Source organism: Streptomyces sp. MMG1533, from assembly GCF_001279775.1.
GTDB lineage: Bacteria > Actinomycetota > Actinomycetes > Streptomycetales > Streptomycetaceae > Streptomyces.
Window position 1 is genome coordinate 1 of sequence record NZ_LGDG01000218.1, and the last position, 88496, is coordinate 88496.

General features: G+C 70.5%; 68 protein-coding genes and 1 pseudogene. 43 read left to right on the forward strand and 26 right to left on the reverse strand.

Annotation, left to right across the window (positions count from 1 at the left end; all coding sequences use genetic code 11):
- The 4 genes and pseudogenes from ADK57_RS49195 to ADK57_RS23950 all read right to left on the reverse strand — a co-directional run.
- Nucleotides 1-153: pseudogene (locus ADK57_RS49195) on the reverse strand (sulfate adenylyltransferase small subunit); the annotation flags it as partial.
- Entirely contained in the window at nt 150-701 is a 552-nt protein-coding gene (cysC, locus tag ADK57_RS23940) for an adenylyl-sulfate kinase (protein ID WP_053751596.1), read from the reverse strand. The pseudogene ADK57_RS49195 and the gene cysC, both read right to left, overlap by 4 nt.
- Nucleotides 702-855: 154 nt before the next feature.
- Complete coding sequence (locus ADK57_RS23945; protein ID WP_053751597.1) at nt 856-1668, reverse strand: PaaX family transcriptional regulator C-terminal domain-containing protein; 813 nt, start codon at nt 1666-1668, stop codon at nt 856-858.
- Between the two features lie 15 nt (nt 1669-1683).
- A complete protein-coding gene (locus ADK57_RS23950) occupies nt 1684-3276 on the reverse strand; it encodes an AMP-binding protein (RefSeq protein WP_053751598.1) in 1593 nt (530 codons plus the stop codon).
- A gap of 173 nt (nt 3277-3449) precedes the next feature.
- Between ADK57_RS23950 and ADK57_RS23955 the strand changes: the two genes are divergently transcribed.
- The 3 genes from ADK57_RS23955 to ADK57_RS23965 are packed head-to-tail and all read left to right on the forward strand — an operon-like array spanning nt 3450 to nt 6022.
- Nucleotides 3450-4775 (forward strand): acyl-CoA dehydrogenase family protein, encoded by a 1326-nt coding sequence (locus ADK57_RS23955; protein ID WP_053751599.1) that lies wholly within the window; start codon nt 3450-3452, stop codon nt 4773-4775.
- Nucleotides 4772-5170, forward strand: coding sequence for a RidA family protein (locus ADK57_RS23960; protein WP_053751600.1), 399 nt, complete (start codon nt 4772-4774; stop codon nt 5168-5170). Before ADK57_RS23955 ends, ADK57_RS23960 begins: the two co-directional genes overlap by 4 nt.
- A gap of 27 nt (nt 5171-5197) precedes the next feature.
- Nucleotides 5198-6022 (forward strand): alpha/beta fold hydrolase, encoded by an 825-nt coding sequence (locus tag ADK57_RS23965; protein WP_053751601.1) that lies wholly within the window; start codon nt 5198-5200, stop codon nt 6020-6022.
- Here ADK57_RS23965 and ADK57_RS23970 read toward each other — a convergent pair whose 3' ends face one another.
- Nucleotides 6023-6217, reverse strand: coding sequence for a DUF5999 family protein (locus tag ADK57_RS23970; RefSeq protein ID WP_053751602.1), 195 nt, complete (start codon nt 6215-6217; stop codon nt 6023-6025).
- A gap of 225 nt (nt 6218-6442) precedes the next feature.
- Between ADK57_RS23970 and ADK57_RS23975 the strand changes: the two genes are divergently transcribed.
- Complete coding sequence (locus tag ADK57_RS23975) at nt 6443-6871, forward strand: DUF6299 family protein (RefSeq protein ID WP_053751603.1); 429 nt, start codon at nt 6443-6445, stop codon at nt 6869-6871.
- Nucleotides 6872-6879: 8 nt separating this feature from the next.
- Here ADK57_RS23975 and ADK57_RS23980 read toward each other — a convergent pair whose 3' ends face one another.
- On the reverse strand, nt 6880-7332 hold the full coding sequence (locus tag ADK57_RS23980; RefSeq protein ID WP_053751604.1) for a flavodoxin family protein: 453 nt from the start codon (nt 7330-7332) through the stop codon (nt 6880-6882).
- A 122-nt stretch (nt 7333-7454) separates the two neighbouring features.
- On the opposite strand from ADK57_RS23980, the gene gndA reads away from it, so the two are divergent.
- Entirely contained in the window at nt 7455-8894 is a 1440-nt protein-coding gene (gene gndA / locus ADK57_RS23985; protein WP_053751605.1) for an NADP-dependent phosphogluconate dehydrogenase, read from the forward strand.
- A 126-nt stretch (nt 8895-9020) separates the two neighbouring features.
- On the opposite strand, the gene ADK57_RS23990 is transcribed toward gndA, so the two are convergent.
- Nucleotides 9021-10550 (reverse strand): helix-turn-helix domain-containing protein, encoded by a 1530-nt coding sequence (locus ADK57_RS23990; protein WP_053751606.1) that lies wholly within the window; start codon nt 10548-10550, stop codon nt 9021-9023.
- Between the two features lie 84 nt (nt 10551-10634).
- Nucleotides 10635-10835 (reverse strand): DUF4236 domain-containing protein, encoded by a 201-nt coding sequence (locus ADK57_RS23995; protein ID WP_053751607.1) that lies wholly within the window; start codon nt 10833-10835, stop codon nt 10635-10637.
- A 292-nt stretch (nt 10836-11127) separates the two neighbouring features.
- Between ADK57_RS23995 and ADK57_RS24000 the strand changes: the two genes are divergently transcribed.
- From ADK57_RS24000 to ADK57_RS24035, 8 genes are all read left to right on the forward strand, one after another.
- On the forward strand, nt 11128-11940 hold the full coding sequence (locus tag ADK57_RS24000; RefSeq protein ID WP_053751608.1) for a phytanoyl-CoA dioxygenase family protein: 813 nt from the start codon (nt 11128-11130) through the stop codon (nt 11938-11940).
- Nucleotides 11941-11985: 45 nt separating this feature from the next.
- Nucleotides 11986-12852: an AraC family transcriptional regulator gene (locus ADK57_RS24005; RefSeq protein WP_053751609.1), complete on the forward strand. Its 867-nt coding sequence runs from the start codon at nt 11986-11988 to the stop codon at nt 12850-12852.
- A 513-nt stretch (nt 12853-13365) separates the two neighbouring features.
- Entirely contained in the window at nt 13366-16083 is a 2718-nt protein-coding gene (gene acnA, locus ADK57_RS24010) for an aconitate hydratase AcnA (RefSeq protein WP_053751610.1), read from the forward strand.
- 144 nt (nt 16084-16227) lie between these two features.
- Nucleotides 16228-16953 (forward strand): response regulator transcription factor, encoded by a 726-nt coding sequence (locus tag ADK57_RS24015; RefSeq protein WP_053751611.1) that lies wholly within the window; start codon nt 16228-16230, stop codon nt 16951-16953.
- Nucleotides 16950-18527 carry a sensor histidine kinase gene (locus ADK57_RS24020; RefSeq protein WP_053751612.1) on the forward strand — a complete coding sequence of 526 codons (1578 nt, stop codon included), beginning with the start codon at nt 16950-16952 and terminating at the stop codon, nt 18525-18527. Before ADK57_RS24015 ends, ADK57_RS24020 begins: the two co-directional genes overlap by 4 nt.
- An 83-nt stretch (nt 18528-18610) precedes the next feature.
- Nucleotides 18611-20827 carry a protein kinase domain-containing protein gene (locus ADK57_RS24025; protein ID WP_234390396.1) on the forward strand — a complete coding sequence of 739 codons (2217 nt, stop codon included), beginning with the start codon at nt 18611-18613 and terminating at the stop codon, nt 20825-20827.
- Between the two features lie 373 nt (nt 20828-21200).
- Nucleotides 21201-21797, forward strand: a complete 597-nt coding sequence (locus ADK57_RS24030) for an HD domain-containing protein (RefSeq protein ID WP_107091635.1) — start codon at nt 21201-21203, stop codon at nt 21795-21797.
- Nucleotides 21798-22042: 245 nt separating this feature from the next.
- A complete protein-coding gene (locus tag ADK57_RS24035; protein ID WP_053751613.1) occupies nt 22043-23137 on the forward strand; it encodes a lytic polysaccharide monooxygenase auxiliary activity family 9 protein in 1095 nt (364 codons plus the stop codon).
- 325 nt (nt 23138-23462) lie between these two features.
- Here ADK57_RS24035 and ADK57_RS24040 read toward each other — a convergent pair whose 3' ends face one another.
- Nucleotides 23463-24461 carry an acetylxylan esterase gene (locus ADK57_RS24040; protein WP_053751614.1) on the reverse strand — a complete coding sequence of 333 codons (999 nt, stop codon included), beginning with the start codon at nt 24459-24461 and terminating at the stop codon, nt 23463-23465.
- A 268-nt stretch (nt 24462-24729) separates the two neighbouring features.
- Between ADK57_RS24040 and ADK57_RS24045 the strand changes: the two genes are divergently transcribed.
- The 6 genes from ADK57_RS24045 to ADK57_RS24070 all read left to right on the forward strand — a co-directional run bounded on the left by ADK57_RS24045 (nt 24730) and on the right by ADK57_RS24070 (nt 31350).
- Nucleotides 24730-25725: an ABC transporter permease gene (locus ADK57_RS24045; protein WP_053751615.1), complete on the forward strand. Its 996-nt coding sequence runs from the start codon at nt 24730-24732 to the stop codon at nt 25723-25725.
- Nucleotides 25719-26600 carry a carbohydrate ABC transporter permease gene (locus tag ADK57_RS24050; RefSeq protein ID WP_053751616.1) on the forward strand — a complete coding sequence of 294 codons (882 nt, stop codon included), beginning with the start codon at nt 25719-25721 and terminating at the stop codon, nt 26598-26600. The genes ADK57_RS24045 and ADK57_RS24050 overlap by 7 nt, the downstream gene beginning before the upstream one ends.
- Nucleotides 26601-26700: 100 nt before the next feature.
- Nucleotides 26701-28338, forward strand: coding sequence for an extracellular solute-binding protein (locus tag ADK57_RS24055; protein WP_199830671.1), 1638 nt, complete (start codon nt 26701-26703; stop codon nt 28336-28338).
- Entirely contained in the window at nt 28335-28649 is a 315-nt protein-coding gene (locus ADK57_RS24060) for a hypothetical protein (protein ID WP_053751618.1), read from the forward strand. The genes ADK57_RS24055 and ADK57_RS24060 overlap by 4 nt, the downstream gene beginning before the upstream one ends.
- Nucleotides 28646-29329, forward strand: coding sequence for a hypothetical protein (locus ADK57_RS24065; RefSeq protein ID WP_053751619.1), 684 nt, complete (start codon nt 28646-28648; stop codon nt 29327-29329). Before ADK57_RS24060 ends, ADK57_RS24065 begins: the two co-directional genes overlap by 4 nt.
- A complete protein-coding gene (locus tag ADK57_RS24070) occupies nt 29326-31350 on the forward strand; it encodes a beta-galactosidase (protein WP_053751620.1) in 2025 nt (674 codons plus the stop codon). The genes ADK57_RS24065 and ADK57_RS24070 overlap by 4 nt, the downstream gene beginning before the upstream one ends.
- Here the strand turns inward: ADK57_RS24070 and ADK57_RS24075 are convergent.
- Both ADK57_RS24075 and ADK57_RS24080 read right to left on the reverse strand, forming a co-directional pair.
- The gene (locus tag ADK57_RS24075) at nt 31344-33362 is read right to left on the reverse strand and encodes an alpha-glucuronidase (RefSeq protein WP_053751621.1); all 2019 of its coding nucleotides are present in this window, start codon (nt 33360-33362) and stop codon (nt 31344-31346) included. The two genes, ADK57_RS24070 and ADK57_RS24075, sit on opposite strands and share 7 nt — an antisense overlap.
- A 33-nt stretch (nt 33363-33395) precedes the next feature.
- A complete protein-coding gene (locus ADK57_RS24080) occupies nt 33396-37229 on the reverse strand; it encodes a GH92 family glycosyl hydrolase (protein WP_078973303.1) in 3834 nt (1277 codons plus the stop codon).
- Nucleotides 37230-37588: 359 nt separating this feature from the next.
- Between ADK57_RS24080 and ngcE the strand changes: the two genes are divergently transcribed.
- The 9 genes from ngcE to ADK57_RS24125 all read left to right on the forward strand — a co-directional run bounded on the left by ngcE (nt 37589) and on the right by ADK57_RS24125 (nt 49825).
- The gene (gene ngcE / locus ADK57_RS24085) at nt 37589-39043 is read left to right on the forward strand and encodes an N-acetylglucosamine/diacetylchitobiose ABC transporter substrate-binding protein (protein ID WP_053751622.1); all 1455 of its coding nucleotides are present in this window, start codon (nt 37589-37591) and stop codon (nt 39041-39043) included.
- Between the two features lie 16 nt (nt 39044-39059).
- Nucleotides 39060-39986 (forward strand): carbohydrate ABC transporter permease, encoded by a 927-nt coding sequence (locus tag ADK57_RS24090; RefSeq protein ID WP_053751623.1) that lies wholly within the window; start codon nt 39060-39062, stop codon nt 39984-39986.
- A 3-nt stretch (nt 39987-39989) separates the two neighbouring features.
- Nucleotides 39990-40910 carry a carbohydrate ABC transporter permease gene (locus ADK57_RS24095; protein WP_053751624.1) on the forward strand — a complete coding sequence of 307 codons (921 nt, stop codon included), beginning with the start codon at nt 39990-39992 and terminating at the stop codon, nt 40908-40910.
- 184 nt (nt 40911-41094) lie between these two features.
- On the forward strand, nt 41095-42294 hold the full coding sequence (locus ADK57_RS24100) for an ROK family transcriptional regulator (protein WP_053751625.1): 1200 nt from the start codon (nt 41095-41097) through the stop codon (nt 42292-42294).
- 133 nt (nt 42295-42427) lie between these two features.
- Nucleotides 42428-43510, forward strand: a complete 1083-nt coding sequence (locus ADK57_RS24105; protein WP_053751626.1) for a sugar ABC transporter substrate-binding protein — start codon at nt 42428-42430, stop codon at nt 43508-43510.
- Between the two features lie 265 nt (nt 43511-43775).
- Nucleotides 43776-44567, forward strand: a complete 792-nt coding sequence (locus ADK57_RS24110) for an ATP-binding cassette domain-containing protein (protein ID WP_063785996.1) — start codon at nt 43776-43778, stop codon at nt 44565-44567.
- Entirely contained in the window at nt 44564-45883 is a 1320-nt protein-coding gene (locus tag ADK57_RS24115) for a sugar ABC transporter permease (RefSeq protein WP_053751628.1), read from the forward strand. The genes ADK57_RS24110 and ADK57_RS24115 overlap by 4 nt, the downstream gene beginning before the upstream one ends.
- 350 nt (nt 45884-46233) lie before the next feature.
- Nucleotides 46234-48162 (forward strand): 1-deoxy-D-xylulose-5-phosphate synthase, encoded by a 1929-nt coding sequence (gene dxs, locus ADK57_RS24120; RefSeq protein ID WP_053751629.1) that lies wholly within the window; start codon nt 46234-46236, stop codon nt 48160-48162.
- A 139-nt stretch (nt 48163-48301) separates the two neighbouring features.
- A complete protein-coding gene (locus tag ADK57_RS24125; RefSeq protein WP_053751630.1) occupies nt 48302-49825 on the forward strand; it encodes an amino acid permease in 1524 nt (507 codons plus the stop codon).
- Nucleotides 49826-49899: 74 nt separating this feature from the next.
- Here ADK57_RS24125 and ADK57_RS24130 read toward each other — a convergent pair whose 3' ends face one another.
- Together ADK57_RS24130 and ADK57_RS24135 are read right to left on the reverse strand one after the other, a co-directional pair.
- A complete protein-coding gene (locus ADK57_RS24130; RefSeq protein ID WP_053751631.1) occupies nt 49900-50274 on the reverse strand; it encodes an NTP pyrophosphohydrolase in 375 nt (124 codons plus the stop codon).
- A 48-nt stretch (nt 50275-50322) separates the two neighbouring features.
- A complete protein-coding gene (locus ADK57_RS24135) occupies nt 50323-51213 on the reverse strand; it encodes an NAD(P)-dependent oxidoreductase (protein ID WP_053751632.1) in 891 nt (296 codons plus the stop codon).
- Between the two features lie 215 nt (nt 51214-51428).
- Here ADK57_RS24135 and ADK57_RS24140 point away from each other — a divergent pair, with 215 nt between their 5' ends.
- From ADK57_RS24140 to ADK57_RS24150, 3 genes are all read left to right on the forward strand, one after another.
- The gene (locus ADK57_RS24140) at nt 51429-51773 is read left to right on the forward strand and encodes a LysR substrate-binding domain-containing protein (protein ID WP_053751633.1); all 345 of its coding nucleotides are present in this window, start codon (nt 51429-51431) and stop codon (nt 51771-51773) included.
- A 9-nt stretch (nt 51774-51782) separates the two neighbouring features.
- The gene (locus ADK57_RS24145) at nt 51783-52799 is read left to right on the forward strand and encodes a hypothetical protein (protein ID WP_053751634.1); all 1017 of its coding nucleotides are present in this window, start codon (nt 51783-51785) and stop codon (nt 52797-52799) included.
- Nucleotides 52800-53007: 208 nt separating this feature from the next.
- The gene (locus ADK57_RS24150; protein ID WP_053751635.1) at nt 53008-54129 is read left to right on the forward strand and encodes a hypothetical protein; all 1122 of its coding nucleotides are present in this window, start codon (nt 53008-53010) and stop codon (nt 54127-54129) included.
- Nucleotides 54130-54153: 24 nt separating this feature from the next.
- On the opposite strand, the gene ADK57_RS24155 is transcribed toward ADK57_RS24150, so the two are convergent.
- Nucleotides 54154-55239 (reverse strand): LCP family protein, encoded by a 1086-nt coding sequence (locus ADK57_RS24155; protein WP_053751636.1) that lies wholly within the window; start codon nt 55237-55239, stop codon nt 54154-54156.
- A 428-nt stretch (nt 55240-55667) separates the two neighbouring features.
- Here ADK57_RS24155 and ADK57_RS24160 point away from each other — a divergent pair, with 428 nt between their 5' ends.
- The 5 genes from ADK57_RS24160 (at nt 55668) to ADK57_RS24180 (ending at nt 64897) form a co-directional block, all read left to right on the forward strand.
- Nucleotides 55668-57323 carry a stealth family protein gene (locus ADK57_RS24160; RefSeq protein WP_053751637.1) on the forward strand — a complete coding sequence of 552 codons (1656 nt, stop codon included), beginning with the start codon at nt 55668-55670 and terminating at the stop codon, nt 57321-57323.
- Nucleotides 57324-57338: 15 nt separating this feature from the next.
- Entirely contained in the window at nt 57339-58961 is a 1623-nt protein-coding gene (locus ADK57_RS24165; RefSeq protein ID WP_053751638.1) for a sugar phosphotransferase, read from the forward strand.
- On the forward strand, nt 58958-60733 hold the full coding sequence (locus tag ADK57_RS24170; RefSeq protein ID WP_053751639.1) for a stealth family protein: 1776 nt from the start codon (nt 58958-58960) through the stop codon (nt 60731-60733). Before ADK57_RS24165 ends, ADK57_RS24170 begins: the two co-directional genes overlap by 4 nt.
- Nucleotides 60730-62826 carry a glycosyltransferase family 4 protein gene (locus ADK57_RS24175; protein ID WP_053751640.1) on the forward strand — a complete coding sequence of 699 codons (2097 nt, stop codon included), beginning with the start codon at nt 60730-60732 and terminating at the stop codon, nt 62824-62826. Before ADK57_RS24170 ends, ADK57_RS24175 begins: the two co-directional genes overlap by 4 nt.
- Before the next feature lie 103 nt (nt 62827-62929).
- Complete coding sequence (locus ADK57_RS24180; RefSeq protein WP_053751641.1) at nt 62930-64897, forward strand: PIG-L family deacetylase; 1968 nt, start codon at nt 62930-62932, stop codon at nt 64895-64897.
- A gap of 111 nt (nt 64898-65008) precedes the next feature.
- Here the strand turns inward: ADK57_RS24180 and ADK57_RS24185 are convergent, their stop codons facing one another.
- From ADK57_RS24185 to ADK57_RS24200, 4 genes are all read right to left on the reverse strand, one after another.
- Nucleotides 65009-67135 (reverse strand): 3-hydroxyacyl-CoA dehydrogenase NAD-binding domain-containing protein, encoded by a 2127-nt coding sequence (locus ADK57_RS24185; protein ID WP_053751642.1) that lies wholly within the window; start codon nt 67133-67135, stop codon nt 65009-65011.
- Nucleotides 67132-68358, reverse strand: coding sequence for a thiolase family protein (locus ADK57_RS24190; RefSeq protein WP_053751643.1), 1227 nt, complete (start codon nt 68356-68358; stop codon nt 67132-67134). Before ADK57_RS24190 ends, ADK57_RS24185 begins: the two co-directional genes overlap by 4 nt.
- Before the next feature lie 121 nt (nt 68359-68479).
- Nucleotides 68480-69517, reverse strand: a complete 1038-nt coding sequence (locus ADK57_RS24195) for a LacI family DNA-binding transcriptional regulator (protein WP_053751644.1) — start codon at nt 69515-69517, stop codon at nt 68480-68482.
- A complete protein-coding gene (locus ADK57_RS24200; RefSeq protein ID WP_053751645.1) occupies nt 69514-71883 on the reverse strand; it encodes a glycoside hydrolase family 2 protein in 2370 nt (789 codons plus the stop codon). The genes ADK57_RS24195 and ADK57_RS24200 overlap by 4 nt, the downstream gene beginning before the upstream one ends.
- A gap of 169 nt (nt 71884-72052) precedes the next feature.
- On the opposite strand from ADK57_RS24200, the gene ADK57_RS24205 reads away from it, so the two are divergent.
- From ADK57_RS24205 to ADK57_RS24215, 3 genes are read left to right on the forward strand one after another with little or no spacing between them, the layout of a single operon-like run.
- Entirely contained in the window at nt 72053-73366 is a 1314-nt protein-coding gene (locus ADK57_RS24205; RefSeq protein ID WP_053751662.1) for an ABC transporter substrate-binding protein, read from the forward strand.
- Nucleotides 73366-74319 carry a carbohydrate ABC transporter permease gene (locus ADK57_RS24210; protein ID WP_053751646.1) on the forward strand — a complete coding sequence of 318 codons (954 nt, stop codon included), beginning with the start codon at nt 73366-73368 and terminating at the stop codon, nt 74317-74319. The genes ADK57_RS24205 and ADK57_RS24210 overlap by 1 nt, the downstream gene beginning before the upstream one ends.
- Entirely contained in the window at nt 74316-75146 is an 831-nt protein-coding gene (locus tag ADK57_RS24215; RefSeq protein ID WP_053751647.1) for a carbohydrate ABC transporter permease, read from the forward strand. Before ADK57_RS24210 ends, ADK57_RS24215 begins: the two co-directional genes overlap by 4 nt.
- Nucleotides 75147-75252: 106 nt before the next feature.
- On the opposite strand, the gene ADK57_RS24220 is transcribed toward ADK57_RS24215, so the two are convergent.
- The 3 genes from ADK57_RS24220 to ADK57_RS24230 all read right to left on the reverse strand — a co-directional run bounded on the left by ADK57_RS24220 (nt 75253) and on the right by ADK57_RS24230 (nt 78397).
- Nucleotides 75253-76569, reverse strand: coding sequence for a ribonuclease D (locus tag ADK57_RS24220; RefSeq protein ID WP_199830669.1), 1317 nt, complete (start codon nt 76567-76569; stop codon nt 75253-75255).
- A 168-nt stretch (nt 76570-76737) separates the two neighbouring features.
- The gene (locus ADK57_RS24225; protein ID WP_053751649.1) at nt 76738-77400 is read right to left on the reverse strand and encodes a response regulator transcription factor; all 663 of its coding nucleotides are present in this window, start codon (nt 77398-77400) and stop codon (nt 76738-76740) included.
- A gap of 328 nt (nt 77401-77728) precedes the next feature.
- On the reverse strand, nt 77729-78397 hold the full coding sequence (locus tag ADK57_RS24230) for a DUF3000 domain-containing protein (protein ID WP_078973304.1): 669 nt from the start codon (nt 78395-78397) through the stop codon (nt 77729-77731).
- Nucleotides 78398-78504: 107 nt separating this feature from the next.
- Here ADK57_RS24230 and hemE point away from each other — a divergent pair, with 107 nt between their 5' ends.
- Nucleotides 78505-79575 (forward strand): uroporphyrinogen decarboxylase, encoded by a 1071-nt coding sequence (gene hemE, locus ADK57_RS24235; RefSeq protein WP_053751651.1) that lies wholly within the window; start codon nt 78505-78507, stop codon nt 79573-79575.
- Nucleotides 79576-79581: 6 nt separating this feature from the next.
- Here the strand turns inward: hemE and ADK57_RS24240 are convergent, their stop codons facing one another.
- Nucleotides 79582-80406: a rhomboid family intramembrane serine protease gene (locus ADK57_RS24240; protein WP_053751652.1), complete on the reverse strand. Its 825-nt coding sequence runs from the start codon at nt 80404-80406 to the stop codon at nt 79582-79584.
- Nucleotides 80407-80530: 124 nt separating this feature from the next.
- Here ADK57_RS24240 and ADK57_RS24245 point away from each other — a divergent pair, with 124 nt between their 5' ends.
- A complete protein-coding gene (locus ADK57_RS24245) occupies nt 80531-80851 on the forward strand; it encodes a hypothetical protein (RefSeq protein WP_199830670.1) in 321 nt (106 codons plus the stop codon).
- Between the two features lie 76 nt (nt 80852-80927).
- Here ADK57_RS24245 and ADK57_RS24250 read toward each other — a convergent pair whose 3' ends face one another.
- Both ADK57_RS24250 and ADK57_RS24255 read right to left on the reverse strand, forming a co-directional pair.
- The gene (locus ADK57_RS24250; protein WP_053751654.1) at nt 80928-82334 is read right to left on the reverse strand and encodes an FAD-dependent oxidoreductase; all 1407 of its coding nucleotides are present in this window, start codon (nt 82332-82334) and stop codon (nt 80928-80930) included.
- 37 nt (nt 82335-82371) lie between these two features.
- Nucleotides 82372-83376 (reverse strand): DUF4349 domain-containing protein, encoded by a 1005-nt coding sequence (locus ADK57_RS24255; RefSeq protein ID WP_053751655.1) that lies wholly within the window; start codon nt 83374-83376, stop codon nt 82372-82374.
- Nucleotides 83377-83535: 159 nt separating this feature from the next.
- Between ADK57_RS24255 and hemG the strand changes: the two genes are divergently transcribed.
- Nucleotides 83536-84981 carry a protoporphyrinogen oxidase gene (hemG, locus tag ADK57_RS24260; protein ID WP_053751656.1) on the forward strand — a complete coding sequence of 482 codons (1446 nt, stop codon included), beginning with the start codon at nt 83536-83538 and terminating at the stop codon, nt 84979-84981.
- A 4-nt stretch (nt 84982-84985) separates the two neighbouring features.
- Complete coding sequence (hemQ, locus tag ADK57_RS24265; RefSeq protein WP_053751657.1) at nt 84986-85717, forward strand: hydrogen peroxide-dependent heme synthase; 732 nt, start codon at nt 84986-84988, stop codon at nt 85715-85717.
- Here the strand turns inward: hemQ and ADK57_RS24270 are convergent.
- Nucleotides 85666-87357 carry an alpha/beta hydrolase gene (locus tag ADK57_RS24270; protein ID WP_078973305.1) on the reverse strand — a complete coding sequence of 564 codons (1692 nt, stop codon included), beginning with the start codon at nt 87355-87357 and terminating at the stop codon, nt 85666-85668. The genes hemQ and ADK57_RS24270 overlap by 52 nt on opposite strands.
- A gap of 113 nt (nt 87358-87470) precedes the next feature.
- Nucleotides 87471-88244 (reverse strand): TIGR04222 domain-containing membrane protein, encoded by a 774-nt coding sequence (locus ADK57_RS24275; protein ID WP_053751658.1) that lies wholly within the window; start codon nt 88242-88244, stop codon nt 87471-87473.
- Nucleotides 88245-88496 lie beyond the last annotated feature (252 nt).

Below are 88496 nucleotides of genomic sequence, written 5' to 3' on the forward strand. Positions count from 1 at the left end.
GGAGTCCTTGCCGCCGGAGAAGAGAATCACCGGCCGCTCGAACTCGCCCGCCACCTCACGGAAGATGTGCACCGCCTCGGACTCCAGCGCGTCCAGGTGAGAGAGGGTGAAGCCCTTCTCGGGAGTCGTCGCGTCGGGAGTCGTCGCGCTCACACCAGCCCCCGTTCCGCCAGCACCGCGTACACCGCGGTCGCCGACTCCTGCGGGGTCTGCTCCTGCGTCGGCAGCACGAGCGCCGGGTCCGTCGGCGGCTCGTACGGATCGTCGACGCCGGTCAGCCCGGACAGCATGCCCGCGGCCTGCCGGGCGTACAGCCCCTTCACGTCCCGCTCGCTGCACACCTGGACCGGGGTGGCCACATGCACCTCGATGTACGGCGTCCCGCTCGCGTCGTGCCGCTTGCGGACGGCCTCGCGGCTGTCGGCGTACGGGGCGATCACCGGGACGACGGACAGCACGCCGTTGCGCGCCAGCACCTCGGACACCAGCCCGATGCGCTGCACGTTCGTGTTGCGGTCCTCGCGGGAGAAGCCGAGGCCCGCGGAGAGGAAGCGGCGGATCTCGTCGCCGTCGAGGACCTCCACGCGATGTCCCTCGGCCTTCAGCCGGTCGCCGAGGTGGCGGGCGATGGTCGTCTTGCCCGCGCTCGGCAGCCCGGTGAGCCAGACGGTGGCTCCCTGAGCCCTTGCCGTGGTGGTCATGCGCAACAGTCCTCTTCCCTCTCACATACGACCCGAGGGACGGTAGGTAAGAAACTTGAGAAGAGGGACAGAGGAACCTGAGGGTTCCCTTAGGGGCCTGTGATGTGTGTGAGGTCACACAGCCGCGAGAGCGGTCGCACTCCCGCGGGGGCGGTCATACGCCGACGAAGGCGGCCCCCGCGTCCCGCAGCCGCTCGTGCAACCCCCGGAAGACCGCGGCCGAGCGGGCGCCCGGCCAGTCCGGGGGGAGCAGGCCGGCCGGCAGCCCGGGATCCGCGTAGGGGAGGTGGCGCCAGGTGTCCAGGGCGAGGAGGTAGTCGCGGTACGCCTCCTCGGCCGGGGTGTCCGCGCGCCGCTCCCAGTCGTGCAGCACGCGCGCGTGCCGGTCGAGGAACGCCTCGTGCTCCTTGGCGATGGCCGCCAGGTCCCACCAGCGGGCGACCGCATCCACGGTCGGCGCGAAGCCGAGGTGCTCGCCCCGGAAGAAGTCGACGTAGGGGTCGAGCCGCAGCCGCTGGAGGGTGTGCCGGCTCTCCTCGTACAGCCGCGCCGGAGCGATCCACACGCCGGGCGCGGCGGTGCCGAAGCCGAGCCCGGCCAGACGTGAGCGCAGCACGTGCCGCCTCTGCCGCTCGGACTCCGGCACGGAGAACACGGCGAGTACCCAGCCCTCGTCGTCCGGCGGTGTCGTGGCGTAGATGCGCCGGTCGCCGTCGTCGAGCAACTGGCGGGCGTCCGGCGACAGTTCGTACCCCGCCGCGCCCTGTGCCGTACGGGCCGGCACGAGCAGCCCGCGGCGTTTGAGCCGGGACACCGACGAGCGTACGGAGGGGGCGTCGACGCCGACGGCGGCCAGAAGCCGGATCAGCTCGGCGACGGGCACCGGGCCGGGCATGAAGCGGCCGTACGCGCCGTAGAGCGTGACGATGAGAGACCGTGGGGCATGCTGGTCGGACACGTTGATCATCTTAGGTCGTCGGCATCACTGCTGGTCACCATCGGTGCGCAGCTTGAATCTCTGAAGCTTTCCGGTCGCCGTGCGCGGCAGCGCGTCCAGGAGGACGATCTCGCGCGGGCACTTGTAGGGCGCCAGTTCGGATCGCACGAAGGCGCGCAGCGCCTCGGTGTCCCGTTCGGCGCCCTGCTTGAGGACGGCGTAGGCCACCACGACCTGCCCGCGCGCCTCGTCGGGCCGCCCCACGACCGCCGCCTCCAGGACGTCGGGGTGGCGCAGCAGCGCGTCCTCGACCTCCGGTCCGGCGATGTTGTACCCGGCCGAGATGATCATGTCGTCCGCGCGGGCGACGTACCGGAAGTACCCGTCGGGCTCGCGGACATACGTGTCCCCGGTGATGTTCCAGCCGTCGCGCACGTACTCCCGCTGCCGCGGATCGGCGAGATACCGGCAGCCGACCGGTCCGCGCACCGCCAGCAGCCCGGGCTCGCCGTCGGGCACCGGCGTGCCGCTCTCGTCCTGCACGCGCGCGTGCCACCCCGGTACCGGCACCCCCGTCGTTCCGGGCCGGATGTGCTCGTCGGCCGCCGAGATGAAGATGTGCAGCAGCTCGGTGGCGCCGATGCCGTTGATGACGCGCAGCCCGGTCCGCTCGTGCCAGGCCCGCCAGGTCGCGGCCGGCAGGTTCTCGCCGGCGGAGACACACCGGCGCAGGGAGGAGACGTCGTACGAGTCCAGCTCGTCGAGCATCGCGCGATACGCGGTGGGCGCGGTGAACAGGACCGACACCCGGTGCTCGGCGATCGCAGGCAACAGCTGCCTGGGGCCGGCCTGTTCGAGGAGCAGGGCGCTCGCACCGGCGCGCATCGGGAAGACCACCAGTCCGCCGAGACCGAAGGTGAACCCCAGTGGCGGGCTACCGGTGAAGACGTCCTCGGAGTGTGGCCCGAGCACATGGCGGGCGAAGGTGTCGGCGATCGCCAGCACGTCCCGGTGGAAGTGCATGCAGCCCTTCGGGCGGCCGGTGGTCCCGGAGGTGAACGCGATCAGCGCGACGTCGTCGGCCGCGGTGTCCACGGCGGTGTACGGCTCCTCGGGCGTCGCCCGGTTCAGCAGGTCGTCGGGGGCGTCCCCGCCGTACGTCGTGATCCTGAGCCCCGGTATCTCGGCCTTGGCGAGGTCGTCGACGGCCCGGATGTCGCACAGGGCGTGCCGTACCTCCGCGATCTCGCACATCGTGCCCAGCTCGTGCGGGCGCTGCTGGGCCAGCACGGTGACGGCGACCGCGCCCGCCTTCAGCACCGCCAGCCAGCAGGCGGCCAGCCAGGGGGTGGTGGGGCCGCGCAGCAGTACGCGGTTGCCGGGGACGACACCGAGGTCACGGGTGAGGACGTGTGCGACGCGGTCGACTCGGGTGCGGAGCTCGCCGTACGTCCATGTGGCGCCCGCCGGGGAGTGGAACACCGGTCGGTCCGCGGCCGGGCCGGCGAGCAGTTCGGCGGCGCAGTTCAGCCGATCGGGGTAGTCCAGCTCCGGAAGGTCGAAGCGGAGCTCCGGCCACTGGTCGGGAGGCGGGAGGTGGTCGCGGGCGAAGGTGTCGACGTGGGCCGAGGGGTTCATTGGCGGTTCGCCCCCTTGCCTTGTGGGCATCGGTGGTGGGCGTCGGGTGGGCATCCCTGGCGGGTGTTCCTGGTGGGTTCGCGCATCGAGCGTATCGTGTTGGTGACGGCAGTCAACGGTGCGCGATACCGTCGGGGGAGTGCCCGCAGGGCTGCGGGGAGAGAGGACCGGCAATGCCCGCATTCTCACTCGAACCATCACAGATCGCCTGGTGTGCGGAGCTGCGCACCCTGGCCGCGGACCGGCTTAGCCCCCTTGCTCAGAAGGGCGAACCGGGCCACGTCAACCGCCCGCTCGTCGCGGAACTCGGCCGACTCGGCCTGCTGTCCCGCCTGTTCACCTCCGGCGCCCTCGACCTCTGCCTGATGCGCGAGTCCCTCGCGTACGCCTGCACCGAGGCGGAGACCGCCCTCGCCCTGCAGGGCCTGGGCGCACACCCGGTCCACGCCCACGGCACCCCGGCCCAGCGGGAACGCTGGCTGCCCCGGGTGGCCGACGGCACGGCGGTGGCGGCGTTCGCGCTGAGCGAGCCGGGGGCGGGGTCGGACGCGGCGGCGCTGACGCTGCGGGCGGAGCGGGAGGCACAACGGGCGGAGCGGGAGGCGCAGCGGGCGGAACCGGCGGGCCGGCGACCGGCAGGCGCGCCCGGTGACGTGCGACGCGGAAGCCCTCTCGATGCCGAGCCCGGCGACCCGCGTCCCGGCACTCCGCTCACCGCCGAGCCCGGCGACCCGCGTCCCGGCACTCCGCTCACCGCCGAGCCCGACGGCCCCGCCCGCTGGCGGCTCACCGGTGAGAAGTGCTGGATCTCCAACGCCCCCGAGGCCGACTTCTACACGGTCTTCGCCCGCACCACGCCCGGCGCCGGCGCCCGTGGCGTCACCGCCTTCCTGGTGCCCGCCGACCGTCCCGGCCTGACCGGCACGGCCCTCGACATGCTCTCGCCGCACCCCATCGGCACCCTCGGGTTCGACGCCGTCCCGGTGACCGCCGACGACGTGCTCGGCGAGGTCGACCGCGGCTTCCGGGTCGCGATGGGCACCCTCAACCTCTTCCGCCCCAGCGTCGGCGCCTTCGCGGTCGGCATGGCCCAGGCGGCCCTCGACGCGACCGTCGTCCACACCGCCCGACGGGACGCGTTCGGCGGCAAGTTGAAGGATCTGCAGACGGTCGCCCACCAGGTCGCCGAGCTGGCCCTGCGCACCGAGGCGGCCCGCCTCATGGTGTACGCGGCGGCGACGGCGTACGACGAGGGCGCTCCGGACGTCCCCGGGCGCGCGGCGATGGCGAAGCTGCTCGCCACCGAGACCGCGCAGTACGTCGTCGACGCAGCCGTTCAACTGCACGGCGCCCGTGCCCTGTGCCGCGGCCACCTCCTCGAACACCTCTACCGCGAGGTACGCGCCCCGCGCATCTACGAGGGTGCGAGCGAGGTCCAACGAGGCATCATCGCCAAGGAGTTGTACGCGGGCGTGGAAACCAAGGAGGTCGGCGCGTGACCGCCGAGCGGGTGAACCCGCCCGGTCTCTCCCCGCCCACCGGCTTCTCCCACGCGGTCGTCGCCACCGGCACCCGGGTCGTCTTCCTCGCCGGCCAGACCGCCCTCGACGCCGACGGCAAGGTCGTCGGCGACACCCTCCCCGAGCAGTTCGAGAAGGCCCTCACCAACCTCCTCACCGCCCTGACCGCCACCGGCGCGACCCCGGCCGACCTCGCCCGCGTCACCGTCTACGCCACGGATGTCGCCGCGTACCGCACCCACGCCCCCGAACTGGGCCGTATCTGGCGCGAGGTGGCGGGCCGCGACTACCCGGCGATGGCAGTCGTGGAGGTCGTACGCCTCTGGGACGACCGGGCGATGGTGGAGCTCGACGGCTTCGCCGTACTGCCGTGACCGGGCGCGCTGCCGTAGCCTCCCGGCATGCCCGAGATCGAGCTCTCCGCCGGGAACATCGCCTACGAGGACACGGGCGGCGACGGCCCCGTCGTGGTCCTCCTCCACGGACTCGTCCACGACGCCACCGTCTGGCGCAAGGTCGTCGCCGAACTCCGCCCGGACCACCGGGTGATCGCTCCGACCCTGCCCTACGGCTCCCACCGCACGCCGATGACCCGGCCGCCCACGCCGGACGTCGTCATCGAGCTGATCGCGGAGTTCCTGGAGCGGCTCGACCTGCGGAACGTCACGCTGGTCGAGAGTGACTGCGGTCGGGCCCAGACCGTCGCGGTCCGGCACCCGGAGCGGCTGGCGCGGCTCGTGCTGATCTCCTGCGAGGCCTTCGACAACTATCCGCCGGGCCTGCCCGGCAAGCTGATCGGTGTGGCCTGCCGGGTGCCGGGCGGGGTGGCGTTCCTGGTGCGCACCCTGGGCCTGAAGCCGCTGCGCCGGCTGCCCGTCGGCATCGGCGCGCTGACCAGGCGTCCCGTGCCGGACGAGATCGTCGACGGCTGGCTGCGCCCGCTGCGCACGGATCCGGCGATCCGGCGGGACTTCCGCCACTACGGCACGCACGTCCGACGGAACGAACTGCTGGAAGCCGCCGAGGGACTGCGGAAGTTCGACAGGCCGGCGCTCGTCGTGTGGGCCACCGAGGACCTGATGATGCCCCGGGCCCACGGCCGTCGCCTGGCCGAACTGCTCCCGCAGGGGCGGCTGGTGGAGATCGAGGACTCACGGACCCTGGTCGCCGAGGACCAGCCGGAACAACTCGCCTGCGCACTGCGGGAGTTCATTTCAGGTACATGATCAGGCGGCGATGGGCAGCCGCTCGACGGGCACCCGGAGCGGGGCGACGATCCGGCCGTCCGGCAGCAGCTCGCCGCTGTCGTCGAACACGATCGCGCCGTCGCACAGCAGGGTCCAGCCCTGCTCGGGGTGGGCGGCGACGATGTGCGGGGCGTGGTAGTCGGTTGCGGGGCACGAGGGCTGGTGGGAACACATGGCGCACCTCCACGTCGGTAGGACCATCGGGTCCGGTCCCATGGACAGACCATCCTCCCGCCGCGGACTCATCGGAACAGCCTGCCGTGAAGCGTGACAACACCCGGACAACACCCGGACGGTTCCACGACCGTCGGTGCGGACTCGCCACCGAAGGGGTGACGATCACGGCTGAGGACGCTCGTGCCAGGTACCAGTGGGGGCCCCACTTCAGGAGGTCTTCCCATGTCCTTGCGTCCTGCCCTCGGCCTCGCCGCCGGTGCCGCCCTGCTCCTGCTTGCCGCCCCCGCCGCGCAGGCCACCGCCGACCCGTACGAGACCGTGACGGTCGACCCGACGGGCCGTATCGCGGCCGACGGCACGGTCACCCTCTCCGGCACCTACCGCTGCACCGGCGGCACCGGCACGGTGTTCGTCAGCTCGACCGTCGCCCAGGGTTCCTCGACCGTCCATCACGGCATCGGCGGCACCGGCGCGGTGTGTGACGGCATGGAGCACATCTGGCAGAACACCGGTATGCCGACGCCGACTTCCCTCGCAGCCGGCGTGGTGCACGTCGAGGCGACCGTGATGGAGCTGAACTCGCAGGGCGGCCTGCTGCTGCCCCGCCTCCACGCGGCCCAGCGACAGGACGTCACCCTGATCGAGGGCTGAGCGCGGCGTCAGTTCATCAGCCCCGCGGCGACCGTGGCGCCCAGCTCCCAGCACGCCTCGACGTCCGCCTTGCGGGGCTCGCCCGTCACGGTCACGGCGTCGGCGGCCCGCCGCCAGCCGAGGCCGGTCGTGATCGACTCGATGCCGCGGACCGCTCCGGTGACGTCGTTGCCGCCGTGCACCCAGTAGCCGAACGGGCGGCCCTGCGTGGCGTCGAGGCAGGGGTAGTAGACCTGGTCGAAGAAGTGCTTCAGCGCGCCGGACATGTAACCGAGGTTGGCCGGCGTGCCGAGCAGGAACCCGTCGGCCTCCAGCACGTCGGACGCCGTCGCGGCCAGCGCGGCCCGCCGTACGACGCGGACGCCCTCGATCTCCGGGTCCGTCGCCCCGGCGACGACGGCCTCGAACAGTGCCTGGCAGTTCGGCGAGGGCGTGTGATGCACGATCAGCAAAGTAGCCACCCCTGCACCCTGCCGTGCGGGCACTCGGCGCGGCAAACGGAGACGGGTCCGAGACGATCCCGGCCCGCGCACGTACAAACCCGCAGGAGCCCCGTCGCAGACTCAGAGGACAGGAACCACCCATGATCCCTAGCGCACACATCGGCGTCACCGGCCTGGGCGTGATGGGCCGCAACCTGGCTCGCAACTTCGCCCGCCACGGCTACACCGTCGCCGTGCACAACCGCAGCGCGAGCCGCACCCGGCTGCTCGTCGAGGAGTTCGGCGCCGAGGGCACGTTCGTCGCGGCCGAGACGGCCGAGGAGTTCGTCGCCGCCCTCGAACGGCCGCGCCGACTGGTGATCATGGTGCAGGCGGGCGCCGCCACCGACGCCGTCATCGCGGAGTTCGCCGGACTGCTGGAGCCCGGCGACATGATCATCGACGGCGGCAACGCCCACTTCGCCGACACCCGCCGCCGCGAGAGCGCGCTGCGCGGACACGGCGTCCACTTCGTCGGCGCCGGCATCTCCGGCGGCGAGGAGGGCGCCCTCAACGGACCGTCGATCATGGTCGGCGGACCGGACGAGTCGTACGCCGTCCTCGGCCCGATGTTCGAGACCGTCAGCGCGAAGGTCGACGGCGAGCCGTGCGCCGCGCACGTCGGCACCGACGGGGCCGGGCACTTCGTCAAGATGGTCCACAACGGCATCGAGTACGCCGACATGCAGCTCATCGCCGAGGCGTACGACCTGCTGCGCCAGGTCGCCGGCTACACCCCGGCCGAGATCGCCGACGTCTTCCGCGGCTGGAACGAGGGGCGCCTCGGCTCGTACCTGATCGAGATCACCGCGGAGGTGCTGGCCCACACCGACGCCGCCACGGGCGAGCCCTTCGTCGACGTCGTCGCGGACGCCGCCGGGCAGAAGGGCACCGGCCGCTGGACCGTCCAGACCGCCCTGGACCTGGCCGCCCCGGTCACGGCCATCGCCCAGGCCACCTTCGCCCGCGCCGCCTCAGGACAGAGCGCACTGCGCGCCGCCTACCGCGGCCTGCCCGGCGGCACCACCGTGCCGCTGAGCCGCACCGAGGCGGCCCGCTTCACCTCCCAGGTGGAACACGCCCTGTACGCCTCGAAGGTCATCGCCTACGACCAGGGCTGGAAGATGATCCAGGACGCGGGCGCCGAGTACGGCTGGAAGATCGACCTCGCCGCCGTCGCCGGGATCTGGCGCGGCGGCTGCATCATCCGCGCCGCGTTCCTGGACCGCATCCGCGCCGCGTACACCGCCGACCCCGGCCTGGCCGGCCTGCTCGGCGAGGAGGGCTTCGCCCGTGAGATCGGCGACGCCCAGGTGCCCTGGCGGGAGATCGTCGCCTCCGCGGCCCGCCGCGGCATCCCCGTCCCGGCCTTCTCCGCGGCCCTCGCCCACTACGACACCCTGCGCGCCGACCGTCTGCCCGCCGCCCTGCTCCAGGGTCAGCGCGACTATTTCGGCGCCCACACCTACCGGCGCATCGACCGCCCGGGATCGTTCCACACCCACTGGGCCGACCCGGCCCGCCCCGAAACAACGAACTGACGCCCGACCACCGTCCCCGGCCGCCCGCTCCACCACCCACGAGGGCCGTCCACTCCACCACCGACCACGAGGGCCGTCCGGACGCCGCCGCACCCACAGGGGGGAACGGCGGCACCTGGGGTGCGGTCAGATGTCCCGGAACGTCTCGATCTGCGCCCCGACCGAGTTGAGCCGCTCGGCCAGGTCCTCGTACCCCCGGTTGATGACGTACACGTTCCGCAGCACGGACGTGCCGTCCGCCGCCATCATCGCGAGCAGGACGACCACGGCGGGCCGCAGGGCCGGCGGGCACATCATCTCGGCGGCCCGCCAGCGGGTCGGGCCCTCGACCAGCACCCGGTGCGGGTCCAGCAACTGCAGCCGCCCACCGAGGCGGTTGAGGTCCGTCAGGTAGATCGCCCGGTTGTCGTAGACCCAGTCGTGGATCAGCGTCTTGCCCTGCGCGGCGGCCGCGATGGCCGCGAAGAAGGGGACGTTGTCGATGTTCAGGCCGGGGAACGGCATCGGGTGGATCTTGTCGATCGGCGCCTCCAGCTTGGAGGGCCGGACGGTGAGGTCCACCAGTCGGGTGCGGCCGTTGTCGGCGGGGTACTCCGGCGTGCGGTCGTGGTCGAGGCCCATCTCCTCCAGGACCGCGAGCTCGATCTCCAGGAACTCGATGGGCACCCGGTGCACCGTCAGCTCCGACTCCGTGACGACCGCGGCGGCCAGCAGGCTCATCGCCTCGACCGGGTCCTCGGAGGGGGAGTAGTCGACGTCCACGTCGATGTCGGGCACGCCGTGCACGGTCAGCGTGGTGGTGCCGATGCCCTCCACCCGGACGCCCAGGGCCTCCAGGAAGAAGCACAGGTCCTGGACCATGTAGTTGGAGGAGGCGTTGCGGATGACGGTGACGCCGTCGTGCCGGGCGGCGGCGAGCAGCGCGTTCTCGGTGACCGTGTCCCCGCGTTCGGTCAGCACGATGGGCCGGTCCGGCCGGACCGACCCGTCGACCGTGGCGTGGTACTGGCCCTCGGTCGCCGCGATGTCCAGCCCGAACCGGCGCAGCGCGATCATGTGCGGCTCGATGGTCCGCGTACCGAGGTCGCAGCCCCCGGCGTACGGGAGCTGGAAGCGGTTCATGCGGTGCAGCAGGGGACCGAGGAACATGATGATGGACCGCGTCCGTACGGCGGCTTCCGCGTCGATCGCCGCCATGTTCAGCTCGGCCGGCGGCACCAGCTCCAGGTCGACGCCGTCGTTGATCCAGCGGGTGCGTACGCCGATGGAGTTGAGCACCTCCAGCAGGCGGTACACCTCCTCGATGCGGGCGACCCGGCGCAGCACCGTGCGCCCCTGGTTGAGCAGCGAGGCGCACAGCAGTGCCACGCACGCGTTCTTGCTCGTCTTCACGTCGATGGCGCCGGACAGCTGACGACCGCCGACCACGCGCAGGTGCATCGGGCCCGCGTAGCCCAGAGAGACGATTTCGCTGTCCAGCGCTTCACTGATTCGAGCGATCATCTCAAGGCTGATGTTCTGGTTGCCGCGCTCGATGCGATTGACGGCGCTCTGGCTGGTGCCGAGCGCCTCGGCAAGCTGCGACTGCGTCCAGCCCCGGTGCTGCCGGGCGTCACGGATGAGCTTGCCGATACGTACGAGGTAGTCGTCTGCCATGAGGTTGAGGCTATCTCAGATATGAGATGGCGCCTCTTGAGGGGGTCCGTTCGGATGACCGGCGGGGGTGGGCCTGAGGGATGGTCAACGGCGCTTCGCGGTGCGGGTGCGACGCCACCCGAAAGGTCCGGGCAAATCCACCGATGTCGTACGCCGTCCGGTGCTGCTGCTCGTGTGCCGGGGCCCGTGGCTGCCGCCGCCGGTCGTGATGGACCAGGAGCGCCGGTTGATGTTCAGGCGCACGCCGGGCAGGATCCGGAAGCTCTTGCGGAACGTGAGGGGCATGGGGGCCTCCCTTCAGGGTCGGTCGGTTGCTCCCAACTCCTGTCGGATACCCCGACTTGGCGAACTGATGGCCGTACTCCACCGCCTCCTCGAAGGTGACCGACGGCGTACCGGTGTCGTGTGACGCGCCCGTCCTCGTCCCGCAACTCGACGACCCGCGGCTCCGGGCAGGTCCAGGCAAGGGTCAGTCGGCGCTGTCCGATGGCGGCAGGAAAGGGCTCGGTGATCACCCGACAAAGGCGGTGCGGGGAATGTCGGGTGATCGGGACCGGTGTCGCCGCACGATGGGGGCATGGATGACACCACCTTGGTATCTCGCTTCCTCCGCGACGGCTTCGTGAAGTTGGAGGGCGCCGTCGCGCCGCGCGTGGCCGCGGACTGCGCGCGGCTGCTGTGGCGAGAGACGGGCTGCGACCCGGACGATCCGGCGACGTGGACGCAGCCCGTGCGCTGGGTGGCCGGCATGGCGCAGGGGCCGTTCGCCGCCGCACCCAACTCCCCGTCCCTGCAGCGCGCGTACGACCTGCTCGTCGGCGCGGGATGCTGGGAGCCGCGCTACTCGCTGGGCACGTTCCCGCTGCGCTTCCCGCACGAGGAGGAGCCGGACGACGCGGGCTGGCACATCGAGGGGAGCTATCTGCCGGAGGGCGAGAGCTGGTACTTCACAAATCTGCGTTCCCGGGGCCGGGCGCTGCTGATGCTGTTCCTGTTCAGCGAGGTCGGTGAGGAGGACGCCCCGACCCGGATCCGGGTCGGCTCACACCTCGACGTGCCCAAGGTGCTGGAGAAGTACGGGGAGGACGGGGCGAGCGGGCTGACCCTTGCGCCCGATCTGGTGGCGGCCTCCGACCACCGGCCACTCGCCCTGGCCACCGGGGCCCCGGGCGACGTCTTCCTGTGTCATCCGTTCCTGGTGCACGCGGCGCAACCGCATCATGGGGTGCGGCCGCGCTTCATGGCGCAGCCGCCGCTGATGCCGGCCGCGCCGTACGAACTGGAGCGGGCCGACGGCGCGTACTCACCCGTGGAGATCGCGATCCGTCGGGGCCTGGGACAGGGCACCCCCGGTCCGGACGGGGACGGCACCGGCTGCAGCGCCGGGTAGACATGCTTCATCCGTTCCTGGAGAGGAAGAGGAAGGAGACCGGGCATGCTGGAGCGGCTGAACCGGGCCATGGAGCACATCGAGTGCCATCTCGACCAGGCCGTCGAGGTGGAGGAGCTGGCACGCCTCGCGGCCACCTCGGAGTACCACCTGCGTCGGATGTTCTCCGCGCTCGCGGGCATACCGCTGTCGGAGTACATCCGGCGCCGTCGGCTCACCCTCGCGGGCGCCGAAGTGCTCGCGGGACGCGAGACGCTGCTGGAGATCGCGGTGCGCTACGGCTACAGCTCCGGCGAGGCGTTCGCGCGGGCGTTCCGTGCCATGCACGGCATCGGACCGGGCGAGGCCCGGCGTACCGGCGCCGCGCTCAACTCCCAGTCTCGGATGGCCTTCCGCCTCACCGTCGAAGGGAGGAGCGGTATGCGATATCGCGTCGTGGACAAGGCGGAGTTCACCGTCGTCGGGCTCAAGACCCGGGTACCGCTGGTGCATGCGGGGCCGAACCAGGCGATCATGGACTTTGTCCGCGGGATCGACCCGCGGACCCTGGAGCGCCTGGAGAAACTGTCGGACCAGGAGCCGCACGGCATCGTCGCGGTCTGTGACGACCTGGACCCAAGCCGCGCCGAGGGCACCGAACTCGACTACCACCACGGCGTGATCACCTCCGAGGCCGCTCCGGAGGGCACGACCACGTTGGCCGTCCCGGCCGGCACCTGGGCGGTCTTCACCACCTCCGGGCCGGCGCCGCAGGCCATCCAGGAGCTGTGGCGCGACGTGTTCACCGAGTGGTTCCCGTCGAACCCGTACCGCACCCGCACCGGCCCTGAGATCCTGCGCACCCGCCTGTCGCCGGAGAAGACCGAGGCCGACGCCGAACTGTGGCTCCCGGTGGAGCCCGAGCACCGCTGAACAAAGCGGCAAGCCCCCGGGCATACCGAACCGCTCGGTCACATCGAGCGATGATGATTTCCCGGAGGGTGATGGGATCGCGGCCGGTCGCGGCGGCTCAGCGGGCCCGGCTGGGCACCCCTCGATGCAGTGGCGGTTCGCAGAGGTCCGCAGGCGACAGCCTTGAGCTGGTTGGCTGCGGCTGGTCGCCGCGCAGTACCAGCCGGGAAGACTGCGGTCGCCTTCACTGCGAGAGATCAGCGGCCCCCGGGTCGGCCGGGCCGGGTCGTCCCGGGAGAAATCGGCTCGGTCCATGGTGCGGGAGGACATCACGGGGAGGCCGGGCATGACCAACCCGGCCCCATGTACTAGAGTTATCTCGACATCGAGATATCTGCCGAGGCGCGCCGCGGTCGCACGCCATCGTCAGTCCGGTGGTAAGGCGTGCCTAACTTAGCCTTACCTTAGCGGATCGGCCAAGACGGTGTGGCGGCAGGATGCGGTGGTAAGCGCACAAAAATGAAGGAGACTGTCGTGTCGGCGAACAGCTTCGACGCCCGCAGCACGCTGCAGGTGGGCGACGAGTCGTACGAGATCTTCCGGCTGGACAAGGTGGAGGGCTCGGCCCGCCTGCCGTACAGCCTCAAGGTCCTGCTCGAGAACCTGCTCCGCACGGAGGACGGCGCGAACATCACCGCCGACCACATCCGCGCCCTCGGCGGCTGGGACTCGCAGGCCCAGCCCTCTCAGGAGATCCAGTTCACGCCGGCCCGCGTGATCATGCAGGACTTCACTGGTGTGCCCTGTGTCGTGGACCTCGCCACCATGCGTGAGGCCGTCAAGGAGCTCGGCGGCGACCCGGCGAAGGTCAACCCGCTCTCGCCGGCCGAGCTGGTCATCGACCACTCCGTCATCGCCGACAAGTTCGGCACCAACGAGGCCTTCGCGCAGAACGTCGAGCTGGAGTACGGCCGCAACCGCGAGCGCTACCAGTTCCTGCGCTGGGGCCAGACCGCGTTCGACGACTTCAAGGTCGTCCCCCCGGGCACCGGCATCGTCCACCAGGTCAACATCGAGCACCTGGCGCGCACGGTCATGGTCCGTAACGGCCAGGCCTACCCCGACACCCTCGTCGGCACCGACTCGCACACCACCATGGTCAACGGCCTCGGCGTCCTCGGCTGGGGCGTCGGCGGCATCGAGGCCGAGGCCGCGATGCTCGGCCAGCCGGTCTCCATGCTCATCCCGCGCGTCGTCGGCTTCAAGCTGACCGGTGAGCTCACGCCCGGCACCACCGCCACCGACCTCGTGCTCACGATCACCGAGATGCTGCGCAAGCACGGCGTGGTCGGCAAGTTCGTCGAGTTCTACGGCGAGGGCGTGTCCGCCACCTCCCTCGCCAACCGCGCCACCATCGGCAACATGTCGCCGGAGTTCGGCTCCACCGCCGCGATCTTCCCGATCGACGACGAGACCATCAAGTACCTGAAGCTGACCGGCCGCTCCGAGCAGCAGCTGGCGCTCGTCGAGGCGTACGCCAAGGCGCAGGGCCTCTGGCTGGACCCGAAGGCCGAGCCGGACTTCTCCGAGAAGCTGGAGCTCGACCTCTCCACGGTCGTCCCCTCCATCGCCGGCCCGAAGCGCCCGCAGGACCGCATCGTCCTCGCGAACGCCGCCGAGCAGTTCAAGACGGACGTCCGCAACTACGTCGACGACGTCGACGAGGCGGGCAAGGAGTCCTTCCCGGCCTCCGACTCCCCGGCCGTCCACCCGAACGGCGCTCCGTCCAACCCGGTCACCGTCACCGCCCCCGACGGCTCGACGTACGAGATCGACCACGGTGCGGTGACGGTCGCGGCCATCACCTCCTGCACCAACACCTCGAACCCGTACGTCATGGTCGCCGCCGCGCTCGTCGCGAAGAAGGCCGTGGAGAAGGGCCTGACCCGCAAGCCGTGGGTCAAGACCACCCTCGCCCCGGGTTCGAAGGTCGTCACCGACTACTTCGACAAGGCGGGCCTGACCCCGTACCTCGACAAGGTCGGCTTCAACCTCGTCGGCTACGGCTGCACCACCTGCATCGGCAACTCCGGCCCGCTGCCGGAGGAGGTCTCCAAGGCGGTCAACGACCACGACCTCGCGGTCACCTCGGTCCTCTCCGGCAACCGGAACTTCGAGGGCCGGATCAACCCCGACGTCAAGATGAACTACCTGGCGTCCCCGCCGCTGGTGGTCGCTTACGCCCTCGCGGGTTCCATGAAGGTGGACGTCACCAAGGACGCCCTGGGCGTCGACCAGGACGGCAACCCGGTCTTCCTCAAGGACATCTGGCCCTCCGAGGCCGAGGTCAACGACGTCGTGGCGAACGCCATCGGCGAGGACATGTTCAACAAGTCCTACCAGGACGTCTTCGCGGGCGACGCCCAGTGGCAGGCCCTGCCGATCCCGACCGGCAACACCTTCGAGTGGGACGCGGAGTCGACGTACGTCCGCAAGCCCCCGTACTTCGAGGGCATGACGATGGAGACCACCCCGGTCTCCGACATCACGGGCGCGCGCGTCCTCGCCAAGCTGGGCGACTCGGTCACCACCGACCACATCTCCCCGGCCGGTGCGATCAAGGCCGACACCCCGGCCGGCAAGTACCTCACCGAGCACGGTGTGGAGCGTCGTGACTTCAACTCCTACGGCTCCCGCCGAGGCAACCACGAGGTCATGATCCGCGGCACGTTCGCCAACATCCGCCTGCGCAACCAGATCGCGCCGGGGACCGAGGGCGGCTACACGCGTGACTTCACTGTCGAGGGCGCTCCGGTGTCGTTCATCTACGACGCCTCCCGCAACTACATCGAGCAGGGCGTCCCGCTGGCCATCCTGGCCGGCAAGGAGTACGGCTCCGGCTCGTCCCGCGACTGGGCCGCCAAGGGCACCGCGCTCCTCGGCGTCAAGGCCGTCATCGCCGAGTCGTACGAGCGCATCCACCGCTCGAACCTCATCGGCATGGGCGTCCTGCCGCTCCAGTTCCCGGAGGGCCAGTCCGCCGCCACCCTCGGCCTGACCGGCGAGGAGACCTTCTCCTTCACCGGCGTCGAGGAGCTCAACAACGGCACCACCCCGCGCACGGTGAAGGTCACCACCGACACCGGTGTCGAGTTCGACGCGGTCGTCCGCATCGACACCCCCGGCGAGGCGGACTACTACCGCAACGGCGGCATCATGCAGTACGTGCTGCGCAGCCTGATCCGCAAGTAAGCGGTACGGCAGGGCAGTTGAGGGCCGCATTCCCGGTGACGGGGATGCGGCCCTCCGCCGTGCCGGGACCAGGACGTCCCAGGTCATCACCCACCCTCAGGTGGACCACAGGGTTCCCTCAGCCGAGGGGGACAAAATCAAGACATGACTGGCACCTCCGGGTCCCGAACCGGCCGCGTCCGCGTGCTCATCGTCGATGACGAGCCCACGCTCACCGAATTGTTGTCCGTGGCCGTCACCGAGGCGGGCTGGCGGCCCTACCCGGCCGCGGACGGGCACAGCGCGCTGCGCGTCGCCCAGGGCTGCGCGCCGCACGCCGTCGTGCTCGACGGGATGCTGCCCGACCTCGACGGGCTTCAGGTGCTGCGCCGGCTGCGGCACGACGACCCGAAGCTGCCCGTGCTCATGCTCACCGCCCGCGATGCGCTGGAGCACCGTCTCGACGGCCTGGAGGCCGGCGCCGACGACTACGTGACCAAGCCGTTCTCCCTGGAGGAGGTCGTGCTGCGGCTGCGCGGGCTGCTGCGCAGGGCCGGAACCGAACACGGCCGGGCCGACGACTCGGTGCGCGTGCTCGGCGACCTCGTGCTGGCCGAGGACAGCCGCGAGGTGCGCCGCGCGGGCACGCCGATCCAGCTCACCGCCAAGGAGTTCGACCTGCTCGGCCTGCTGATGAACCACCCGCGCCAGGTGCTGAGCAAGGCCCAGATCCTCGACCACGTCTGGAACAGCTCCTTCGACGGGGGCGGCAACCTCGTCGAGGTCTACATCTCCGGCCTGCGCCGCAAGATCGACAAGGGCCGGGCGCCGATGATCCACACCATGCGCGGGCTGGGCTACGCGATCAGGCCTGCGGAGGAGGGGAGATGACCGCCACGCCGCGCCCGAGGCTGCGCACGCACTCCCTGCGCACCCGACTGCTCCTCTTCGTCAGTGCCACCCTCGTCGTCGTGTGCACCACGATGGCGTTCACCACCGCCTACGTCCAACGCGCCTACCTCATGGGCGCCTTGGACGGCCGGGTCACCAACGCCGCCGAGCGCAGCCTGGGCGGTGCCTCGCTCCACCCGGAGTTCGAGGCCGACCTGACCTTCCTCAACGAGAGCGGCCACCCCACCGGCATGCTCGCCGCGCGGCTCGACGCCGGGGGCACCATCCTCTCCGCGGAGGTCGTCGGCCCGGACGCCGCTCCCAAGGCCCTCACCACCGCCCAGCGTGCCGCGCTGAAAGGCATCGGCACCGACGGCTCGAAGCACACCCGGACCGTCCCCGACCTGGGCACCTACCGGGTCACCGTGCTCGACGACAACGGCGTCCGGGTCCTGACCGGGCTCCCGATGGACGACGTACAGCACATGATCAGCGGCCTCGTCGTGGTCGAGACGATGGTCGCAGGTCTCGGGCTGGCCGTCGCGGGCTGTGCCTGTGCGGTGGTCATACGGCGTCAGCTGCGGCCCCTGGGCCGGGTCGCCGCCACCGCCGCCGAGGTCTCCCGCGCGCCCCTCGGCAGGGGCGAGGTCGTCGGCCTGACCCGGGTGCCCGAACCCGACACTCACCCCGCCAGCGAGGCCGGCCAGGTCGGCGCGGCACTCAACCGCATGATCGACCACGTCGAGTCCTCCCTCGCCGAGCGGCAGCGCAGCGAGGAGCGGGTGCGCCACAGCGAGGAGAAGATGCGGCGCTTCCTCGCCGACGCCAGCCACGAACTCCGTACGCCACTCGCGTCCATCGCCGGATACGCGGAACTGATGAACCGCGGCACCGACCGCATCGAGCCGGTCATGGCCTGGCGCCGGGTCTCCGCCGAATCGGCCCGGATGACCGGCCTGGTGGAGGACCTCCTCCTGCTGGCCCGCCTCGACGAGGGGCGGCCCCTGCAGTCCGCCGAGGTGGACCTGGCCGCGCTGGTCGCGGAGGCCGTGTGGGACGCGCGCGCCGCGGGCGGCGACCACGACTGGCAGCTGGAACTGGGCCTCGACACGCCCGCGCTGGTCCTCGGCGACGAGACCCGGCTCCACCAGGTGGTGGCCAACCTGCTGGCCAACGCGCGGATGCACACGCCTGCGGGCACGACGGTGGTGGCGTCCGTCGAGGCCACCTCGGACCACTGCGTCATCCGCGTCCGCGACAACGGCCCCGGCATCCCGCCCGCCCTCCTGCCCAGGGTCTTCGAACGCTTCACCCGCGCCGACACCTCCCGCTCCCGCACGGACGCCCGAGCGGGCGGATCGGGGCTCGGCCTCGCCATCGCGGCGGCGATCACGTCGGCTCACGGAGGCCGGATCGACGTGCACAGCGTCCCTGGGCACACGGAGTTCACGATCGGCCTCCCGACGGCGGACGACCCGACGGCAGTACAGGCAGCAGGGGCAGCAGGGGCAGCAGAGGCATCCCAGGCAGCACCGGCAGTACAGGCGATCCGGAGCAGGTCGGCGTCGGTGTAGGCCATCCAGCCTCTGCGCCACGGCCCGTGGGAATGGCACTAGTCTGATGCCGCTGAACAGCCGTGCGACACAGGGGAATTGCGATGGGCGACCGGAACATGCCGGTGAGCACCGGGGAATCGGAGTCCATCGGGTCCATAGGCGGCTACGCCCTCGTCGACCGGCTCGGCAACGGTGGCATGGGCGTCGTCTACCTGGCACGCGCGGCCTCCGGACGCCAGGTCGCGGTCAAGGTCGTCCACACGCAGTACGCGCAGGACGAGGAGTTCCGGACGCGTTTTCGGCAGGAGGTCGCGGCGGCCCGCCGGGTGAGCGGCGCGTTCACCGCCCCCGTGGTGGACGCCGATCCGGACGCCGAGCTGCCGTGGATGGCCACCCTGTACGTGCCGGGCCGCACGCTGGAGGACGTCGTTGCCAAGGAAGGGGCGCTGGGCGGGCGCGAGCTGCGCACCCTGGCCCTCGGACTGGTCGAGGCGCTGCGGGACATCCACCAGGCGGGCGTGGTGCACCGGGACCTGAAGCCGAGCAACGTGCTGATGGCCGAGGACGGGCCGCGCGTCATCGACTTCGGGATCTCGCGCGCCGCCGACAACCAGGCACTCACCGTGACCGGACGGCTGATCGGCACCCCGCCCTTCATGTCCCCTGAGCAGTTCGCCTCACCTCGGGACGTCACCGCCGCCTCGGACGTGTTCTCGCTGGGCTCCCTGCTGGTGTACGCGGCCACCGGCAACCGTCCCTTCGACGGCGGCAGTCCGTACATGACGGGCTATCAGGTGGTGCACGAGCAGCCCGCCCTGGACGGCGTGTCCGAGCCCCTGCTGAGCGTCGTCGAGCGCTGCCTGGACAAGGATCCGGGCACCAGACCCCAACTGGCCGAGCTGCACCGGCTGTTCAGGACCATGCCGGACACACCGGACACGCCGGGCACCCCGGCCCTGCCGGGTCCGCCGACCGTCCCGGGACACCGGAGGGCCTCCCGGGGGGCCGGTGCCAAGACGGGCGTGGCCGGCACCGGCCGCCGTGGCCGCCGCCTCGTGGTCCTCGCCGCGGCCCTGGCCGTCGCCGCGGTGTCCGCGTCGGTGTACCACCTGGTGTCGAGCCCGGAGACCACCGAGGACCCGCCCGCTGCCGGCCGTCCCTCCTCTCCCACCCCGGCGCTCCCCGTCGGCTGGCAGCCCTGGCAGACGAACCTCACCCGAGCCGTGCGGGACGACCCCGTGAGCATCAACGTGGGCAGCGTGGACTCCGGCTGTGTGTCCGGCGGATCCTCCCTGTACTGCGCGGGCACCGGTTTCACGGTCGCCCGCCTCGACGTCGCCTCGGGCCGTGTCGCGTGGCGGTTCGGCAGCAACTCCCAGGCCGCCGAGCGGCCCCTCGGCGTGCGCAACGGGATCGTGTACACGTACGAGCAGCCGGACGAGGTGTACGCAGACCAGCGAGTGATCGCCCTCGACGCCGACACCGGGAAACGCGTCTGGACCCGCACGGTCGACGCGAGTCATCGCGTCGCCCTGTTCGACGGCGGCGTCCTGACGGTGTCGGACGACACGAAGGAGTTCGTCGCCTTCAACGCCACCACGGGCAAGGACCTGTGGCGCACCCCGGCCAAGTCGTCGGCCGGAACCTCCTGCGGCCCGATGGTTCTGGACGGCGCCCCCTACGGCGTGTGTGCCGACGCGAACGACCCCACCACGGGCCCGACCGGCTTCCTGCGCCTCGACCCGACCGACGGCACGGCGCACGAACTCGACCCGCTGCCCGAGGGGGCGGAGTCGCTCGGTGCCGTCGACGGGCAGCCGCTGTTCCTGCTGCAGAAGAGCGCGGAGTACCAGTCGGACGACGGCCGGGACGAGGCGTACACCACCCTGTTGCGGGTGAACCCGACCAACGGCACCGTCACCCGGGTCCCCCTGGCGGGAGCCCCGCGCGGCACGGCCACCGTCATCGACGGCACGGTGTACTTCGTGCGCCCCGACGGGACCGTCACCGCGGTCGCGGTGGCCGACGGCACCCGGCTGTGGCAGCAGGGCACCCAGATCGAGAACCTGTCGGCGCCGGTGCGGTCGACGAAATACGACGCGCTCTACTTCGCCAACCGTTACGGCCGCCTCCTCGCGCTCGACCGCGGGACCGGCGCTCAGCGGTGGACCACGGACAAGCTCGACGACCCCGGGGACTCGGCGGAGAACACGATCCCGAGCCTGTTGCTCGTGAAGGACGCCATCGTGGCGGTGGCGGGCGACACGGCCTTCTCCGTACGCCCGGGCCGTCCGTCGCCGACGGCCACCACGAACTGACCACACCGCCGACCGAGCCGTCCGGCTCCCGCCTTCGCCCTGACCTGTGCTGTCCGGCTCCCGCTCTTGCCGCGACCTGTGCCGCCTGGCTCCTGCTCTTGCCCCGACGTGTGCTGTCCGGCTCCCGGTCTTGCCGCGACCTGTGCTGTCTGGCTCCTGCTCTTGCCCCGACGTGTGCTGTCTGGCTCCTGCTCTTGCCGCGACCTGTGCCGTGTGGCTCCTGCTCTTGCCCCGACGTGTGCTGTCTGGCTCCTGCTCTTGCCCCGACGTGTGCTGTCTGGCTCCCGCTCTCGCCGCGACCCGCGCCGCCCGGCTCCCGCCCTCGCCGCGACCCGCGCCGCCCAACTCCCGCCCTCACCCCTACCCTTGCCGCGTGAGACCCCCCGACCTCCTGCACCGAGCCCTCCACGACACCGGCCCCGGAGATGCGCCCCTGCGCCCCCTCCCGGACGAGGTCGCCCTTCTCCTGCGCGAGCTCGACGCCCCACCGCGCCTGGCAGCACACCTGAGGGCCGTGCACGACGTCGCCCACCAGCTCGTCGGCCGGGTGGGAGAGCAGCACCCGGGTCTGCCCCTCGACCGCGCCGCCGTACTCTTCGGCGCGGCCACGCACGACATCGGCAAGACGGCCCACGTCGCCGAACTCTCCGGCCCGGGTTCCGCACACGAGGAGGCCGGCCGCGCGCTGCTCCTGGCCCGGGGCGTCAGCCCGGAGTTGGCCCGCTTCGCTGGCACGCACGCCGACTGGAATCTCCCGGATCTCGGCATCGAGGACCTGCTCGTGAGCGTGGCGGACAAGATCTGGAAGAACAAACGCGTCCCGGAACTGGAGGACCTGGTCGTCGGACGGCTGGCCACGGCGAGCGGCCGGACGGTCTGGGAGGAGTTCCTGGCCTTCGACGACCTCCTCACGGCGATCGGCGAGGGAGCCGAGGCGCGACTGGCCTTCCAGGCGTCGTACCCGGTGTGACGTCCGCACGCCACCACTGACGGCACCGATGTCCCGAGCGCCGCAAGCGCCGAGGTGCGGCCCTTGTGCGCCAGACGTTTACAAGTCGGCCGCTCGGCGCTAGCTTCCCCAGAAGGTGGGGTGGGAGCGCTCCCATGCGGTGGACCGGAACCCGCCCCGTGGTCGCCCCCACCCCCCGCATCCGCACATGTATCCGCAGACACGCATCCACCCGGCCCGTACCTCAAGGAACGGACTGATCTGTCATGATCATGACAACACCAACGGGGTCCCCGGATCCCGTGCGGCGATTAACGCCCCCCACCCGCGCCAGAGCCCTCTTCCTCGTCCTCGTGGCCCTGCTCGCGACGATCCCGGCGCTCAGCCTGGTCGTCACGGCCGGCGGCGAGGCGGAGGCCCACGGCACCCCGATGAAGCCCGGCAGCCGCACCTTCCTGTGCTGGCAGGACGGCCTGACCGACACGGGTGAGATCAAGCCGATCAACCCGGCCTGCAAGAATGCCCAGCAGGTCAGCGGCACCACGCCGTTCTACAACTGGTTCTCGGTGCTGCGCTCGGACGGCGCGGGCCGCACCCGCGGCTTCGTGCCGGACGGCGAGCTGTGCAGTGGCGGCAACACCAACTTCACCGGCTTCAACGCAGCCCGCGACGACTGGCCGCTTACCCACCTCACCTCGGGGGCGAGCGTCGACTTCTCGTACAACGCCTGGGCCGCGCACCCGGGTTGGTTCTACGTCTACGTCACCAAGGACGGCTTCGACCCGAAGCAGACCCTCACCTGGGACGACATGGAGGACCAGCCCTTCCTCAGCGTCGACCACCCGCCGCTCAACGGCAGCCCGGGCACGGTCGAGGCCAACTACTCCTGGAACGGCAAGCTCCCCGACGGCAAGTCGGGACGGCACATCATCTACATGGTCTGGCAGCGCTCGGACAGCGCCGAGACCTTCTACTCCTGCTCCGACGTCGTCTTCGACGGTGGAAACGGCGAGGTCACCGGTATTCACGAACCGGGCAACCCGACGGAACCGGTGCCGGGCACCTGCACGGCCACCCGCAAGACGACCGGGAGTTGGAGCGGCGGCTACCAGTCCGAGGTGACCGTCACCAACTCCGGCGACGTGCCGATGCTGGGCTGGATGGTCGACTGGACGCTGCCGAGCGGCCAGAAGGTCGAAAGTCTGTGGAGCGGCAACGCGACATACACCGGCCAGGCGGTGATGGTCCACAACGCCGACTGGAACGGGTCGCTGGATCCGGGGGAGAGCACGACGTTCGGATACGTCGTCTCCGGCTCCGGCGGTGACACCGCGACGACGCTTCCCTGCCGGGTCGGCTGAACCGGCCCCGGCTGAGCAGTCGTCACCTGAATCGCCGTTCTGAACCTCCGCTCGGGGCGGACCCGGTGGACTGTGTGCCACCGGGTCCGCGAGCCGGCCGGGCGTGGGGGGAGAACGTCCGGCCGGGTGGTGCGGGCTCGTGGTGAGACCTTGGTGCGACAACGTTGTCCGATGGTCTGTGCATGACTCTACCGCCCCAACGGACAACGATGTCAAGCTGGTTGGGTGCTGGGCCGTTCAGCGCCCCGCCGCGTGGCCCCGAGCACCGTATATGGGAAGACCATCGCGGGAGTGAAACTGCCGCAGGACGCGGACCTGCCCGTGTTCACGTCGGCCCTGGGCTGAACACGCCTGCGAGCCAGTCGAGTTGGCGGCGTACATGCACGGCGTCGCCGCCTTCGTGGCCGTTGTAGGGATAGGCGTGGATCTCCTTGCAGGGATCCGCGTCGGCCAGCTCCCCATAGCGGTTGAACGCGGCGTACGCCCCGCTCGGCGGGCACACCGTGTCGCGCAGGCCCACCCCGAAGTGCGCCGGGGCCTGTGCGCGCCGGGCGAAGGAGATGCCCTCCAGATAGGACAGGGTGCGGTATGCGGCCTGTTCGGCGCCCCGGTGCACGGACAGGTACGCGGTGATCTCGCCGTAGGGGGCCGCGTCGGTGAGGTCGAGGGCGCGCCGGATGCCGCACAGGAAGGGGGCGGTGACCAGGGCCGCCGCCAGGTCCGGCACCAACCCCGCGACAGCGAGGGCCACGCCGCCGCCCTGACTGTTGCCGACGACCGCGACGCGCGCGCCGTCCACCCCGGGCAGCTCCCGCACCGCGGCGACCGAGCGCACGGCGTCCGTGATCAGGCGGCGGTAGTGGTAGTCGTGCGGGGTGAGCAGGCCGCGTACCGCGGGGCCGGGGCCGCCGGGTGCGCCCGCGTGCGGGTCGGGGGTGTCGCCGCCGCAGCCGTACTGGTCGCCCTGGCCCCGGTTGTCCATGAGCAGATGCGCATACCCCGCGTTCACCCAGGTCAGCCGCTCGTGCGGGAGGCCCCGCCCGCGGCCGTAGCCGGCGAACTCGACGACGGCCGGCAGTGGTTCGCGCACCCCGGCGGGCCTGCTGTACCAGGCGCGGACCGGATCGCCGGCGAAGCCGCGGAAGGTGACGTCCCAGGTCTCCGTCAGCCGTAGACCGCTCTCCACGGGCCGGGCCGACACCACCGGGTCCGTCTGCCCGGCCTCCTTCAGGGTGCCGAGCCAGAACTCGTCGAAGTCGGCGGGCTCTTCGGGGGCCGGTCGGTAGTGCTCGAGCTCTCTCAGGGGCAGGTCGAACGCGGGCACGGCGGCACCTCACAGGCGTCAACGGGGCGGCTCGGTCCGATCGTTGCGGTCGTATGGCAGAAAGTTCCGATGTGACCACGCCGATCTCTTCATCTCTTCCACCCTCGTCCCGAGGTGAATCCAGGGCGGCACGGTCGCCTCACGACTCAACATCCCCGTGTGCAGCTCCCATTGACAGCGCTTTCTGCTGCCCCTAAGTTGCCGCGAAGTTACCGGTAAGAGCTCGAAAGTTTCGGTTTCAGCGTCCCATGCCCCGGGAGGCCCGAGCATGAGCACGTCCACCACGTCGGCCCCACCACCGGGCACCCAGGACCCGCCGCCGGCCCGGGCCGCACCCCGTCGCCGTCCGCGGAAGGCCGCGCGCACCGGCTGGCGGCGGGCCCTGCGCCGAGACTGGCAGCTGTACTCGCTGGCGATCCTGCCGTTGCTGTTCTTCCTGGTCTTCCGCTATCTGCCGATGATCGGCAACGTCATCGCCTTCCGCCGCTTCGAGCCGGGCGGCTCGATCTTCGGCGAGCAGTGGGTGGGGCTGCGCTATGTGCGCATGTTCCTCACCGACCCCACCTTCTGGCAGGTGTTCCGCAACACCCTGTGGCTCGGCGGGCTGACGCTTCTCTTCTGCTTCCCGATCCCGATCGTGCTCGCACTGCTGCTCAACGAGGTGCGCAGACGCTCGCTGAAGCGGTTCGTGCAGTCGGTGTCGTACCTTCCGCACTTCCTGTCCATCGTGATCGTCGCGGGTGTCACGATGCAGATGCTCGCCACGGACGGCCCGGTCAACCACGCCCTCGGCTGGTTCGGGCACGATCCGATCCGGTTCATCCAGGAACCGGAGTGGTTCCGCACGATCTACGTCGGCTCGGAGATCTGGCAGACCGCCGGCTGGGGCACGATCCTCTACCTCGCCGCGCTCACCACGATCGACGAGGACCTGTACGAGGCCGCGCGCATCGACGGTGCCAACCGCTGGCGGCAGATCTGGCACGTGACCCTGCCCGGCATCCGGCCCACCATGATCACGCTGCTGATCCTCAACATCGGCACGTTCATGGCGGTCGGCTTCGAGAAGGTCCTGCTGCTGTACAACCCGCTGACGTATCCGAAGGCCGACGTGATCTCCACCTACGTCTACCGGACCGGTGTCGAGTCCAACAGCTTCAGCTACGCCGCCGCCATCGGCCTGTTCGAGGCGATCATCGGCCTGGTGCTGATCACCTCCGCCAACCAGCTCTCCCGCCGCACGGTGGGGACGAGCCTGTGGTGAGCGTCCACCGGCCCACGCGTGGCCACCGCGTCTTCCAGGGCGTCAACGGGGTGATCCTCACCCTGGTCGTGGTCGTGACCCTGTATCCGTTCGTCAACATCGTCGCGCGGTCCTTCAGCGGAGAACGCCAGATCCGGGCGGGAGAGGTGTCGTTGTGGCCCAAGGGCTTCAACCTCACCACCTACAAGATCGTCTTCCAGGACTCGATGTTCTGGCGGAACTACGGCAACACGGTGCTCTACACGGTCGTGTCCACCACCGTGGCCATGGTCCTGACGACCTGTTATGCGTACGTCCTGTCGAAGAGACACCTCAAGGGGCGCACCGCGCTCGTCGGCATCGCCGTCTTCACCATGTTCTTCACCGGCGGTCTGATCCCGAACTACGTGCTGATCAGCAGCCTCGGCATGAAGAACACCATCTGGGCGCTGGCGATCCCGAACGCGATCAGCGTCTTCAACCTCCTGGTGATGAAGGCCTTCTTCGAGAGTCTGCCGACCGACCTGGAGGAGGCCGCGCAGATCGACGGGCTGAGCACGTACGGCATCCTGCTCCGCATCGTGCTGCCGCTGTCCAAGGCGGTAGTCGCGACGATGATCCTCTTCTACTCGGTGGCCTTCTGGAACTCCTGGTTCGCGGCATTCCTGTACATGGACAGCACCGAGCTGATGCCGGCCACCGTCTACCTGCGCAACCTCATCTCGGGTGCCACCCAAGGCGGCAACGCCGGTGCCGCCACGGATCAGCTCAGCCAGGTCGGGGCGAACATCCAGGCGGTCACGATCGTGCTCACCGCGCTGCCGATCCTCTGCGTGTACCCGTTCGTCCAGCGCTACTTCGTCTCGGGCGTGATGCTCGGCGCGGTCAAGGGCTGACGGTCACCGGACTGACGCCCCCTCAACTCACTTACGGAACAAGGGAGTATCCGTGAAGAACGCAGGACGGAAGAACGCGGGACGGAAGAACGCCGGACAGTTGTCGAGGCGTCAGATCCTCTCCGCCGCAGGTTTCATAGGCCTCGCCACCCTCACCGGCTGCGGCAGCGGCGACGACGGCGGGGACTCCAAGGACCTTTCCAAGAAGCAGAACGGCGCGATGAAGGAGTACCGCGCCGGCCAGCAGTTCAAGGCCGCCAAGCCGCTGTCCTTCTCGCTCCTGCACAACAACAACCCGGTCTATCCGACGAAGGACAGCTGGCTGTTCTGGAAGGAGGTCACCAAGCGCACCGGGGTCACCCTGAAGCCGGTCGACGTCCCTCTCGTGGACTACGAGAAGAAGCGCAGCGTCCTCATCGGCGCGGGCGACGCCCCGTTCCTGATCCCCAAGACGTACCACCCGGCGGAGGCCGCCTTCGTGTCCTCCGGCGCGATCCTCCCGGTCAGCGACTACGTGCACCTGATGCCCAACTTCCGGGCGAAGGTGAAGAAGTGGAGTCTGGAGCCGGAGCTCGACTCCTTCCGCCAGGCCGACGGCAAGTACTACCTGCTGCCCGGCCTGCACGAGAAGGTCAAGTCCGGCTACTCGCTGTCCTTCCGCACGGACGTCCTCGACAAGCTCGGCCTGAGCCTGCCCACCACCTGGGACGAGGTGTACGACGTCTTCAAGGCGCTCAAGGCGGAGTACCCCGACCGCTACCCCTTCTCCGACCGCTGGAGCATCAACACCCCGTACCCCGTGGCCTCCCTCCTCAGCTATCTCGGCCAGGCGTACGGCGTCCGGGCCGGCTGGACGTACGACAACATCAGCTTCGACTCAAAGGCGCAGAAGTTCGTCTTCACCGGAGCGCAGGACGGCTATCGCCAGATGGTCGAGTTCCTGAGAAAACTGGTCGCCGAGAAGCTGATGGACCCGGAGAGCTTCACCCAGACCGACGACGCCGCGGTGCAGAAGCTGCTGGGCGAGAAGTCCTTCGCGATCAGCGCCAACCCGCAGGAGCTGGTGCAGAACTACCGCTACAACCTGGAGAAGCAGGTCGAGGGCGCGAAGATCGAGATGGTGCCGGTGCCGCTCGGACCGGCGGGCCCGGTGGTGTTGGGCGGCAGCCGGCTGGAGAACGGCGTCATGATCTCCAGCAAGGCACTCAAGAGCGACACCTTCGTCGCGATGATGCAGTTCGTGGACTGGCTCTGGTACTCGGACGAGGGCCAGAAGTTCTGCAAGTGGGGTGTCCAGGGCGTCACTTACACCGAGTCGGGCGGCGAGCCCAGACTGGAGCCCGGCATCAGCCTCATGGGTTCCGATCCGGACGCCCCGAAGGACCTGCAGAAGGACTACGGCTTCTTCAACGGCGTCTTCACCTACGGCGGCAGCTGGGAGCTGGTCTCCTCCTCGTTCGGCCCGGACGAGAAGAAGTTCCAGGACGCCATGGCCCAGCGCACAGAACTGCCCGTCTCCCCGGCCCACCCGCTCCAGTCCGTCGAGCAGGAGCAGGCGACGCTCTGGGACACCCCGCTCCGCGACCACGTCACGCAGAACACGCTCAAGTTCGCCCTCGGCAAGCGCCCGCTGTCCGAATGGGACGACTACGTGACCGAGTTGAAGGCCAAGAACATGGACCAGCTGGTCGACGTGCACAACAAGGCGTACGACCGCTTCAAGAAGGAGAACGGGTGATCCGTTTGCCCGCCGAGCGGAGTGGCCGGTTCTCCGACGCCCGGACGGCCTGGCAGCGGATGGCCGGCCCGCCTTCGCCCCGCCCGCACCAGATCGACGTACTGCATGAAGCCGCCGAGCCCGCCCGGCGGCACCTGAGGCCGCCTGCCACGGACGGCCGGGTGGACCTGGACCTGGATCCGGACCTCGATCCGGACCTGGTCCAGACACTGAGCCGCCACGAGGTCACCCTCGTCGAGGTGCCCCCCGTCGAGGACGAGGCACCGCCGTGGACGGTCGAGCGGCGGCTGCTCGGAAGGGAGCCGCGATGAGTACGAGCACGTCCGTCACCTTCGGGGAGGGCGCCCTCTCCCGCGCCGCCGCCCTGATCCACACCCTCGTCACCGTCGAGGCGCTGCTGCTCCTCGCCGCCGCGCCGGGCCTGGCGGGACTGCTGCTGGTGGGCCCCGACGCCTCCAACCTCCCCCTGGCGGCCGTATGCCTGCTGCCGCTCGGCCCGGCCCTGTCCGCCGCCCTGTACGCCCTCCACCACCGCGACCGCGACCTCGCCGACCTCCACCCGGCCCGCACCTACTGGCGCGGCTGGCGGCTCAACGCCCTTCCGGCGCTGAAACTGTGGACGCCGCTGCTCGCCTGGCTGACCGTCGTCGCCTTCACCCTCACCCACTTCTCCGCCACCGGCCTCCCCGGCTGGTGGGCGGTACTGCTGGCGGCCATCGGAGCCGGCTCCCTCCTCTGGGGCGCACACGCCCTGGTGCTCACCTCGCTGTTCGCCTTCCGCGCCCGCGACACCGCCCGCCTCGCCGCGTACTTCCTGTTCCGGCACGGCCGCGCCACCCTCGGCGCCGCCTCGCTGCTCGTCCTGGTCGCCGGACTGACCGCCCTGCTGACCGAGGCGCTGCCCGCCCTGCTCGCCGCCCCGCTGCTGCTGTCCCTGCTGCACAGCGGCCGCCCGGTGATCGCCGAGACCCAGGAGGACTTCACCGTATGACCGTGCCAGGCACCCCCAAGATCCCGTACGGCGGTGACTACAGCCCCGAGCAGTGGCCGGAGCCGGTCTGGGACGAGGACCACCGCCTGTTCACCCGGGCCGGCATCGACACCCTCACCGTCGGTGTCTTCTCCTGGTCGCTCACCCAACCGGCCGAGGACACCTACGACTTCACGATCCTCGACCGCATCCTCGACCGCGCCGCCGCCGAGGGCCGCCGGGTCTGCCTGGCCACCGGCACCGCCGCCCTCCCGCCCTGGGTCGCGAAGAAGTACCCCGAGGTCAACCGCACCGACTTCGAGGGCCGGCGTCACCGCTACGGCCAGCGCCACAACTTCTGCCCCAGCTCGTCGACATACCGCCGACTGGCCACGGCCATGGCGGACCGCATCGCCGAACGGTACGCCGAGCACCCGGCGTTGCTCGCCTGGCACATCAACAACGAGTACGGCGGCGTCTGTTACTGCGAGCGGTGCGCCGATGCCTTCCGGGAGTGGCTCCGCGAGAAGTACGCCACCCCGGACGCCCTCAACGACGCCTGGTGCACCACCTTCTGGTCCCACCGCTACACCGACTGGGCCGAGATCGAGCCGCCGAACGCCCTCACCGAGCACTGGCGCGGCCCCGACCACACCGCCTTCCAGGGCACGACGCTCGACTACTTCCGCTTCACCACCGACGCCCTCCTCGGCTGTTTCCTCGCCGAGAAGGAGGTGATCCGCGCCCACGACCCGGACACCCCCGTCACCACCAACTTCATGGGCATGTTTCGCCCCCTCGACTACCACCGCTGGGCGCCCCACCTCGACTTCGCCTCCTGGGACAGTTATCCGCCCCTCGACGCACCGCCCACCTGGCCCGCCCTCGCCCACGACCTGATGCGCGGCCTCAAGGACGGCGCCCCCTTCTGGCTGATGGAACAGACCCCGTCCACCACGGCCTGCCGTGACGTCAACCCTCTCAGGCGTCCCGGCGAACTCCGCCTCGCCACCTTCCAGGCCGTCGCCCACGGCGCCGACGCGGCCCTGTACTTCCAGATGCGTGCCTCACGCGGCGCCTGCGAGAAGTACCACGGCGCGGTCATCGGCCACGCGGGCCGCGACGACACCCGGGTCTTCCGTGAAGTAGCTGGCGTCGGAAGGGAGTTGGAGCTTCTCGGGGATACGAGTCTGGGCGCCCGCACCCCGGCCCGCACCGCCCTGCTCTTCGACTGGGACAGCTGGTGGGCCCTGGAGATCTCCGACGGCCCCTCCCGCCTCGTCCGCTACCAGGACACCGTCCACGCCTACTACCGTGCCGCCCGCGAGGCCGGCGCCGACGTGGACGTGGTCCCCCAGACCGCCGACCTCACCCCGTACGACGTGGTCCTCGCCCCCGTCCTCCACATGGTCAAGGGCGACCTGGCCGCCCGCCTCGAAGCGGTGGCCGCGCGCGGCGGCACGGTCCTGGCCACCTTCCTCTCCGGCCGCGTCGACGAACACGACCGCGCCTTCCTCACCGACGTCCCCGGCCCGCTCGCCCCCCTCATGGGCATCCGCGTCGACGAGTGGGACTCCCGACCGCAAGAGGTCGTACAGCCCGTGGAGCTGGGGGAGTCGAGCTGCGAGGCACGCCTGGTCTTCGAGATCGTCCTGCCTCGCGGCGCCGAACCGATCGCCACCTACGGCGCCGACTTCTACGCGGGCACGCCGGCCGTGACCCGGAACCGGTTCGGCGAGAACGGCGGCGAGGCCTGGTACGTCGCCACCGCCCTCGACCAGCCGGGCGTCAACGAGGTCATACGCCGCATCCTCACCCGCCACGACCTGATCGGCCCGTACGCCGACCACGCGACCGTGGAGACGGCGACCCGCGTCGCCCCGGACGGGACCCGCCTGGTCTTCCTCCTCAACCACGCCCCCGAACCGGCCGACCTGACGGCCCACACCTCCGCCACCGACCTGCTGACCGGCAAGCGGGTCGAGCAGGGCGACCCGCTGACCCTCGACCCGCTCGGCACAGCGATCCTGCGGATTCAGTAGATGCGCCGCCCATGTGCGTCCGGCACTCCCGACTTCCGGAAGAAGTAGCTGTTGATCTGATCGCGCCACTCGCGGGCACTGCGGAGCTGCTCCTCGTACCGCTCCGCGACCCGCGCGTGGCGTGCCGGGTCGACGAGGCCGCTGAGTGAGGCCCACACCTCACGGGCCTCCTCCACCTCCGTCACGCCCTCGAAGTGGGTGTCGTAGATGTGCTGGATCACCGTCTTCCCGCTGTGCAGTACGTGGTCGTACGACACGTGGTGGAAGAACAGCAGCAGCTCGTCGGGGCAGGTGTCCGTCGACTCGTACGCCTCGGACCAGGGCTTGGCGTACTGCGCCGCGTAGCCCGTGCCGGTCGCGGCACTCCGGTCGACGCCGATGCCGTCCCGGTCGGCGAAGTGGTAGGTGCCCCAGGGGCTGTACTCGTAGCCGTCCACGCCGGGCCCGTAGTGGTGCCCGGGCTGCACCATGAAGCCCACGCCGAGCGGGGCGGTGTACTTCTCGTACGTCTGCCAGGAGCCGGCGAGCACCTCGCTCAGAGAGGCCGTGAGCCGGGCACCCTCCCCGGTCTCCCCGGTCTCCTCGAACTCCTCGGGCGTGAAGGTCAGCTCGATCCACTCGCTCAGGAACCGGTAGGGATTCGCGTCCGGCTGCCAGGCCAGCCGGCCGAAGGTGTACAGGTTGGCCTGCGCCAGCGGATGTCCGGTCCAGAACGGGTCGTCGCCCGCGTTGGACACCGCCACCAGGCCGCCGCGCGCCAGGGACCCGACCTCCGTGTCCCCGTCCGGCCGGAACCTCAGCACCTCGCTCCACATCGGCCCCAGCCAGCACACGTGCCGCTGCTGCCCGGTGTACTCCTGGGTGGCCTGCACCTCCACCGCGAGCCGGGTCCGTGGCATCGCGCCGATCAGCGGCGAGACCGGTTCGCGGACCTGGAAGTCCAGCGGCCCGTGCTTCACCTGGAGGACGGCGTTGTCGGCGAACTCCCCGTCCAGCGGCGTGAAATGGTCGTACGCGGCCCGCGCCCGGTCGGTGGTCCGGTCCCGCCAGTCCTGCCGGTGGTTGTAGACGAAGGCCCGCCAGTGCACGGTCCCGCCGTACGGTTCGAGCGCGGCGGCCAGCAGGTTCGCTCCCTCGGCATGGCTGCGGCCGTACGCGAACGGGCCGGGCTGTCCCTCGGAGTCGGCCTTCACCACGTACCCGCCGAAGTCGTCGATCTCCTCGTACACCCGCGCCGTCGCCTCGGCCCACCACGCCCGCACCGATGCGTCCAGCGGATCGGCCGTCGGCAGCCCGCCGAGCACCATCGGCGCGGCGAAGGTGACCGACAGATGCGTCCTGATGCCGTACGGCCGCAACGCACCCGCGATCTCGGCGACTTCACCGATCCGGTCCGTGAGCAGACGTGCCTCGGTCGCGTGCACGTTGACGTTGTTCACAGCGACGGCGTTGATCCCGCAGGCGGCCAGCAGCCTGCCGTACGCCCGCACCCTTTCCAGGTCGCCGCGGGCCCGCCCGTCCGCCCAGAACAGCGACCCGCCCGCGTACCCGCGCTCCACCTGGCCCATGACCGGGTGCACGGCCACGTTGTCCCAGTGGTCCAGCATCCGCAGCGCCATTGCGGGGCGGTGCGCCTGCTTCTGCCGGTCGTGCCGGAACGCCTTCTCCCCGAGCCGCACGACATGGAACAGGCCGTACAGCAGCCCGGACGGTCCGTACGCGGTGACGGTCGTACGGCCGTCCCTGCGCAGGCAGGTGAAGCCCTCGTTCCCCAGGTCCTCAGGCCCGTCCAGCTCCAGCACCAGGTCGTACGACGAGTCGCCCGGCCCGCAGTCGCGTACGACCCGCCCCCCGAACCGGGCGCAGGCCTCCGCCACTTCCCCGTGCACCGTCTCCACCGTCGGACCCGATCCGCTGATCAGCGTCCGCCGGCTGCCGAGCGGCCGGAAGGCGGCCGACGGCAGCCAGGCCGGATCGACACCCTCGGGCAGGACGGGCACGGGAAGCGACATGAAACCCCCAACTCGGATCCCCAACTCCACTGCTCAGGCGAGCAGTTCGACCTCAGACACCACCGCCTCGCCGTCGACGACCAGACGGTACTTCCCGTACGTACCCGGCGACCCCACCGTGAACGCACGTGTCTGCCTGTCCCACGCGAAGGACTGCGCGGAGCGTTCGTCCAGCGTCTTCCACGTGGTCCCGTCGGCCGAGCCCTGGAGCGTCCAGCCGGTCGGCGCCTTCGTGCGGTCCGCCGACGACGTCAGCGTGTACTGAACCGCCTTGACCCGCCCGGAGACCGGCAACCCCACGGCCGACGCCACGCCCGCCTCCGTCGCCGACGTGTCGTCGAACAGGGCGCCCTCGCCCTTCAGCACGTCCGCGCGCGGGGCCGGCACCTTGTCGTCCTTGGTGATCGACACGGGGGCCGCGTTCTTGCCCGTGCCCCAGGAGGAGGGCCTCGGGCCCATGTCGAAGTCCAGGACCCCGCCCTTCGCGAGCAGCGCATGGGGGAGCGAAGTGGACGTCCATGCACGGCCGTTGACCGTCAGCCCCTGCACGAACACGTTCCTCGCGCTGTTCCGCGGCGCCCGGACCACCAGATCCTCGCCGTTCTCCAGATGGACGGTCGCCTTGGTGAACAGCGGTGAGCCGACGGCGTATTCACCACTGCCCATCACCAACGGGTAGAAGCCCAGCGCGGAGAACAGGAACCAGGCCGACTGCTCGCCGTTGTCCTCGTCGCCGTGGTACCCCTGACCGATCTCGCTGCCGGTGTAGAGCCGCGACAGCACCTCGCGCACGTTCCGCTGCGCCTTCCAGGGCTGCCCGGCCGCGTCGTACATGTAGTTCACGTGGTGGGCGACCTGGTTGGAGTGCCCGTACATGCCCATCCGTACGTCCCGTGCCTCCGTCATCTCGTGGATGACCCCGCCGTAGGAGCCCACGAAGTCGGGCGAGGCGGTCTCCGGGGTGGCGAAGTACTCGTCGAGCTTCTCCGCGAGGCCGCCGCGGCCGCCGTAGAGGTTGGCGAGGCCCCGGCTGTCCTGCGGGGCGGTGAAGGCGTAGCCCCAGCCGTTGGTCTCCGTGTAGTCGTAGCCCCACACGCGGGGGTCGTACGCGGAGGACTCGACGCGCCAGTCGCCCTGTGCGTCCCGGCCCTGGAAGAAGCCGGCCTTGCCGTCGAACAGGTTCACGTAGTCCTGGGCGCGGTCGAGGAAGTACTCCGACTCCTCCTGGTAGCGCCGCTCGCCGGTCTGCCGGTACAGCGCCCGGCCCATCCGTGCGATGCCGTAGTCGTTGAGGTAGCCCTCCAGGGCCCACGACAGGCCCTCGTGGGTGTCGGTGCTCGTGTAGCCGAGGAAGGGGGAGCTCGCCATGCCCTTGCGGCCCACGCCCGAGGACGGGGGCACCACCGTCGCGTTCTTGAGGGCCGCCTCGTACGCCGCCTTCGCGTCGAAGTCGACGCCCTTGACGTAGGCGTCCGCGAAGGCCACGTCCGACGAGGTGCCGGTCATCAGGTCCGCGTACCCGGGGGAGGACCAGCGCGAGGTCCAGCCGCCGTCCTTGTACTGCTGCACGAACCCGTCGACCATCTCGCCCGCCTGACCGGGCGTCAGCAGCGAGTACGCGGGCCAGGTCGTCCGATAGGTGTCCCAGAAGCCGTTGTTGACGTACACCTTGCCGTCCACGATCTTCGCTCCGGTGTGCGTCGGAGTGTCCGGACCGGGCATCGGCGAGAACGGAGAGGCGTACCGGTACTTCGAACCGACCTTCTCGAAGCCGGAGTTGGGGTACAGATAGAGCCGGTACAGGCTGGAGTACAGCGTGGTCAGCCGGTCCGGCGTGGCGCCTTCCACCTCCACCTTGCCGAGGATCCGGTCCCACTGCCGCTGGGCGCGCGAGGTGACCGTGTCGAAGGATGTGCCGTCCGGGATCTCCTGGCGCAGATTGTCCTTCGCCTGGTCGAGGCCGATCAACGACGTGGCCAGCCGCAGGGTGACCGTCCGGTCGGCACCGGCGTCGAAGCGCACGTATCCCTTGACCCCGCCGGAGTCGCCCTCGGTCACGGGCTTGTCGAACACCCCGTACACGAAGAGCCGGGTGGCGCCGGTCGACAGCCCGGACTTCACGTCCGAGTAGCCGGTGATGACACCCGCGTCCTTGTCGAGCGTGAGCCCCGCCTGGTCGGTCACGTTGTCGAACAGCACGCTCGCGTCGTCGCCGGGGTAGGTGAAGCGGAGCGCCGCCGCGTGGTCCGTCGGGGCCATCTCCGCCTTCAGGCCGTTCTCGAAGCGCACCCCGTAGTAGTACGGCCGTGCGGTCTCGTTCTCGTGCCGGAAGGCCAGCTCGCGGGCCTCGCGGCCGGTGTCCGGGGTGCCGGAGGCGGCGGACGGCATCACCTGGAAGGTCTGCCGGTCACCCATCCAGGGACTGGGCTCGTGACTCGCGCTGAAGGCCTGGACCGTCGGCAGGTTGTCCGCGTTGTTGGCCCGTGCGTAGTCGTACAGCCAGCTGAGCGAGGACGCGTTGGTCACCGGCGTCCAGAAGTTGAAGCCATGCGGGACGGCCGTCGCAGGGAAGTTGTTGCCCCGCGAGAAACCGCCGCTGGAATTGGTTCCGCGGGTGGTGAGCGCGTAGTCGGAGAGGTGGGCCTTCGGCTTCTCGGGCGCGACCCGCTCGATCGTCACGTCGTCCAGCCAGCCCCGGAACTTCGCCGGCCCCTCGGGGGAGTCGTACGCCACCAGGATCCGGTCGACCGTCCTCCCGGCCGCGACCGACCCGATCCGCGCGACCACGTTGTTCCACTGGTTGACGTAGAGCGCCTCGGCGGCGCCCTGCGCCCGCGGCGACAGCCCGAACCCGTGCTGGTCGGTCGCGTTGAGCTCGCTCAGGTGGGTGCCGTCGGTGAAGGCCAGGTCGACGGAGACGTTCGTGGCGTCGTAGTCCCGGTCGCCGTCCGCCATCGAGGGGAAGATCCGGTACGACAGGCGCGTGTCCCGGCCGACCGCCACGTCCACGTCGAAGACCTTGTTGTACGAGTACGCCCGCCCCTCGGCCGTGTGCCGGCCCGCGTACCGCAGCGCCCGCTTGCCGCTGAAGCCCGCGCCCGCCTTCGCGGTGGGCGAGCCGCTCGGGCCGCGGTCGACCAGCGAGAGCATGTCCTCGGGGACCGGGCCGTCGGCGCCGCCCGTGGAGAACTGGACGTCGGCGAGCTGCAGCACGCCCGAGGCGCCGTTGTTCGCGGTGATGTCCAACCGGAAGTGCCGGTACTCGGCGACCGGCTGAGCGATGTCGTACGCCCTCGTCTGCAGCCGCTCGGCGAAGGACTCGCCGGAGCGGGTGTCGAGGGTCTTCCAGTCCTTGCCGTCGGTGGAACCCTGGAGCGTCCAGTCCTTCGGATCGCGCTCGGCGACGTCGTTCGCGGACGTGAGCGCGTACGTCACCACCTTCACCGGCTTGTCCAGGTCGAACTCGGCCCAGCCGGTCGTCTCGAAGGCCAGCCATTTGGTGCCCGGCTCGCCGTCGACGAGGTTCTCCTTGACCTCGCCGCCGCCCGTGTTCTCGGCGCTCGCCCGTACGTCCGTGACGTGGTCGGTGACATTGCCGGGAATGCCGGTGCTGTAGCCGCCGTCGACGCCCGAGGCCCGCTTGCCGCCGTCCGGCGCGGTGTCGACGGTGTTGAGCCAGTCGGGTGCCGGGTCGCCCGCCTCGAAGGAGGAGGCGAACGACCGGTCGGCCGCGGCGGGTGCGGCCGGCAGGGCGACCGCCGAGCCCCGCGAGCCCACCGCCATGACGAAGGCTGCCGCCACGACCACGACCGCCGAACCCCGCCCGCCCGCCGAACCTCGTCTGTGCCGAACCCTGTGCTGCCGCATACGCGAGCACTCTCCCTGCGCGTGGTGTGGACAACGTTGTCAACTTCTGTGCGCAAGGATCAGTTGTGGCTCAAGTGGACAGTGATGTCAAGGACGTTGGCTGTGGCATACGGGCTCTATGTCAGGGATTTTTCCGGCAAGAGGCACACAGGCCACTCATATTTCCGGGAGGTCTCAACTCGGAAACTCCCTCGGCCAACCTTGCATTCGATCTTGCTCCATTGACGTGAAGTGGACTATACCTGTCGGCGATTCACCGATCCGCACGTCATGATCCGCACGACCCTGCTTGACCTGACCGCGGTGCCGGGGAGGATCCGGTTCACCGCCTGAGTCCTGGAGAAGGCGAGGACTTGAGCATGGGATCCACTTCCGCCGAGAACAACGGCACCGGTGGCGTAGGCCGCCGCGATCTGATCAAGCGGGCCGCCGCGCTGGGCCTGATCTCCGTCCCCACGATGAGCTTCCTTTCCGCGTGCGCCAGCAGTGGCGGTGACGACAACGGGGACAAGGCCAAGGCCGGCAAGAAGACCGCCAAGAACCCGCTGGGCGTGAACGAGACCGCGGGGATGGAATTCGTCCTGTTCGACGGCGGCTTCGGCAAGGAGTACGCCGAGGACGCCGTGAAGATCTACGAGAAGAACTTCCCCAAGGCCAAGGTGAAGTTCTCCGCCACCCAGAAGATCCAGTCCACGCTCCAGCCCCGCTTCAACCAGGGCACCCCGCCGGACCTCATCGACAACTCCGGCGCCGAGCAGATGGACATGGGTGTCCTGGCCGGCAAGAACCAGCTCGCCGACCTCACCGCGCTCCTCGACGCCCCGTCCTACGACGACCCCGACAAGAAGGTCCGCGACACGCTGCGCCCCGGCATCGTGGAGATGGGCCAGCTCGACGGCGACCCGGTCTGGATCATGTACTACGCCTACACGGTGTACGGCGTCTGGTACTCGCAGAAGGCCCTGGACTCCCTCGACGCCACTTATCCCGAGACCTGGGACGAGATGCTCGCGGTCTGCGCGAAGGCCAAGAAGAAGGGCATCGCGGGCTGGACGTACGCGGGCAAGTACCCGTACTACCTCCCCTTCTCGCTCTACCCGATGATCGGCAAGGTGGGCGGCGTCGAGGTCCTCGACGCGATCGACAACCTGGAGCCGAACGCCTGGAAGCACCCGGCGGTCAAGGCGTGTTTCGACGCCTACTACGAGCTCTACCAGAAGGGCTACATCCTCAAGGGCACGCCCGGTCTGGACCACATCCAGTCGCAGACCGCGTGGGCCAAGGGCAAGGCGCTGTTCATCCCGAACGGCTCCTGGGTGGAGAACGAGTCGGCCAACGTCATCCCGGCCGACTTCAACCTCGCCGTCTCCGCGCCCACCGGCATCGACTCCTCCGACAAGATGCCCTTCGGCACCATCTGGGCCTCCGGCGGTGAGCCGTTCATCGTCCCGGCCAAGGCGAAGAACGGCGCGGGCGGCATGGAGCAGTTGCGCATCATGCTCAGCGAGGCGTCCTCGAAGAACTTCACCAGCAAGGTCAAGTCGCTGACCGCGTACAACGGCGGCACCGACGGCATCACCCTCACCCCCGGTCTCAAGTCCGGTGTCGCGGCGCTGGAAAAGGCCGGCGACAACGTGGTGAATCCGCGGCTGCAGGACTGGTACGTGCAGTTGCAGAAGGAGAAGATCGGGGTGTCCGGCCTCGGCGAGATGATGGCCGGCCGGCTTACTCCCGCCGAGGCCATCAAGAAGATCCAGGACTACGCGGACGAGACCGCCAAGGACAGCTCGATCAAGCACTACAAGCACCAGTAGACGGACCGGAGAAGCGATGCAGCACGGCAAGTACCGGTTCATCGTGGGGTTTTTGGCGCTGCCCCTCGGACTGTACGCGCTATTCGTGATCTGGCCGTTCATCCAGTCCATCTACTACTCGTTCACGGACTGGACCGGCCTGAGCCCTGAATTCAAGATGGTCGGCCTGGACAATTACCGGAGGATGCTGGACGACGAGATCTTCTGGAAGTCCTTGCAGCACAGCTTGATGTTCGCGGTCGTGCTGCCGCTGGTGACCATCAGTCTGGCGCTGTTCTTCGCCTTCATGATCAATGTCGGCGGACGGCGAAGGAAGGGCGGCCCGGTGATCTCCGGCGTCCGGGGCTCTTCCTTCTACAAGATCGTCTACTTCTTCCCGCAGGTGCTCTCGATCGCCATCGTGGCCCTGCTGTTCGCCTTCGCGTACAACCCGGACAGCGGCGCCATCAACTCGCTGTTGCGCGGGATCGGGCTCGACAGCGTCCAGCCCCTGTGGCTGGGCGACCCGAGTCTGGCCCTGTGGTGCGTGATGGCCGTGCTGGTGTGGTCCACGGTCGGCTTCTTCGTGGTCCTCTTCTCCGCCGGGATGGCCTCCATCCCGGCGGACCTGTACGAGGCGGCGCTGCTCGACGGGGCGGGCCGGGCCACCACCTTCTTCCGGATCACCCTGCCGCTGTTGTGGGACACCGTGCAGTCCGGCTGGGTCTACATGGGCATCCTCGCCCTGGGTGCCGAGGCGTTCGCGGTCGTACAGATCATGACGACCGGGCCGGGCGGTCCCGACTACTCGACCACCGTCATGGTCCTGTACGTGTACCAGAAGGCGTTCCGCGACGGGCAGGCCGCCTATGCCACCACCATCGGCGTCGCCCTCCTCGTCGTCACGCTGGCCTTCGCCGCCCTCGTGATGCGGCTGGGCCGGCGCGAGCGGCTGGAGTACTGATCAATGAAGACGACCGAGACCCCCGCCCCCGTACCGGCCGAGTCCGGTGTGCCCGTCGCCAAGGTCGACGTCCCGGCCGGCCCGCCCCGGAAGGAGAGGGAGGGCACCACCCTCAACGTCTTCTCGCACGGGATCCTGGTCATCTGGGCGATCCTGGTCGTAATGCCGCTGCTGTGGGCGGTGATGACGTCCTTCAAGAGCGACAGCGCCATTTTCGGCTCGCCCTGGTCGCTGCCGGACAAGCTGCACTTCGACAACTGGTCGCGGGCCTGGACCGAGGCCAACATGAGCGACTACTTCCTCAACACCATCCTGGTGGTGGGGGGTTCGCTCATCGGCACCCTGGTGCTCGGCTCCATGGCGGCCTATGTGCTGGCCCGCTTCGACTTCCCGGGCAACCGGTTCATCTACTTCTTGTTCATCGGAGGCATGAGCTTCCCGATCATGCTCGCGCTGGTCCCGCTGTTCTACGTCGTGAACAACATGGGCCTGCTGAACACGATCCACGGGCTGATCCTGGTCTACATCGCCTACTCGCTGCCCTTCACGGTGTTCTTCCTCACCGCGTTCTTCCGCACCCTGCCGAGCTCGGTGGCGGAGGCGGCCTTCGTGGACGGGGCCTCGCACTCCCGGACCTTCTTCCAGATCATGCTGCCGATGGCCAAGCCCGGCCTGATCAGTGTGGGGATCTTCAACTTCCTCGGGCAGTGGAACCAGTACATGCTGCCCACGGTGCTGAACACCGACCCGGACAAGCGCGTCCTGACCCAGGGCCTGGTGCAGCTGGCCGTCAGCCAGGGGTACAAGGGCGACTGGTCGGGACTGTTCGCGGGCCTGGTGATGGCCATGCTGCCGGTGCTCGCGGCGTACATCGTCTTCCAGCGTCAGGTGGTGCAGGGACTGACCGCAGGGGCGCTGAAGTAGCGGCCCCTTTGCCCGTACGGCCACCGCTTCCGGATCTTCCGGAAGCGGTGGCCGTGTTTGTGTACATGAACGCGGATGCGGGTCAACCTCTTGACGGGAGGCGACCCGAACGGCTCAGCTTAGAGTTCACTAGTTGGACATAGACGGGGCCTCATCGAAGCGGTCCCGCGCGCAGGAGGTCGTCGTGGAGACTCCGGGGTCGCAGTCATCGCTGCACCGAGCCAACCTGGAGCGGGTCGTACGGGCCGTACGGCTGGCCGGGTCGCTCACGCAGGCGGAGATCGCGCGGACGACGGGCCTGTCCGCCGCGACCGTCTCCAACATCGTGCGCGAACTCAAGGAAGGCGGAACGGTCGAGGTCACGCCCACCTCGGCGGGTGGCCGGCGAGCCCGCAGCGTCTCCCTCAGCGGGGACGCCGGCATCGTCATCGGCGTCGACTTCGGGCACACGCATCTGCGCGTCGCGGTCGGGAACCTCGCCCACCAGGTACTGGCCGAGGAAGCCGAGCCGCTCGACGTGGACGCCTCCTCGACACAGGGCTTCGACCGGGCGGAGCAACTGGTCAATCGCCTGATTGCAGCAACGGGCGTCGACCGTTCCAAGATCGCCGGTGTGGGTCTCGGTGTCCCGGGTCCCATCGACCTCGAGTCCGGCACGCTCGGCTCCTCCGCCATCCTGCCGGGCTGGATCGGCACCAAGCCCGCCGAGGAGCTGCGCGGCCGCCTGGGCGTGCCCGTGCACGTGGACAACGACGCCAACCTCGGCGCCCTCGGCGAGCTGGTGTGGGGCAGCGGCCGGGGGGTGCGCGACCTGGCGTACATCAAGGTCGCCAGCGGTGTCGGCGCCGGTCTGGTGATCAACGGGAGGATCTACCGCGGCCCTGGTGGTACTGCGGGAGAAATCGGACATATTACTCTTGATGAATCCGGCCCCGTCTGCCGTTGCGGAAACCGGGGCTGCCTGGAGACCTTCGCGGCCGCGCGCTATGTGCTGCCGCTCCTCCAGTCCAGCCACGGGACCGACCTGACGATGGAAGGCGTCGTACGGCTGGCGCGGGACGGAGACCCGGGCTGTCGTCGGGTGATCGCCGACGTCGGCCGACATATCGGCAGTGGAGTCGCCAATCTCTGCAATCTGCTGAACCCGAGCCGAGTGGTCCTGGGCGGTGATCTCGCCGAGGCCGGTGAGCTGGTGCTCGGGCCGATCAGGGAGTCCGTCGGCCGCTATGCGATCCCCAGTGCGGCGCGCCAACTGTCCGTGCTTCCAGGGGCACTTGGAGGTCGTGCGGAGGTGCTCGGAGCACTCGCTCTCGCGCTCAGCGAGATGGGTGATTCGACCCTTTTGGACAGCACGCTGCATGCAGCCACTCCTGCCTTCACTTAGAGAACGCAGGACGCCGTTGCCATCTCGTTAAGTATTTACTTCTTGACGTCGCACGCGTGGCCGAGTTGACTTCCAGCCACCTCGGCCGCAACGTCGCGGCCTCGTCAGGGAGGTTCCAAAAGTGAACACGCGTATGCGTCGTACCGCCGTAGCCGTTGCGATCGGGGCGCTCGCCGTTTCGGTCGCCGCCTGTGGCAAGGCCGGTGACGACGACTCGGACAGCGGCACCAGCTCGGGCGGCAAGTCGATCGGCCTGCTTCTTCCCGACAACGTCACCGCTCGTTACGAGAAGTTCGACAAGCCGTACTTCGAGGATAAGGTCGCCGAGCTCTGCTCCGACTGCAAGGTCGAGTACGCGAACGCCGCGGCCGACTCCGCCAAGCAGGCGCAGCAGGTCAGCAGCATGATCACCAAGGGCGTCAAGGTCATCGTGATCAGCGCCCAGGACTCCGCCGCGATCAAGTCCTCGATCCAGAAGGCCGTCGACAAGGGCGTCAAGGTCATCGCGTACGACCGTCTGGCCCAGGGCCCGGTCTCCGCGTACGTCTCCTTCGACAACGTCAAGGTCGGCGAGCTCCAGGGCCAGGCCCTGATCGACGCCCTCGGCTCCAAGGCGACCACCAAGTCCAAGGTCGTCATGATCAACGGTGACGACGCCGACCCGAACGCCGCGCAGTTCAAGGAAGGCGCCCACAAGGCCCTCGACGGCAAGGTGGACATTGCCTACGAGCAGTCGGGTCTGTGGAAGGACACGGTCGCCGCGCAGAAGATGTCGGCCGCCATCACCCAGCTCGGCGCCAAGAACATCGCGGGCGTCTACGCCGCCAACGACGGCATGGCCGGTGGTATCGCGACCGCCCTCAAGGGCGCCGGCATCAGCGGCATCCCGCTGACCGGTCAGGACGCGGAGCTCGCCGGTATCCAGCGCATCGTCGCCGGCACCCAGTCCAGCACCGTCTACAAGGCCTTCAAGCCGGAGGCCGAGGCGGCCGCTCAGCTCGCGGTCAACCTGCTCGACGGCAAGAGCATCGACGACCTGGCCACCGAGACGCTGACCAGCGGCTCCGGCGACAAGGTGCCCTCGCAGCTGCTGACCCCGGTCTCGGTCACCGTCGACAACATCAACGACACGGTGGTCAAGGACAAGCTCTACACCGTCGCCGACATCTGCACCGCGGACTACGCCGCCAAGTGCAAGGCAGCCGGTCTGGAGTAGTAGCCGCACAGCGGCATGCAGAGCCTGTCCGGCGCCCGCCCCACCTTCACACCCCGCTGCGGGGCGGGCGCCGGACGGAAGCATGACGCAGGCGAGCCGCTGCCGCGGCGGGCGCGAAAACCGACTCGCACCGCCCCGATACCGCTCAGCCGTTGCCAAGTGGCATCGGCCGCGCGCATGTTCATCTTGTTGACCAGTGCCTCGAGCACAACCCTCCGCGCCTTTCGACAAGCGCGGCATCCCCGCCGGTCAGGCGGCGAAGGAGATGGTTCACGTGTCCGCTACGCCCGTGTTGGCGTTGCGCGGAGTCTCCAAGCGATTCGGTGCGGTGCAGGCCCTCACCGACGTCGAACTGGAGGTCCACGCCGGAGAAGTAGTCGCCCTGGTCGGCGACAACGGCGCAGGAAAGTCCACCTTGGTCAAGACGATCGCCGGTGTGCACCCCATCGATGAGGGCGTCATCGAGTGGGACGGCAAGCCGGTCAGCATCAACAAGCCGCACGACGCCCAGGGACTCGGCGTCGCGACCGTCTACCAGGACCTCGCCCTGTGCGACAACCTCGACGTCGTAGGCAACCTCTACCTCGGCCGTGAGCTGCTGCACCGCGGTGTCATCGACGAGGTCACGATGGAGAAGAACGCTCGCGAGCTGCTGAGCACCCTCTCCATCCGCATCCCGAGCGTGCGCATCCCGATCGCCAGCCTCTCCGGCGGTCAGCGTCAGGTCGTCGCGATCGCCCGCGCGCTGATCGGCGACCCGAAGATCGTCATCCTCGACGAGCCCACCGCCGCCCTGGGCGTCGAGCAGACCGCGCAGGTCCTCGACCTGGTCGAGCGACTGCGCGAGCGCAACCTCGGCGTCATCCTCATCAGCCACAACATGGCCGACGTGAAGGCGGTCGCGGACACCGTCGCCGTGCTGCGCCTGGGCAAGAACAACGGTGCCTTCCCGGTGAAGGACACCACCCACGAAGAGATCATCGCCGCGATCACCGGTGCCACGGACAACGCCGTGACCCGTCGTGCCGGGCGTCGCACCACGGAGGCGGCAAAGTGAGTGACACGTCCAAGACCGTGAAGAAGGATCCGGAGCGGGCCTCCCAGGTCACCGTCGCCCCGGCCGACGACCCCACAGCCGCGCCGGTCACCGTCGTCGACCCGCGCCTGCTGATCCGCGAAGAAGGCCTCAAGGGCTACCTGACCGAGTTCAAGCGGAAGATGAAGGGCGGCGAGCTCGGCTCCCTGCCCGTCGTCATCGGCCTGATCGTCATCTGGACGATCTTCCAGCTGCAGAACGACCGGTTCCTCAGCGCCGACAACCTGTCCAACATCAGCTACTACCTCTCGGCCACCGGCATGCTCGCCATCGGCCTGGTGTTCGTGCTGCTGCTGGGTGAGATCGACCTGTCCGTCGGCTCCGTCAGCGGCCTGGCGTCCACGCTGTTCGCCGTGTTCGTGGTCGACCACGGGGTGGGCTCCTGGCTGGCCCTGGTGCTGACCGTGATCACCGGTGTCGGCATCGGCGCCCTGCACGGCTGGTTCTTCGCCAGGATCGGCGTACCGGCCTTCGTGGTGACCCTGGCGGGCTTCCTCGGCTGGAACGGCCTGATGCTGTGGCTGCTCGGTGAGAGCGGCACCATCAACATCCCGGACGAGGGCCCGGTGCACCTCTTCGGCCAGAGCTCGTTCTTCATGGACCAGGCCGTCATCGGTGCCTACCTGCTGGCCGGCCTCGGTGTCGCCTCCATGCTCTACGGCTCGCTCATGGACCAGCGCCGCCGTCGTTCCGCCGGTGTGCCCTTCCGGCCCACCAGCGAGATCGCGCTGCGGGTCGGTGCCCTCGCGGTGGCCGCGTTCGCCGCCGCGTACGTCCTGAACCAGGCCGCCGGTGTCTCCAACGCGCTGGTCATCTTCCTCGCGTCGCTGGTGATCGTGGACTTCGTGCTGCGGCGTACGCCGTACGGCCGCAAGGTGTTCGCGGTCGGTGGCGGTATCGAGGCCGCCCGCCGTGCCGGTATCAACGTGTCGATGGTCCGGATCACCGTCTTCGCCATCGCCGGTGGCTTCGCGGCGGTCGGCGGCATGTTCTTCGCCGGCCAGACGCAGAGCGCGACGCTGAACGCCGGTGGCGGCAACACGCTGATGCTGGCCATCGCGGCGGCGGTCATCGGCGGTACCAGCCTCTTCGGCGGGCGAGGCACTGTCTGGTCCGCGCTGCTGGGCATGCTGGTCATCCAGTCGATCCAGACGGGTCTGGACCTGCTGAACATGAACACGTCGATCCAGTACATGATCACGGGTGCGGTGCTGCTGGGTGCGGTCGTCATCGACTCCGTGTCCCGGCGGAGCCAGAAGGCCGCGGGTCGCGCATAGCAAGGCCGCGGGTCGCGCATGGCGCGGCGGCGCCGTAGGGGCGTGGTTCGGATCGCGGGTGCCGGTCCCGCGGGTCCGGTCGCGCCCGCGGCGGCGCCGCACATGTCACAGCCCCGCGCCCCTGAGGGTGCTGCGGTTCCGCCCCGTTGAAAGAAAGACCCTGAAAGAAAAACACTGTGCCCGGCACCAATGGCGGTGCCGGGCACAGTCATGTCGTAGGAACGCCACATCTTGGGTACAGCCGATCGCGTGACGTATGACGCACCGCCCGGGCGCGGGTCCCCAAGCCGGAACATTAGACTCGACAAGCCCGGCAACAGCTCGATCAGCTCTACTGCAAGGAGGCACGGGTGCCGCTGCTGACCCGCATCAGGGGACCGCGCGATCTGGACCGGCTCAGCCTGGAGCAGCTGGACCAGCTGGCCGAGGAGATCCGGAACTTCCTCGTCGACGCCGTCTCCAAGACCGGCGGCCACCTCGGCCCCAACCTCGGTGTGGTCGAGCTCACCATCGCCCTGCACCGGGTGTTCGACTCGCCGAAGGACAAGGTGCTCTGGGACACCGGCCACCAGTCCTACGTGCACAAGCTGCTCACCGGCCGTCAGGACTTCTCGAAGCTGAAGATGAAGGGCGGCCTCTCGGGCTACCCCTCACAGGCCGAGTCCGAGCACGACGTCATCGAGAACAGCCACGCCTCGACGGTCCTCGGCTGGGCCGACGGCATCGCCAAGTCCCACCAGATCCTCAAACGCGACGACCACGTGGTCGCCGTGATCGGTGACGGTGCCCTGACCGGCGGTATGGCCTGGGAGGCGCTCAACAACATCGCGGCCGCCAAGGACCGCCCGCTGGTCATCGTCGTCAACGACAACGAGCGGTCGTACGCGCCGACCATCGGCGGCCTCGCCGACCACCTCGCCACCCTGCGGACCACCGACGGCTACGAGCGGTTCCTCGCCCGCACCAAGGAGGTGCTGGAGCGGACGCCCGTCGTCGGCAGGCCGCTGTACGAGACCCTCCACGGGGCCAAGAAGGGCCTCAAGGACTTCATTGCGCCCCAGGGCATGTTCGAGGACCTCGGCCTGAAGTACGTCGGTCCCATCGACGGCCACGACATCGAGGCCCTGGAGTCCGCGCTGGCGCGTGCCAAGCGCTTCGGCGGGCCGGTCATCGTGCACTGCCTCACCGAGAAGGGCCGCGGCTACCAGCCCGCCCTCCAGGACGAGGCCGACCGCTTCCACGCCGTCGGCAAGATCCACCCCGACACGGGCCTGCCGATCTCCAGCTCCGGTGCCGACTGGACCTCCGTGTTCGGCGAGGAGATGGTGAAGCTCGGCAAGGAGCGCGAGGACATCGTCGCCATCACGGCCGCCATGCTGCAGCCGGTCGGCCTCGACAAGTTCGCCAAGGCCTTCCCGGAGCGGGTCTACGACGTCGGCATCGCCGAGCAGCACGCCGCCGTCTCCGCGGCGGGCCTCGCCACGGGCGGTGTGCATCCGGTGTTCGCGGTGTACGCCACCTTCCTCAACCGTGCCTTCGACCAGGTCCTCATGGACGTCGCCCTCCACAAGTGCGGTGTGACGTTCGTCCTGGACCGGGCCGGCGTCACCGGCACCGACGGCGCCTCCCACAACGGCATGTGGGACATGTCGATCCTCCAGGTCGTCCCCGGCCTCAGGCTCGCCGCGCCGCGGGACGCCGACCAGGTCCGCGCCCAGCTGCGCGAGGCGGTCGAGGTCGACGACGCGCCGACCGTCGTCCGCTTCTCGAAGGGCGCCGTCGGCCCCGCCGTACCCGCCGTGGGCCGTGTCGGCGGTATGGACGTGCTGCGCGAGCCCGGCACCGACACCCCGGACGTGCTCCTCGTCTCCGTGGGCGCCCTCGCGCCGATGTGCCTGGAGATCGCGAACCTCCTCGACAAGCAGGGCATCTCCACGACCGTCGTCGACCCCCGCTGGGTCAAGCCCGTCGACGAGGCCATGGCCCCGCTCGCCGAGCGGCACCGCGTGGTCGTCACCGTCGAGGACAACTCCCGCGTCGGCGGCGTCGGGTCGACGATCGCGCAGGCCCTGCGCGACGCCGGCGTCGACGTCCCGCTGCGCGACTTCGGCATCCCGCCGCGCTTCCTCGACCACGCCTCCCGCGCCGAGGTGATGGCGGAGATCGGCCTCACCGCCCCCGACATCGCCCGCCAGGTCACCGGCCTGGTCTCCAAGCTGGACGGCAAGTACGGCAGTACGGCGGCCGAGGTCGACTCGGTGGAGCCCGCCCGCGACTGAGCACCCCCGAATGGGCCGGTGGTACCACTCTTCACAGTGGTACCACCGGCCCATTCGCGTGAATCCGCCCGCGTCGGGGCATACGCACTACGCCCCCTCTCGATCATGTCGAGGACGACAAAGCGTGGGAGGTACGCCCGTGAGCAGCACCCTCTTCCGGACGAAGAAGGTCGAGCAGTCCATCCTCGATACCGAGGAGCCAGAGCACGCGCTCAAGAAATCCTTGTCCGCGCTGGATCTGACCGTCTTCGGCGTCGGCGTCATCATCGGCACCGGCATCTTCGTCCTGACCGGCACCGTCGCCAAGAACAACGCCGGTCCCGCCGTCGCCCTGGCCTTCGTGGTGGCCGGGGTCGTCTGCGCGCTCGCCGCGCTCTGCTATGCCGAGTTCGCCTCGACGGTCCCGGTGGCCGGCTCGGCGTACACCTTCTCGTACGCCTCACTCGGTGAACTGCCCGCCTGGATCATCGGCTGGGACCTCGTCCTGGAGTTCGCGCTCGGCACTGCGGTGGTCGCCGTCGGCTGGTCCGGCTACATCGCCTCGCTGCTGGACAACGCCGGCTGGCACCTGCCGGAGGCGCTCGGCGTCAGAGACGGCGCCGAAGGCTTCGGCTTCGACATCCTCGCCGCCGCGCTCGTCCTGGTCCTCACCGGCATCCTCGTGCTCGGCACGAAGCTCTCCGCGCGCGTCACCTCGCTCGTCGTCGCCATCAAGGTGACGGTCGTGCTGACCGTGATCATCGCGGGCGCCTTCTTCATCAAGGGCGACAACTACGACCCGTTCGTCCCGAAGGCGCAGGAGGTGCCTGCGGGCGACAGTCTCCAGTCCCCGCTCATCCAGCTGATGTTCGGCTGGGCGCCGTCCAACTTCGGCGTGATGGGCATCTTCACCGCCGCCTCGGTCGTCTTCTTCGCCTTCATCGGTTTCGACGTCGTGGCCACGGCCGCGGAGGAGACCAAGAACCCGCAGCGGGACATGCCCCGTGGCATCCTCGGCTCACTCGTCATCTGCACCACGCTGTACGTCCTGGTGTCGATCGTGGTGACTGGCATGCAGCACTACACCAGGTTGTCCGTGACCGCCCCGCTCGCCGACGCCTTCAAGGCCACCGGACATCCCTGGTACGCGGGCTTCATCAGCTTCGGCGCCGCCGTCGGCCTCACGACCGTCTGCATGATCCTGCTGCTGGGCCAGACCCGCGTCTTCTTCGCCATGAGCCGCGACGGGCTGCTGCCCCGCTTCTTCTCGCAGGTCCACCCGCGGTTCAAGACCCCGCACCGGCCGACCATCCTGCTGGGCGTGCTCATCGCGATCCTGGCCGGCTTCACCCCCCTCAGCGAACTCGCCGAGCTGGTGAACATCGGCACGCTGTTCGCCTTCGTGGTCGTCGCGATCGGCGTGATCATCCTCCGTAAGTCCCGCCCCGACCTGCACCGGTCCTTCCGCACCCCGTGGGTGCCGTTCATCCCGATCCTGTCGGTGCTCGCCTCGCTGTGGCTGATGCTCAACCTGCCCGCCGAGACCTGGCTGCGGTTCGCCATCTGGATGGTGATCGGCTTCGTCGTGTACTTCCTCTACGGCCGCTCCCACAGCCGTCTCGGACTGCGGGAGCAGACCGCGGCCGGCCGCGCCGCGAAGCCGCCGAACGGCAACGAGGGGTAACCCTCCGGCTCGACCCGTCGAACGCCCGGGCCTTCGGAGCCAGGCCCGGGCGTGGCCGTCGGGCACGTCGGTCGTCACGACGGCCTGACGGTCCGCGGACCTGCCACCTCGGCCCCCAACTCCCCGACCCGCCGCCGCAGTTCACGGTCCGCCGTCACGACCAGCACCGGACGGTCGCCCGCCCGGCCCGCCAGAGCCACGATGTGGTCGTCTCCGCTCCCGGGCGCGGCCTCGACCCGTACGTCCGGTACCGACTCCACGCCACGGGCCGAGCCCTCGACGACGAGGACGATCTCCACCGGTCCGGGACGCCCCGGCACCCCGTCCGCCGCCAGCCGGTCCCGCAGCCGCTCCGCGGCCCCCCGCCGGTCCCGCCACCATCCGTCGGGCACCGACCCGACGACGTTCGCGGCGTCCACGATCACGAGCAGCGGGGCGTTCTCGTCCATACCGGCCAGGGTCCCACGGCCGCGGGGCGCAAGGAGCGGACCGCCGGCTCAGTCCTCCCGCTTCTCGTCGAAGCTCGCGAAGTACGCCGCCACCATGTCCTCGTCGCCGTGGCCCTGCGCAGCCGCCCGCTCCAGCCGCTCCGCGCTCGCGACCGCCACGTCCAGCCGTACGCCGTTCCGCTCGCCAGCCTGGACGATGAGCCGGGCGTCCTTGGCGGCGGTCGCCACCCCGAACTGGGGCGGGGAGAGCTGGTCGTTGAGGACGAGTCCGGCCTTGGCGCGCAGGTAGCCCATGTCGAGCGGGCCGCCCGCGATGAGGTCGAAGAAGCTCTGCGGGTCGACGTCGAGGGCCTGGGAGAGGGCCAGCACCTCGCCGGTCGCGGCGGTGACGGCGATCACCCAGCTGTTGGCCACCAGCTTCAGCCGCGTGGCGGAACCGGCCGCGCCGTCCTCGCCGGTCCACACCGTCCGCGCGCCGACCGCGTCGAAGACCGGCGCCACCGCGGCCCGCCCCTCGCCCGGTCCGGCGGCCAGCACGGTCAGTTGTCCGGCCTCGGCGGGCTGCCGGGTGCCCAGCACCGGCGCGTCGAAGAACACGAGCTCGTGCTCGCGGGCGAAGCCGGCCAGCTCGCCGATCGCCTCGATGCCCGCGGTCGTCGACTGCACCCAGGCGACGCCGGGACGCAGGCCGGGCGCCGCCTCACGCATGACGTCCAGGGCGGCGGGACCGTCGTACAGCATGGTCAGGACGACGTCGGCGTCCGTGACCGCCTCGACGGGGGTGTCGGCGATCTCGATGCCGTCCGCGGCGAGGGGTTCGGCCTTTTCCCGGGTGCGGTTCCAGGCGCGCACGGGGTGTCCGGCGCGGGCGAGGTTGCGGGCCATCGCGGCCCCCATGATCCCGGTGCCGAGAACGCTCACGGTGCGGGTGTCGGTCATGACGTCAACTTCCTGTCCTCGTGCGGTGCGGGCTGCCGTGGACCAGCCTGCCGGATCAACACCGCGCGGCGCCGACAAGCCGTCCGGCCAGGCGTGGAGGGTCCTTTCGTCGCTGTCGCCGCCGGTCGGGGCGACGTTCACGACGGTAGGCCCGGAAGCCATCGGATATCCAACAGGGGCATCGATACCTGCGATCGGAGCATCGATACTGGCGCATGGTCTTCGGCAGGCAGTTCGCCGCGCGCGCCGCGCTCACCGTGCCCAACCCGTACGCCGTCGTCTCCGCGGTCGTCGCGGGCGCCGGCTACAGCGTGCTGCCCCGCTCGCTGTGCGAGGAGCACCTCGCCGCCGGTCGGCCGGTCCTGCTCCATGACCCGGCCGAGGCTCCGCTCAACACGCTCTTCCTCGTCCAGCGTCCGGGCGCCGACGCCAACCGGGACGTGGTCCGCGTCCGCGACCTGCTCCAGCAGGCCGCCCGCACCTGGGGGCAGGCCGCGCCGGGTGATCCCCTCCGCTTGGCAAGCTTCCCCTCCGCTTGGCGAGTGATCCCCTCCGCTTAGAGTGAACCGGTGAACGGCGACTGGTTCATACGCGGCCGAGACGGCCGCCTCAGCGTGTATCTGCCTGCGGGCGACGCCGTCGTGTGCCGGGCCGAGCGCGGCCCCGGCGGTCCGTGGGGAGCTCCCCGCCGGGTGGGCGGCGACCAGAGGCTGCACCCCGTGCTCGCGGTCGGCCAGGGCGCCGACGGCTACGCCCATCTGGTCTCCTGGCGTCCCACCGCCTCCGGCGAGTCCGGCCTGGTGCACTCGACGCACTTCCGGCCCCGGCTCGCCGCCCTCGACTGGCTTCCGGTCGGGCACCCCAACAAGAAGGGCGCCCGCACCGGCCCGCCCGCCGTCGCGGTCGACGCCCGGGGCCGCGCCCATGTCTTCGTACGGAACAAGGGCGGCGGCGTGAGCATGATCGCCCAGAAGGAGAAGGGCGGCTGGGACCCCTGGCGCGACCTCAAGGGGAGTGACGTACAAGAGGAGTTGGCGGCCGTGACGGGGGAGTCCGGACGCGTCGAGCTCTACGCGGCCGTCCCCGGGGGCATCCTGCACTGGCGGCAGGAGGAGCCGGGCGCCCAGCCGGTCCTGGAGGAGGCGATCGAGTCCCCGGTCCGCCCCGGCACCCTGCGGGCCCTCGCCACCTCCCCGGAGAGCACGACCCTCTTCTTCGCCGACACCTCCGGCGACCTGTGCGCCTGGCGCCCCGGCGCCAAGCCGGTCACGCTCCTCGCCTCCGCGGGCCCCGGCCCGGTCTCGGCCGTCCGCTGCGAACTCGACGGCCACGACTGCACTTTGCTCGCCCAGCGCTCCGCGAGCGGCCGGGTGGCGTTCGCCGCGTACCCCACCGAGCAGGAGTCGGCGGGCGCCTGGTGGACCGAGTCGGGACCACAACTCCCCGTGGACGCCGAGGTGTCCCTGGCCGTCGACGAGGACGACCGGGTCGTGGCCGCCACGCTGTCCCCGTCGAACGGGCAGCTGCTCCTCACCCGCCGCAAGGAAGAGCCGGGCCTGGCGCTGGAGGCCTGGCGGCAGGTTTGAGAGGCGGGGGCAGGGGGCGCCGGGTGCGAGGCGTGCTCGGGGACGGCCGCCGGGCTCCCTGGTCGCGCCCGTCGCGCCCGTCGCGCACAGGGTCACCATGCGTTGTTCACCGAACGCACATCCTATGATGGGCCAGCTCGGCCCCGCACACAGGTTCGGGACTGGCGGGTCAGCCACGCCGAGCGTCACGGAAGGGGCAGGTCACGTCATGCGGACCAGATCCGGGCGCGGCGCAGCCCGTGGGAGAACGGCGGACGTCGCCGAGCGCACGGCGGCCGAGGGCCGCGCGGCGCAGGGCACCGTGGACGGCCGCTGGCTGACCCTCGGCAAGGACGGCCGCCTGACCGCCTACGCCCGCACCCGGGAGGGCCTGCTGCGGTGGACCGAGGTCCGGCCGGGCGGCCCGGCATGGACGGCACCCGACTTCTTCCCGGTCGCGAACCTGACGCATCTGTACCTCGCCCAGGGCACCGACACCTACGTGCACTTCCTCGGCCGGCGCGAGGTCGCCAGGGGCGACGGCCCGCCCGCCGTCGACGTCGTGCACGCCATCCAGTACCAGACCTGTCGCCCCGTCACCGAGTGGCGCTCGCTCGGCAATCCCCACCAGGACCGCGACAAGGCGTCCCGCTTCGGCGTCCCGGTGGCCGCCGTCGGCGAGTCGGGTCGTGTGCACGTCTTCGTCCGGAACGCCGGTCGCGGGGTGATGCTGCGCCGGGAGGCCCCCACCGGGAAGTGGGAGCCGTGGAAGGACCTCACGGGCAGCGGCGTACGGGACGGACTCGCCGCGGTCGCCCACGACTCCGGGCGCATCGAGCTGCTGGCCGGCGGTGAGCAGGACGCCATGTGGTGGCGCCAGGCCGAGCCCGACGGCGACTTCCGGACGGAGCCGAACATCCCGGTCCGGGTGGCGCCGGGCACGGCGAGTGCCCTGTCGACCGGGCCCGACCGGGCGACGTACTACTGGGCCGACCCCGACACGGGCGGGCTCGTCGCCCATCGCCCCGGCGGCTGGGTGATCCCGCTCGGCGGCGCACCGGCGGGGGATCCGGTCGCGGTGCTGCGCGCGATGCTCGACGGATACGACTGCACGCTGCTGGCCCACCGCGATCTCGACGGGCAGGTCATGCTCGCGGCGTTCGGCACGGAGAACGAGCAGGGGGGCGTGTGGTGGTCGCCGACCGGCGAACGCTGCGTGGGTGCCCCGGCGTTGGCGCTCGACGGCCACGGCCGTGTCGTACTCGCCGTGCTCGGCCAGGACGGAGCGCTGCACATCTCCCGGCAGACCTCCGAGCCGGGGTTCTCGCTGGCCCCGTCCATCCGCCTCTGACGGTCGGACGGGGCCCCGCGGGGCTCAGCCCCCGGCCGGTGACTTCTTGGCCGACTCGGGTATGTCCTGGTCCTTGCGCAGCGCCTCCCACAGCTGTTCGGTCTGCGGCTGGGCGGCGACGACCCGGTTGGGGTCCTGGGTGTCGTACTTCACCGGCAGCATGATCGTGTCCATGGAGGCCGGGTCGACCCCGTTCATGCTGCGGCCGAACTCGGCGAGTTCGGTGAGCGAGGCGAGGTCGGAGTCGGTGGTGAGGGACTCGGTGAGCTCGTCGGCGATCTTGAAGGTCTTGGTGGGGCTGCCCAGCAGGTCCTGCTTCTTGATCTCGGACAGCAGGGCGATCATGAACTTCTGCTGGAGGCCGATGCGGCCGAGGTCGCTGCCGTCGCCGTAGCCGTACCGGGTGCGCACGAACTGCAGGGACTCGGTGCCGTTCAGCCGGTGTGTGCCGGCCCCGAGGTCCAGGCCGCTGTTGCCGTCCTTGATCGGCTCGTCGAGGGTCACGGTCACCCCGCCGATGGCGTCCACGAGGCCCTTGAAGCCGGCGAAGTCGATCTCCATGTAGTGGTCCATGCGGACCCCGGACATCTGCTCCACGGTCTTGACCACACAGGCCGGACCGACCTGCGCGTAGATGGAGTTGAACATCACGCGCTTCGCCGAGGCCACCTCGGTGCCGTCGGACTTCGCGCACGCGGGGCGGGTGACCAGGGTGTCGCGCGGGATGCTGACGGCGACGGCCTTCGTACGGCCCTCGGGTATGTGCATCACCAGCGCGGTGTCGGAGCGCGCTCCGGAGACCTTGCCCTTGTCCAGGGCGGCGTTGGCGCCGGCGCGCGAGTCGGAGCCCAGGATCAGGATGTTCTGGCCGGAGGTGGGCAGTTTCTCGGGCCGGCCGCCGCCGATGGCGTCATCGATGTCGACGCCCTTGATGTTGCCGTCGAGGTCCCGGTAGAGCCAGTAGCCGGTGCCGCCCGCGGCCAGTACGACGGTGACGAGGCCCAGCGCCACCCAGCGGCCCACGCGGCGTCGGCGCGGTGCGGCGGCCCTGCGGCCCGACGGCGCTCGCCTGGATCTGCGGGGGCTGGTGTCCGTCGGGGCATGCGTCATGCCTCGGTCCTCTCTCGCTCAAATGGCTCGTTGCCTGGGTCTGTACGTGGGGGGCACGAGTGGGGGGAGAGGGGCCGGGCCCGCGCGGCGGCGAACACCGTGATGTGGCCCGAACTATAAACCGATTTCCTGGTGTGTCGGTGCCGGAGGCCCGTTTACCCACCAGATTCCGGATGTTCAATGGTTGCACGCATGACCGTGTGTTTTGGGTTACTTCTGAATGGCGTTGACAGCTATGTGTACGCCTGGTGATGATGTGCCGGACCTGTGAAGGTTAAATCTTAGGTGTGAATGAAACGTCGGCGAAGCAGTCGGCGGAGTGTGTGGTCGCTGATTCGAGCCGGGGGGCACGAGGGCGGGCGGCCATCAGTACTCACCATCGGCCTCGGCCAGGTGAGAAACAACAGGGGGGGTGGCTGAGGTGCTGCGTGCGTCGGCCCGTGAAGGGCGGCGGTGTGACGGCCGTATCTGATCACGTCGTCCAACAGGCGCCGGGCGCAGCCGCCCGGACCCGACGGGGCGAGGGGGGACACGCACGTCCGGCAGCGGCCGGACCCACGACTTTCACCCCGGAGCACGGCGACGTCTACGTGGAACCGGGACTCACCCCGCTGGCGGGCCGCGAGGCCAACCGCTCCGCGCTCACCGCCCTGCTCGACAGCGTCGGCGTGGCGTACTTCGCGGTTCGCGGCACCTCCGACCACGGCACGGTGATCGCCGTCGCCGAGGAGGACCGGGACCGGGTGCTGGCGGTGGTGTTCCGCGGACTCAGCCAGTTCCCGGGGCACCTGAGCGTGGTCGACCCGGACGCACCGCGGCCGGCCAAGCCCGTCTCCTCGCGGGACGCCAAGGCCTGGCGCGCGGTCGCAAGTGCCCGGATCCTGCAGGTCAGTTGGTACCGCACCGACCCGGGCCGGCACCTGTTGCTCGGTCACGAGTACGGCTGCGCCATCGAGTTCTGGCAGCGGCACGGCACCCACCTGGTCGCGCCCCGCGCCAACCGCGCCACCTGGGCCGTCGCCGCCGACGGGGGGAACGTGCTGGGCGCGGCCCGGCTGTTCAGCCGCTTCGTGTCGGACTGGACGCCGGCCCCGCTCGCGCCCGCCCTGGCCACCCGCCCCGAGTTCCTGGTGCACTGCGCCGACGACATCGCCTTCCCCGTCGACGCCGTCTACACCTGGGTCGACGGTGACGACCCGGCCTGGAAGCAGCGCAAGGCACAGGCCAAGGGCGAGGTGTACCACGCCGAGTCGGCGAGCGACGCCCGCTTCATCAGCCGTGACGAACTGCGCTACTCGGTGCGCTCGATCCACCTGTTCGCGCCGTGGATCCGCAACATCTACATCGTCACCGACGACCAGGTGCCGCCCTGGCTGCGCGAGGACGTGCCCGGGCTGCGCATCGCCACGCACCGGGAGATCTTCCGCAACCCGGCGGACCTGCCGACCTTCAACTCGCACTCGATCGAGAGCCAGTTGCACCACATCGAGGGCCTGGCCGAGCACTTCCTGTACTTCAACGACGACATGTTCATGGGCCGCCCGGTGGCCCCGCACGCCTTCTTCACCCCCACCGGCACGGCGCGTTACTTCCCCTCGCGCAACCGCATCCCGCAGGGACCGGTCGTCGAGACCGACACCCCGGTCGACGCAGCGTGCAAGAACAACCGCGCCCTGCTGCTCGAACGTTTCGGCAGAGTGATCACCCAGCCCATGGAGCACATCCCGTACGCCCTGCGCCGCTCCGCGATGGAAGAGGCCGAACGCGACTTTCCCGAAGCCTGGGCGCGCACCTCGGCCAGCAGGTTCCGGGCGATGACCGACCTGTCGCCGACCTCGTCCTTCGCGCTCTACTACGCGGCCCTGACCGGACGGGCGCAGCCCGGCTCGATGCCCTTCACCTACCTCCAACTCGCCGTGCCCGACCTCGCCGACCGGCTGCAACGCCTGCTCGACGGACGCGACCAGGACACCTTCTGTCTCAACGACGCCTTCTCGACCCCCGAGGACATCGAGGCCCAGCAGGAGCTGCTGGACGGCTTCCTCGATTCCTACTTCCCCACCCCCAGCCCCCACGAGCGATGAAACGGAGTTCATGACGTGTCGGACCCGACGTCCATGAGCTCCGCAGCCCAGGTCTACAAACGATTCGTTCCCCAGCCGGTGCGCGCGGCCGCGACCACCACCGTGCCCGTGGGCGTACGACGCAAGGTCAAGCGGCAGCTGGCCCGGACCCTCGGCCGGCGCGAGGCACGGCTGCACCGCCGTGCCCTGCGCCGGGTGCGCAAAGTGGAGTTCGGCCATTCCGAACGCCGTACCAAGGCACCCGACGGCAGGATCGGCCACGTCCACACCGGCCTCACCGTCGACCTGGCCCGCCGGCTCGACCACGACCTGGTCACCCACGCCCTCGACACGGCCGACATCCCCTGGTTCGCCGTGCCCGCGCTCGACGACCGCCGCGTCTGCCTGGCCGTCGACCAGCAGGACAAGGGTGCCGTCCGCCGGGTGCTACGCGCGTTGCTGGAGGAACACACCGGCTACGTGGTCTCCGTCTCACCCGCCCAAAGCGACACCGGGGAGATCCCGGGCAGCCATGTGAAGGCGTGGAAGCACTACGCCAAGGCCAAGGTCATCCGCCTCAGCTGGCTGCGCACCGACCCCACCGAGCACCTCTGGACCGGCGAGGACCAGGGCATCGAGATCGAGTTCTGGACCACCGACACGAAACTGCCCCAGGAGCGCCTCGTCGGACCCCGCCCCAACCGGGTCCAGCGCTCCGTGCCCAGTGACGCGCCCGGCGTCGAGATCGGCCTCGACCGGCTCTGCGGCTACGCGGACATCGACGGCGACATGGAGCCGACGATCACGCTGGAGACCTTCGACGTCCTGCGCCTCGAAGAGATCACCTTCCCCGTCGACGCGGTCCTGTTGTGGCAGCACCCCACCCCCTGGGGCGAGGAGCTGCTGCGCGCCGCGCTGCGCTCCCTGCACCAGTACGCCCCCTGGGTGGACGTCGTCCACGTGGTCGCCGAGGCCGAACCGCCCGCCTGGCTGAAGGCCGGCGACCGGCTCACCGTGGTCCGCGCCCGGCCCGGCGCCGAGTGGTACCTGCACCAACTGCCCGACCTCGCCGACCACTTCCTGCTGCTGCGCCCCGGCGCCCTGCTCGGCCGGCCGGTCCGCCCCTTCGACTACTTCACGCCGAACGGCTCGACCCGCCCCCGGCGCGGCCCCTGGAACGCCCAGGAGTCCTTCGCGCCGTGGACCCGCGCCGCGTACTCAGCCACCGGCCGGGTCGCCTCCCACGGCTACGCGCACGGCCCCCAGCCGCACCGCGCCGAGAACATCGCCCGGCTCGCCGGGACCGGCGCCGCCCCGCTGCCCCTCGACGACGGGCAGCTGCTGTCCGTCGTCCCCGGCACCCACCCGATGGACGGCATGGTCCACCACGTCGGGCACACCGCCGGACTCGCCGAGCCCTCCGGCGAGGCGTTCGTGACAGTGCACGCCGCGATGCCCGGCATCACCTCCCACCTCAACCGGCTCCTCGTCCGCCGCGACACCCAGCAGATCCAGCTCTTCGGTCTCGGTACGGAAGAGGCGCGCACCCGGCGCGGCACCAAGGCCGTCGTGCGGTTCCTGCGCCGCTACTTCCCGGTCCCCAGCGTCTTCGAGCAGGACCCCTCCCACCCCTCCGAGAAGGCGGACAACCGGCCGTGAGCATGGGCAACCCCGAGGCAACCGCCGCGGTCGGGGCGTACCGCACCCTGGTCCCCGCCGGGCTGAGACGCCGTATCGCGCGCCGCGTCCCGATCCGCATCCGCATGGCGCTCAAGCACCTGCTGCGCCGACTGCACGCCTTAGGCCTGCTGGCCCGCATGGTCCGCGGCCTGCGGGCCCGCCGCCGCTGGCCGCACCTGTTCGGACCGGGCGAGCGGCTCGCCGTCCTCGCCGGACACAGCGCCCGGATCGCCCTGGTCCGGCCCACCGTCTCGCCGCTCGGGCTGCGCGAGGCCAACCTCGAACTCGTCGTCACCGCCCTGGAGGAGGCCGGCGTCGACTACTTCGCGATCCGCGGCACCTCCGACTTCCGCTCCTGCCTCGCCGTCGCCGAGGCCGACCGGGACCGGGTCGCCGCAGCGCTGCAGCGCTGCGCCGGGCACAGCCCCGTCTACCTGCGCGCCTGCCGGGGCGAGGCGGCCCAGGGGCGCGCGGCGCTGGCCGGCTCCCGGCCGGGCCGGCACCTCGCGGACACGGCCGCGGTGCTGCGCGTCGGCATGATGTGGAGCGACCCGGCGGGCTCCCTGCTGCTGGGCCTGGAACACGGCTGCGACATCGAGTTCTGGCGGCCCGAGGAGGGCCGCCTGCTGGCCCCGCGGCCCAACCGTGTCACCGAGGACGTCGCGCCCGACGAACCCCGGGTCACCGTCCCGGTCAGCCGCCTCACGGGTTTCGCCGCCCTGCACACCCGCCGTACCCGCTCGGTGCGCACCATCCGGCCCTGCGCCGACCCGCTGCCCGAGGACGTGCGGTTCCCCGTCGACGTCGTCTACACCTGGGTCGACGGCAGCGACCCCGCCTGGCAGCGCCGACGCGGCGGCTACGGCGAGGGCGGCTACCACACCGAGTCCGCCAACGCGGCCCGCTACATCAGCCGCGACGAACTGCGCTACTCCCTGCGCGCGTTGGAGCAGAACGCCCCCTGGGTGCGCAACGTCTACCTGGTGACGGACCGTCAGCGCCCGGCCTGGCTCAACGACAGCCACCCGCGCATCACGGTCGTGGACCACTCGGAGATCTTCGACGAGCCGGCCGCACTGCCCACCTTCAACTCGCACGCCATCGAGAGCCGGCTGCACCACATCAAGGGCCTGGCCGAGCACTTCCTGTACTTCAACGACGACATGTTCCTTGGCAGCCCCGTCACGCCCGGGGACTTCTTCCTGTCCAACGGCATGACCCGCACCTTCTTCTCGCCGTCCCAGGTGCCCCGCTGGGACCTCAGCCCCGTCGACCGACCGGTCGACGCGGCCGGCAAGAACAACCGGCGTCTCCTCCAGGAGTACTTCGGCACCGCCATCGTGCAGAAGCTGCGGCACGCCCCCTACGCGCTGCGCCGCAGCGTGCTCCAGGAGATCGAGCGCGAGTTCGCCGACGAGCACCGGCGGACCTCGCACAGCCGGTTCCGCAGCGCCACCGACATCTCCATCCCGTCCTCCCTGTACCACTACTACGCCTACTTCACCGGCCGCGCCGTGCCCTCGAACATCACCTTCGCCTACCTCGACCTCGCCAGGCCGGAGATCCAGCGCCGGCTCGGCATCCTGCTCGCGCGCCGCGACCGGCAGGCGTTCTGCATCAACGACACCCTCTCCGACGGCCACGACACCGAGCGCCAGACCGCGATGCTCAGCCGCTTCCTGGAGTCCTACTACCCCGTGCCGAGCCCCTTCGAGTGGAAGGACGGACGGAAGGAGCGTGAGGTCCGATGAAGATCTCCTTCCTGATCAACAACATCTACGGCATCGGGGGCACCAACCGAACCGTCATCAACCTCGCCGAGGCGCTCTCCGTCCGCCATGAGGTGGAGATCGTCTCGGTGTTCCGGCGCGCCACCGCCACCAAGTTCGAGATCTCCCCGCGCATCGCCGTCCGTGCCCTGGTCGACCTGCGGCCCGGCTCCGCCGACCGCGACGCGTCCGGCAGCGACGAACCGAGCGAAGTGGTGCCGCGCCAGGAGGAGTTCTACGCCCAGTACAGCAGGTTCACCGACGGCCGCATCATCCGCGACCTGGAGAAGACGACCGCCGACGTCGTCGTCGGCACCCGGCCCAGCCTCAACCTCTTCGTCGCCGCCCACACCCGCGACGGGGCCCTGCGCGTCGCCCAGGAGCACATGACCCACCTGGCCATCCCGCCGGCGGTGCGCGCGGAGATGACCCGGGTCTACCCGCGCCTGGACGCCATCACCACGGTCACCGAGGCCGACGCCCGCTCCTTCATGGAGAACACTCCGATCCCCCGGATCCCCGTCGTCGGCATCCCCAACAGCGTGCCCGAGCCGACCGTCGCCCCCTCCGACTGCACACTCAAGGTCGTCGTCAGCGCGGGCCGCATGCACCAGATCAAACGTTACGACCTCCTCATCCGCGCCTTCGCCGCCCTGGCCGAGGAGTTCCCCGACTGGCAACTGCGCATCTACGGCGACGGCGGCGAGGCCGGCAAGCTGCGCGCTCTCGTCACCGAACTGGGCCTGACCGGACGGGCGTTGCTCATGGGCGGCTTCTCGCCGATCGAGTCGGAGTGGGCCAAGGGCTCCATCGCGGCCGTCACCTCCAGCGCCGAGTCCTTCGGCATGACCCTGGTCGAGGCCATGCGCTGCGGCCTGCCCGTCGTCTCCACCGACTGTCCCGTCGGCCCGCGCGAGATCCTGCGCGACGGCGAGGACGGCTTCCTCGTGCCCAACGGCGAGGTCGAGGGCATCGCCTGGGGCCTGCGCCGCCTGATGGCCGACGAGCCGCTGCGCCGCAGCATGGGCGCCGCCGCCCTGCGCAACGCCGCCCGCTACGACCCGGCCGCCGTGGCCGACCGCTACCTGGAGCTCTTCGAGGACGCCGCGCGCCGCCGGGCCGCCGCCCACCGCGGCTACCGCGTACCCGTCGCGGACCGCGAGGCCGGACCCGAGCAGCTCACCGTGCCCCCGGTCGCCCTCGGCTCGGCCGTCGTCGACGTCACCGCCGACGACGCCGGCTGGCTGCGCTTCAGCGCCGACGGACCCGCCGAGGGCCGCCGCCGCTGGCAGTTCGTCCTGCGCCACAAGCCCGTCGACGGCAAACGCCGCCCCGACCTGGCCCTGCGCACCTCCCGCAAGGACCTCGACAACGGCGGCATCCACTACAGCGCCGTCGTCACCCCGTCGGCCCTCGACGAACTCGGCGACGGACGCTGGCAGGTGACCATGGGCGCCCCCAAGACGTCCCACGTCCACATGAAGGCCGGCGTCCGCGACACCCGCGCCCTCATCGACGCCCGCGCCCGTCTGGTCGCCCGCCCGCCGTCCGGCCCCGTCGGCTGGAACCTGCCCTACGCCCAGCCGAACGGCCGGCTGATGCTGCGCACCGTGCTGCGCGAGGAACACGCCGAGTGCACCGGCGTCGATGTCGGCGACGGTGCCATCACCCTGCGCGGTGTGCTCTGCGGCGGACGCCGGATCGAGGCCGGCGCGCTGTTCATCGTCAGCCGCCGCGGCCGGCACGGGCAGAGCTTCTCCGTGCCCGTGCAGGTCCTCGGCCGTCAGGCGTTCCGGGCCGAGGCGCCGCTGCGCAGAGTCGTCGACCACCGGCTGGAGCGCTGGGAGGACTGGGACTGGTGGCTGCAGCCCGACCCGTTCGACCGGCGCAAGGTCCGCGTGTGCCATGTGCTGGAGGACTTCCCCGATGTCAAGGGCGCCTACGTCTACCCGTCCGTCCCGCTCGTCGGCGACGAGCCCTCGGCGTACGCGGTGGTCCACCCGGCCCGGCCGGTGTGGGTCCGGCCGTACTGCTCGGCCTCGGGGGCGATGGCCATGAACGTGGTGGACCGATGAGCGCCTACGACCCGCACCGACGAGACGGCCGGAAGAGCCCGATGATCACGATGATCACGATGATCACGACGAACCAGATGACCGCGACGCCTGAGGAGGCCCGATGACCGCCGCGACCCGATCCGTCCTCCATGTCGTCGCGCACCAGGACGACGACCTGTACTTCATGAACCCCGACCTGGTCCGCTCCCTCCAGGACGGCGACCGGATCGCCACGGTGGTCGTCACCGCGGGGGAGGGCGACGGCATCAACGTCGACACCAACGAACCCGGGCGCCGGGCGGTGGCACCGGACTTCGCCCGCTACAGCACCGAGCGGGGCTGCGGACTGCGCTCCGCGTACGCCCGTATGGCCACCGGCAACCGCGACCATCCCTGGCAGCGCGAGCCCGTGGACCTGGTGCCCGGGTTCGCCGCGGAGCGGTTCACCCTGGTCGACCACGACCACGTGAGCCTCTACTTCCTCCAGCTGCACATGGGCGCGCCCACCGAACGCGGCACCCGCACCCGGCTCCACGAACTGTGGGAGGGCGCCCTGCGCACCCAGGCCACGCTCCCGGTGCACGGCGGCACCATCGGCGAGGTCCAGCACGTCACCCGTGAGCTGGTGATCGGCGCGCTGGCCGCCCTCCTCGGACACGTCCGGCCGACCACGGTGCGCACGATGGACCCCGACCCCGAACACGACGGCGGGCAACCGGAGTTCGTGTGCTCCGACCACATCGACCACACGACCACCACCCAGTTCGTGCTCGCCGCCCTGACCCGGCACCGCGAGGCGGGCCACAACCCGGTCGTCGAGCACTACCGCGCCTACGCCAACCGCTTCTGGGGCTACAACCTGGACTCGGCCGCGGTCACGGAGAAGGCCGAGTACCTGGCGACGTACGCCGGTATCGACGCCCCCACGGTCTGCCCGCACGGCACCTGCCAGACCTGCGGCGACCGGCAGCTGGGACCCGACCCGTTCCGCAGCACGCACATGATGAGCGCCGCCTACCGCTACTCGCCGACCACGAACTGGCTGCGCCTCGGGCCGGGCGGACGGCTCAACGCCTTCGGGGTGCTGGCCGGCCGCCTCGCCTTCTGGACGGAGACCGGCCCGGCCGGTGGCGAGTGGAAGGGGCCCTACGTGCTCGGTGACGGCTGGATCGCGTCCACGCTCGCCGTGACCGGGCTGCCCGGCGGGCCGGCCGAACTGGTCGGCCTGCGCCGGCAGCACGTGGTCGGCGGCGGAGTGACCGTCGACGTCGTGCACACGGCCCAGGACCCCGGCGGCAACGGCTTCAACGGCTGGCAGTCCCTGGAGAACCCCGAATGGGCGCACGGCGACGGCCGTCGCCAGCGCGAGGCGGGGGTACCGTCGGCCGCGGTCGACGCGGCCGGCCGGCTGTACGTCTTCGTCCGCAACTTCGACCAGGGCATCAGCCTCCGCCGTCGGGACATCGACGGCACCTGGGCCCCGTGGGAGAACATCGGCGGCAGCTTCGTCCAGGACGCGGGCACCGCCCTGACCACCGAGCGCGGCACCGTCGAGCTGTACGTGCCGGGGAAGAACTCGGTGTGGCGCTGGCACCAGAGCGAGCCCGGCGGCGCCTTCCTCCTCGACGACACCCTCAAGACCGGCCGTCCGGCGACCGGCGGGATCACCGCCGTCGACTCGGGCGGCGGCCGCACCTGCCTCTACTTCCGGGAGGCCGGTACCCAGCAGGTCATGGCCTACCGCCAGCACGCCGACGGCCGCTGGCCCGGTTCCGGCGCCGGAGTCGGCGGCCACGGCGGCACCGGCGCCGTCGCCGCGCTGTGGGCGCCCGAACGCGGAGCCCGTGAGGCCTTCCTGGCCCACCGCGGCAGCCGCGGCCGGCTGGTCGTCTCGCTGCCCGACCGGGACAAGGACGTCTCCGGCACGCACTGGCACGAGTCCGGCGAGATGTTCGCGCACGCTCCGGCGATGGCGTACGACGCGACGGGCGCGCTGGTCGTCGCCGTCATCGGTACGGACGGGCAACTGCACACCCGCCGTCAGCTCGCCCCGGCGGCGGGCAGCCCGCTGGGGCCCTGGCGTTCCTGACGCCACGGCAGCAGGGCGAAGCTCGCCGCGGCCGGACAGAGCGACACCGGCGTATGAAAGAGGGCCTCCGCCGACCGGCGGAGGCCCTCTTCAGGTGCGTACGTACGACGGTTACGCCGGAACCGACGCCACGCCCGCAGCCAGGAACCGCTTCCCGGTCACGCGCTCGGAGACACCCTCGCGGTCCAGGTACGGCGTGATGCCGCCCAGGTGGAAGGGCCAGCCGGCGCCCGTGATCAGGCAGAGGTCGATGTCCTGGGCCTCGGCGACGACGCCCTCGTCGAGCATGAGCCCGATCTCCTGCGCCACCGCGTCCAGGACACGGTCACGGACCTGCTCCTCGGTCAGGACGACGTCACCCTGCTTCAGCAGAGCGGCGACCTCGGGGTCGAGCTCCGGCTTCCCGGAGTCGTACACGTAGAAGCCGCGCTTGCCCGCCTTGACGACGGCCGCGAGGTTCGGGGAGACCGTGAAGCGGTCCGGGAAGGCCCGGTTGAGGGTCTCGGACACGTGCAGACCGATCGCGGGACCGACCAGCTCCAGGAGCACCAGCGGGGACATCGGCAGACCGAGCGGCTCGACGGCCTTCTCGGCGACCTCGACCGGGGTGCCCTCGTCGATGACGTTCTGGATCTCGCCCATGAAGCGGGTGAGGATGCGGTTGACGACGAACGCCGGGGCGTCCTTCACCAGAACCGCCGTCTTCTTCAGCTTCTTGGCGACGCCGAACGCGGTGGCGAGCGAGGCGTCGTCCGTCTGCTCACCGCGGACGATCTCGAGGAGCGGGAGGATCGCGACCGGGTTGAAGAAGTGGAAGCCCACGACCCGCTCGGGGTTCTTCAGCTTCGACGCCATCTCGGTCACCGACAGCGAGGAGGTGTTGGTGGCGAGGATCGCGTGCGCCGGGGCGACCGCCTCGACCTCCGCGAACACCTGCTGCTTGACGCCGATCTCCTCGAACACGGCCTCGATGATGAAGTCCGCGTCGGAGAAGCCCTCGGCCTTGTCCAGCACACCGGAGACCAGGGCCTTGAGACGGTTGGCCTTGTCCTGGTTGACACGGCCCTTGCCGAGCAGCTTGTCGATCTCGGCGTGGACGTAGCCCACACCCTTGTCGACGCGCTCCTGGTCGATGTCGGTCAGCACGACCGGCACCTCCAGGCGGCGCAGGAACAGCAGCGCGAGCTGCGAGGCCATCAGACCGGCGCCGACGACGCCGACCTTGGTGACCGGGCGGGCCAGCGACTTGTCCGGCGCGCCGGCCGGACGCTTGCCGCGCTTCTGCACCAGGTTGAACGCGTAGATGCCGGACCGCAGTTCGCCACCCATGATCAGGTCGGCGAGGGCCTTGTCCTCGGCGTCGTACCCCTGCTGGAGGTCGCCGTTCTTGGCCGCGGCGATGATGTCCAGCGCGCGGTAGGCGGCCGGAGCGGCCCCGTGCACCTTGCTGTCCGCGATGAAGCGGCCCTTGGCGACGGCCTGGTCCCAGGCCTCACCGCGGTCGATCACCGGGCGCTCGACCTCGACGTCGCCCTTCAGCACCTGGGCGGTCCAGATCAGCGACTGTTCCAGGAAGTCGGCGCCCTCGAAGATGGCGTCGGCGATGCCGAGGTCGAAGACCTGCCCGCCCTTGAGCTGCTTGTTCTGGTTGAGGCTGTTCTCGATGATCACCGAGACGGCCTTGTCGGCGCCGATCAGGTTCGGCAGGATCGTGCAGCCGCCCCAGCCCGGCACCAGACCGAGGAAGACCTCGGGGAGGGAGAAGGCCGCGATGGCCTTCGACACCGTGCGGTACTTGCAGTGCAGACCGACCTCGACGCCACCGCCCATGGCCGCGCCGTTGTAGTACGCGAAGGTCGGGACCGCGAGCCCGGACAGGCGCTTGAAGACCTCGTGGCCGCCCTTGCCGATGGCGAGCGCGTCGTCGTGGTTCTTCAGGAGCTCGACGCCCTTGAGGTCCGCGCCGACCGCGAAGATGAACGGCTTGCCGGTGATGCCGATACCGACGATCTCGCCGGCCGCGGCCTCCTTCTCGACCTGGTCGATCGCGGTGTTGAGGTTCGCGAGCGAGGCCGGGCCGAAGGTGGTCGGCTTGGTGTGGTCGAAGCCGTTGTCGAGGGTGATGAGCGCGAAGCGCCCGGCACCGAACGGCAGGTCGAGGTGGCGTACGTGCGCGGACGTGACGACCTCGTCGGGGAACAGCTCGGCCGCTCCCTTGAGGAGTTCAGCGGTGCTCACTTGTCGCCTCCGGCGTCCTTGTGGTGCGGGTTCTCCCAGATCACCGTGGCGCCCATGCCGAAGCCGACGCACATGGTGGTGAGGCCGTAACGGACCTCCGGCTGCTCCTCGAACTGACGGGCCAGCTGTGTCATCAGACGGACGCCGGAGGAGGCCAGCGGGTGACCGTAGGCGATGGCGCCGCCGTACTGGTTGACGCGCGCGTCGTCGTCGGCGATTCCGTAGTGCTCCAGGAAGGCGAGCACCTGGACCGCGAAGGCCTCGTTGATCTCGAAGAGGTTGATGTCCTCGATCGACAGGCCCGCCTTGGCGAGGGCCTTCTCGGTCGCCGGGATCGGGCCGTAGCCCATGACCTCCGGCTCGACACCCGCGAAGGCGTACGAGACCAGGCGCATCTTGACCGGCAGGTTGTTCTCGCGGGCGAAGTCCTCGCTCGCGATGATCGACGCGGTGGCACCGTCGTTCAGACCGGCCGCGTTGCCGGCGGTGACCCTGCCGTGCACCCGGAACGGCGTCTTCAGACCGGCCAGGTTCTCCAGGGTGGTGCCCGGGCGCATCGGCTCGTCGGCGGTGACCAGGCCCCAGCCGGTCTCACCGGCCTCCGCGTTGGTGCGGCGCACCGAGACCGGCACCAGGTCCTGCTGGATCTTGCCGTTGGCGTACGCCTTGGCGGCCTTCTCCTGCGAGCGCACGGCGTACTCGTCGGCGCGCTGCTTGGTGATGGTCGGGTAGCGGTCGTGCAGGTTCTCGGCGGTCATGCCCATGAACAGGGCGGACTCGTCGACCAGCTTCTCGCTGACGAACCGCGGGTTCGGGTCCACGCCCTCGCCCATGGGGTGGCGGCCCATGTGCTCGACACCACCGGCGATGACGGCGTCGTACGCACCGAAGGCGACGGAGCCGGCCGCGGTCGTCACGGCGGTCAGCGCACCGGCGCACATGCGGTCGATCGAGTAGCCGGGGACCGACTGGGGGAGACCGGCGAGGATGCCCGCGGTGCGGCCGAGGGTCAGGCCCTGGTCGCCGATCTGCGTGGTCGCGGCGATGGCGACCTCGTCGATCTTCTTCGGGTCGAGACCGGGGTTGCGGCGCAGCAGCTCCCGGATCGCCTTCACGACGAGGTCGTCGGCACGGGTCTCGTGGTAGATGCCCTTCGGGCCCGCCTTGCCGAACGGGGTACGGACGCCGTCTACGAAGACGACGTCCCTGACGGTACGAGGCACGATGGCTCTCCTCCAGAGTGCGGGACGGCTCTACTGCTGCGATGCGCTGAGCGCGCGCTCAGGACCCATGCTACTTGTGGGTAACCAAGCTGCCCAGTCCCCCCGGCCGGAGCGGTGAAGGTCACACCCTCGGAGGCGCCGTCGATCCCCTCGGAGTCAGTACCGGCGTCGGCACCTGATGCGAGCCCGGCCCCTCTCCCGTGATCACCCCGAACAGCGTCCGCGCCGCGTCCGCACCGAATCCGTGCACGTCATGGCTCATCGCGGAGAGGGGCGGGTGCGTGATCCGGCACAGCTGGGAGTCGTCCCAGGCGAGCAGTGAGACGTCGTCCGGCACGCTCAGCCCCATCTCCGCCGCCACCGACAGCCCCGCCACCGCCATGATGTCGTTGTCGTACACGATGGCCGTCGGCCGGTCCGGCGGCGCGGCCGTCAGCAGTGACCGCGTTGCCCGCGCCCCCGCCTCCCCGGAGTAGTCCGTGGCCACCTGCCAGGCCCCGGTCAGCTCCAGCGCGCGGGCCGCCTCGTCGAAGGCGCCGGTCCGCATGGAGGTGTGCCCGAGGGCCGCCGCGCCCCCCACCCGGGCGATCCGCCGGTGCCCGAGCGCGGCGAGATACCGCACCGCCTGAGTCACGGCGGTGGCGTCCTCGGTCCACACGGAGATGAGGCCGCCGGTCAGCGACGGATGCCCGACCGCGACCACCGGCATCCCCAGCCGCTCGACCGCCGCCACCCGGGGGTCGTCCGCGCGGAAGTCGACAAGGATCGCCCCGCCGATCTGCCGCCCCCGCCACCACGATTCCTGCAGCCCGACCTCCTCCTCCAGGCTCCGCACGAGCCTCAGCAGCAGCGAGCAGGACTGCTCGATCAGGACGCTCTCCACGCCCGAGACGAACTCCATGTAGAAGGGTTCGAGCCCGAGCAGCCGGGCGGGCCGGCAGATCGCCAGCCCCACCACGTCCACCCGCGAGCCGGCCAGCGTCCGCGCGGTCGGGCTCGGCGCCCACCCCAGCTCCTGCGCGGCCCGGAAGATCCGGTCCCGGGTCGACTCCGACAGCCCCGGCTTGTGGTTGAAGGCGAGGGACACGGCACCCTTGGACACGCCGGCACGCGCGGCGACTTCCTTGATGGTGACGCGGGGGGTCGGCGTTGCCGTCATCGACTGGGCTCCATGCAGTACAGGGCTGAACGTGCCTTTTCGGCATCCGGAGTCTGCCAGCCGTGCACCCCGATGGTGACCCGCTCGCCGGGCAGCAGCGTGACCAGCCCCCGGTCGGCCCGCGCCGCCGGGTCCAGCCGGTCGGCCTGCAACAGCAGATCCCGTACGAGGGTGTGGGCCGTCACCTCGATCCCGCCCGGCACGAGCGCGACCTCGAACTCCGGGCGCGGGTACGGGACTTCGCGATCCGGCGCCGGAAAGTGGAGGGCGCGCAGCCCGTCCGCGTCCGCGACGAGGAACTCCTTGGGGCCGACCGGCTCCAGCTCGCGCGGGACGCGGATCTCGGCGACGGACCGCCTCTCGGCGGCGATCTCCAAACGGGACGAACCGACCAGGCCGCCTTCGACGGACACCCGACGCACCGTCACCCCACCGGACCAGCTCTCCGCAGCCTGGTTCACGGCGGCCAGCACCAGTCCCTCCTCCCGCACCTGAAGGGTCAGGAGCCGGTCCGCGTACACCCGCCGCAGCTCGTGGTACAGCGGCTTCTCCCGCCCGTCCCCGTCGATCGCCGCCCACGAGGTCACCGGCCAGCAGTCGTTGAGCTGCCAGACCACCGTGCCCGCGCACACGGGCCAGTGCGACCGCCAGTGCTCGATCCCGGCGGCCACCGCACGCGCCTGGTTGACCTGCATCAGGTAGTGCCAGCGGTCGAAGTCCCCGTCAGGCACGGCGAAGTGGCGGGCGAGCCCCCGCTCCAGCTTGCCGTTGCCGTCGTCCGCCTTCTGGTGGTGCAGCATGCCCAGGGAGCCGGACGCGAGCTCCTCACCCGGCAGCGCCCGCCGCAGCGTGGCGTAAGCGGGCGGCGCCTGCCAGCCGAACTCCGCGACGAACCGCGGCACATGGAGTCGGTAGTCGGCGTAGTCCTCCCGGTTCCACACCTCCCACGAGTGGTGCGTACCGTGCGCCGGATCGTTCGGATGACGGTCCCACGAGCCCGACCACGGACTGCCCGCCGCATACGGCCGCGTCGGATCCAACTCGGCCACCACACGCGGCAGTACGCCCAGGTAGTACCCCTCGCCCCAGGAGTCACCGGCCAGCCGCTGCTCCCAGCCCCAGTCCCGGAACCCCCACAGGTTCTCGTTGTTGCCGTTCCACAACACCAGCGAGGGATGCGGCATCAGCCGTACGACGTTCTCGCGCGCCTCCGCCTCGACCTCGCCCCGCAGCGGCTGCTCCTCCGGGTAGGCCGCACACGCGAAGGGGAAGTCCTGCCAGACCAGCAGGCCGAACTCGTCGCAGGCGTCGTAGAAGTCCTCGCTCTCGTAGATCCCCCCGCCCCACACCCGCACGAGGTCCACACCGGCGTCGGCCGCCTGTCGCAGCCGCTCCCGGTACCGGTCCCGGCCGATCCGGGACGGGAACACGTCGTCCGGGATCCAGTTCACGCCGCGCGCGAAGAGCCGCTCGCCGTTGACGACGAGGGTGAACCCGGTGCCGTGCGCGTCGGGCCGCCGGTCCAGCTCGACGGTCCGGAAGCCGATCCGGCGCCGCCACACGTCCAGCGTCCGATCCTCGTGCAGGAGCGTCAACTCGACGTCGTACAAAGGCTGTTCGCCATATCCGTGCGGCCACCACAACCGCGCGTCGGGAACCTCCAGCCGTACGACTCCGCGCGCCCCGTCGATCTGCGCGCGCGCCCGCACCCCGCCGATCGTCGCCTCCACGGCGAGCCCGGCCTCGACCCTGGACCGCTCGACGTCCACGTGCAACTCGACCCGCCCCAGGCCGTCCTCGACGGTCACCAGCGGCCGCACCCGCGCGATCCTGGCCGTCGACCACTGCTCCAGCCGTACCGGCCGCCAGATCCCGGCCGTCACCAGGGTCGGTCCCCAGTCCCAGCCGAAGGAGCAGGCCATCTTGCGGATGTACTGGTAGGGCTCGGCATAGGCGGCGGGCCGCTCGCCCAGCTTCCCGCGCACGGCCTCCGCCTCGGCGTACGCGGAGACGAACCGCACGGACAGCCGCCCGCTGAGCCCGGTCACGTCGAAGCGGTACGAGCGGTGCATGTTCCTTGTCCGGCCCAGGAGCCGACCGTCGAGCAGGATCTCGGCCGCGGTGTCGAGACCGTCGAAGACGAGGTCGGTCTGCTCGTGCCCGTTCGTCGCCCCCAGCTCCGTCTCGTACAGCCACTCCCGCCGCCCCACCCACGCGACCTCGGTCTCGCCCAGCCCGAGAAAGGGATCCGGGATCACCCCCGCGGCCAGCAGATCGGTGTGCACGCAGCCCGGCACCGAGGCCGGCAGCGCGTCCCCCTCGTGGCGCAGGATCCAGCCCTCGGTGAGCGGTGTGGCCTCCAGCATGCGGGCTCCTAAACCGTTTCAGCCGTGTATGCGGTCACATGTTTGCAGCCTTGGCGAAATAGGGACTTTACCGGTTAAGAAAGCGCTGTCAGAGTGCCGAATCAGCCAACCCACCAACACGCACGTGCTCGTCCGTCCCTGGAACGTCCCTAGAACGGAGCTGATGCACATGAACCGCCGTCACATCCTCGCCATGGTCGTGGGAACCGCCCTGCTGGTTCCCGCCTGCACCGGCACCGGAGGCACCTCGAAGGGCGCCGACGCCAAGGCGCCCGACGACCCGTCGAAGGTCAGCGGAACCATCAAGGTCCTCACCCAGCGCACCGATCTCGTCACCGACGGCACGATGAAGAAGTACGCCGCCGAGTTCAACAAGACGTATCCGAAGGTCAAGGTCGAGTTCGAGGCCCTCACGAACTACGAGACCGAAGTCAAGATCCGTATGAACACGGAGAACTACGGCGATGTGCTGCTCATCCCCGCGGTGATCAAGAAGGCCGACTACCCGCGGTTCTTCGCCTCGCTGGGCAGCGAGGAGGAGCGCAGCAAGAAGTACCGCTTCACCGACTACACCACGGTCGACGGCAAGGTCTACGGCCAGAGCCCGATCGGCGTGATCCCCGGATTCCTCTACAACAAGAAGGTCTGGCAGGAGGCCGGCGTCACCGAATGGCCCGCCACCCCGGCCGAGTTCCTCACGGACCTCAAGGCGATCAAGTCCAAGACGGACGCGGTCCCGTACTACACCAACTTCGCCGCCCAGTGGACGCTGTCCCAGTGGACGCAGGTCAACGGCTCGGTCAACTGCGACCCCCAGGCGTCGACGAAGCTCGCCGAGGGCGACCCGTGGGCCAAGGGCGCCGACCTGCGCGTCGGCGACACGCTCCTGTACGACACCGTGCACCAAGGCCTGATCGAGAAGGACCCGACGACCACCAACTGGGAGGAGTCCAAGCCCCGGTTGGCGAAGGGGGAGCTGGCCACGCAGTGGCTCGGCACCTGGGCGATCATCCAGTTCCAGGACGCCGCCCGGAAGGCCGGGGTCAGCCCCGACGACATCGGGTTCATGCCCTTCCCGTCCCAGGTGGACGGCAAGTTCTGCGCGGTCGTCGCGCCCGACTACAACCAGGCCGTCAACGTCCACTCCGAGAACAAGCCGGCCGCCCGCGCCTGGATCGACTGGTTCACCGACAAGTCCGGCTACGACAAGGACAACCTGGCCATCTCGCCGCTCAACGACGCGCCCCTGCCCGAGGTGCTGAAGCCGTACGAGGACGAGGGCGTCAAGCTCATCGAGCTGGACGACAGCGCGGGAGCCCGGGTCAAGCAGATCGACAACCAGTCCGAGGTCGGCATCTACGCCCCCGAGTACCGCCAGAACCTCGTCGACCTCGCCCGCGGCGCCAAGAAGGGCGGCCTGGACGACTTCTTCGCCGACCTCAGCAAGCGCTGGACCGAGACGCAGCGGACTCTGGGGTCCTGATGACGGACACCACCGAGAAGGCGGCCGTGAAGGCCGGGGCGGGGGAGGCGTCCGCCGCCCCCGCCCCGGCTCCCGCGTCACGCAGGACGCGGGTATGGCGTGGAGCCACCCCCTGGCTCTTCCTGATCGTCCCGCTCGCCCTGCTGGTCACCTTCACGTACGCGCCGATCGCCAACATGCTCGCGTACAGCTTCACCGACTGGGACGGCGTGAGTCCCGAACTGCACTACACGGGCGCCGAGAACTACAGGGAGATCTTCACCAGGGAGGACCTCTTCCGGGTCTTCTTCGTCAGCGGCTACTACCTCGCCGCCTCCGCCGTCCAGATCGCCGCCGCCCTCTACTTCGCGACGATCCTCAGCTTCGACGTCCGCTTCCGGAGCTTCTTCAAGGGCGTGCTCTTCTTCCCGTACCTGATCAACGGGGTCGCGATCGGCTTCGTCTTCCTCTACTTCTTCCAGGACGGCGGCACCCTCGACTCGGTCCTGGGCCTGTTCGGCTATCACACGGACCACGCCTGGCTGGGCACACCGGTCTCCGCGAACACCTCTCTCGCCGGCGTCTCGATCTGGCGCTACATGGGCCTGAACTTCGTGCTCTTCCTCGGCGCGATCCAGTCGATCCCGGGGGAGCTGTACGAAGCGGCCGAACTGGACGGCGCGAACCGCTGGCACCAGTTCCGCTACATCATCGCGCCCGGCATCAAGCCGGTCCTCACCCTGACGGTGATCCTGTCCATCTCCGGCTCGCTGTCGGTCTTCGAGGTCCCCTACATCATGACCGGCGGGGCGACCGGCACCCAGACCTTCGTGATCCAGACCGTCAACCTGGCCTTCCGCTTCAACAAGACGGGGCTCGCCTCGGCCGCCGCGGTCGTGCTGCTGCTGATCATCCTGCTGGTGACCTGGGTGCAGCGCCGCCTCGTCCCCGACGACAAGGTGGACCTCGTATGACGCGCCGCATCGTGACCCGCACGCTCGTGTACCTCTCGCTGATCGCCGCGACGGCCATCGTCCTGCTCCCGCTCGGGGTGGTCCTGCTGACCTCCCTCAAGTCCTCGGAGGAGATGGCGAACGGCAGTGGTGCGCTCTCGCTCCCGGACAGCCTGTTCAACGTCCACAACTATGTGACGGCGTTCCGGGACGGCCACATGCTCACGGCGTTCACCAACACGGCGATCATCCTGACCGTCGCCATCGGAGGCACCGTCCTCATCGGCTCGATGACCGCCTACGCCATCGACCGCTTCACCTTCCGCTTCAAGAAGCTGGTGGTCGCGCTCTTCCTGATCGCCGCGCTGGTCCCCGGAGTGACCACCCAGGTGGCCACCTTCCAGATCGTGAACAGCTTCGGGATGTTCGACTCCCTGTGGGCGCCGATCGCGCTCTACATGGGCACCGACATCGTCTCGATCTACATCTTCCTGCAGTTCGTACGATCCATCCCGATCTCCCTCGACGAATCGGCCCGCCTGGAGGGCGCCAACGCCTTCACGATCTACCGGAAGATCATCTTTCCCCTGCTCAAGCCTGCGATCGCGACGGTCGTCATCGTGAAGGGGATCACCGTCTACAACGACTTCTACATCCCCTTCCTCTACATGCCCTCCGAAGATCTTGGCGTGATCTCGACGTCCCTCTTCCGCTTCCGCGGCCCCTACGGCGCCCACTGGGAGGTCATCTCGGCGGGAGCGATCCTGGTGATCCTGCCGACGCTGATCGTGTTCCTGAGCCTGCAGAGGTTCATCTACAACGGCTTCATGAGAGGCGCGACCAGGTGAGGCGCCTTCAGGGCGCGGGGCTGTGTCGATGTGCGGCTCCGCCGAGTGGGCGCGAGGAACCACGACGCACCCGCAGCCGCCGTATGTCGGAGACGACCTACGGCGGCTAGGCGGACAGCGCAGCCACCAGCACAGGAGTCACCTGCTCGACCTGCCAGGGCCGAGCCCCGAACCCCGCAAGCGCAGCCCCCACGGACTCGGCGCTCACAACCGCCGGCGGCTCCCAGCAGACCCGCCGAACCGTATCCGGCGTGATCAGATTCTCCTGCGGCATATTGAGCGCCTCGGCCAGCGCGGACACCGCAGCCCGAGCCGCGGACAACCGCGCGGCAGCAGCCGGATCCTTGTCGGCCCAAGCACGCGGTGGCGGCGGTCCCGTCACCGCCTGCCCCGGCTGCGGCAACTGCGCATCCGTGAGCGCCTTGGCCCGATCCACCGCCGCCTGCCACTGCTCCAGCTGGCGCCGCCCCATCCGATGCCCGAACCCGTTCAGCGCCGAGAGCGCCTGCACGGTGGCCGGAAGAGAGAGCGCGGCCTCCACGATGGCCGCGTCGGACAGCACCTTGCCCGGCGACACGTCCCGTCGCTGCGCGATCCGGTCCCGGGTCTGCCACAGCTCCCGTACGACGGCCAGCTGCCGCCGCCGGCGCACCTTGTGCATGCCGGACGTCCGGCGCCACGGGTCCTTGCGGGGCTCCGGCGGCGGCGCCGAGGCGATCGCGTCGAACTCCTCGCGGGCCCACTCCAGCTTGCCCTGCCGGTCGAGCTCCTTCTCCAGCGCGTCCCGCAGGTCGACGAGGAGCTCCACGTCCAGGGCGGCGTAGCGCAGCCACGGCTCGGGCAGCGGGCGGGTGGACCAGTCGACGGCGGAGTGGCCCTTCTCCAGGACGAAGCCCAGGACGCTCTCGACCATCGCGCCGAGGCCCACCCGGGGGAATCCGGCGATCCGGCCGGCCAGCTCGGTGTCGAACAGCTGCGTGGGGACCATGCCTATTTCGCGGAGACACGGCAGGTCCTGCGTGGCCGCGTGCAGCACCCACTCGACGCCGGCCAGGGCCTCGCCGAGGCCGGAGAGATCGGGGCAGGCCACGGGATCGATCAGTGCCGTCCCCGCGCCCTCGCGGCGCAGCTGCACGAGGTAGGCGCGCTGGCCGTAGCGGTAACCCGACGCACGCTCGGCGTCCACGGCGACCGGGCCGGAGCCGGCGGCGAAGGCGGCGATCACCTCGGCGAGCGCTTCCGCGTCGGCGATGACGGGCGGGATGCCCTCGCGCGGTTCGAGCAAAGGAATCGGCTCGGGGCCCGTGTCGGGGCCGGTATCGGGGTGCGGCGCCTCCGTAGCAGAAGATCCGCCGTCGTCCGGAGGGGCGCCTCCGGTGGTTCGCAGTGTGCTGTCTGCTGCGGTGTCTTGGGCGTCGGTCACATGTCAAGGGTATCCGTGTATGGACAGCGCCCGCCGACGGAACGTTCCGTCGACGGGCGCCTGGGGGTCGTAAACCAGTCAGCTCGGTGAAAGATCCGGTTCACGACGGGTGGGGTACGCGGAGGAGGACCAGCGGCCGGTCCGGTTCACGTCTGTGAAGGGTGGGGGTCAGTGGATGATGCCGGTCCGCAGGGCCACGGCGACCATTCCGGCGCGGTCTCCGGTGCCGAGCTTGCGGGCGATGCGGGCGAGATGGCTCTTGACGGTCAGGGCGGACAGGCCCATCGAGACGCCGATCGCCTTGTTGGACTGGCCCTCCGCGACCAGCCGCAGCACCTCGACCTCGCGGCCGGACAGTTCGCGGTAGCCGCCCGGGTGACTCGGGGCACCCGGGGGGCGGCGGTGCATACGGGCGGCGGCGGCTCCGATGGGGGCGGCACCCGGCCGGGTGGGGAGCCCGACGTTGGTACGGGTGCCGGTGACGACATAGCCCTTGACGCCGCCGGCGAGGGCGTTGCGCACGGCGCCGATGTCGTCGGCGGCGGAGAGGGCGAGGCCGTTGGGCCAGCCCGCGGCGCGGGTCTCCGACAGGAGGGTGAGGCCGGAGCCGTCGGGCAGGTGGACGTCGGCGACACAGATGTCGCGGGGGTTGCCGATGCGGGGACGAGCCTCCGCGACGGACGAGGCCTCGATGACATCGCGCACACCGAGCGCCCACAGATGGCGGGTGACGGTGGAGCGGACGCGCGGGTCGGCCACGACCACCATGGCGGTCGGCTTGTTCGGGCGGTAGGCGACCAGGCTTGCGGGCTGCTCGAGGAGAACGGACACCAGGCCTCCTGGGTGGGGGACGGGGCCGGCTTGTGGGGATGAAGCCGGGACGAACCGTGCTTTCAAGGTCACAGACGTCTTCGGCACCAAACCCGTCCGCCTTTAGAGAATGATCACGATTTGGTGAGTAACAATCCGTGCAATTCGGACGCACGGTCGATCATTCGAAGATCGAACGGTTTCGGTCCGCGTCGAAACGCGGCCGAAAGTGGCCGTATCGACAAAGAGATTGCCAATGATCCAGCGTGGGTCCAGCGAGGCAGGGATAAGCGGCAGGAGAGCAGAGCAGAGCAGAGCAGAGCAGAGCAGAGGAGAGACGAGGGGTCGGTCAGCGGGACTGCGGGCCGCGCCGCTGTGGCAGCGAGACCACCGACGCGTCGCCCGGCCCGGCCGGCGGCAGGCCCGCGATCTGGGCGAGCAGATCGCACCACGAGACCAGGTGTGCCGCCGTGTCCGGAACGCCGCCCAGGCCCTCGCGGGGCGTCCAGGAGGCGCGGATCTCGATCTGGGAGGCGGGCGGCCGTTCGGACAGGCCGCCGAAGTAGTGGGAGCTCGCGCGAGTGACCGTGCCGCTCGGCTCGCCGAACGCCAGTCCGCGCGCCGTGAGCGCGCCGGTGAGCCACGACCAGCACACGTCGGGCAGCAGCGGGTCGGCGGCCATCTCCGGCTCCAGCTCCGCGCGCACCAGCGTCACCAGCCGGAAGGTGCCCCGCCAGGCGTCGTGCCCGGCCGGGTCGTGCAGCAGCACCAGCCGGCCGTCGGCCAGGTCCTGGTCGCCGTCGACGACCGCGGCCTCCAGCGCGTACGCGTAGGGCGCGAGCCGTTGCGGCGCGCGCGTCGGCTCGACCTCGACCTGCGGCCGCAGCCGCGCGGCCCTGAGCGCGTCGACAGCCGCCCGGAAGGGCAGCGGATCCGTCCCGCTCGTATGCAGGTCCTCCTCCTTCGCGTCGTCCATTCCGTCAGCGCCGTCCGACAGTCGTCCCTGAGCCGCAGCCATGCGGGGAAGATTAAAGGGAACGGGGGCTTCGTGCAGGGAGGACACCCTGTTGCCCGGTGTCGGGGTTGCCGTCCGGGCGGGGTCCGGCCCCGTGCGAGACTTGCCCCGTGAGTGCCAACGAGAGCCCCGCGACGCCGCAGCCGACAGCCACCACGTACGAGTCCGCCTTCATGAAGGCGTGCAGGCGCGAGCCCGTGCCGCACACGCCCGTCTGGTTCATGCGGCAGGCCGGGCGCTCGCTGCCGGAGTACCGCAAGGTGCGCGAGGGCATCCCGATGCTCGAGTCCTGCATGCGGCCCGAGCTGGTCACCGAGATCACCCTCCAGCCGGTGCGCCGGCACAACGTGGACGCGGCGATCTACTTCAGCGACATCGTCGTCCCGCTCAAGGCCATCGGCATCGACCTCGACATCAAGCCCGGCGTCGGCCCGGTCGTCGAACGCCCGATCCGCACCCGCGAGGACCTGGCTCAGCTGCGTGACCTGACCCCCGAGGACGTCTCGTACGTCACCGAGGCGATCGGCCTGCTCACCCGCGAGCTCGGCTCCACCCCGCTCATCGGTTTCGCCGGCGCGCCGTTCACCCTCGCGAGCTACCTGGTGGAGGGCGGTCCGTCGCGTACGTACGAGAACGCCAAGGCGATGATGTACGGCGACCCCGAGCTGTGGGCCGACCTGCTCGACCGCCTCGCCGACATCACGGCCGCGTTCCTGAAGGTCCAGATCGAGGCGGGCGCCTCCGCGGTCCAGCTGTTCGACTCCTGGGCCGGCGCGCTGGCTCCCGCGGACTACCGCCACTCGGTGCTGCCCGCCTCCGCGAAGGTGTTCCGCGCCGTCGAGGGCTACGGCGTCCCGCGCATCCACTTCGGTGTCGGCACCGGCGAGCTGCTGGGGCTCATGGGAGAGGCGGGCGCGGACGTCGTCGGCGTCGACTGGCGCGTCCCGCTCGACGAGGCCGTCCGCCGGGTCGGCCCCGGCAAGGCGCTCCAGGGCAACCTCGACCCGACCGTCCTGTTCGCCGGCACGGAGGCCGTGGAGACCAAGGCCCGCGAGGTCCTGGACGCGGCCGCGGGCCTCGAAGGGCATGTCTTCAACCTCGGCCACGGCGTCATGCCGTCCACCGACCCGGACGCGCTGACCCGCCTGGTCGAGTACGTCCACACGCAGACGGCTCGCTAGGGCCGATCACCATGTGTGCCGGGGCCGTGCCCGCCTGCCGAAGAGCAGGCCGCGCGGTTCCGGCGGCGGGGGCGTGCCCGGCTTGAGCGGCCAGGCGAGCAGCATGCCCGCGAGGAAGCCGACGATGTGCGCCGCGTACGCCACCGTCCCGGCGTCGGACACTCCCTCGCCGGACGAGTAGAACGCCTGCAGCACGAACCAGAAGCCGAGCACCAGCCAGGCCGGCAGCCTCAGCGGCAGGAAGACCAGGAACGGGACCAGGACCCAGACCCTGGCCTTCGGATACAGCACGAGATAGGCGCCCAGGACCCCGGCGATCGCCCCCGACGCACCGATCAGCGGGTCCGCCGAGTCGGCGTTGAGAAGCGCGAAGCCGTACGACGCCGCGTAGCCGCAGACGACGTAGAAGAGCGCGAACCGCACGTGCCCCATGCGGTCCTCGATGTTGTTGCCGAAGATCAGCAGGAAGAGCATGTTGCCCAGCAGGTGCAGCCAGCCGCCGTGCAGGAACATCGCCGTGAGGACCGACAGTTCGGGGGACTTGTCGTAACCCGGCGGGCCCACCACACAGCCCGCGCCCTGCGCGCCCACGCCGACATCGCCCGTCGGCACCACCCGAGGCATCTGATGGTGGATCAACTCCTGTGGCACCGCCGCGTAGTGGTCCAGGAACGCCTGGAGGTGGCACAGCTGAGCCAGATGGCTGTCCCCGGCCACGGAATCGGCGACGCCGGGCATGGACAGGAACACGAGGACGTTCGCGGCGATCAGCGCGTACGTCACCAACGGGGTGCGACGCGTCGGGTTCACGTCATGGACGGGGATGACCACAAGGAAGTAGTGCCCCCGATGCGGGCGGCGAACCGGTGAACGCCGCCCGCTGCGCGTGCGTATGTCTCCTCAACCGCCCGCGGCACGGGGAAGGCGCTCGCGGGGACGACGTGAGGAACAGGCGATGAACGACCGAGTTACTCCTCCGATGCACGCCCTGCCGGACGGCGAGGCCGAGATCTCACTGGTGCTGCGCCTGCCCTGGGAGGACGTGGCGCGACTCGGCCAGGAGGCCGGACGGCTGGCTTCCCAGATGCAGCGACCGGTGACCCTGGACGAGGCGGTGAGCAACCGGCTGCGGTCCACGCGATCGGCATCCCACGCGAAGCCCGCGGGGGAGCAGCCGGCGCCCGTGACCACGAGCGCGTCCGTCTCGTCGCTGCCGCCGCGGCCTCCGGCGGATCAGGCGCGGCAGGCCATCGAGAGGATCAACGGGTCGGCGTAGAGGTCGTTGGGGCGCAGAAGTCATCACGGCGCAGGAGTCATTACGGCGTGGAAGTCCGTCACGGCGTGGAAGTCCTTCAAGAGGCCCGCACTTTCACCGCTGCCTTGCGGGCGGCCACCAGCACGGGGTCCCACACCGGTGAGAACGGCGGGGCGTAGCCCAGGTCCAGGGCCGTCATCTGTTCCACCGTCATACCGGCCGTCAGGGCCACCGCGGCGATGTCGACGCGCTTGCCCGCGCCCTCCCTGCCCACGATCTGCACGCCGAGCAGCCGTCCCGTGCGGCGCTCGGCGAGCATTTTCACGGTCATGGGGGAGGCGCCCGGGTAGTAGCCCGCGCGGCTGGTCGACTCGATGGTGACCGACTCGAATTGGAGGCCCACCCTGCGCGCGTCCTTCTCGCGCAGGCCGGTGCGGGCGATCTCCAGGTCGCACACCTTGCTGACCGCCGTGCCGACGACGCCCGGGAACGTGGCGTAGCCGCCCCCGACGTTCGTGCCGATGACCTGGCCGTGCTTGTTGGCATGGGTGCCGAGGGCGATGTGCCGTTCCTGCCCGGAGACCAGGTCGAGGACCTCGACGCAGTCGCCGCCGGCCCAGACGTTCTCCTGCCCGCGCACCCGCATCGCGAGGTCGGTCAGCAGTCCGCCGTGGTTGCCGAGCGGGAGCCCCGCGGCCTTCGCGAGCTCCGTCGCGGGGCGTACGCCGATGCCGAGCACGACCACGTCCGCCGGGTACTCGCCGTCGTCCGTGACCACCGCCCGCACCCGGCCGTCGTCACCGGTCAGCAGCTTGGTCACCGCGGCGTCGTCGACCATGGTGATGCCCATGCCCTCCATGGCCTCGTGCACCAGACGGCCCATGTCCGGGTCGAGTGTGGACATCGGCTCCTTGCCGCGGTTGACGACCGTCACCTCGTAGCCGCGGTTGATGAGCGCCTCGGCCATCTCGACGCCGATGTAGCCCGCGCCGACGACGACCGCGCGTCGGCCACGCGTGCGTGCCAGCGTGTCCAGCAGCTCCTGCCCGTCGTCGAGGGTCTGGACGCCGTGCACACCGGGCGCGTCGGCACCCGGCATGTCCGGGCGGATCGGGCGGGCGCCGGTCGCGATCACGAGTTTGTCGTACGACGTCCAGGACTCGGCCCCGGATTCGACGTCACGCGCGCGTACCCGCCCCCGCTCCACGTCGATCTCCGTGACCTCGGTGCGCATCCGCAGGTCGATGTCGCGGGCCCGGTGCTCCTCGGGCGCGCGGGCGATCAGCGCGTCCCGCTCGGTGACGTCGCCGCCCACCCAGTACGGGATGCCGCACGCCGAGTAGGACGTGAAGTGGCCGCGCTCGAACGCCACGATCTCCAGCTCGTCGGCGCCCTTCATACGGCGGGCCTGCGACGCCGCGGACATGCCCGCGGCGTCGCCGCCGATCACCACCAGACGCTCGGCCCCACGGCCCGTGCCACGGCTCGCTGTGCTCATGCTCATGCGAACACGCTACGGGGGCAGGGCATTTCAGTCCTGCTCAGTTCTCCTCGCCGCCCTCCCGCGGGCGAGTGGGCTCCGGTGCGGTCCTGGCCGTCGGCAGCGGGCCCACCGAGGGCATCGCGGGCGCGGTGGCCGGCCGACGCGGCAGGCGGGGCCGTACGAGGCGAAGCCACACGAGGACGGTCAGCACAGTGACCGCCGCGAACGGAAGCACCGCGGCGATCGCCACTACGATCCAGCGCAGCATCGTCACGAACGCGTTCCAGCCGCCTGTCAGCGCGTCGACGACCCCGGGATCCTCGTCCTCCTTCGCGGCCTTCTTCACCGGCGTCTCGGACAGGTTCAGGGTGATGGTGGCCAGGCCTGCGCGGTCCTTGAGGGACGCCTGCCGGGCGAGCAGCGACTCCAGGTCGGCCTGGCGGGTGCTCAACTCGCCCTCCAGCGTCACCACGTCGCTCAGCCTGGTGGCCCGGTCCATCAGCTCGCGGATCCGGGCCACGCTGGCCCGCTGCGAGGTGATGCGGCTCTCCACGTCGACGACCTGGTCGGTGACGTCCTGCGCCTTCGCCGTGCGCTCCAGGAGCTTGCCCGAGCCCTCCAGCTCGGCGAGGACCTCCTCGTACTTGTCGACGGGCACCCGCAGCACCACGTGCGTCTGCTCGTTGCCCTCCTCGCCCCGGGAGGTGGTCTCGTTGCCGACGTAGCCGCCCGCGTTCTCGGTGGTGGTGCGGGCCTCGTCGAGGGACTTCGGCACGTCCTTGACCTGCACGGTCAGGGAGGCGGTGCGGATGATGTGGTTCGCGGAGATCTTGGGCGGCGCGGTGGCCTTGGCGCCGCTCGCGTCGCTGTCGCCACCCGTGCCGTCCGCGGCGCCGCCGGGCGCGGCCCCCTTCGCGTCGCTCTGCGCGGCGGCCTCGTCGTTGGTCGTGCCGGCACCGGAATCGCTGCTGTCGGCCCCGCTGCAGCCGGTCAGCGCGAGGGCCGCGGCCAGCAGGATCCCGGCCAGGGCCTGGACGGGTCGTACGGAACGTCGTGTGCGCATCTGGGCGTACCCCCCGAGGGTTGTGACGACTGACGTTCCTTCGACGCCGGACCCGGCCCGAACGTTGGCGGGAAACGGTCCCGATGCGGTCACGGTCGGGACTCGTGAAGGACACCGGGGCGCTGCGGGAGGGTCGGCGGAGTCTGAGAAAGTGGGCACATGAGCGCAACGGGTACGGGACATGTCGTCGTCATCGGGGCCGGAATCGCGGGACTGGCCGCCGCCCACCGGCTGCTGCAGCGCGGTGCGCGGGTGACCGTGCTGGAGGCGTCGGAACGCGTCGGCGGCAAGCTGCTGTCCGGCGAGATCGCGGGCGCGCGCGTCGACCTCGGTGCCGAGTCGATGCTCGCCCGCCGCCCCGAGGCCGTCGCCCTCGCCCGCGAGACCGGCCTCGCCGACCGCCTCCGGCCGCCCGCCACGGCGACGGCGTCCCTGTGGACCCGCGGCGCCCTGCGCCCCATGCCCAAGGGCCATGTGATGGGGGTCCCCGGAACCGCGGCCGCCCTGTCCGGTGTGCTGTCCGACGAGGGCCTCGCGCGCATCGAGCGCGACGCCGACCTGCCCCGCACGGAGGTCGGCGACGACGTGGCGGTCGGGGAGTACGTGGCGGCGCGGCTGGGCCGCGAGGTCGTCGACCGCCTCGTGGAGCCGCTGCTCGGCGGGGTCTACGCGGGCGACGCGTACCGCATCTCGATGCGCTCGGCGGTCCCGCAACTCTTCCAGGCCGCGCAGACGCACGACTCGTTGACACAGGCCGTCCGCGAGATCCAGGCCAAGGCCGCCGCCAACCAGCAGACCGGGCCGGTGTTCATGGGCATCGAGGGCGGGGTGGGGAGCCTGCCGCTGGCGGTGGCGGAGTCGGTGCGGGAGCGGGGCGGCGAGATCCGCCTGCACAGCCCCGTTCACGGACTGCGCCGGGCCGGGGAGGGCTGGGAGGTCTTCGTCGACGACTACACCGAGGAGGCCGACGCGGTGGTCGTCGCCGCCCCCGCCCATGACGCCGCCCGCCTGCTGTCCGAGCCGGTTCCCGACGCCGCTGCCGAACTGCGCGCCGTCGAGTACGCCTCCATGGCCCTGATCACCCTCGCCTACCGCCGCTTTGGCATCACCCTCCCCGAAGGCAGCGGCTTCCTCGTGCCGCCCGTCGACGGACGCACCATCAAGGCGTCGACCTTCGCCTCCCAGAAGTGGGGCTGGATCGCCGACGAGAACCCGGACCTGCTGGTCCTGCGCACCTCCGTCGGGCGTCAAGGCGAGACGGAGATCCTCCAGCGCGAGGACGCCGACCTGGTCGAGGTCTCGCGCCGCGACCTCGAAGCGGCCATCGGCCTGGACGCCACTCCCGTCGAGACCCGCGTCACCCGTTGGAACGACGGCCTGCCGCAGTACCCCGTCGGCCACCACGCGCGCGTGGCCCGCATCCGCGAGCACGTCGGCAAGCTGCCGGGCCTCGCGGTGTGCGGCGCGGTGTACGACGGCGTCGGCATCCCGGCCTGCATCGCGAGCGCGTACGCCGCCGTCGACCAGCTCCAGGGCGACCGGCGCGGTGTGGAAGAGCTCACCACCAACCCGGTGCAGAGTCTGCACGGAGGAGCGGGAGAATGAGGTCATGAGTGACGACGCCCCCACCACCGAGTCCGCCAGGATCCCGAACAAGGGCAAGCTGGCCAAGGACCTCAACGAGGTCATCCGCTACACCCTCTGGTCCGTCTTCAAGCTGAAGGACGTGCTCCCCGAGGACCGTGCGGGCTACGCCGACGAGGTCCAGGAGCTGTTCGACCAGCTCGCCGCCAAGGACGTGACGATCCGCGGCACCTACGACGTCTCGGGCCTGCGCGCCGACGCCGACCTCATGATCTGGTGGCACGCGGAGACCAGCGACCAGCTCCAGGAGGCGTACAACCTCTTCCGCCGCACCAGGCTGGGGCGCGCGCTGGAGCCGGTGTGGTCGAACATGGCGCTGCACCGTCCCGCCGAGTTCAATCGCTCGCACATCCCGGCGTTCCTCGCCGACGAGACCCCGCGCAACTACATCAGCGTCTACCCGTTCGTGCGTTCGTACGACTGGTACCTGCTGCCCGACGAGGACCGCCGCCGCATGCTCGCCGACCACGGCAAGATGGCCCGCGGCTACCCGGACGTGCGCGCCAACACCGTCGCCTCGTTCTCCCTCGGCGACTACGAGTGGCTCCTCGCCTTCGAGGCCGACGAGCTGTACCGCATCGTCGACCTCATGCGCCACCTGCGCGCCTCCGAGGCCCGGATGCACGTCCGCGAGGAGGTCCCGTTCTACACCGGGCGCCGCAAGGACATCGGCGAGCTGGTCGCGGGCCTCGCCTGATCAGCCTGAGAGCCCGGCGCCCAGCGTGAGGCCGGGGCGGCCGGCGCCTTCCGGGAGCCGGCCGCCGGCCCGGGCTCGGGTTCCGGGCGCGGTGCGCAGGCCGCGCGCCGCACCGGGAGCCGGCCCTCCAGCAGATACGCGTCCACGTGGCCGTTGACGCACGGATTCGGCCCGCCCGCGATGCCGTGCGTGCCGGAGTCCCGCTCGGTCACCAGCACCGAGCCCGACAGCCGCCGGTGCATCTCCAGGGCGCCGTCGTACGGGGTCGCCGCGTCCCGCTCGCCGGCCAGGATCAGCGTCGGCGGCAGCTCACCCGGCCCGGTCCGTACGTCGAGGGGCTGCTGGCGGGGCGTCGGCCAGTACGCGCACGGCAGGTTCGTCCACACGTTGTCCCAGGTCTCGAACGGTGCCACGCGCGCGAGCCGCGTGTTGTCCCGGTCCCACACCCGCCACTCGGTCGGCCAGGACGCGTCGTTGCACTCGACGGCGGTGTAGACGGCGTTCGAGTTCTCCGCCTCGGCCGCCGCCTCCGGATGCGGACCGGCCTGCTCGATCAGCGGCTTCGGGTCACCCTTCAGATACGCCGACAGCGCCTGCGCGCGGTGCGGCCAGTAGTCGTCGTAGTACCCGGCCGACAGGAACGCCGCCTGCAACTGCCCGGGCCCGACCTTCCCGCCCGCCGGCTCCGCGGCCAGCCGTGCCGCCGCCTTCTCGTAGCTGCGCAGCACCTTTTGGGCCGTGTCGCCCAGCGCGTACACGTCGTCGTGCTTGGCGATCCACTCCCTGAGGTCCGCCCAGCGCCCCTCGAACGCGGCCGACTGGCCGAGGTTGTTGCGGTACCAGATCTGCCCCGGGTCCGGGTTCACCGCCGAGTCGAACACCATCCGCCGTACGTGCGAGGGGAACAGCGTCGCGTACAGCGCCCCGATGTAGGTGCCGTACGACGTGCCCATGAACGTCAGCTTCTCCTCGCCCAGCGCGGCACGCAGCACGTCCAGGTCACGGGCGTTGTTGAGGGAGGTGTAGTGCCGCAGCGCGTCGCCCGCCCGCTTCGCGCAGCCGCGCGCGTGCGCCTTCGCCTGCGCGATGCGCTCCCTCTTGTACGACTCCGAGGGGTACGTCGGCGCCTGCGAGGGCGCCTTGAGGAACTGCTCGGGGTCCTGGCAGGACAGGGGCGCGGAAAGGCCCACCCCGCGCGGGGCGTAGCCCACGAGGTCGTACGCCGCCGCCAGCCGCTTCCACTCGGGGAGCACGCCGATCACCGGGAAGTACATGCCGGAGGCGCCCGGCCCGCCCGGGTTGTAGACCAGGGCACCCTGCCGGGGCACCCGGCGCTTGCTGTTGTGCGGGTCCTTGTGGGTGGCCCGGGCCCGGCTGACGGTCAGTCTGATCTGCTTGCCGTCGGGACGGGCATAGTCGAGCGGGACGGACACCGTGCCGCACTGCATGCCGCCGGGCAGGTCATCCCCCTCCGGGCAGGCGCCGAAGTCGATGCCCTCTGCCATCGCGCGCGCGGCGACCACCGCGGTGCCGCGCACCTCGGCCGAGCCCGGGACGGCCGGGGCGCTGTCGGCCGGGGCGGCGGCGAGCGTGGTCAGGAGCAAGGACCCGGCGGCCGAGTAGAGGGCGGGGGCTCTCATCGCGTATCCCTTCGGTGCACGGCAGCAACAAAAGGGATGTTTCGTTCGGTCGTCGGTGAAGGCAAGCACCGTCAGGCCGGTGTCGGGCCCAATGCCTCCGTGCGCCCCCTCGGCTATTCGCGCCAGTGCTGCTGCTCGCCGTGGGCGAAGGCCGCGCGCAGGTCCGGTTCGCCGATCGCGCGGATGCCGTGGACGGCGACCGAGGTGAGGTCCGCACGGTCACCCCCGCCGGAGCGCCGGTTCAGGGCCCCGAGGAGGCGCTGGCCGGCCGGGGAGGCCCAGCGCGAGTACGGGTGGACCTCGACCCGTGCGATGGCGAGGCAGCTCAGGGTGAGCGCGAGGGGGAGCCCGAACCAGAGGGCGACCAGGTGCCGCGGCATGTCCGACTCGGCGGGTGTCAGCAGCGCGATCGCGCCCAGCGCGACGACGGCCGCCACGGCGAGCTGAACCTGGCGGACTCCGGCCGCGACGCCCGCCCGGGCGCCGTCGGGCACGGCGAGTCCCGCGCTGACCAGCCGGTCGGCGATGCCGCGCACCGCGTCCGTGGCGGCGGCGGTGGCCCGTACCGGCGCGATCCGCGACTGCCCCTCCGGCCCGATGGCCCCGATCACCGACCGCTCCATGTCGTCCCGGCCGCGCGGGTCGACGACGGTCGCCCAGCCGGTGTGGGCGAGCAGCAGTCGCCGCTGGCGTGCCATGGAGACGAGCGTCAGGTCGGCGACCCGCCGGGGGCCGCCGGAGAGGAACGCGGCCTCGTACAGCGTCAGATCGTGCACCCGGCCCGCGTGCGCGTCGACGGCCGCCGCACGTACGGCGGCCAGGCACAGCCGCGTACACGCCGTGCCGGCGGCGGCCCAGGCCAGCAGCAGGAGAAGCACCCAGAACATGGGGATTTTCTATGCGACCGGTTCGGGCGGCGCCATGCCTTGTTCACGATCCGGACCAGGAGTTGCCGGTATGTGACGTTCCGGTGGGAATCACGGTCACTGATCCGTTGGGGGCGGCGGGCTGGTGGCGGGTGGGGGCCTCGGCCGCCGCCAGGGACGCGGTGCGCGGCATCGCCGACCGGCTGGTCAGCGCGGGACTCGCCGTGCCCGACGGCGCCCGGGCGGGCGTCGCGGCCGGAGTCCGCCAGGTTA

Coding starts and splice junctions, on each gene's coding strand:
- cysC (WP_053751596.1), bottom strand. CDS start 701: ATGACCACCACGGCAAGGGCTCAGGGAGCCACCGTCTGGCTCACCGGG.
- ADK57_RS23945 (WP_053751597.1), bottom strand. CDS start 1,668: ATGATCAACGTGTCCGACCAGCATGCCCCACGGTCTCTCATCGTCACG.
- ADK57_RS23950 (WP_053751598.1), bottom strand. CDS start 3,276: ATGAACCCCTCGGCCCACGTCGACACCTTCGCCCGCGACCACCTCCCG.
- ADK57_RS23955 (WP_053751599.1), top strand. CDS start 3,450: ATGCCCGCATTCTCACTCGAACCATCACAGATCGCCTGGTGTGCGGAG.
- ADK57_RS23965 (WP_053751601.1), top strand. CDS start 5,198: ATGCCCGAGATCGAGCTCTCCGCCGGGAACATCGCCTACGAGGACACG.
- ADK57_RS23970 (WP_053751602.1), bottom strand. CDS start 6,217: ATGTGTTCCCACCAGCCCTCGTGCCCCGCAACCGACTACCACGCCCCG.
- ADK57_RS23975 (WP_053751603.1), top strand. CDS start 6,443: ATGTCCTTGCGTCCTGCCCTCGGCCTCGCCGCCGGTGCCGCCCTGCTC.
- gndA (WP_053751605.1), top strand. CDS start 7,455: ATGATCCCTAGCGCACACATCGGCGTCACCGGCCTGGGCGTGATGGGC.
- ADK57_RS23990 (WP_053751606.1), bottom strand. CDS start 10,550: ATGGCAGACGACTACCTCGTACGTATCGGCAAGCTCATCCGTGACGCC.
- ADK57_RS23995 (WP_053751607.1), bottom strand. CDS start 10,835: ATGCCCCTCACGTTCCGCAAGAGCTTCCGGATCCTGCCCGGCGTGCGC.
- ADK57_RS24000 (WP_053751608.1), top strand. CDS start 11,128: ATGGATGACACCACCTTGGTATCTCGCTTCCTCCGCGACGGCTTCGTG.
- ADK57_RS24005 (WP_053751609.1), top strand. CDS start 11,986: ATGCTGGAGCGGCTGAACCGGGCCATGGAGCACATCGAGTGCCATCTC.
- ADK57_RS24015 (WP_053751611.1), top strand. CDS start 16,228: ATGACTGGCACCTCCGGGTCCCGAACCGGCCGCGTCCGCGTGCTCATC.
- ADK57_RS24020 (WP_053751612.1), top strand. CDS start 16,950: ATGACCGCCACGCCGCGCCCGAGGCTGCGCACGCACTCCCTGCGCACC.
- ADK57_RS24025 (WP_234390396.1), top strand. CDS start 18,611: ATGGGCGACCGGAACATGCCGGTGAGCACCGGGGAATCGGAGTCCATC.
- ADK57_RS24035 (WP_053751613.1), top strand. CDS start 22,043: ATGATCATGACAACACCAACGGGGTCCCCGGATCCCGTGCGGCGATTA.
- ADK57_RS24045 (WP_053751615.1), top strand. CDS start 24,730: ATGAGCACGTCCACCACGTCGGCCCCACCACCGGGCACCCAGGACCCG.
- ADK57_RS24065 (WP_053751619.1), top strand. CDS start 28,646: ATGAGTACGAGCACGTCCGTCACCTTCGGGGAGGGCGCCCTCTCCCGC.
- ADK57_RS24070 (WP_053751620.1), top strand. CDS start 29,326: ATGACCGTGCCAGGCACCCCCAAGATCCCGTACGGCGGTGACTACAGC.
- ADK57_RS24075 (WP_053751621.1), bottom strand. CDS start 33,362: ATGTCGCTTCCCGTGCCCGTCCTGCCCGAGGGTGTCGATCCGGCCTGG.
- ADK57_RS24080 (WP_078973303.1), bottom strand. CDS start 37,229: ATGCGGCAGCACAGGGTTCGGCACAGACGAGGTTCGGCGGGCGGGCGG.
- ngcE (WP_053751622.1), top strand. CDS start 37,589: ATGGGATCCACTTCCGCCGAGAACAACGGCACCGGTGGCGTAGGCCGC.
- ADK57_RS24090 (WP_053751623.1), top strand. CDS start 39,060: ATGCAGCACGGCAAGTACCGGTTCATCGTGGGGTTTTTGGCGCTGCCC.
- ADK57_RS24095 (WP_053751624.1), top strand. CDS start 39,990: ATGAAGACGACCGAGACCCCCGCCCCCGTACCGGCCGAGTCCGGTGTG.
- ADK57_RS24105 (WP_053751626.1), top strand. CDS start 42,428: ATGCGTCGTACCGCCGTAGCCGTTGCGATCGGGGCGCTCGCCGTTTCG.
- ADK57_RS24110 (WP_063785996.1), top strand. CDS start 43,776: ATGGTTCACGTGTCCGCTACGCCCGTGTTGGCGTTGCGCGGAGTCTCC.
- ADK57_RS24130 (WP_053751631.1), bottom strand. CDS start 50,274: ATGGACGAGAACGCCCCGCTGCTCGTGATCGTGGACGCCGCGAACGTC.
- ADK57_RS24135 (WP_053751632.1), bottom strand. CDS start 51,213: ATGACCGACACCCGCACCGTGAGCGTTCTCGGCACCGGGATCATGGGG.
- ADK57_RS24140 (WP_053751633.1), top strand. CDS start 51,429: ATGGTCTTCGGCAGGCAGTTCGCCGCGCGCGCCGCGCTCACCGTGCCC.
- ADK57_RS24150 (WP_053751635.1), top strand. CDS start 53,008: ATGCGGACCAGATCCGGGCGCGGCGCAGCCCGTGGGAGAACGGCGGAC.
- ADK57_RS24155 (WP_053751636.1), bottom strand. CDS start 55,239: ATGACGCATGCCCCGACGGACACCAGCCCCCGCAGATCCAGGCGAGCG.
- ADK57_RS24175 (WP_053751640.1), top strand. CDS start 60,730: ATGAAGATCTCCTTCCTGATCAACAACATCTACGGCATCGGGGGCACC.
- ADK57_RS24180 (WP_053751641.1), top strand. CDS start 62,930: ATGACCGCCGCGACCCGATCCGTCCTCCATGTCGTCGCGCACCAGGAC.
- ADK57_RS24195 (WP_053751644.1), bottom strand. CDS start 69,517: ATGACGGCAACGCCGACCCCCCGCGTCACCATCAAGGAAGTCGCCGCG.
- ADK57_RS24200 (WP_053751645.1), bottom strand. CDS start 71,883: ATGCTGGAGGCCACACCGCTCACCGAGGGCTGGATCCTGCGCCACGAG.
- ADK57_RS24205 (WP_053751662.1), top strand. CDS start 72,053: ATGAACCGCCGTCACATCCTCGCCATGGTCGTGGGAACCGCCCTGCTG.
- ADK57_RS24210 (WP_053751646.1), top strand. CDS start 73,366: ATGACGGACACCACCGAGAAGGCGGCCGTGAAGGCCGGGGCGGGGGAG.
- ADK57_RS24215 (WP_053751647.1), top strand. CDS start 74,316: ATGACGCGCCGCATCGTGACCCGCACGCTCGTGTACCTCTCGCTGATC.
- ADK57_RS24230 (WP_078973304.1), bottom strand. CDS start 78,397: ATGGCTGCGGCTCAGGGACGACTGTCGGACGGCGCTGACGGAATGGAC.
- ADK57_RS24245 (WP_199830670.1), top strand. CDS start 80,531: ATGAACGACCGAGTTACTCCTCCGATGCACGCCCTGCCGGACGGCGAG.
- ADK57_RS24250 (WP_053751654.1), bottom strand. CDS start 82,334: ATGAGCATGAGCACAGCGAGCCGTGGCACGGGCCGTGGGGCCGAGCGT.
- ADK57_RS24255 (WP_053751655.1), bottom strand. CDS start 83,376: ATGCGCACACGACGTTCCGTACGACCCGTCCAGGCCCTGGCCGGGATC.
- hemG (WP_053751656.1), top strand. CDS start 83,536: ATGAGCGCAACGGGTACGGGACATGTCGTCGTCATCGGGGCCGGAATC.
- hemQ (WP_053751657.1), top strand. CDS start 84,986: ATGAGTGACGACGCCCCCACCACCGAGTCCGCCAGGATCCCGAACAAG.
- ADK57_RS24270 (WP_078973305.1), bottom strand. CDS start 87,357: ATGAGAGCCCCCGCCCTCTACTCGGCCGCCGGGTCCTTGCTCCTGACC.
- ADK57_RS24275 (WP_053751658.1), bottom strand. CDS start 88,244: ATGTTCTGGGTGCTTCTCCTGCTGCTGGCCTGGGCCGCCGCCGGCACG.